Annotated in this window: 94 protein-coding genes and 1 tRNA gene (2 of these 95 only partly in view); 49 read left to right on the top strand and 46 right to left on the bottom strand. The window is 70.3% G+C overall.

Features of this window, described 5'->3' with window-relative positions:
* Positions 1-466, bottom strand: partial view of a PhzF family phenazine biosynthesis protein gene (locus tag ABN273_RS26670; protein WP_349451749.1) — the 5' portion only. It extends 365 nt beyond the left edge of the window; the window shows 466 of its 831 coding nt (coding positions 1-466); its start codon is at positions 464-466; the stop codon falls past the left edge of the window.
* Positions 467-526: 60 nt separating this feature from the next.
* Between ABN273_RS26670 and sthA the strand changes: the two genes are divergently transcribed.
* Positions 527-1,942 carry a Si-specific NAD(P)(+) transhydrogenase gene (sthA, locus tag ABN273_RS26675; RefSeq protein WP_349451750.1) on the top strand — a complete coding sequence of 472 codons (1,416 nt, stop codon included), beginning with the start codon at positions 527-529 and terminating at the stop codon, positions 1,940-1,942.
* A gap of 63 nt (positions 1,943-2,005) precedes the next feature.
* Here the strand turns inward: sthA and ABN273_RS26680 are convergent, their stop codons facing one another.
* Together ABN273_RS26680 and ABN273_RS26685 are read right to left on the bottom strand one after the other, a co-directional pair.
* Positions 2,006-2,665 (bottom strand): DoxX family protein, encoded by a 660-nt coding sequence (locus tag ABN273_RS26680; protein ID WP_349451751.1) that lies wholly within the window; start codon positions 2,663-2,665, stop codon positions 2,006-2,008.
* A 35-nt stretch (positions 2,666-2,700) separates the two neighbouring features.
* Positions 2,701-4,230, bottom strand: a complete 1,530-nt coding sequence (locus ABN273_RS26685; protein ID WP_349451752.1) for an MFS transporter — start codon at positions 4,228-4,230, stop codon at positions 2,701-2,703.
* A gap of 260 nt (positions 4,231-4,490) precedes the next feature.
* Between ABN273_RS26685 and ABN273_RS26690 the strand changes: the two genes are divergently transcribed.
* From ABN273_RS26690 to ABN273_RS26725, 8 genes are all read left to right on the top strand, one after another.
* The gene (locus ABN273_RS26690) at positions 4,491-6,308 is read left to right on the top strand and encodes a tetratricopeptide repeat protein (RefSeq protein WP_349451753.1); all 1,818 of its coding nucleotides are present in this window, start codon (positions 4,491-4,493) and stop codon (positions 6,306-6,308) included.
* Between the two features lie 11 nt (positions 6,309-6,319).
* Complete coding sequence (locus ABN273_RS26695) at positions 6,320-7,216, top strand: haloalkane dehalogenase (RefSeq protein ID WP_349451754.1); 897 nt, start codon at positions 6,320-6,322, stop codon at positions 7,214-7,216.
* A gap of 64 nt (positions 7,217-7,280) precedes the next feature.
* Positions 7,281-9,632, top strand: a complete 2,352-nt coding sequence (locus ABN273_RS26700) for an AAA family ATPase (protein ID WP_349451755.1) — start codon at positions 7,281-7,283, stop codon at positions 9,630-9,632.
* 204 nt (positions 9,633-9,836) lie between these two features.
* Positions 9,837-10,820 (top strand): ABC transporter permease, encoded by a 984-nt coding sequence (locus ABN273_RS26705; protein ID WP_349451756.1) that lies wholly within the window; start codon positions 9,837-9,839, stop codon positions 10,818-10,820.
* Positions 10,820-11,734, top strand: coding sequence for an ABC transporter permease (locus ABN273_RS26710; protein ID WP_349451757.1), 915 nt, complete (start codon positions 10,820-10,822; stop codon positions 11,732-11,734). The genes ABN273_RS26705 and ABN273_RS26710 overlap by 1 nt, the downstream gene beginning before the upstream one ends.
* Positions 11,731-13,743, top strand: a complete 2,013-nt coding sequence (locus ABN273_RS26715) for a dipeptide ABC transporter ATP-binding protein (protein ID WP_349451758.1) — start codon at positions 11,731-11,733, stop codon at positions 13,741-13,743. The genes ABN273_RS26710 and ABN273_RS26715 overlap by 4 nt, the downstream gene beginning before the upstream one ends.
* A 30-nt stretch (positions 13,744-13,773) precedes the next feature.
* On the top strand, positions 13,774-15,468 hold the full coding sequence (locus ABN273_RS26720; protein ID WP_349451759.1) for an ABC transporter family substrate-binding protein: 1,695 nt from the start codon (positions 13,774-13,776) through the stop codon (positions 15,466-15,468).
* 40 nt (positions 15,469-15,508) lie between these two features.
* Positions 15,509-16,750 carry a DNA glycosylase AlkZ-like family protein gene (locus ABN273_RS26725; RefSeq protein ID WP_349451760.1) on the top strand — a complete coding sequence of 414 codons (1,242 nt, stop codon included), beginning with the start codon at positions 15,509-15,511 and terminating at the stop codon, positions 16,748-16,750.
* Positions 16,751-16,804: 54 nt separating this feature from the next.
* Here the strand turns inward: ABN273_RS26725 and ABN273_RS26730 are convergent, their stop codons facing one another.
* Positions 16,805-17,050, bottom strand: a complete 246-nt coding sequence (locus ABN273_RS26730) for a metallothionein (RefSeq protein ID WP_349451761.1) — start codon at positions 17,048-17,050, stop codon at positions 16,805-16,807.
* A gap of 303 nt (positions 17,051-17,353) precedes the next feature.
* Between ABN273_RS26730 and ABN273_RS26735 the strand changes: the two genes are divergently transcribed.
* The 3 genes from ABN273_RS26735 (at position 17,354) to ABN273_RS26745 (ending at position 19,060) form a co-directional block, all read left to right on the top strand.
* On the top strand, positions 17,354-17,803 hold the full coding sequence (locus tag ABN273_RS26735; RefSeq protein ID WP_349451762.1) for a hypothetical protein: 450 nt from the start codon (positions 17,354-17,356) through the stop codon (positions 17,801-17,803).
* A gap of 334 nt (positions 17,804-18,137) precedes the next feature.
* Entirely contained in the window at positions 18,138-18,581 is a 444-nt protein-coding gene (locus tag ABN273_RS26740; RefSeq protein WP_349451763.1) for a carboxymuconolactone decarboxylase family protein, read from the top strand.
* Positions 18,582-18,892: 311 nt separating this feature from the next.
* Positions 18,893-19,060 carry a hypothetical protein gene (locus ABN273_RS26745; protein ID WP_349451764.1) on the top strand — a complete coding sequence of 56 codons (168 nt, stop codon included), beginning with the start codon at positions 18,893-18,895 and terminating at the stop codon, positions 19,058-19,060.
* Positions 19,061-19,105: 45 nt separating this feature from the next.
* On the opposite strand, the gene ABN273_RS26750 is transcribed toward ABN273_RS26745, so the two are convergent.
* From ABN273_RS26750 to ABN273_RS26760, 3 genes are all read right to left on the bottom strand, one after another.
* A complete protein-coding gene (locus ABN273_RS26750) occupies positions 19,106-19,726 on the bottom strand; it encodes a pyridoxamine 5'-phosphate oxidase family protein (protein WP_349451765.1) in 621 nt (206 codons plus the stop codon).
* A gap of 102 nt (positions 19,727-19,828) precedes the next feature.
* On the bottom strand, positions 19,829-20,881 hold the full coding sequence (locus ABN273_RS26755) for a PrsW family intramembrane metalloprotease (RefSeq protein WP_349451766.1): 1,053 nt from the start codon (positions 20,879-20,881) through the stop codon (positions 19,829-19,831).
* Positions 20,882-20,961: 80 nt separating this feature from the next.
* Positions 20,962-22,173, bottom strand: coding sequence for an amidohydrolase (locus ABN273_RS26760; RefSeq protein ID WP_349451767.1), 1,212 nt, complete (start codon positions 22,171-22,173; stop codon positions 20,962-20,964).
* 122 nt (positions 22,174-22,295) lie between these two features.
* Here ABN273_RS26760 and ABN273_RS26765 point away from each other — a divergent pair, with 122 nt between their 5' ends.
* Together ABN273_RS26765 and ABN273_RS26770 are read left to right on the top strand one after the other, a co-directional pair.
* On the top strand, positions 22,296-22,763 hold the full coding sequence (locus tag ABN273_RS26765; RefSeq protein ID WP_349451768.1) for a PPOX class F420-dependent oxidoreductase: 468 nt from the start codon (positions 22,296-22,298) through the stop codon (positions 22,761-22,763).
* A 231-nt stretch (positions 22,764-22,994) separates the two neighbouring features.
* The gene (locus ABN273_RS26770) at positions 22,995-23,195 is read left to right on the top strand and encodes a response regulator transcription factor (RefSeq protein ID WP_349451930.1); all 201 of its coding nucleotides are present in this window, start codon (positions 22,995-22,997) and stop codon (positions 23,193-23,195) included.
* Here the strand turns inward: ABN273_RS26770 and ABN273_RS26775 are convergent.
* From ABN273_RS26775 to ABN273_RS26800, 6 genes are all read right to left on the bottom strand, one after another.
* On the bottom strand, positions 23,181-23,999 hold the full coding sequence (locus tag ABN273_RS26775; RefSeq protein WP_349451769.1) for a glycerophosphodiester phosphodiesterase: 819 nt from the start codon (positions 23,997-23,999) through the stop codon (positions 23,181-23,183). The two genes, ABN273_RS26770 and ABN273_RS26775, sit on opposite strands and share 15 nt — an antisense overlap.
* 171 nt (positions 24,000-24,170) lie before the next feature.
* Positions 24,171-33,752 (bottom strand): non-ribosomal peptide synthetase/type I polyketide synthase, encoded by a 9,582-nt coding sequence (locus ABN273_RS26780; RefSeq protein ID WP_349451770.1) that lies wholly within the window; start codon positions 33,750-33,752, stop codon positions 24,171-24,173.
* A complete protein-coding gene (locus ABN273_RS26785) occupies positions 33,749-38,449 on the bottom strand; it encodes a non-ribosomal peptide synthetase (protein WP_349451931.1) in 4,701 nt (1,566 codons plus the stop codon). Before ABN273_RS26785 ends, ABN273_RS26780 begins: the two co-directional genes overlap by 4 nt.
* Positions 38,450-38,756: 307 nt before the next feature.
* Positions 38,757-41,579, bottom strand: a complete 2,823-nt coding sequence (locus ABN273_RS26790; RefSeq protein WP_349451771.1) for a vitamin B12-dependent ribonucleotide reductase — start codon at positions 41,577-41,579, stop codon at positions 38,757-38,759.
* Positions 41,576-42,031 (bottom strand): transcriptional regulator NrdR, encoded by a 456-nt coding sequence (nrdR, locus tag ABN273_RS26795; protein WP_111183346.1) that lies wholly within the window; start codon positions 42,029-42,031, stop codon positions 41,576-41,578. Before nrdR ends, ABN273_RS26790 begins: the two co-directional genes overlap by 4 nt.
* Before the next feature lie 612 nt (positions 42,032-42,643).
* Complete coding sequence (locus ABN273_RS26800) at positions 42,644-42,955, bottom strand: LysM peptidoglycan-binding domain-containing protein (protein WP_349451772.1); 312 nt, start codon at positions 42,953-42,955, stop codon at positions 42,644-42,646.
* A gap of 939 nt (positions 42,956-43,894) precedes the next feature.
* On the opposite strand from ABN273_RS26800, the gene lexA reads away from it, so the two are divergent.
* Positions 43,895-44,602: a transcriptional repressor LexA gene (lexA, locus tag ABN273_RS26805; RefSeq protein ID WP_349451773.1), complete on the top strand. Its 708-nt coding sequence runs from the start codon at positions 43,895-43,897 to the stop codon at positions 44,600-44,602.
* A gap of 374 nt (positions 44,603-44,976) precedes the next feature.
* Here lexA and ABN273_RS26810 read toward each other — a convergent pair whose 3' ends face one another.
* The 3 genes from ABN273_RS26810 to ABN273_RS26820 form a co-directional block, all read right to left on the bottom strand.
* Positions 44,977-46,416 carry a family 43 glycosylhydrolase gene (locus ABN273_RS26810; RefSeq protein ID WP_349451774.1) on the bottom strand — a complete coding sequence of 480 codons (1,440 nt, stop codon included), beginning with the start codon at positions 46,414-46,416 and terminating at the stop codon, positions 44,977-44,979.
* Positions 46,417-46,440: 24 nt separating this feature from the next.
* Positions 46,441-47,781 (bottom strand): glycoside hydrolase family 43 protein, encoded by a 1,341-nt coding sequence (locus tag ABN273_RS26815; RefSeq protein ID WP_349451775.1) that lies wholly within the window; start codon positions 47,779-47,781, stop codon positions 46,441-46,443.
* A 130-nt stretch (positions 47,782-47,911) separates the two neighbouring features.
* On the bottom strand, positions 47,912-48,754 hold the full coding sequence (locus ABN273_RS26820; RefSeq protein ID WP_349451776.1) for a nucleotidyltransferase domain-containing protein: 843 nt from the start codon (positions 48,752-48,754) through the stop codon (positions 47,912-47,914).
* A gap of 164 nt (positions 48,755-48,918) precedes the next feature.
* Here ABN273_RS26820 and ABN273_RS26825 point away from each other — a divergent pair, with 164 nt between their 5' ends.
* Positions 48,919-49,929 (top strand): MalY/PatB family protein, encoded by a 1,011-nt coding sequence (locus ABN273_RS26825; protein ID WP_349451777.1) that lies wholly within the window; start codon positions 48,919-48,921, stop codon positions 49,927-49,929.
* A gap of 10 nt (positions 49,930-49,939) precedes the next feature.
* On the opposite strand, the gene ABN273_RS26830 is transcribed toward ABN273_RS26825, so the two are convergent.
* A complete protein-coding gene (locus ABN273_RS26830) occupies positions 49,940-53,086 on the bottom strand; it encodes a S41 family peptidase (protein WP_502911139.1) in 3,147 nt (1,048 codons plus the stop codon).
* A gap of 203 nt (positions 53,087-53,289) precedes the next feature.
* On the opposite strand from ABN273_RS26830, the gene ABN273_RS26835 reads away from it, so the two are divergent.
* Positions 53,290-54,258, top strand: coding sequence for a TIGR03557 family F420-dependent LLM class oxidoreductase (locus ABN273_RS26835; protein WP_349451780.1), 969 nt, complete (start codon positions 53,290-53,292; stop codon positions 54,256-54,258).
* A gap of 90 nt (positions 54,259-54,348) precedes the next feature.
* Here the strand turns inward: ABN273_RS26835 and leuS are convergent, their stop codons facing one another.
* Complete coding sequence (leuS, locus tag ABN273_RS26840; protein ID WP_349451781.1) at positions 54,349-56,829, bottom strand: leucine--tRNA ligase; 2,481 nt, start codon at positions 56,827-56,829, stop codon at positions 54,349-54,351.
* A gap of 667 nt (positions 56,830-57,496) precedes the next feature.
* Between leuS and ABN273_RS26845 the strand changes: the two genes are divergently transcribed.
* The gene (locus tag ABN273_RS26845) at positions 57,497-57,745 is read left to right on the top strand and encodes a hypothetical protein (RefSeq protein ID WP_349451782.1); all 249 of its coding nucleotides are present in this window, start codon (positions 57,497-57,499) and stop codon (positions 57,743-57,745) included.
* 151 nt (positions 57,746-57,896) lie between these two features.
* On the top strand, positions 57,897-59,312 hold the full coding sequence (locus ABN273_RS26850; protein WP_349451783.1) for a hypothetical protein: 1,416 nt from the start codon (positions 57,897-57,899) through the stop codon (positions 59,310-59,312).
* Here the strand turns inward: ABN273_RS26850 and ABN273_RS26855 are convergent.
* Positions 59,309-60,550 (bottom strand): cytochrome P450, encoded by a 1,242-nt coding sequence (locus tag ABN273_RS26855; protein WP_349451785.1) that lies wholly within the window; start codon positions 60,548-60,550, stop codon positions 59,309-59,311. The genes ABN273_RS26850 and ABN273_RS26855 overlap by 4 nt on opposite strands.
* Positions 60,551-60,716: 166 nt before the next feature.
* A complete protein-coding gene (locus tag ABN273_RS26860; RefSeq protein ID WP_349451786.1) occupies positions 60,717-61,598 on the bottom strand; it encodes an alpha/beta fold hydrolase in 882 nt (293 codons plus the stop codon).
* 74 nt (positions 61,599-61,672) lie between these two features.
* On the opposite strand from ABN273_RS26860, the gene ABN273_RS26865 reads away from it, so the two are divergent.
* Positions 61,673-62,968 carry an MFS transporter gene (locus ABN273_RS26865; RefSeq protein WP_349451787.1) on the top strand — a complete coding sequence of 432 codons (1,296 nt, stop codon included), beginning with the start codon at positions 61,673-61,675 and terminating at the stop codon, positions 62,966-62,968.
* Here ABN273_RS26865 and ABN273_RS26870 read toward each other — a convergent pair.
* Together ABN273_RS26870 and ABN273_RS26875 are read right to left on the bottom strand one after the other, a co-directional pair.
* Positions 62,956-64,209, bottom strand: coding sequence for a cytochrome P450 (locus ABN273_RS26870; RefSeq protein ID WP_349451788.1), 1,254 nt, complete (start codon positions 64,207-64,209; stop codon positions 62,956-62,958). The two genes, ABN273_RS26865 and ABN273_RS26870, sit on opposite strands and share 13 nt — an antisense overlap.
* Positions 64,210-64,251: 42 nt before the next feature.
* Positions 64,252-65,796 (bottom strand): GMC family oxidoreductase, encoded by a 1,545-nt coding sequence (locus ABN273_RS26875; RefSeq protein ID WP_349451789.1) that lies wholly within the window; start codon positions 65,794-65,796, stop codon positions 64,252-64,254.
* A gap of 142 nt (positions 65,797-65,938) precedes the next feature.
* Here ABN273_RS26875 and ABN273_RS26880 point away from each other — a divergent pair, with 142 nt between their 5' ends.
* The 6 genes from ABN273_RS26880 to ABN273_RS26905 all read left to right on the top strand — a co-directional run bounded on the left by ABN273_RS26880 (position 65,939) and on the right by ABN273_RS26905 (position 71,044).
* A complete protein-coding gene (locus tag ABN273_RS26880) occupies positions 65,939-67,474 on the top strand; it encodes a long-chain-fatty-acid--CoA ligase (protein WP_349451790.1) in 1,536 nt (511 codons plus the stop codon).
* A 49-nt stretch (positions 67,475-67,523) separates the two neighbouring features.
* Positions 67,524-68,189 (top strand): HAD family hydrolase, encoded by a 666-nt coding sequence (locus ABN273_RS26885; protein WP_349451791.1) that lies wholly within the window; start codon positions 67,524-67,526, stop codon positions 68,187-68,189.
* 48 nt (positions 68,190-68,237) lie between these two features.
* The gene (locus ABN273_RS26890; RefSeq protein WP_349451792.1) at positions 68,238-69,194 is read left to right on the top strand and encodes a phosphotransferase; all 957 of its coding nucleotides are present in this window, start codon (positions 68,238-68,240) and stop codon (positions 69,192-69,194) included.
* Positions 69,191-70,066 carry a phosphotransferase gene (locus tag ABN273_RS26895; RefSeq protein WP_349451793.1) on the top strand — a complete coding sequence of 292 codons (876 nt, stop codon included), beginning with the start codon at positions 69,191-69,193 and terminating at the stop codon, positions 70,064-70,066. Before ABN273_RS26890 ends, ABN273_RS26895 begins: the two co-directional genes overlap by 4 nt.
* Before the next feature lie 319 nt (positions 70,067-70,385).
* Positions 70,386-70,655: a FitA-like ribbon-helix-helix domain-containing protein gene (locus ABN273_RS26900; RefSeq protein WP_349451794.1), complete on the top strand. Its 270-nt coding sequence runs from the start codon at positions 70,386-70,388 to the stop codon at positions 70,653-70,655.
* Positions 70,652-71,044: a type II toxin-antitoxin system VapC family toxin gene (locus tag ABN273_RS26905; RefSeq protein ID WP_349451795.1), complete on the top strand. Its 393-nt coding sequence runs from the start codon at positions 70,652-70,654 to the stop codon at positions 71,042-71,044. The genes ABN273_RS26900 and ABN273_RS26905 overlap by 4 nt, the downstream gene beginning before the upstream one ends.
* Before the next feature lie 450 nt (positions 71,045-71,494).
* Here the strand turns inward: ABN273_RS26905 and ABN273_RS26910 are convergent, their stop codons facing one another.
* The 4 genes from ABN273_RS26910 to ABN273_RS26925 all read right to left on the bottom strand — a co-directional run bounded on the left by ABN273_RS26910 (position 71,495) and on the right by ABN273_RS26925 (position 76,756).
* Positions 71,495-72,754: a class I SAM-dependent methyltransferase gene (locus ABN273_RS26910; protein ID WP_349451797.1), complete on the bottom strand. Its 1,260-nt coding sequence runs from the start codon at positions 72,752-72,754 to the stop codon at positions 71,495-71,497.
* Positions 72,755-72,759: 5 nt separating this feature from the next.
* Positions 72,760-74,109, bottom strand: coding sequence for an FAD-binding oxidoreductase (locus ABN273_RS26915; protein ID WP_349451932.1), 1,350 nt, complete (start codon positions 74,107-74,109; stop codon positions 72,760-72,762).
* Between the two features lie 131 nt (positions 74,110-74,240).
* Positions 74,241-75,224, bottom strand: a complete 984-nt coding sequence (locus tag ABN273_RS26920) for an NAD(P)-dependent oxidoreductase (RefSeq protein WP_349451798.1) — start codon at positions 75,222-75,224, stop codon at positions 74,241-74,243.
* Positions 75,221-76,756: a serine/threonine-protein kinase gene (locus ABN273_RS26925; RefSeq protein ID WP_349451799.1), complete on the bottom strand. Its 1,536-nt coding sequence runs from the start codon at positions 76,754-76,756 to the stop codon at positions 75,221-75,223. The genes ABN273_RS26920 and ABN273_RS26925 overlap by 4 nt, the downstream gene beginning before the upstream one ends.
* Positions 76,757-76,875: 119 nt before the next feature.
* Here ABN273_RS26925 and ABN273_RS26930 point away from each other — a divergent pair, with 119 nt between their 5' ends.
* Complete coding sequence (locus ABN273_RS26930; RefSeq protein WP_349451800.1) at positions 76,876-77,997, top strand: CaiB/BaiF CoA transferase family protein; 1,122 nt, start codon at positions 76,876-76,878, stop codon at positions 77,995-77,997.
* Positions 77,998-78,020: 23 nt separating this feature from the next.
* On the opposite strand, the gene ABN273_RS26935 is transcribed toward ABN273_RS26930, so the two are convergent.
* The gene (locus ABN273_RS26935; protein ID WP_349451801.1) at positions 78,021-78,473 is read right to left on the bottom strand and encodes a GyrI-like domain-containing protein; all 453 of its coding nucleotides are present in this window, start codon (positions 78,471-78,473) and stop codon (positions 78,021-78,023) included.
* Positions 78,474-78,567: 94 nt separating this feature from the next.
* Here ABN273_RS26935 and ABN273_RS26940 point away from each other — a divergent pair, with 94 nt between their 5' ends.
* Entirely contained in the window at positions 78,568-80,007 is a 1,440-nt protein-coding gene (locus ABN273_RS26940; RefSeq protein ID WP_349451802.1) for a GuaB1 family IMP dehydrogenase-related protein, read from the top strand.
* On the opposite strand, the gene ABN273_RS26945 is transcribed toward ABN273_RS26940, so the two are convergent.
* Entirely contained in the window at positions 80,008-80,763 is a 756-nt protein-coding gene (locus ABN273_RS26945) for an SDR family NAD(P)-dependent oxidoreductase (RefSeq protein WP_349451803.1), read from the bottom strand.
* A 72-nt stretch (positions 80,764-80,835) separates the two neighbouring features.
* On the opposite strand from ABN273_RS26945, the gene ABN273_RS26950 reads away from it, so the two are divergent.
* The 3 genes from ABN273_RS26950 to ABN273_RS26960 all read left to right on the top strand — a co-directional run bounded on the left by ABN273_RS26950 (position 80,836) and on the right by ABN273_RS26960 (position 84,048).
* Positions 80,836-81,210, top strand: a complete 375-nt coding sequence (locus ABN273_RS26950) for an FKBP-type peptidyl-prolyl cis-trans isomerase (protein WP_349451804.1) — start codon at positions 80,836-80,838, stop codon at positions 81,208-81,210.
* 211 nt (positions 81,211-81,421) lie between these two features.
* On the top strand, positions 81,422-82,945 hold the full coding sequence (locus ABN273_RS26955) for an ATP-dependent DNA ligase (protein ID WP_349451805.1): 1,524 nt from the start codon (positions 81,422-81,424) through the stop codon (positions 82,943-82,945).
* A 401-nt stretch (positions 82,946-83,346) separates the two neighbouring features.
* A complete protein-coding gene (locus ABN273_RS26960; protein ID WP_349451806.1) occupies positions 83,347-84,048 on the top strand; it encodes a septal ring lytic transglycosylase RlpA family protein in 702 nt (233 codons plus the stop codon).
* 378 nt (positions 84,049-84,426) lie between these two features.
* Here the strand turns inward: ABN273_RS26960 and ABN273_RS26965 are convergent, their stop codons facing one another.
* Positions 84,427-85,773 (bottom strand): endonuclease/exonuclease/phosphatase family protein, encoded by a 1,347-nt coding sequence (locus ABN273_RS26965; RefSeq protein ID WP_349451807.1) that lies wholly within the window; start codon positions 85,771-85,773, stop codon positions 84,427-84,429.
* Between the two features lie 897 nt (positions 85,774-86,670).
* Here ABN273_RS26965 and ABN273_RS26970 point away from each other — a divergent pair.
* Entirely contained in the window at positions 86,671-87,216 is a 546-nt protein-coding gene (locus tag ABN273_RS26970) for a hemerythrin domain-containing protein (protein ID WP_349451808.1), read from the top strand.
* A 271-nt stretch (positions 87,217-87,487) separates the two neighbouring features.
* Here ABN273_RS26970 and ABN273_RS26975 read toward each other — a convergent pair whose 3' ends face one another.
* On the bottom strand, positions 87,488-88,081 hold the full coding sequence (locus ABN273_RS26975; protein ID WP_349451810.1) for a DUF1707 and DUF4870 domain-containing protein: 594 nt from the start codon (positions 88,079-88,081) through the stop codon (positions 87,488-87,490).
* A 135-nt stretch (positions 88,082-88,216) separates the two neighbouring features.
* Here ABN273_RS26975 and ABN273_RS26980 point away from each other — a divergent pair, with 135 nt between their 5' ends.
* On the top strand, positions 88,217-88,561 hold the full coding sequence (locus tag ABN273_RS26980; protein ID WP_349451812.1) for a hypothetical protein: 345 nt from the start codon (positions 88,217-88,219) through the stop codon (positions 88,559-88,561).
* 167 nt (positions 88,562-88,728) lie between these two features.
* Here the strand turns inward: ABN273_RS26980 and ABN273_RS26985 are convergent, their stop codons facing one another.
* From ABN273_RS26985 to ABN273_RS27010, 6 genes are all read right to left on the bottom strand, one after another.
* Positions 88,729-89,877 (bottom strand): DUF4192 domain-containing protein, encoded by a 1,149-nt coding sequence (locus ABN273_RS26985; RefSeq protein ID WP_349451813.1) that lies wholly within the window; start codon positions 89,875-89,877, stop codon positions 88,729-88,731.
* A gap of 295 nt (positions 89,878-90,172) precedes the next feature.
* Positions 90,173-90,907, bottom strand: a complete 735-nt coding sequence (locus ABN273_RS26990) for an EI24 domain-containing protein (RefSeq protein WP_349451814.1) — start codon at positions 90,905-90,907, stop codon at positions 90,173-90,175.
* Between the two features lie 10 nt (positions 90,908-90,917).
* The gene (locus ABN273_RS26995) at positions 90,918-91,499 is read right to left on the bottom strand and encodes a Maf family protein (RefSeq protein WP_349451816.1); all 582 of its coding nucleotides are present in this window, start codon (positions 91,497-91,499) and stop codon (positions 90,918-90,920) included.
* 28 nt (positions 91,500-91,527) lie between these two features.
* The gene (locus tag ABN273_RS27000; RefSeq protein ID WP_349451817.1) at positions 91,528-92,148 is read right to left on the bottom strand and encodes a DUF937 domain-containing protein; all 621 of its coding nucleotides are present in this window, start codon (positions 92,146-92,148) and stop codon (positions 91,528-91,530) included.
* An 82-nt stretch (positions 92,149-92,230) separates the two neighbouring features.
* Positions 92,231-94,171 (bottom strand): ATP-dependent zinc metalloprotease FtsH, encoded by a 1,941-nt coding sequence (gene ftsH, locus ABN273_RS27005; protein ID WP_349451818.1) that lies wholly within the window; start codon positions 94,169-94,171, stop codon positions 92,231-92,233.
* Positions 94,172-94,207: 36 nt separating this feature from the next.
* The gene (locus ABN273_RS27010; protein WP_349451819.1) at positions 94,208-94,951 is read right to left on the bottom strand and encodes a hypothetical protein; all 744 of its coding nucleotides are present in this window, start codon (positions 94,949-94,951) and stop codon (positions 94,208-94,210) included.
* A 170-nt stretch (positions 94,952-95,121) separates the two neighbouring features.
* Between ABN273_RS27010 and ABN273_RS27015 the strand changes: the two genes are divergently transcribed.
* Entirely contained in the window at positions 95,122-96,084 is a 963-nt protein-coding gene (locus tag ABN273_RS27015; protein WP_349451820.1) for a DUF3616 domain-containing protein, read from the top strand.
* Here the strand turns inward: ABN273_RS27015 and ABN273_RS27020 are convergent.
* Both ABN273_RS27020 and ABN273_RS27025 read right to left on the bottom strand, forming a co-directional pair.
* On the bottom strand, positions 96,074-96,643 hold the full coding sequence (locus tag ABN273_RS27020; protein WP_349451822.1) for a peptidyl-tRNA hydrolase: 570 nt from the start codon (positions 96,641-96,643) through the stop codon (positions 96,074-96,076). The genes ABN273_RS27015 and ABN273_RS27020 overlap by 11 nt on opposite strands.
* A 96-nt stretch (positions 96,644-96,739) precedes the next feature.
* Positions 96,740-98,002: an MFS transporter gene (locus ABN273_RS27025; protein WP_349451823.1), complete on the bottom strand. Its 1,263-nt coding sequence runs from the start codon at positions 98,000-98,002 to the stop codon at positions 96,740-96,742.
* Between the two features lie 71 nt (positions 98,003-98,073).
* On the opposite strand from ABN273_RS27025, the gene ABN273_RS27030 reads away from it, so the two are divergent.
* From ABN273_RS27030 to ABN273_RS27050, 5 genes are all read left to right on the top strand, one after another.
* Complete coding sequence (locus tag ABN273_RS27030; RefSeq protein ID WP_349451825.1) at positions 98,074-99,021, top strand: GlxA family transcriptional regulator; 948 nt, start codon at positions 98,074-98,076, stop codon at positions 99,019-99,021.
* Positions 99,022-99,093: 72 nt separating this feature from the next.
* Positions 99,094-99,924: an SAM-dependent methyltransferase gene (locus tag ABN273_RS27035; protein ID WP_349451826.1), complete on the top strand. Its 831-nt coding sequence runs from the start codon at positions 99,094-99,096 to the stop codon at positions 99,922-99,924.
* A 95-nt stretch (positions 99,925-100,019) separates the two neighbouring features.
* Positions 100,020-100,583, top strand: coding sequence for a CGNR zinc finger domain-containing protein (locus ABN273_RS27040; RefSeq protein WP_349451827.1), 564 nt, complete (start codon positions 100,020-100,022; stop codon positions 100,581-100,583).
* Positions 100,584-100,661: 78 nt separating this feature from the next.
* Positions 100,662-101,105 carry a VOC family protein gene (locus tag ABN273_RS27045; protein WP_349451828.1) on the top strand — a complete coding sequence of 148 codons (444 nt, stop codon included), beginning with the start codon at positions 100,662-100,664 and terminating at the stop codon, positions 101,103-101,105.
* Positions 101,105-101,962 carry a pyridoxamine 5'-phosphate oxidase family protein gene (locus ABN273_RS27050; RefSeq protein WP_349451829.1) on the top strand — a complete coding sequence of 286 codons (858 nt, stop codon included), beginning with the start codon at positions 101,105-101,107 and terminating at the stop codon, positions 101,960-101,962. The genes ABN273_RS27045 and ABN273_RS27050 overlap by 1 nt, the downstream gene beginning before the upstream one ends.
* Here ABN273_RS27050 and ABN273_RS27055 read toward each other — a convergent pair.
* A complete protein-coding gene (locus ABN273_RS27055; RefSeq protein ID WP_349451830.1) occupies positions 101,959-102,852 on the bottom strand; it encodes a GNAT family N-acetyltransferase in 894 nt (297 codons plus the stop codon). The two genes, ABN273_RS27050 and ABN273_RS27055, sit on opposite strands and share 4 nt — an antisense overlap.
* A 38-nt stretch (positions 102,853-102,890) precedes the next feature.
* Positions 102,891-103,124, bottom strand: coding sequence for a hypothetical protein (locus ABN273_RS27060; protein ID WP_349451831.1), 234 nt, complete (start codon positions 103,122-103,124; stop codon positions 102,891-102,893).
* Between the two features lie 84 nt (positions 103,125-103,208).
* Between ABN273_RS27060 and ABN273_RS27065 the strand changes: the two genes are divergently transcribed.
* The 6 genes from ABN273_RS27065 to ABN273_RS27090 all read left to right on the top strand — a co-directional run bounded on the left by ABN273_RS27065 (position 103,209) and on the right by ABN273_RS27090 (position 108,708).
* On the top strand, positions 103,209-103,805 hold the full coding sequence (locus tag ABN273_RS27065; protein ID WP_349451832.1) for a TetR/AcrR family transcriptional regulator: 597 nt from the start codon (positions 103,209-103,211) through the stop codon (positions 103,803-103,805).
* A complete protein-coding gene (locus tag ABN273_RS27070; protein ID WP_349451833.1) occupies positions 103,802-104,287 on the top strand; it encodes a DUF6653 family protein in 486 nt (161 codons plus the stop codon). Before ABN273_RS27065 ends, ABN273_RS27070 begins: the two co-directional genes overlap by 4 nt.
* Before the next feature lie 143 nt (positions 104,288-104,430).
* A complete protein-coding gene (locus tag ABN273_RS27075) occupies positions 104,431-105,519 on the top strand; it encodes a methyltransferase (protein WP_349451834.1) in 1,089 nt (362 codons plus the stop codon).
* 49 nt (positions 105,520-105,568) lie between these two features.
* The gene (locus ABN273_RS27080; RefSeq protein ID WP_349451835.1) at positions 105,569-106,588 is read left to right on the top strand and encodes a type III polyketide synthase; all 1,020 of its coding nucleotides are present in this window, start codon (positions 105,569-105,571) and stop codon (positions 106,586-106,588) included.
* Positions 106,585-107,115, top strand: coding sequence for an isoprenylcysteine carboxyl methyltransferase family protein (locus ABN273_RS27085; protein ID WP_349451836.1), 531 nt, complete (start codon positions 106,585-106,587; stop codon positions 107,113-107,115). The genes ABN273_RS27080 and ABN273_RS27085 overlap by 4 nt, the downstream gene beginning before the upstream one ends.
* Before the next feature lie 117 nt (positions 107,116-107,232).
* Entirely contained in the window at positions 107,233-108,708 is a 1,476-nt protein-coding gene (locus tag ABN273_RS27090) for a vWA domain-containing protein (protein ID WP_349451837.1), read from the top strand.
* Between the two features lie 6 nt (positions 108,709-108,714).
* Here ABN273_RS27090 and ABN273_RS27095 read toward each other — a convergent pair whose 3' ends face one another.
* Together ABN273_RS27095 and ABN273_RS27100 are read right to left on the bottom strand one after the other, a co-directional pair.
* Positions 108,715-109,242, bottom strand: a complete 528-nt coding sequence (locus ABN273_RS27095; RefSeq protein WP_349451838.1) for an EF-hand domain-containing protein — start codon at positions 109,240-109,242, stop codon at positions 108,715-108,717.
* Between the two features lie 26 nt (positions 109,243-109,268).
* A complete protein-coding gene (locus tag ABN273_RS27100) occupies positions 109,269-109,961 on the bottom strand; it encodes a tRNA-dependent cyclodipeptide synthase (protein WP_349451839.1) in 693 nt (230 codons plus the stop codon).
* 95 nt (positions 109,962-110,056) lie between these two features.
* Between ABN273_RS27100 and ABN273_RS27105 the strand changes: the two genes are divergently transcribed.
* The 3 genes from ABN273_RS27105 (at position 110,057) to ABN273_RS27115 (ending at position 112,071) form a co-directional block, all read left to right on the top strand.
* Positions 110,057-110,129: transfer RNA gene (locus ABN273_RS27105), tRNA-Ala, on the top strand.
* A gap of 281 nt (positions 110,130-110,410) precedes the next feature.
* Positions 110,411-111,499 carry a ribosome small subunit-dependent GTPase A gene (rsgA, locus tag ABN273_RS27110; protein ID WP_349451840.1) on the top strand — a complete coding sequence of 363 codons (1,089 nt, stop codon included), beginning with the start codon at positions 110,411-110,413 and terminating at the stop codon, positions 111,497-111,499.
* 59 nt (positions 111,500-111,558) lie between these two features.
* The gene (locus tag ABN273_RS27115; protein WP_349451841.1) at positions 111,559-112,071 is read left to right on the top strand and encodes a GNAT family N-acetyltransferase; all 513 of its coding nucleotides are present in this window, start codon (positions 111,559-111,561) and stop codon (positions 112,069-112,071) included.
* A 50-nt stretch (positions 112,072-112,121) separates the two neighbouring features.
* Here ABN273_RS27115 and ABN273_RS27120 read toward each other — a convergent pair whose 3' ends face one another.
* The 3 genes from ABN273_RS27120 to ABN273_RS27130 form a co-directional block, all read right to left on the bottom strand.
* On the bottom strand, positions 112,122-112,514 hold the full coding sequence (locus ABN273_RS27120) for a DUF3224 domain-containing protein (protein ID WP_349451842.1): 393 nt from the start codon (positions 112,512-112,514) through the stop codon (positions 112,122-112,124).
* A gap of 36 nt (positions 112,515-112,550) precedes the next feature.
* Positions 112,551-113,327: an LLM class flavin-dependent oxidoreductase gene (locus ABN273_RS27125; RefSeq protein ID WP_349451843.1), complete on the bottom strand. Its 777-nt coding sequence runs from the start codon at positions 113,325-113,327 to the stop codon at positions 112,551-112,553.
* Positions 113,328-113,417: 90 nt separating this feature from the next.
* Positions 113,418-114,632 carry an FAD-binding protein gene (locus ABN273_RS27130; RefSeq protein WP_502911140.1) on the bottom strand — a complete coding sequence of 405 codons (1,215 nt, stop codon included), beginning with the start codon at positions 114,630-114,632 and terminating at the stop codon, positions 113,418-113,420.
* Between the two features lie 73 nt (positions 114,633-114,705).
* Between ABN273_RS27130 and ABN273_RS27135 the strand changes: the two genes are divergently transcribed.
* On the top strand, positions 114,706-115,053 hold the full coding sequence (locus ABN273_RS27135) for a PLD nuclease N-terminal domain-containing protein (protein WP_349451844.1): 348 nt from the start codon (positions 114,706-114,708) through the stop codon (positions 115,051-115,053).
* Here ABN273_RS27135 and araA read toward each other — a convergent pair.
* Positions 115,050-115,343, bottom strand: the final stretch of a protein-coding gene (araA, locus tag ABN273_RS27140) for an L-arabinose isomerase (protein WP_349451845.1). Its footprint extends 1,161 nt past the window's final position; 294 of the gene's 1,455 nt are visible here — the last part of the coding sequence; the start codon falls outside the window, past its right edge; its stop codon occupies positions 115,050-115,052. The genes ABN273_RS27135 and araA overlap by 4 nt on opposite strands.

The following is a 115,343-nucleotide window of genomic DNA, read 5'->3' on the forward strand; positions in this document are numbered from 1 at the left end:
TGTCCGCCCACTCCGCGTCCACGATGTCGGCGCGCCCGATCCCCAGCGCGTCGGCGATCTTCTGCACGAGCGGCTCCTCCACGGGCCCGGACCTCAGCAGAGGCGGCGCCTGGAACGCCAGCCCGTCGCCGGTCCTGCGCACCCGCACCAGCCCGGCCCCGCACTCCTGGACGATCTCACCCTCCGTCCGCGGCACTCCCCCGGCCTCCAGCCAGGCGTGACAGGTGCCCAAGGTCGGGTGCCCCGCGAACGGCAGTTCCTCGGTCGCGGTGAAGATCCGCACGCGGTAGTCCGCCTCGGGCGTGCTCGGGGGCAGCAGGAACGTGGTCTCGGCCAGGTTCGTCCAGGAGGCGAACCGCTGCATCTCCTTGGAGGTCAAGCCCTCGCCGTCGAGCACGACCGCGAGCGCGTTTCCGTGGTACGGGGTGGCGGTGAAGACGTCCACCTCGGTAAATGGGCGCAACATACCTGGAGTCTCGCAGACAGGGTCTTTTCCCGTTGACACAGCACCCCCAGACTGGGGGGTGTGGCGGACTTTGATGTGGTGGTGCTGGGTTCCGGGCCGGGCGGGCAGAAGGCCGCGATCGCGGCGGCGAAGCTCGGCAGGCGTGTCGCGGTGGTCGAGAAACGGCACATGATCGGCGGCGTGTGCATCAACACGGGCACGATCCCGTCGAAGACCCTGCGCGAGGCCGTCCTCTACCTCACAGGGCTCAACCAGCGGGAGCTGTACGGCGCGAGCTACCGCGTCAAGGACGAGATCACGGTCTCCGACCTCGGGATGCGCACGCAGCACGTGATCGGCCGGGAGATCCAGGTCATCCGCAGCCAGCTCGCCCGCAACCACGTCACCGTGTTACAGGGCACCGGCCGCTTCCTGGACCCGCACACGATCGGGATCATCCATGAGGAGGGCAAGACCGAGGAGACGAAGATCTCCGCCGAGAAGATCGTGATCGCCACCGGCACGTCACCCGCCCGTCCCGGCACAGTCGAGTTCGACGACAGGACGATCATCGACTCCGACGCGATCCTCCATCTCGACCGGATCCCCGAGACGCTCGTCGTGGTGGGGGCCGGGGTCATCGGCATCGAGTACGCCTCCATGTTCGCCGCGCTCGGCACCAAGGTCACGGTGGTGGAGCGGCGCGAGCGCATGCTGGAGTTCTGCGACCTGGAGATCGTGGAGGCGCTGAAGTACCACCTGCGCGACCTGGCCGTGACCTTCCGCTTCGGGGAGAACGTGGCCGCGGTCGAGCTCCGCCCGGGCGGGGCGCTGACCCTGCTGGAGAGCGGCAAGAAGATCCCCGCCGACTGCGTCATGTACTCGGCCGGGCGGCAGGGCAAGACCGCCGAGCTGTGCCTGGAGGCCGCCGGACTGGCCGCCGACGACCGCGGGCGGATCGCGGTGGACGCCAATTACGCCACCGAGGTGCCGCACATCTACGCCGTGGGCGACGTGATCGGCTTCCCCGCGCTGGCGGCCACCTCCATGGAGCAGGGCAGGCTGGCCGCGCAGCACGCGTGCGGGGAGCCGGTCGACGACATGCACGAGCTGCCGCCCATCGGGATCTACACCATTCCCGAGATCAGCTTCGTCGGCCGGTCGGAGGACGAGCTGACCCGGGACAAGGTGCCGTTCGAGGTGGGCATCTCGCGCTACCGCGAGCTGGCCAGGGGCCAGATCATCGGCGACTCGTACGGGATGCTCAAGCTGCTCGTCTCCCCCGAGGACCGGCGGTTGCTGGGCGTACACGTGTTCGGTACGGGGGCGACGGAGCTCGTGCACATCGGGCAGACGGTCATGGGGTGCGGCGGGACGGTCGACTACCTGGTCAACGCCGTGTTCAACTATCCGACGCTGGCCGAGTCGTACAAGGTGGCCGCGCTGGACGCGATGAACAAGATGCGGGTGGTCGCCCGGCTCACCGCCGGCATGTGATCACGACAGCGTCCACTGCTGGGCGGCGCTGCCGTTGCCGGGGAAGGCGGCCATGGGACAGGGTCAGTCGGCGGCGGGGCGGCGGGTGCGGGCCGCGGGCTTCTTGCGGCCCGCCACCAGCGTGTCGCCCGGTGCCGGAGCAGGACTCTCCGCCGCCGTGGCGTCCTTGTCCTTGCTCTGGGTGCGCGGCCGCGGGTGTGGGGCCGTGTCCTCCGTGGCCGAGGCCGGGGGGTTCTCCGGGTCGGGGGCCGGCGGTTTGTCGGGCTCCCGGAGTGCGGCGATGACGCGGTCCGCCTCGGTGTCGGCGGCGAACTCGTTGGCGGCCTCCGACTCCCTCCGCCGGATCACCACCATGTGGTCCACCGACACCCGCCCCGCGCCCACCACGGCGAGCAGGAGGGAGGCGGCCCCGAGGAGGATGAGCTCGTTCATGCTGATCGGATTGAGCGGCGGCGCCACCAGGAAGACCGCCAGCGCCTCGGCGAACAGGATCAGCCCGGTGATCGAGACGGCCAGGCCGGCGATCAGGAGCGCGCCGCCGATGAGCTCGGTGAGCATGGTGACCGTGGCCCACGCGCCGGGTGCGGGGGCGCCCTGGTGGAGGAACTTCGCTCCGGTGGCCTTCAGGCCGTCTTCCAGCTTGGTCCAGCCGTTGGCGAAGAAGATGCCGCCCACGCCGACGCGGGCGACTAAAGCAGCAAGATCACGGAGGGCCTGTTTCACGGTAGTTGTCTGCCCTAATCGGGACATGGCACACCTCAATCACGGCTGAGCAGCATGGCCACCGCGACGGCGGTCAGGCTGAGCAGGACGACGCTGACGACCACGGTCGTGTGCAGAGCGTTCACGAAGGCCCACCGCGCGGCGTCCATGAGCGCGCCGCCGGCGCTGCCGCCGACCTGGTGGGCGACGTGCGCGGCCCCCGCGAGCGACTGCCGGGCCTGGTCCATGCCGCTCGCGGACACCCCTGGTACGGAGGGCAGGCCGGGGGCGTACACGATCGTGGTGATGGTGCCGAGCACGGCCACGCCCAGCCCGGCGCCCAGCTCGTACGCGGTCTCCTCGATGGCCGCGGCCCCGCCCGCCTGGGACTCCGACGCCGACGACATGATCGTGTCGGAGGCGGCGAGCAGCGCCACCTGCACCCCGAACCCGATGCCCACGAAGCAGAGCGCCAGCATGCCGGGATGGCCTTCGACCCCCCAGGTCAAGGTGGGGGTCATGGAGAGCGCGACGAGCCCGAGCCCGCCGCTCATCGTGGCCCGCATGCCGATCCTCGGCAGGATGTGGGCGGCGGCGAGCCCGCCGGAGATGGCCGAGATCACCAGCGGCAACATCCTGACCGCCGCGCGCAACGGCGAGTCGCCGAGCACGAGCTGCAGGTATTGGGCGAGCATGAGCTGCAGGCCCACCAGCGAGAACACACCGAGCAGCACACCCGCCACCCCGGTCGCGAACTCGCGCCGCCTGAACAGCCCGACCTCAAGCAGCGGCGCGCGCAAGCGCAGCTGGCGGCGTACGAACATGCCCAGCAGGCCGAGCCCGGCCAGGAACACCAGCACCGAGGCCCACAGCGGCATCAGGCTGCCCGCGCCCGCCTCCTTCAGCCCGAACGCCAGCGCCAGGATGCCGAACACGGACAGCACCGCGCTCGCGCCGTCCCACGAGCGGCCCTTGCGTACGGGCGACTCGGGGAGCAGGCGTACGGCGGCGGGCAGCAGCGCCAGCAGGATCGGCACGTTGATCAGGAAGACGGCGCCCCACCAGAAGCCGACGAGCACGCCGCCGATGAGCGGACCGACCGCCGCCCCGGCCGCCGCGACCGCGCTCCAGACGCCGAGCGCGATGGCGCGCTCACGCCTGTCGGTGAACACCTGGCGGATCAGCGAGAGCGTGGCCGGCATGATCATCGCGCCGCCGACGCCGAGCAGCGCCCTGGCCAGGATCAGCGTCAGCGGCGTCGGGGCGAACGCGGCCCCGGCCGAGGCCAGGCCGAACAGCACATAGCCGAACAGGACCAGCCGCTTGCGCCCGTACCGGTCGCCTAGCGTGCCGAACGTGATCAGTAGTGGCGCGACCACCAGGGAGTAGGTGTCGATGATCCACAGCAGCTCCACCGCGGAGGGCTCGAGCGCGGCGGTCAGCGCGGGCACCGCGATGTGCAGCACCGTGGCGTCGACCGTGATCAGCAACAAGCTCACGCACAGCAGCACGAGAATGGACCAACGGCGGTCCCGGTGGTCCTGATCGGCGGTCCGTATGAAAGGTGCGGCCTGTGTGACGGTCATGGGCCTCCTTGCAGGCCGATCCGTTGACAGGGCCCGCACGTGCTCTTGGTCGGTGGCGCGGGAAGCCCGGCTCGAGACTCGCTCCTCCCGAGCTCCTCGGCCTCGACTCCCACCGCTCCGGCTTGCGTCGCAGCTTAGGGCATGTCAGGCACTAGTCATAGCGGTATCGAATGATCCGCCCATGCCCGTAACCTCTCTAGAGAGATACAGCCATATGTCGGTATCTATCCAATATTGGCCTGCCAGCCGATCATGGACCCGTGGGGACCGACGCAAGTGGCAGAAATGACAACATTTCCGACAGGTCCTCACGTGAATGGTGTGACGAGGCTCTTGCCAGGCTGAACGCCGGCCGCCCCGAGTCCGCGCTCGACGCCGCCCGCCGCGCGGCCGACCTGGATCCGGGCGCGGAATGGGCGTACCGGCTCATCAGCCTGGCCCACGAACGGCTGGGCCGCGACGCCGACGCGGCGCCCGCCGCCGAGCGGGCCGTGGAGCTGGCCCGCGGCTCCTGGCCGGCCCGGCTGCGCCTGGCGGCGGTCCTGCGCCGCGTCCCCGGCCGCTGGCGGGAGGCGGTGGAGCACGCCGTGCTCGCCGGGAAGTTCGCGCCCGAGGAGCCCGGCCCCGAGGTCATGCGGGGCGACCTGGCCTTGCTGCGCGGCGAGCACACCGGCGCCGAGCAGTCGTACCGGACCGCGCTCGCCATCGACCCCGGCCATCCCCAGGCGCGCGTGAACCTCGGCCTGGCCCTGCTGCGCTGGGACCGGCCCCGCCCGCACCACGATCCCGCCTGGCCGATCGACCCGCGCGACACGGGCCGGGCCAGGCGGGCGCTGGAGGTCTGGTCCCGTCAGGCCCGCCTCCTGGTCGCCGCCGCCACGCTCGCGATCGCGGGGGTGGCGCTCCTCCTCGACTGGGGCCCGCAGGCCGTGCTCGGCGGGTTCGCGGTGCTGGTGCTGCTGGCGCCGCTGACGGTCAGGCAGGCGCGGCGGGTGGGCGTCTGGTCGTACGTGCCCGCGATGCTCCGCGGGGACCCCTGGCTCGGCGCGGCGCTCGTGTCGACGGCGGTGTCGGTGGTCGCTTTCGCCGCCTGGCTGCTGCTGGGGGCGATCCCCTCCGTACCGTCCGCGTTCGATCCGGTATGGGCGGGGCTGGCGGGCATCGTGGTGCTGGGCTGGCCGGCGCTGGCGGCCGTACGGGCGCTGGCCGAGGCGTGGCGCGGCCACCCTCTCCTGGCGCTGGCCGAAACCGTCCATGCCCGGACGAACCATGCGCGGGCGCGAGCCGAAATCATCCATCCCCGGACGAACCAGGCGCTGGCACAGGCAGAGCGCACTGCCCGGAGGAACGTCGGCGTGCTGCTCTGGATCGTCCTCGCCCGGACCTGGTCCGTGCTCGTCCCGCTCGTGGGCGGGGCCCTCACGGTGGAGCCGAGGGCGGCTGTCGCAGCGGTGGTGGTGCCGTACCCGATGGTCCGCGGCTACCTGCGCGCCCGCCATCGCGACGACCGGTGGCTGCCGGTCGCCACGGCACTCGTCGTCCTGTCCGCCACGGCCTGCGCGGCGGGCGGGCTGCTGGGAGCGTGGCGGATCGAGCCGGCCGCGGCATGGGCGTGGCGGGCCGGGCTGGGCGCGATGGCGGCGGCCGCGGTCGTGTTCGCCGTGAGGGCCTCGCGCGCCTGGTGGCGGGGCGGGCCGGGCCCGTGGCGGGCGTCCCTGATCATGTGCGACCTGCCGGTGGGCGCGGAGCCCTCCGTCGCGCTCGACCCGGAGGTGCGCCAGACCTTCTCCTACGCCCGCGGCGTCGTCCTGTCCTTCGGCGACTCCCTCGGCCCCAGGGTCGCGGGCGCGGTCGCCTCTGTCACCTCGTCCGGCGAGCTCCGGGTGATCACGGAGACGGAGGCGTGGGACGCCGTCGAGGCCGATCCCCGGGTGGCGGTGTTCGCGGCGGACCCGCTGCAGCGCAGGTTCTGGGTCGAGGTGCGCGGGATCGCCATGGCCGACTCGGACGTGCTGCGCGTCACCCCCAAGCAAGTGCTCGTTGGCGAGTTCCCCGGGCGACACCAGCGACGCCAGTAGAATCTTGTTCTATGCGTACCTTGCGCACACCGGACGAGCGCTTCGCAAACCTGCCCGGCTTCCCGTACGAGCCCCGCCACGCCGAGGTCGCCGACGGCCTGCGCATGGCGTACGTCGAGGCGGGTCCCGCCGACGGCGAGCCCGTCGTGCTCCTGCACGGCGAGCCGACCTGGTCGTTCCTCTACCGGCACGTCATGGGCGAACTGGCCGCGGCCGGGCTGCGCGCGATAGCGGTGGACCTGATCGGGTTCGGCCGCTCGGACAAGCCGGTCGATCAGGCCGAGCACACCTATGCCCGGCACGTCGAGTGGACCCGCGCGCTGCTGCTTGACGCGCTCGGCCTGCACCGCGTCACCGTGGTCGGCCAGGACTGGGGCGGGCTGATCGGGCTGCGGATCGCCGCCGAGCACCCCGCGAGCATCGCCAGGATCGTGGCGGCCAACACGGGCTTGCCCACGGGTGACATTCCCATGCCCGAGGTGTGGCACCGGTTCAAGGAGGCCGTGCTCAAGGCCCCGGTGCTGGACATCGCCAGGCTGGTTCAGGCGGGCTGCAAGACGGAGCTGTCCCGGGAGATCCGCGCGGCGTACGACGCGCCGTTCCCCGACGAGTCGTACAAAGCGGGCCCCCGCGCCATGCCGGGCCTCGTCCCGATCACGCCCGGCGACCCCGCCGCACCCGCCAACCGTGCTGCCTGGCAGGTTCTCACGACGCTCGACCGGCCGTTCCTGGTGGCGTTCTCCGACGGCGACCCGATCACCGGCGGCATGGCGCCCATCCTGCTCAGATCGATCTCCGGCACGTCCGGCCTGCGGCATCCCGTGATCCGCGGCGCCGGGCACTTCCTGCAAGAGGATGCGTGCGCGGAGCTCGGGCGGCAGATCGCCGCTTTCGTGACCGCCACCTAGCGTGTCAGGAGCGCCCAATCGTCGGTCCGGTGCGGTATAACCGGGGGCGGACCGGGGAGGCGTGATGCAGGAGTCCGGCAGGGCCCAGGCCGCGGGGCGGGCCGCGGCGCGGGATCTGTTCGAGAAGGTTCGGCTGCGTTATTACCAGATTCCCCCGGCCGTGCGCCGGGTGCTCTACGTGGTCGTGCTGGTCGCCGCCATGGGCGTGGGCGCGGCACTCGGGTGGAACCTGCTCACGACCTTCCCCGTCGTCCTGCTGCTGCTCGGGTTCATCGCGCTGACCATGCGCTTCCCCCGCGCCGCGGCCACCGTCCTGGTGGTGGCCGGCTGGGTGCCGCTGGCGCTGTACATCTTCTCCGGGCTGTTCCCCGCGGGCTCCAACGCGGTGCACCTGATGGTCATGCTGGCCCTGCCCGTCGCCGCGGCCGCCCACCTCATCCGCTGGGTGGCGCCGTGGGCGACCACGCTGCTGGCGCTCGCGCCCGCCGGCGTGCTCGCCGTGCCCTTCTCCTTCGTCGCCGCCGGCGTGGCGGTCTGGGCGGCGTACGCCGTGGCCGCCGTGGTGCTGGTCTACCGGTTCCTGCTGGCCCGCAAGGTGCGGGCGCAGCGCGCCGCGGCCGAGGAGCAGCAGGTACGCGTCAGGGTGCGCGAGGGCAGGCTCGAGCCGTCGCACGACAAGCCGGGCGGCCCGCCGCAGATCTCCGTCGAGGAGGCGCTCGGCGAGCTGGAGAGCATGGTGGGCCTGGCCCCGGTCAAGGAGCAGGTGCGTTCGATCGCCGCCTCCATCGAGGCGTCCAGGCTCCGCGCCGAGGCGGGCTACGCCACCGAGCGGCCCACCAGGCACTTCGTCTTCGTCGGCCCGCCCGGCACCGGCAAGACCAGCGTGGCCCGCACGCTGGCCAAGATCTTCTACGCGTTCGGCCTGCTGGAGACGCCCTACGTGGTCGAGGCGCAGCGGGCCGACCTGGTGGGCGAGTTCCTGGGCGCGACCGCGATCAAGACCAACGAGCTGGTCGACCGGGCGCTCGGCGGCGTGCTCTTCATCGACGAGGCGTACGGGCTGGTCAACTCCTCCGACGGGCAGCCCGACAGGTTCGGCGCCGAGGCCGTGCAGACGCTGCTCAAGCGGGCCGAGGACGACCGGGAGCGGCTGATCATCATCCTGGCCGGCTACGAGCAGGAGATGAGCTCGTTCCTGTCCAGCAACCCCGGCCTGGCCAGCAGGTTCGCCACCCGGGTGCGGTTCCCCGGCTACTCCCCCGCCGAGCTGGTCCAGGTCACCGAGCTGCTCCAGCGGCGCAGGGGCGACACGATGGACGGCGAGACCGGGCGGGTGCTGCTCGGCCTGTTCGAGGACGTGCACCGGCGCGGCCTGGTCGACGAGCTGGGCAACGCCAGGTTCGCGCGCAGCCTGGTCGAGGCCGCCGCGCAGGCCCGGGACGTACGCGTGGTGGGCGCGGGCGGCACCCCGACCACGCAGGACCTGGTGACCACCACGACGCCCGACGTGACCAAGGCGTTCGAGGAGCTGACCGCGCGGTTCCGCGGCTACGTCGCCACGCCCACGCTGGAGGAGGCGCTGGCCGACCTCGACAGGATGGCCGGCCTGGCGCCGGTCAAGCGGCAGGTGCACGCCATCGCGGCCCAGCTCCAGGTGGCGCGGATGCGGCAGGAGCGCGGGCTGCCCACGCCGCCGCAGATGCGGCACTTCGTGTTCGTCGGCCCGCCCGGCACCGGCAAGACCACGGTCGCCAGGGTCGTGGGCCGCATCTTCGCCGCGCTCGGCCTGCTGGCCAGGCCCGACGTCGTCGAGGCACACCGGGCCGACCTGGTCGGCCAGCACCTCGGCGCCACCGCGATCAAGACCAACGAGCTGGTCGACCGGGCGCTCGGCGGCGTGCTCTTCATCGACGAGGCCTACAGCCTGGTCAACCCCGGCTACCAGGGCGGCGACGCGTTCGGCGCCGAGGCCGTGCAGACGCTGCTCAAGCGGGCCGAGGACGACCGCGACCGCCTCGTGATCGTGCTGGCCGGCTACGAGCGTGAGATGGACTCGTTCCTGGCCACCAACCCGGGCCTGGCCAGCCGGTTCAACCAGCGCGTGGCCTTCCCCAGCTACTCCCCGCGCGAGCTGTCCGAGATCGCGGTGCTCCTGGCGGAGAAGTCCGGCGACACCTTCGACGACGAGGCGCTGCGCGACCTCGACGAGGTGTTCGCCTGGGTGTGCGAGGAGCGGCTGATCGACGGCCTCGGCAACGGCCGCTTCGCCAGGTCGCTGTTCGAGCGCGCCGGCATGCGCCGCGACGTGCGGCTGGCCGCCCACGCCTCGCGCGGCGGATCCGCCAGCTCGGCCGACCTGACGACGATCACCAGCGAGGACGTGCGCACCGCGGTGGACGAACTCTCCGGACGTTGACCGTCTCCGGCACATGCCTGCATGACGGACGTTGACCGTCTTCGGCGCGTGCCTGCATGACGGACGTTTACCGTCTTCGGCAAGTGCCTGCATGGCGGAGTCCCGGTCCACGCCATGTTCCCCCACAGTGACTGGGCGATATCGTAGAGTGAGCGGCGTCGGCGATGACCAAGCCGATGTGCGGTGCGCGGCGGAGGGGGAGCGATGGCGGGGTTCTTGGCCCGCAGGCTGCTCAACTACGTCGTGCTGGTCGTTGTGGCCGCCAGCCTCGCCTACCTTCTGGCGGCCACAGCCCTCGATCCCCGTTCCAACTACGCGGACCGCACACCCAAGCCTCCGCCTGCCGTCGTGGACGCGCAGCTCACGGCGCTCAACCTCAACGACAAGACACCGCTGCTGCAGCGTTATGCCACGTGGGCGAGCGGGGTGCTGCACGGCGACTTCGGCAAGTCCGTCGGCGGCGCTCCGGTCAACGACGATCTCAAGCGGCGCATGGGTGTGACGTTCCGGCTGGTCATGCTGGGGCTGGTGTTCGGAAGCCTGTTCGGGGTGCTGACCGGCGCCTTCGCGGCGGTCAGGCAGTACGGGTGGTTCGACCGGCTCTCGACGGGCCTGTCCTTCATGGTGCTCGCCGTGCCGGTCGTCGTGCTGGCCAACACGCTGATCCTGGTCGGCTCCTGGGCCAACGAGAACGTCTTCGGCCGCTCGGTGTTCCTGGTGAGCGGCGAATACAGCGTCGGGCTGGAGGCAGGGTTCTGGGGGCATCTGCTCGACCGGTTGCAGCACCTGATCCTGCCGACGATCTCGCTGTCGCTGGGCCTCATCGCGGTCTTCAGCCGCTACCAGCGCAACATGATGCTCGACGTGTTCGGCGCCGACTTCGTCCGCACCGCCAGGGCCAAGGGGCTGAGCAGGCGCCAGGCGCTCATCAAGCACGCGCTGCGGACCGCGCTCATCCCGGTGGCGACGTACTTCGCGTTCACGTTCGGGGCGCTGCTGATGGGGGCCACGTTCACCGAGAAGATCTTCGGCTGGCACGGGCTCGGCGAGCAGCTGATCAACTCCATCTTCAGCAACGACGTCAACACCGTCGCGGCCATCTCCTTCCTGGCGGCCGTCGCCGTGCTGTGCGCCTCGCTCGCCTCCGACCTGCTGCAGGCCGCGCTCGACCCGAGGGTGCGGGCGTGATGACGCTTTCCGACGAGGAACTGGCCGAGGAACTGTCCGGCGGCGCGCTCGCCAGGGCGCCGTCCAGGGTGCGGGTGGTCTCCGAGCGCTTCTTCCGCTCCAGGCAGGGGCAGGTCGGGTTCGCGGTGCTGGCGCTGATGTTCCTGCTGGCCTTCGCCGGCCCGCTGTTCAGCCGGTGGACGTACACCGACAAGGACTTCACCGCGTTCATGCAGCCGCCGTCGGCCACCCACTGGTTCGGAACGCTCCAAACCGGGTCGGACGTGTACGCGGTGACGCTGCGCGGCATGCAGAAGTCCCTGGTCGTGGGGCTGCTCGCGGCCCTGATCTCCACCGCGCTGGCGGCCGTGGTCGGGGCGTTCGGCGGCTACTTCCTGGGGTGGACGGACCGGGCGCTGAGCTGGGTGACGGATCTGCTGCTCGTGCTGCCCGGCTTCCTGATCCTGGCGATCATGTCGCCGCTGTTCGGCGCCGGGCAGTGGTGGCTGTTCGTGGTCATGCTGGCGCTGTTCCTGTGGATGGTCACCTCGAAGATCGTCAGGGGGATGACGATCTCGGTGAAGGAACGGGAGTTCATCCAGGCCGCCCGCTACATGGGCGTCTCCCCCGTACGGATCATCTTCCGCCACGTGCTCCCCAACCTGTCGTCGCTGCTGATCGTGGACGCCACGCTCAACGTCAGCAGCGCCATCCTCACCGAGACCTCGCTCTCCTACTTCGGGTTCGGCATCCAGCCGCCCGACGTGTCGTTCGGGACGCTCATCGCCGACGGGTCCAGGACGGCCGTCTACGCGCCGTGGACGTTCTGGTTCGTGGCGGGGCTGCTGGTGGTCACCGTGCTCGCGGTCAACCTCGTCGGCGACGCGCTGCGTGACGCGTTCGACCCCTCGGCTTCGCGGAAGGCGCGGCGGTGAGCCCGGTCCTCGAGGTCAGCGATCTGAACGTGTCGTTCGACGGCGTCCCGGCCGTGCGCGGGGTGAGCCTCGACGTACGGCCCGGCGAGGTCCTCGGCGTCGTCGGCGAGTCCGGCTCGGGCAAGTCGGTCACCTCGGCGGCCATCATGGGGCTGCTGCCACCGGGGGCGCGCGTCACCGGGTCCGTGCGGCTGCACGGCAAGGAGCTGATCGGGGCCTCCGATCGGCAGCTGACGTCCTTCCGCGGCAAGTCCATCTCGATGGTGTTCCAGGACCCGCTGTCCGCGCTGACCCCCGTCTACCGGGTGGGCGACCAGATCGCCGAGGCGGTGCGCGTGCACCAGCGGGTGAGCAAGGAGACGGCCCTGGTCAAGGCCGTCGAGCTGCTCGAACTCGTGGGCATCCCGCATCCGGCCGAGCGGGCGCTGGCCTTCCCGCACGAGTTCTCCGGCGGCATGCGGCAGCGCGTGGTGATCGCGATGGCCATCGCCAACGACCCCGACGTGATCATCTGTGACGAGCCGACCACGGCGCTCGACGTGACCATCCAGGCGCAGGTGCTTGAGGTGCTGAAGAAGGCGCAGCGCAAGACCGGCGCCGCGATCATCATGATCACGCACGATCTCGGGGTGGTGGCGGGGTTCGCCGACCGGGTGCTGGTCATGTACGCCGGGCGGCCCGTCGAGGTGGGCGACGTGGACGACATCTTCTACGGGACGCGGATGCCGTACACGGTGGGGTTGCTCGGCTCGATCCCGCGCGTGGACCGGGGCGGGCGGCAGCCGCTGGCCCCCATCGAGGGCAGCCCGCCCTCTCCGCAGGCGCTGCCGCCGGGGTGCCCGTTCGCGCCGCGCTGCCCGATGAAGATCGACGCGTGTGACGAGCGGGAGCCGCCGCTGTTCGAGGTGGGGGCGGGACACCGGGCGGCCTGCATCCGCTGGTCCGAGGTACGGCCGCGGGTGCCCGCGCCCGTCCACGCCGCGCCGGGGCCGCGGGCGCGCGACCAGCGCGCGGTGCTGGAGGTCCGCGACCTGGTCAAGGAATATCCGCTGCTCAAGGGGGCGGTGTTCAAACGCAGGGTGGGCACCGTGCACGCGGTGGCCGGGGTCAGCTTCGACCTCCGGCAGAGCGAGACGCTGGGGCTGGTGGGCGAGTCGGGCAGCGGCAAGACGACCACGCTGACGCAGATCCTGGAGCTGGCCCCGCCCCAGAGCGGCCGGATCGTCGTGCTCGGACACGACACCGCGCGGCTCGGCGGCTCCGAACGCAGGTCGATCAGGCGCGACATGCAGGTGGTGTTCCAGGATCCGCTGGCCTCGCTCGACCCGCGCATGACGGTGCACGACATCCTGGCCGAGCCGCTGCGTACGCACGGCAAGCGGCGGCCCGGGCGGCGGATCGGCGAGTTGCTCGCCCTGGTCGGGATGGACGCCTCACACGCCGCCCGCTACCCGCAGGACTTCTCCGGCGGCCAGCGGCAGCGCATCGGCATCGCCCGGGCGCTGGCGCTGGAGCCCCGGTTGCTGGTCCTCGACGAGCCGGTCTCGGCGCTGGACGTGTCGATCCAGGCCGGGGTGATCAACCTGCTCGGCTCGCTCAAGGCCCGGCTGGGGCTGTCCTATTTGTTCGTGGCGCACGACCTGGCCGTGGTGCGCTACATCGCTGACCGGGTGGCGGTGATGTACCTGGGCAGGATCGCCGAGATCGGCCAGGTGGACGCCGTCTTCGACGGCCCGGCACACCCGTACACGCAGGCTCTGCTGTCGGCGATCCCGCTGCCCGATCCGGTACGCGAGCGCGCACGGGAGCGGATCCTGCTCGAGGGCGACCTGCCCAGCCCGGCCAACCCTCCGACGGGCTGCAGGTTCCGCACCAGGTGCCCGAAGTTCCGCGCCGAGCTCACCGACGAGGAGCGGCGGCTCTGCGTGGACGTCGAGCCCGAGGTACGCCCGCTGGGCGAGGACCAGGGGGCGGCCTGCCATTACGCCGAAAGGCGCGAAGTCGTATAGACCTCGCTCAGACCAGGAGGAATTCGCTCGATGAAAGCATCACGTCTTGTCGTGGCCGTCGCTGTGGCGGGCTCGCTGTGCCTGGCGGGCTGCGGCAGAGGCCCGGGGGGCGGCCCAGAGGGCCAGGCGAGCGAGGGGGACGAGCGTACGATCAAGGCCTTCGACATCAACCTGCAGCCACGCGACAAGGTCAAGGACGGCGGGACGCTGCGGTGGGGGATCAACGAGTTCCCCTCACAGTGGAACAGGAACCACGTGGACGGCAACCTGGCCGTGGCCGCCGCGGTCAGCAACGCGCTGCTGCCCTCGCCGTTCCTGTCCAACGAGAAGGCGGAGATCTCGGTCAACCACGACTACGTGCTCGAGGCCGAGGTGACCCGGCAGCAGCCCAAGCAGGTGATCACGTACCGGCTGAACCCCAAGGCCAAGTGGTCCGACGGCAAGCCGATCACGTGGGCCGACTACCAGGCGCAGTGGCACGCGCTGAACGGGCGGAACCCCGCCTTCCACATCGCCTCGCCCACCGGCTACCAGGACATCGAGAAGGTGGCGCGGGGCAAGGACGACTTCGAGGTGGTGGTGACGTTCGACAAGCCGTTCGGGGACTGGCAGGCGTTGTTCGGGCCGCTGCTGCCGGCCGCCACCAACCGCACGCCCGACACCTTCGACCACGCCTGGCTGAACAAGATCCCGGTGACGGCGGGGCCGTTCAAGTTCGGGGGTTTCGACCAGACGGCCAAGACGATCACTCTCGTGCGGGACGACTCCTGGTGGGGGAACCGGGCCAAGCTCGACAAGATCATCTATCGGGCGTCGGAGCAGGACTCGCTGATCGGGGCGTTCAGCAACGGGGAGCTCGACATCATCGACGTGGGGCCGTCGGCTCCCGACTACGCGCGGGCCAAGGGCACGCCGGGGGCGCAGGTCCGGCAGGCAGCCGGACCCGATTTCCGGCATTTCACCTTTAACGGGTCCAGCGAGCTGCTCAAGGACCAGAGCGTGCGCCAGGCCATCCAGCTCGGCATCAACCGCCAGGCCATCGCGCAGTCGGACCTCCAGGGCCTGGACTGGCCGATCGCCCTGCTGAACAACCACTTCTTCATGAACACCCAGGAGGGCTACCAGGACAACGCCGGGAAACTCGGCGTATACGACCCCGCTCGCGCGCGGCAGCTCCTGGACGCCGCCGGGTGGAAGCTGAGCGGCGCGGTCAGGCAGAAGAACGGCAAGGTGCTCGATCTGCGGTTCGTGGTGCCGTCCGGGGTTCAGGTGAGCAAGCAGGAAGGGGAGCTGGCACAGAGCATGCTGGCCCAGATCGGCGTGAAGCTGACGATCAAGGCCGTGCCCAGCGACGACTTCTTCACCAAGTACGTCATCCCCGGCAACTTCGACATCACGCCCTTCGCGTACATCGGGACGCCGTTCCCCGTCTCCAGCAGCTATGGGATCTACGCGAACTCCCCCGACGGCAAGACGTGGAACGCCAACTTCGGCCGCACCGGCTCGCCCGCCATCGACCAGGCCATGAGCCGCGCCGCGCAGTCCCTGGACCCGGCGCGGGCCCGTATGTTGACGAATCAGGTGGATGAGCAGATCTGGCAGCTGGTCAACGTGCTGCCGCTCTACCAGCGCCCGCAGAACGTGGCGACCCGCCAGACGCTGGCCAACGTGGGGGCACGCGGCTTCTACGACGTCCGATACGAGGACATCGGCTTCACCCGCTGACCGCACGGGGTTGTCGGTGGCGAGGTGTAGATAAGTACGCGTGACGACGAAGGTGACCTGGCCCCAGATTCTCGCGTGGCGCCTGCGCAGACAGTTCGTGAGCCAGAGCGACGCGGCTGATGCCGTGGCGGTCGCCCGGCGGCTGTGCGGCGTCCAGACCCAGGTCGCCTCGTCGGCCCAGCTCGCGGTGGCGGTCAGGCGGGCCGGGCCCGACCACGACGAGATCGACAGGGCCCTGTGGAGCGACCGCACACTGGTCAAGACGTGGATCATGCGCGGCACCCTCCACCTCGTCCCGTCCGACACGCTGGCCGACTACTGCGCGGCCCTGAGCACGCTGCGCTTCTGGGAGAAGGGCTCGTGGCAGCGGGGCCACGGCGTCACGGCCGACGAGATCGCGGCGATCATCGACGCCGTCCCCCGCGCCCTGAGCCACGGAGCACCCGCCGAAGGGACGCCCGGCGCAGCGGCGTCCGGCAGAGGGATGTCCGGGGAAGCGGTGTCCGCCGAAGGCGCGCCCGGCGAAGCGGTACCCGGCGAGGGGACGTCCGGGGAAGCGGTGGCCAGAGAAGGGATAGCCGGCGAGCGGGCTCTCACCAGAGAAGAGCTTGTCGATGCCGTGGTGGCGGTGACGGGGGACGTTCACCTCAGAGAGGCGCTCACGTCCGGCTGGGGCGCCTTACTGAAGCCGCTGAGCCGCCTGGGCGAGCTCTGCTATGGCCCGCCCCGCGACAGCAGGGTGACCTTCACCGCCCCGCGCGCCTGGCTCCCGGCCTGGCCCGCCGCGCTTCCGCCGTACGAGGAGGCCGGTGTGCGGGTGGCCCGGGCGTTCCTGGGCGCGCACGGGCCGGCGACGCCGGAGATGTTCGACACGTGGCTGTTCGGCGGCGTGGCGAAGAAGGCGGTGCTCAAGGGGTGGTTCCGTGACCTCGCGCCTGAGCTGACCGAGGTCGAGACGGACGACGGCCAGACGCTGCCGGCGTTGACCGAGCACCTCGACGACCTGGCCGGCACCAGCCCCTCGGCCGAGGTTCACCTGCTGCCGGGCTTCGACCAGTACATCCTGGCGGCCCCACGCGCCCTCGCCCCGCTCATCCCTCCGCCACTCAAGCCCAAGGTGAGCCGCCAGGCGGGGTGGATCTCCCCCGTTGTGATCCACGAGGGCCGGGTCGCGGGCGTCTGGGAGGCCAAGAACGGCGACATCACCGTCGACCTCGCGTCCCCGGTCCCCCAGGGGCCTCTCGACGAGGCCATCGCCCGCGCCCGCTCCCTGCTGCCGTAGACGCGCCGACAACCGTAGACATGCGTGACGACCGTAGACGCGCGTGACGACCTGTCAGGTGGTGGCCATTACGCGGTCGACGATGCCCTTGGTGCCCTCCTCACGCGCGCAATGCGCGCAGCAGTACCAGTGCTCGCCCGACTGCACCCCATGTCCGATGACCTTGGTGCCGCAGTGCTCGCAGATGGGCGCCATTCCCTCGATCGCGCACTGGAAGCAGTCGAAGGTGTGCACCGCTCCCTGCGCATGCACCTCGAACGCCATGTCGTAGTCGTTTCCGCAGGTCTCGCAGACAGCCATGGTGATCCCCTTCACAGTCGATCCGCCGGGGGGATACCCGGTTACGTGGTCTTTCTTCCTCAAAGAACCACCAATTTCCCTAAACGGGCCACCGTACTCACCTCAGGGCCAATTCACCACGGAGCGGGCTCATCAGGGGTAGCCCAGGGCCGCGGGCAGGCCGAGCCGGCCGCAGAACCCCCAGAAAACGACACAGGCCGCACAGAACGCAATAGGCGGCATTCATCAGAACTTCCACCGGCTTTTCGGTAATGTCGCAGTAAAGATCAACGACATCCTTATTGCCGTGCCGAAGGGAAAATCGTGTTCATCCGATCGGTCATCGCGGCCGCCCTGGTCGCAGCTGGTGTCGTCGCCGTCCCCTCCGCCTCTTACGCCGCCACCGCCCCCTATACCCCCGAGCGCATCTGCGGCCCTGGCTTCCACCGCGTCAAGGACGGCCACCGAGCGATGGTGACGAAGAAGGGAGCGGTGTTCGGGCACGTGTACCTGATGTACAACAAGCGCAGCGGCAAGAACTGCGTGGCCGCGATCAAGACCAGATACACAGGTGTCCGCACGCTCACCGGCGCCTACCTGGAGGTGAAGAAGGGCGGCAAGTCGATGGATCAGCAGAAGTACAAGTACTACGCCGAGACCGGCCACATCGACGGCGCCTGGAAGTGCGTGAAGTACGGAGGCTGGACCACGAACCCGAGCGGCGACGTGGCGGCATCGGGCGGCCGCACTCTGTGGGGCAACTGCGCCGGCTGAACCACCCACGGAGGGCTGGGGGCTGGCATCCGTTCGCGGCGTGCAGCACGGCGGCACCCGCCGCGCGGCCGTCGCTTCCTCGGCGAACCGGTCGCGACCGCGCGATCGCCGGCCGCGTGCAGCACCTTGACCGCGACCCGGTTGCCGCCGGCGTCGTACACGACGCCCTGGCCGCCCGAACCCAGCCGTCCAGCGAGCCAGTAATCCCCGATGCGCTGGGGATCCCCCGCGCTCAGCGCCTCCACGGCGGGTTAGATGTCGTGCTTTTCGCGGAAGTTGTCACAAGAAGGGGGTCTGTCCCGTCCTCCTCTCGTAAGCACATGAGGAGGCTCAAATGACCCAGCGGATCAACGTCGCCAAGAACGTCCCGGAGGCGTACCACCACTTCATCGCCGTGGAGAAGCTGCTCCACGGCAGCGAGCTGCCGACCACCACCATCGAGCTCGTCAAGCTGCGCGCCAGCCAGATCAACGGCTGCGGCTACTGCGTGGACATGCACAGCCGCGACATGAAGAAGGCCGGTGAGAGCGACGAGCGGCTCTGGTCGGTGGTCACCTGGCGGGAGGCCACTGTGTTCACCCCGGCCGAGCGGGCCGCGCTGGCGCTGACGGAGGAGGCGACCAGGCTGGCCGACCGCGCGGCGGTGCCGGACGAGGTGTGGGAGGAGGCCGCACAGCACTACAGCGAGAAGCAGCTGGGGCTGCTCATCGTGGCCCTCGCGATGATCAACGCCTGGAACCGGATCGGGGTCACGGCCCGGCTCACCCCGGGAACCTGACCATTCGTGGAAATGCGTTGAGTGATCAGGCCGTAGCCGGTTAGGTTGGCGCGCATAGCGGGCGGCAAACGCCCGCCATGCCGCCGCCAAGTGGCGGCGGCGCCAGTTGTGAGCCGGCTTCGGGAGGGGGAGACCATGAGACGCGTCAGGGTCACGAAGACGGCGGCCAAGCGGCGCACGCGGCTGACCATGGAGCTGGACCTGCGGACACCGGCGGGTCGCACCCTTCCCTACTGACTTGTTCCTTACACCGAATTTATCGTGGGTTCTGTAGATAACAGAGGTAACAAAGTCATCACGGGGGGCTCACGATGAAGAGGCTTGTGGCGGTGCCGCCACGCATCGCCAGGCACAAGGTCCGCGACATTCGTTCCGCCGACCGCCGCAGGCTGCCCGCCGACCCCAAGGTGATCGACCTGCGCGCCTACACCGGCCGCAACGTCATCCTCTTTCCCGGCGGCCCCAGCCCCGCCGCCTGACGCTCCCGCCGCCCGGTTCCTTGACCGGGCGGCGGGCTTTCGCGGTCAGCCGTACAAGCGCTTGGTGTAAACCTCGCCGTAGTACGTCTCCAGCTCTTCGACGGTCTCCTCGACCGCTTGCACGTCCTTGACGAGCTTGGCATGCGAGGGCAGGACCTCGGGGGTCCAGGAGTCCGGCTTCCAGAGCGAGGAGCGCAGGAACGCCTTGGCGCAGTGGAAGAAGATCTGCTCGATCTCCACCACGAGCGCGAGGTGCGGGCGGTGGCCCTTGACGATCATCTCGTCGAAGAACGGGGCCTCGCGGACGAGCCTGGCCCGGCCGTTGACGCGCAGGGTCTCGCTGCGGCCGGGGATAAGGAAGATCAACCCCACATGCGGATTTTTGAGGATATTCAGGAATCCGTCCGCTCTGCGGTTGCCCGGGCGGTCCGGGATGGCGATCGTCGTGTCGTCGATGACGTGGACGAACCCGGCGGGGTCGCCCTTGGGCGAGACGTCGCAGTTTCCGGCGTCGTCGGACGTGGCGATCAGGCAGAACGGGGAGGCCGCCAGCCACTGCCGGTCGCGCTCGTGCAGCCGTACGCGCTCCTTGGTCACCGCCCTCGGCATGACCTCGCCGAGCAGCTCACGCAGCTCCGCCTCGGACCCGATCTCCGTCCAGCTCATCTGCTCTCCCTTCGGGGTTTCCCCCATTTTGTCAGGGCCCGTGACTCGGAATCCGTGACATTTCGCACAGCGAGACTCCCCCGCCCACCACGCGAGACGGCGTTACCAGCGGCGGGCGTGGGACATCGCGGCCAGGTACGTGTCGCGTTCCGCCGCGAACCGGGCCGGGTCCATGCCCTGGCGTTCGGCACGCAGGTGCAGCATGGTCAGCTCGGTCGCCGCATGCTGGTAGTCGCTCATGGCCCGGCCGAGTCCCACTCCCCTGGCCCACTTGCGGGCCGCCTTGCGCGCCGGCAGGGTGCTCAGCATGCGGACGTCGGCCGGGGTGACCAGCCCGGTCTGCTCGTAGCCGGGCAGGTAGACGCCCATCTTGGCGACGAGCTGGCGGCGCTCGACGACGGTCACGACGATCAGGAGCACGAGCGCCGCCATGATCACGAGGTACGCGGCGCCCAGCCAGGCCAGCGAGCCCGTGGTGGCGGCGCCGTTCCAGAGGCCGTGCAGGAAGACCGCGCCCAGGTAGCCGAGCAGGATGGCGGCGAGCCTGGCCGGCGTGCGCCGGGTGAGCGCGTACGCGACACCGAGGCCGATCAAGGACGTGTAGATGGGGTGGCCGAGCGGGTCGATGAGCCCTCGCATCACGAACAGCTGGACCGCCCCGCCGGCGCCGTCCGTGTCGTACGCGAGCAGGTAGTAGCCGACGTTCTCCACGGCTGCGAAGCCCAGGCCGGCCATGGACGCGTACACGATGCCGTCGGTGAGCCCGTCGATCTCCTGCCGCCTGCGCAGGAGCAGCAGCAGCGCCGAGGCCTTGAGCGCCTCCTCGATCACGGGGGCCAGCAGCACCTTGCCCACATCGTCGACGACCGCAGCGCCGAGCCCGGCTCTGGTGAACAGCGCCTGCCCCGCCATGGTCAGCGCGACGCCCAGCACGATCGCCACTCCCGCGCCCCACGCGAACGCGAACCCCAGGTGCAGCTTGGGCTCGGGCTCCAGCCGGTCGAGCGAGAGCACGGCCGCCAGCAGCACCGGCAGCGGCGCCACGGCCAGCAGCGCCGACAGGGCGAACCCGGCGGGCCCGCCCGACAGCAGCATGAGGGCCAGCACGATCAGCGCCAGGGCACTGGAGACCACCAGGCCGATCAGAAGTGCCACGCTGGGACGCTGCGCTGTCATCGTGATGCCTCTCTTCTCCGCCGGTGCGACCACTATGCGCGTCGCCGATCTACGGGTGCTTAACGGTCACTTGATTCCCGGAAATACGGATCCGCCACGACGGGCTCGCCGGCGGCGTACGTGTACACCTCCCGGCCGGAGACGAACACGCGCAGCGCCCGGCTCATGACGTCCAGCGGGTCCCCCGACCAGATCACCACGTCGGCGTCGAGCCCAGGCCTCAGCGCGCCCACCCGGTCGTCGATGCCCATGATCCGGGCCGGGTTCAGCGTGATCGAGCGCAGCGCCTCGGCCGGGTCCAGGCCCTCCTTGACCGCCAGCGTGGCCTGGTGGACGAGGAAGTGGATCGGCACGACGGGATGGTCGGTGGTGATGGCCAGCGCCACCCCGGCCCGGGCGAGGATGCCCGGGTTGCGCAGCGAGCGCTGCCGCAGCTCGACCTTGGAACGGGCGGTGAAGAGCGGGCCGATGATGACGGGGACGTTCCTGGCGGCCAGGGTGTCGGCCAGCAGGTGGCCCTCGGTGCCATGGTTGATGATCAGGCGGTACCCGAACTCGTCGGCCAGCCTGAGCGCGGTGGCGATGTCGTCTGCCCGGTGCGTGTGCTGGCACCACGGCAGCTCGCCGTCCAGCACGCGGGCCAGGATCTCCAGCGTGCCGTCGCGGTCGAACGGCTTGCTCTCTGCCGCGGCCGCCGCCCGCCTGGCCTGGTAGTCCTGTGCCTTCATGAACGCGTCCCGGATCACCGCGGCCACGCCCTGCCGGGTGGAGGGCAGCTTCTTCTGGTCGCCGTACACGCGCTTGGGGTTCTCACCGAGCGCGCTCTTGACGCTCGCCGGCTCCTTGATCAACATCTCGTCCACGGTCCTGCCCCAGCACTTGACCGCGACCGTCTGCCCGCCGATCGGGTTGCCGGAGCCGGGCTTGATCACGGCGGTCGTGACGCCGCCCGACAGCGCGTCGGCGAAGGCCAGGTCGGCGGGGTTGATGGCGTCGAGCGCGCGCAGGCGGGCGCCGTTCGGGTCGGTCATCTCGTTGGTGTCCTGGCCGGCCCAGCCCTCGGCCTCCTCGTGCACCCCGAGGTGGCCGTGGGCCTCGACGAAGCCGGGCAGCACCCAGCCGCCCGCCGCGTCCACGACGGGGATCCCCTCGGGCACGGCCACGTCCCGGCCAACCGCGACGATCTTCCCGTTCTTTACGAGCACAGTGCCGCCGTCGACGGGGTCGCCGTCAATCGGCACGACATATCCACTGGTAATGGCAAAATTCATGGCTTGTAACTTATCGGGCGGCGAGTAGCAGCCTCAGGTGGCACAGCCTCGTCGAGGCCCCGCACAGCTGGGGATAGGCTGACATATCCGCATCTGCACGGGTTGCGCAGGGAGTACGGCGAATGTCGCAGGAGTACGGGCCAGGCACGGGCCCGGCCCCCCGGTCGCTCAGCGACGAGGAGCTCTCCGGCCTGCTGTCCGGCCAGCGGTTCGGCTCGCTGGCCACGAACAAGGGCAGCGGGGACCCTCACCTGTCCACCGTCATCTACACGTGGGACCCGAACCAGCGCGTGGCACGCATCTCGACCATCGCCGACCGGCTCAAGGTCCGCCAACTCCACAAGGACCCGCGCTGCGCCCTCTACGTGGCCAGCGACGACTTCTGGTCGTACGCCGTGGCCGAGGGCGAGGCGGAGCTGTCGCCGGTCAGCGCGGAGCCGGGCGACGAGGTGGGTATGGAACTGCTCGCCATGCAGGAGGGCATCGAGGATCCGTACGCCTTCCTGCGCCAGATGGTCGAGGACCGGCGGATGGTGATCAGGATCCGGGCGTCGCGGCTGTACGGGACGGCTCTGTCCGTGCCTTCCTGATGGCGCGGTGCCTGTTGTAGGCCACCGACGCGATCACGACCAGGACGAGCGCCAGGTCGATGCCCGCCGACCAGCTCATGGCGTGGACGTGGTCGCCGCCCTCGGCGGCCGCGCTGCGCAGGGCGGTGGCCGGCGAGCCGCCGTTCAGCCAGGCCGTGCTGGGGCGGCTGGTCCAGCAGGCCGTACGCGCGCGCGGGCCCAGGCCTCAAGGCGACACCGGAGGTCCCCGAGCTGAGCCCGCGCGAGCGGGACGTGCTGGCCATGGTGGGCGCCGGGCTGTCGAACCGGGAGATCGCCGAGCGCCTGTACCTGGGGGTTTCGACGGTCAAGACGTACGTGACGAGCCTGATGCGCAAGACCGGCGCGCCGAACCGGATCCGGCTGGCCGTGCTCGCCGCTCAGTCGTCAGAAGCGTCGTCAGGAGCTCAGTAGGTCGTCCAGGACGTCGGGTCTGTTGGTGATGATCCCGTCCACCTTGTAGGCCAGCATCCGGCGCATGCTGTCCGGATCGTCCACCGTCCAGGCCAGCACCTGCATGCCGAGTGCGTGCACGCGCCGTACGTACGAGGAGGTCAGCGAGGTGTACGGCGGGTTGATCTGGTCGGCGAACTTGGCCAGCCCCGGCAGCTCGGCCGTGGACGGCGTGCCGAGCAGCCCGATCGGCACGTCGGGCAGCAGCCGGTGGAAGGTCCGCATCGACTGCCAGCTGAAGGACTGCACCACCAGCCGCCCGGGCGCGAGCCAGCCTGAATGGCGGCGCAGCTCGGCGGCGACGCGGGCCTCGATGCCCGGGTAGAGCTCCGGCTTCTTGATCTCCAGCAGCACGCCCATGCCCGACCCGCTCATCTCGCGCAGCGTCTCGCCGAGCGTGGGCACCTTCTCGTCCTCGTACTTCCCGGAGAACCACGAGCCCGCGTCGAGCTGGCGGATCTGGTCGAGCGTCAGGTCGCCGACCCGCCACGGAGCCAGGTCGGGGAAGACCCGCTCGGCGTCGGTGGTGCGGGTCAGGGTCGTGTCGTGCATCAGGACCAGCTGGTGGTCCTTGGTCTCCTGGACGTCGAGCTCGAACATGTCGGCCCGCTGCTTGTCCGCCAGCTCGAAGGCGGCGATGGTGTTCTCGGGAGCGTACGCGGACGCGCCGCGGTGGGCGACGTTGGTGGCGGCGGTGGCCGCCTGGGCGGGGGTCGTCAGGACGGTGGTCGAGATCGCGAGGATGACGGCGAGTCGCCTGAACATGGGTCTCCTCGGGTGTGGAGAAATATACGACTCGACGATGACGAGATCTCATGACCGCCAGTTGAGGGCAGAGTAGCCGAGCGGTGCCCGCGCGGTGAGCATTCGACACGCGGGACGCGAAAAGGCCGTGGCGGCGAGCCGGTTGGGCTCGCCGCCACGGCCGGGGCGGGATCAGGCGACGAGCTGCTTGTCAGCCTTCCGCTGGATCAGATCCTTGTCAGTGATGATCACCGCGTCGGGGAGCGCGTCGGGCAGGTCGTCCTCCAGGTAGCGGACCGGCCGGTAGCGGAAGGCCGCCAGGCCGATCAGCACGGTCACCGCGCCCGCGACGATGGTGAGCAGGGCGATCCCCCGGCCCTGCGCGGAGCCGGCGATGGGGTTGAAGACGTGCTCGACCAGCGGTCCGGCCAGCAGGAACCCGACCGGGACCATGGCCCAGCTGAGCATCAGGTTGGTGGCGATGACCCGGCCCTGCAGGTCCAGTCCGACCTTCTGCTGCACGATCGAGAACCAGTGTGCGTTCAGGAGCGCGGTGAGCAGCCCGACGAAGAACAGCCCGATCGCGGGCAGCGCCGGGTGAGGCGCGATCCCGATGACGGCGAAGGCGACGCCCAGTGCCATGAAGCAGCCGAGGATGCCGTGGGTGCGGCGCGCCAGGCCGCCGGTCACCGTCATGATCACGCTGCCCACCAGGAGCCCGACCCCGGTCATCGAGAGCGCCACGCCCAGGCCGCCGGTGTCGGTGAGGCTGAGCAGCAGCGGCGTGGCCAGCACCTCGACCATGGCGAACGGGAAGTTCAGGAACGAGGTGAACAGGATGATCGCCAGGAGCCCGTGCCTGCGGCTGATGTAGCGCCAGCCGCCTGTCACCTCCTGCCAGAAGGGTTCCTCCCGCTTCTTGAAGAGCGTGTCAGGGAAGCGGACCGCCAAGGTCACGGTGACGGCGAAGGCGAAGGTCGACAGGTCGATCACGATGATGCCGTTCAGCCCGACGGCGGCCACGAGCGCGCCGCCGAGCAGCGGCGCCAGCACCGTCCCCGCTGCCTCGCCCAGTTGGGCCAGCCCGTTGGCTCTGCCGTAATAGCGTTTGGGCACCAGCTGGGCGACGGCCGCCATGTAGGCGGGCGTGTGGAAGGCCGTCGACACCGCGCCTATGGCGACGATGACGTAGACGTGCCAGAGCTGGAGCCCGCCCGTCCAGAGCAGGGCGGCCAGTGAGGCAGAGGCGACGCCTGCCGCCGAGTCCGCGGTGATCATGATGAGCCTGCGGTTCCAGCGGTCCGCCACGGCTCCGGCGATCGGCGCCAGCACGACGGCGGGCAGCAGCGCCATGACCGACACGATGGCGAACATCGAGATCGACTGTGTCTGCTGGTAGACCCACAGGCCCAGGCCGAACGTGGTCAGCCCGGTGCCGATCAGCGACACCAGCTGGCCGAAGGCCACCAGGAAGAACGTCTTCAGGCTGGCCTGCTGGTAGCGCGGCGGCTGGGGCGCCGGGGCACGGTCGCCGCCGGTGCCGTCACCGGCATCGTCACTGGCATCGTCGTCACTGGCATCGTCACCGGCGAGGATCTCGGCCAGCTCGGGCGCCTGATGCTTCTGGAAGTAGTGCCCGGCCTTGGGGATGACCTCCAGCGACACCGAGTCGGAGAAGGACTCCCACTCGCGGAAGCGCTCCTCGTGCAGCTCGGTGGCGCGGTCGTTCTCGCCGACCACGCACACCAGCGGTGCCGACAGCTTCTTGATGGGCGCCTGGTAGAGGTCGGTGTAGTAGTCCTCACCCTCCTGCGTGTCGTGCAGGAAGACGCCCATGATGAAGTCGCGCTCGCGGCGGTCCAGGTCCTCGGTGAAGAAGCCCATGGCCCGCAGGAACTCCAGAGCCTGCCGCTTGGAGGTCCACCGCTCCATCGGGAAGACCCTGCGGAACCAGGCGAAGGCCTTGCCCGGCAGGCGGGGCGCCGGGAAGTGCCCGCCGATGACCACCTTGACCAGGTCGACGCCCTCCTCCTCCAGCCTGCGCGCCAGCTCGACCGTGAGCGCGCCGCCCATGCAGTGGCCGTAGAGCGCGAGAGGACCGTCGGCCTTCTCCTTGATCTCCTTGACGCAGCCCTCGACGAGCTCGTGGAAGGGCAGCACGGGCTCGCCGGGGTTGCCGGTGTCGTGGCCCGGCGGCTCCAACGCGAGCATGGTGATGTGCTCGGGCAGGGCCGCGGCCAGCGGCTGGTAGGTGATCGCGCCGCCGCCCGCGAACGGCACGCAGACCAGGGTCAGCGAGGCCGCGGAGCGCGGAGGCGTCAGCTCATGCAGTAGGCCGATATTTCCGGATGATCCGTCGAGTGCGGCGAATGCTCGGATTGTGGGGTTCTTGAAGAGGTCCAGCACGGTCGCCTGGATCCCCGAGTCCCGCACGGCACGCACGGCCTTGAAGGAGTCGCCGCCCAGCGCGAAGAAGTCGTCGTCGATGCCGACCCCCGTCATGCCCAGGATCGCCGACCAGAGCTCGACCAGCTTGGCCTCGGCCGGCGTCCGCGGTGCCGTGCCCTCGGCGCGCACCTCGCTCACCGGCTCGGGCAGCGCCTTGCGGTCCACCTTGCCGTTGGGAGTGAGCGGCAGCGCGTCCAGCAGCACGAACGCCGAGGGGATCATGTAGTCGGGCAGCTTGCGCCGCAGGTACTCGCGCCAGTCCTGATCGGATTCGGCGACGAGGTAGGCCGCGATGCTCTTGTCCTCGTCCGAGCCGCGTACCACCACGGCCGCCTCGCGGATCGCGGGATGCGCCAGCAGGAGCGACTCGATCTCGCCCAGCTCGATCCGGTAGCCGCGGACCTTCACCTGCCCGTCGGCCCGGCCGAGGAACTCGATCGAGCCGTCGCTCCGGCGGCGGGCCAGGTCACCGGTCCGGTACAGCCTGCTGCCGTCCCGCCAGGTGACGAAGCGCTCCGCCGTCAGCTCGGGCTGGTGGAGGTAGTCGCGGGCCAGTCCCTCGCCGCCGATGTAGAGCTCGCCGACCACGCCGGCGGGGACCAGCTGCATCGCGGCGTCGAGCAGGTGGATGCGGGTGTTGGCGATCGGGTGGCCGATCGTGATCGGCCCCTCGGTGACCCGGGTGAGGGTGGACCAGATGGTGGTCTCGGTCGGCCCGTACATGTTCCACAGCTCGGACACCCGGCCGCGCAGGTCGCCGGCCAGGTCGGGAGGTAGCGCCTCGCCGCCGCAGAGCGCCTTCAGCTCCGGCTTGCCCGCCCATCCCGACGACAGCAGCAGCCGCCAGGTCGCCGGGGTGGCCTGCATGACGGTCGCGCCGTGCAGCAGGGCGGCCAGCCGTACCGGATCGTAGGCCGCCTCGCGGCTCGCGATCAGCACGCGGCCGCCGACCGTGAGCGGCAGGAACAGCTCGAGCACCGAGATGTCAAAGGCGAACGTGGTGACGGCCAGGAGCGTGTCCTGGCTGGTCAGGCCTGGCTCGCGGCTCATCGAGGTGAGGAAGTTCACCACCGAGGAGTGCTGGACGCGTACGCCCTTGGGCCGCCCGGTGGAGCCGGAGGTGTACAGGACGTAGCAGGGGTTCTCGCAAGTGACCTGCGCGGCCGTCCGTTCGGGGCTTTCCTCGGAGAAGCCGCTGTCGGCGAGGATGAGCTCGCCTTGGAAGCCGGAGTAGCGGCCGGCCAGCTCGCGCTCGGTGACCAGGACGCCGATCCCGGAGTGGTCCAGGATGTAGTCCTGGCGCTCCTGCGGGTACATCGGGTCGAGCGGCACGTACGCGCCGCCCGCCTTCAGCACGCCGAGCAGGATGACCAGCATCGTGGCCGACCGCTCCATCGCGACGCCCACCAGCGTCTCGGGCGCCACGCCCGCCGCCCGAAGGCGCCGGGCGACCCGGTTGGCCTGCTCGTCCAGCTCCCGGTACGTCAGCGAGTCGCCCTCGAAGGTGACGGCCACGGCGTCGGGGGTCCGGTCGGCCTGGGCTTCCACCAGCTCGTGGATGCACAGGTCAGGCACCTCGACGTCCTGACTGTCCAGCTGCTCGGCCAGCTCCTCACCGGTGAGGAGGGCCAGGTCGGACAGCGCGGTCTTGGGCGCCGCGACGATCGCGGAGAGCAGGGTCTCGTAGTGCCGGAGCAGACGCCGGGCGGTGCCGGCGTCGTAGAGCGCGGTGTTGTACTCCAACCTGCACGACAGCTCGTCGCCCTGCTCGTAGACGTAGAGCACCAGGTCCACCTGGGCGGTGCCGACCTCCACGGCCAGCTCCTGCACGGCCAGCCCGGCCATGCCCAGGTCGCTCTTCGGCAGGTTGAGCAGGTTGAACAGCACCTGGAAGAGCGGGTTGCGCGACAGGTCCCTGGGCGGGTTGAGCTCCTCCACCAGCCGTTCGAACGTCACGTCCTGGTGGGCGTACGCGCCCAGCGCGTACTCGCGCACCTGCGCCAGGAGCTCGGTGTACGGCAGGCCGCCGTCCATCGTGGCCCGCATGACCAGGGTGTTGATGAAGCAGCCCGCTATGCCTTCGAGCTCGGGGCGGGTCCGCCCCGCCACCGGGGAGCCGACGCAGATGTCCTCCTGGCCGCTGTAGCGGTACAGCAGCGTGTGGAGCGCGGCCAGCAGGGTCATGTAGAGCGTGGCGCCGCGCTCCTGGCTCAGCTTCCGCAGCCCCCCGGCCAGCTCCGCGGGGAGCACATGGGTGGCGACCGCCCCTTCGAAGGTCTGCATCGGCGGGCGGGGCCGGTCCGTGGGCAGGTCCAGGCTGTGCGGGATGCCGCGCAGCCGTTCCCTCCAGAAGCCGAGGTCGGCGCTCTGCTCCCGCTGCCAGACCGCGTAGTCGCGGTACCTGACCTGCGGCTCGGGGAGCGTCTCCCCGTTGTAGAGAGCGGCCAGCTCGGTCCTCAACAAGGTGATCGACCAGCCGTCCACGACGATGTGGTGGAAGCCGAGCGACAGCACGTGGTGGTCCGGAGCCAGCCGCAGCAGCCGGGCGCGGAACAGCGGGCCGTGCTCCAGGTCGAAGGGCTCGGCCGCGGCCTCGCTCAGCGCCCGCTCGGCGTCGTCGCAGTCCTCGACCGGCAGCGGCACCTCCCCCGCGGGCAGCACCACCTGCACCGGCTCGCCGTCCTGGGCGCGGAAGACGGTCCGCAGCGACTCGTGCCGCCGCACCAGCTCGCGCAGGGCGCCGTGCAGCCGCTCCACATCCAGCTCGCCCCGCAGGTCCAGCGCCGTGGCCACCACGTACGCGGCCGAGCCGTGCACCTGGTCGATGAACCACATGCGCCGCTGGATGAACGAGACGGGAGCCGGCCCGGGCTCCTCGACAACCGGGATCACCTCGCGGGCACCCGCCGGCATGACGGCCGGGACCACCTCGCGGGCACCCGCCGGCACGACGGCCGGGACCACCCCGTGTGCGCCTGCCGAGGCGACGAGCGCCCGCTGGCCGTCCAGCGTGGGGTGCTCGAAGACCGCCTCGATGGGCAGGCCGAGGCGGGAGGCGAGCTGGGTGGCCACGAGGGAGTCGCCGCCCAGGTCGAAGAAGTCGTCCTGCGGGCCGGTGGGCACGAGGCCGAGCACGTCCCGCCAGGCGGCGGCGACCGTGTCGAGCTCCTGGACCGCCTGCGCCTCCGCCACCGGCGCCGCCGCCGTCAGAGGCGTCGGCGGCGCCGCGATCTCGAAGCGCCGGGTGCGCGGCTCGACCCAGTAGCGCCGCCGCTCGAACGGATACGTGGGCAGCGGCACCCGCCTACCCGGCGGGCCAAACGCCGTCCAGTCGACGGCGGCGCCGCTCACCCACAGCCGCCCGATGCTCTCCAGCAGGGCGGCCTGTCCGCTGTCCGGCTCGGCGAGCGGGGTGACCGTGGTCTGGCCTCCCTGGCGGCGCACCAGAGTGGCCAGCGTGCGGCCCGGCCCGGTCTCCACCACCGCGGCGCCGGCCGCCACCAAGGCGCCGGCGCAGTCGGCGAACCGCACGGTTTCCCGCAGGTGGCGCACCCAGTAGGCGGGGTCCCTGGTCTCGGCGCCGGACACCCAGCCGCCCGTGACGTTGGAGAGGTACGGCAGGCCGGGGGTGCCGAGCTCCACTGAGGCGACCTCGACGGCGAAGGCGTCGAGCACCGGGTCCAGCATGGCGGAGTGGAAGGCGTGGGAGGTGCGCAACGCGCGGCCGGCGACGCCCTGCCGTACCAGCCGCTGCTCCAGCTCGGCGATGGCCTGTTCCGGGCCGGCCAGCACGCACAGCTCGGAGGTGTTGACCGCCGCCAGTGAGACGTCCTCGCCGAGCAGGTCACCCACCTCGGACTCGGGCAGCGGCACGGCCAGCATCGAGCCGGCGGGCAGGCTCTGCACCAGGCGGCCGCGCGCGGCGACCAGGCGCAGGGCATCCTCCAGCGTGAAGACGCCGGCCAGGCAGGCGGCGACGTACTCGCCGATGCTGTGCCCGGCCATCATCGCCGGCCGGACCCCGCGCTCGATCAGCGTGCGGGCGAGCGCGTACTCGGTGACGAAGAGCGCGGGCTGGGTGAGCCAGGTCTGGTCGAGGTCGCCGGCCTCGCCGTAGAGGGCCTGGCGCAGGTCGAGGCCGAGGTGCGGCTGGAGGATGCCGGAGCAGGCGTCGACGACCTCGCGGAAGACGTTCTCCGAGCGGTACAGGCCCGCGCCCATCCCCCTGCGTTGCGCGCCCTGGCCGGGGAAGACGAAGGCGATCTCGCGCGGGTGGGATTCGCCGGTGATGAGCTGGGCGTCCAGTGCCGACCGGTGGTCCTCGGCGACCAGGATGCCGCGGTGCCGCAGCTGGCGGCGGCCGTGCCGGAGGGTGGCGGCGACGTCGCCCAGGTCCGTGTCCGGATGCGCGCGCAGGTGGGCGCCGAGCCGGGTGGCCGCTTCCGCCAGCGCCGAGTCACTGGCGGCCGACAGGACGAGCAGGTGCGGGCCGGTCGCCGGTGCGGCGGGGGGCTGCGCGGGCGCTTCCTCCAGCACGACGTGGGCGTTGGTGCCGCCCATCCCGAAGGCGCTGACGCCCGCCCGGCGCGGTCCCTGCCCTTGCGGCCACTCCGCGCTGGCGGTGCGCACGTAGAACGGGCCGAACTCCATGCGCGGGTTGGGCGTCTCGAAGTTGACCGTGGGCGGCAGCGTGCGGTGCTTGAGTGCCATCACGGTCTTGATCAGCCCGGCCATCCCGGCGGCGGCGTCCGCGTGGCCGATGTTGGACTTGACCGAGCCGAGCGCGATCCGCCGGTCCCCGGTGAAGACCTGGGAGAGCGCCGCGACCTCGATGGGATCGCCGAGCGCGGTGCCCGTGCCGTGCGCCTCGATGTAGCCGATGGTGCCGGGGTCGACGCCGGCCGCGGCCAGCGCCGCGGTGATGACCTCGGCCTGGCCGTCCACGGCAGGCGCGGCGTAGCCGACCTTCCTGGTGCCGTCGTTGTTGACCGCGGAGCCGCGTACGACGGCGTGGATGGGGTCGCCCGCGGCGAGGGCGTCCTCCAGTCGCTTGAGCACGACGACGCCCACGCCGCTGGCCCCGATCGTGCCCTGGGCCTCGGCGTCGAAGGGACGGCAGTGGCCGTCCGGCGAGCCGATGCCGCCGCTCTGGTAGACGTAGCCGCGGCGGGTCCAGGCGTTGACCCGTACCGCCCCGGCCAGCGCGATGTCGCAGTCGCCCGCGATCAGGCTCTGCCTGGCCAGGTGCAGCGCGACCAGCGAGGTGGAGCAGGCGCTGTTGACGCTGACGCTCGGCCCGCGCAGGTCGAGCTTGTACGAGGTCCGGGTGGGCAGCGAGTCCTTGTCGTTGCCGAGCATGACCTGGTACTCGCCCACCGCCTTGAGCACGTCGGGCGCGGCCAGCAGGTTCTCGATGAAATAACTGCTCATCGCCGAGCCGGCGAAGACGCCGATCTGCCCCGGGTGGCGGGCGGGGTCGCAGCCCGCGTCCTCCAGCGCCTCCCAGGCGGTCTCCAGGAACAGCCGCTGCTGCGGGTCGAGGATCTCGGCCTCGCGCGGGGTGAACTCGAACAGCGTGGCGTCGAACAGGTCGATGCCCTCCAGCACCGTCCCCGACCTGACGTACGCGGGATCCGCCAGCCGGTCGGGGTCCTCACCGTCGGCGAGCAGCTCCTCGTCGGTGAAGTCCTGTACGGCTTCCACGCCGTCGCGGATCGCCGCCCAGAACTCCTCGGGCCCCGTGGCGCCGGGGAAGCGGCAGGCCATGCCGACGATGGCGAGCGCGCCGCCGGCGGGCGCGGTGGTCACGACCGCCTCCGGCGCCGGCCCGTCAGGGCTCAGGTACGCCGTCAGCGAGGCGATCGTCGGGTACCTGAACAGGTCGGTGACCGTCAGGCTGAAGCGCTTGCGCAGCCGCTCGTGCACCTGCAGGACCAGCAGCGAGTGGCCGCCCACCTCGAAGAAGTTGCTGTCGGGGCCGAAGGCGTCGCTGCCCAGCGCCTCGCGCCAGGCCTGGGTGATGAGCCGGGAGATCTCGCGGCGCGGCAGTTGCCTGGGCGCCTCGTCGCCGCCCATCGCCGCGGCGAGAACCTGCTGGAGGTCGGCCACCAGGCCGCGGATCGTGCCCGCCCGGAACAGGTCCGTGTTGTACTCCACGAGCCCGTCCAGAGTCTCGCGGACCCCCACGGTCAGGTCGAACTTGGCCGTGCGCTCGGGGATCTCCACGGGGGTGACCGTCAGCCCGGCCAGCTCCAACGTCGCCGTGGCCTCGGGCAGCATGTTGAACATCGTCTGGAACACCGGGCTGCGGTCCAGGTGGCGCTCCGGGTTGAGCTCCTCCACCAGCCGCTCGAAGGGCATTCCCTGGTGGTCGTGGGCGTCGAGCACCGCCTCCTTGACCCGCTCGACCACCTCGGGGAACGACGGCTCGCCCGACAGGTCGGCGCGGATGGCCAGGGTGTTGGTGAAGAACCCGATCAGGCCCTCGTACTCGATCCTGTCCCGGTTGGCGATGGGCGTGCCCACCACCAGGTCCAGCCGGCCGGAGCGCCGGGACAGCACCACCAGGTAGGCCGCGAACAGCACCATGTACGGCGTGGCGCCCAGGCTCCGGCAGTACGCCTTGAACTCCTCGCGCGGCAGGTCGAGGGAGAACGGCAGCTCGGCGCCCGCGTACGTCTGGACGTCCGGCCGGGGCAGGTCCGTAGGCAGCTCGGTGACCGGCGGCGCGTCCGCCAGCGCCCCGCGCCAGTAGTCCAGTTCCCGGCTGTAGTCCTCCTCCCGCTGCCAGATCGCGTAGTCGGGGTACTGCCGGGACAACGCCGGCAGTTCCCGGCCGTCGTAGAGCGCGCCGAGCTCCCGGCGCAGCACGTCCAGCGACCAGGCGTCGGCGACGATGTGGTGGAGCGTGAGATGCAGGACGTGCCGCTCGGCGCCTTCGCGCACCAGGTGCGCGCGGATGAGCGGGCCGGTGGTCAGGTCCATCGGCGTGCCGTCCGGGGCGTCCGCCAGGTCGATCGTGAGCGAGTCGGCCACGATCTGGTAAGGGCCGTCCTCGTCCATGGCGAACGTGGTGCGCAGGCTCTCGTGCCTGGCCACCAGGGCGTTCAGCGCGCGGTGCAGCGCTTCGCGGTCGAGCGCGCCCTCGATGCGGAAGGCGAGCGGAATCAGGTAGTGCGCGGCGCCCGGCGCCATCTTGTCCAGATACCAGGCGCGAACCTGGGTGAAGGACATCGGCAGCCGGTCGGGCCTCGTCCGCCCGGCCCGCTGCTGCTTCTTCTTCCGTAACGCGTCCAGGAGCTGGCGCTGCTGGGCTGACAGGCTCATGAATCACCTTCCATCGACCGCAGCAGAGCCTCGGTCTCTTCCTCTGAATACGCGGCGACCATGAGATAGAGCTCGGCGGCCGCCTCCACGTCCGGTGACGTGAGCTGCGCGCCGAGCTCGGCGACGGTCGGGTTCGCGAAGATCGTGCGCAGCGGCACCTGCACCTCGAGCGCCTCGCGCAGCCGGGAGGCGATCTGGGTCGCGTTGAGCGAGTGACCGCCCAGGTCGAAGAGGTTGTCGTGCCGTCCGACCGCCCCGCCAAGCACCTCCTGCCAGATGGCGGCGATGACCTGCTCCACCGGGGTGGCCGCAGGCGTGACGGTCCGCACGCTCTTGCCGGGGTCGGGCAGGGCGTTCCTGTCCACCTTGCCCGAGGGGTTCACCGGCAAGGAGTCCAGCGTGACGAACGTGCTCGGCACCATGTACTCGGGCAGCCGCTCGGCCAGGTAGGCACGCAGCTCGGGGGTGCCGTCGGCGACGACGTAACCCACCAGCCCGCCCTCCCGGGCCATGACGAACGCCTCGCGCACGGCGGGGTGCCCGGTCAGCACCGCGGCGATCTCTCCGGGCTCGACCCGGTAACCGCGGATCTTGACCTGGTCGTCCGCGCGGCCCAGGAACTCGATCTCCCCCGCCTCGTTGCGGCGGGCCAGATCCCCGGTCCGGTAGAGCCTGCGCCCGTCCCGCCAGGTGACGAAACGTTCCCGCGTCAGCTCGGGCTGGCCGTAGTAGCCCCTGGCCAGGCAGGCGCCGCCGAGGTGCAGCTCGCCGGGTACGCCGTCGGGCGCCTCGTGGCCCAGGCGGTTCAGGATCAGCGCCTGGATGCCCGTGACCGGCATGCCGATGGGCGGCAACCGCGGCCAGTCCGCCGGAGGGCCGGTGAGCGTGTGGGCGATGTCGATGATCGCGCCCTCGGTCGGGCCGTACTGGTTGTGGAGCGTCATCCACGGCCTGATGAACCGCTCGAGCTGCGGGGTCACCTGGAGCTGCTCCCCCGCGGTGATCACCTCGCGCAGCGTGGCGGGCGGCTCGATCCCGGCGCCGGCCAGCGACTGCAGCGCCACGAACGGCAGGAAGATCCGTTCCACCCGGTTCCGGGCGATGTGGTCGCACAGGGCAGCCGGGTCGCGCCGCACCTCGTCGCTGACCATGACCAGCGTCCCGCCGTACGCCCAGGTGCTGAAGATCTCCTGCACCGAGACGTCGAAGCCGAGCGCGGTGAACTGCAGGCTCCGGTACGCGCCGCTGTGCCAGGCCATGAGGTTGGCGACCGGGCGGTGCGGCATCGCCACGCCCTTCGGCTGGCCGGTCGAGCCCGAGGTGAACAGGATGTAGGCCAGGTTGTCGGGCGTGACGCCGCTGTCCGGCCGGTGTTCCGGCTGGCCGTCGAGCTCGCTGTCGACGTGGACGGGCCGCTCGTGCGGCAGGCCGCCGGCCAGCGCCCGGTGCGTCACCAGGACCGGCGTGTCGACCCGGCCGAGCACCTGGGTGAGGCGTCCCTCCGGGTAGGAGGGGTCGAGCGGCACGTACGCGCCGCCCGACTTCAGGATCCCCAGCAGCGCCACGGGCAGGTCGAGCGAGCGCCGTACGTGCAGGGCGACCGGCACCTCGGGGCCCACCCCCCGCCCGCGCAGCAGATGAGCCAGCCTGTTGGCCCGCCGGTCGAGCTCGGCGTAGGTCAGGGTGGCGCCGTCGAACTCGACGGCGACCGCGTCGGGCGTCCTGTCAGCCTGCTGTTCGAAGAGCCGGTGCAGGCACTGGTCGGGACCGTGGCCCGGGGGCTCGTGCTCCCGGGCGAGCAGGGCGGAGATCGGCGCCGCCGGGTCGGCCGCGACCTGCTCCAGGACGCGCACGTAGTGCCCCAGCAGGCGCTCCGCGGTGGCGCGCTCGAACAGGTCGGTGGCGAACTCCAGGCTCATCTCCTGCCCTTCGGCGTAGAGCACCAGGTCGGCCTTGGCGCCGCCGTTCTCCACCTCCTCGAGCATCCGGAAGGTCACCCCGTCGCCCCGCTTGGCGCCCGGCGGCTCCTGCATCGCGAACATCACGTCGAAGGGCGGCCGGCCGTCGGGACAGAGCTCCCGCACGATCTCCTCGAGCGGCACGTCCGTGGGCGTGGCCAGGACCGTCGCCCGCACGTGTGACAGCAGGCGCTCGAAGGAGGGGTCGCCCGCCAGGCCGGTCCTGATCGGCAGCGTCTCCACGAAAAAGCCGATCGCGGAGTCCGCGCCCGGCGCCTCCCTGCCGGAGAACGGCACGCCCGTCACGATGTCGTCCTGGCCGCTGTAGCGGTGCAGCAGTGCCTGGAAGGCCGCGAACAGCACCATGAACGGGCTGGCCTGAGCGCGCCTGCCCAGCGACTCCAGCTCGGCGAGCAGCCCGTCCGGCAGCGTGGCCCGGACCCGGGCGCCGCGCCGCAGCGGCTCCGCCGATCCCGGGCGGTCGGCGGGCAGCCCCAGCCGCTCAGGCGCCGGCTCCAGGGCCTGCCTCCAGTACGGCAGGCCGTCAAGCCCCCGCCTGCGCACGTACGGTCCGTCCGCCGGGGGCAGCTTCTCGCCCGCGTAGAGCCGAGCCAGCTCGTCCAGGAAGACCCCGGCCGACCAGCCGTCGAAGGCGATGTGGTGGACGTTCACCAGCAGCCGGTGCCTGTCGTCGGCGAGCCGGAGCAGCAGCGCCCGCAGCACGGGACCGTTCCGCAGGTCGAAGGGGTCACGGGCGGCGTGCTTGGCCAGCGCCTCCGCGCCACGCGGGGTGGCGTCCATGACCTTCAGCTGTACGGGCTGCGCGGGCATGACCACGGGCACCGGCTCGCCGTCGTGCTCTTCGTAGCGGGTACGCAGGGGCGGATGCCTGCGTACGATCTCGTTGATCGCGTTCTCCAGACGCCCGGCGTCGAGGGGGCCGTCCAGGGCGAACAGGATGGGCACGTTGTACTGCGCGCCCGGCGCCATCTGCTCGATGAACCAGAGCCGGCGCTGTGCGGGCGTGAGGAGGCTCTCGACCGAGGTCTCCGCCGCCGCCACCGCGGGTAGGGCGTCGATCGCGCGGGCGAGCGCGGCAAGCGTGGAATGCTCGAAGAGCATCCGGGGCTCAACCGGCTTGTCCAGACTTTCCCAAGCACGGCTGGCGATGCGCATCGCCAGCAGCGACTGCCCGCCCAGTGCCAGGAAGTCGTCGTCGGCGCCGATCGGCCCGGCGTCGAGGACGTCCTGCCAGATCTCGGCGAGCAGTTTCTCGGTCGGGGTGCCGGGCGGCGTGATCGAGCGGGGCGCGCGGACCGAGTCGGGCAGCGCGGAACGGTCCAGCTTGCCGTTGCCGGTCAGCGGGAGCTCGTCCAGGAAAGCCCAGGCGGTGGGGATCATGTAGTCGGGCAGGAACCGGCGAAGGTGGGCGCGTACCTCCTGCTCGGTCGCCGTGCCCACGAGGTAGGCGACCAGCTCGTGGCCGCGCACGGCGGTGGTGGCGGCCCGGACCCGCGGGTGACGGCCGAGCACGGTCTCGATCTCGCCGAGCTCCACCCGGTTGCCGCGGATCTTGACCTGGTCGTCCTCGCGGCCGAGAAACTCGATCTGGCCGGCCTGATCACGACGGGCCAGGTCCCCGGTGCGGTAGAGCAGCCGCCCGTCCTGGTCGCGGACGAAGCGCTCGGCCGTGAGGTCGGGCCGGTCGAGGTAGCCGAGGCCGACGCACACGCCGCCGAGGTAGATCTCGCCCTCCTCGACCGGCTGCATCGCCTCGTCCAGGAGGTGGACGGTGACGCCGGGCAGTGGCGAGCCGAGCGCGGGCGGGCGGCTCTGGCCGTCGTACACCGGCACCGCGCCGGCGATCGCGTTGACGGCGCATTCCGCCGGGCCGTAGAGGTTGATCAGCCGGAAGGGCAGTTCGGGTCGCGGGTAGGTGGTGAGCCGGTCGCCACCGGTGCTCAGCGTCGCCAGCTTGGTCCCCTCCGGCCAGGACAGGCCAAGCAGGCCCTCAGCGATGGGAGTGGGCGCGTAGCAGGTGGTCAGCTCCTGATCCACGATCCAGTCGCGTAACGCGGGCAGCGAGAGCCTGGTCTGCTCGCTGGGGATGACCATCGTGGTGCCCGCGGTCAGGTACATCCAGATCTGCCAGACCGACGGGTCGAAGTTGGGGCTGGTGAGCAGCGGGGCACGGCCGCCCAGCCCGAAGGTCTCGTGCGACCACCTGATCAGGTTGGTGAGCGCGCGGTGCGGGACGAGCACGCCCTTGGGGGTCCCCGTCGAGCCGGAGGTGTGGATGACATACGCGAGGTCGCCGGGCTCGACGTCGGGTGCGGGTGACGCGTCCGCCTCGGCGGGCGTGTCGATCACCGGGACGCCGTCGGGGACCAGGGATCTCCACTCCGGCGCCGTGACCACGGCCGCGGCTCCCGCCAGCATGGCGTGAATTCGCTCCGCGGGCGTGGCCGGGTCGATCGGCGCGAAGGCAACGCCTGCCTTCATGGCGCCGAGCTGGCCCGCGACCAACCGGATCGATCGGCCCGCGAGCACAGCCACCCAGCTCTGCCCGGTCATCGGGAAGTGACGCAGCTGAGCGGCGATGCCATTCGCCAGGCGATCTAGATCACGATACGTGAGGTGTTCTTGATCATCCGAAACCGCGATCCTTTCAGGGGTCGCAGACAGCTGATCGTGGTAAAGCCGCAGAACAGATGCCGAGTTTGCCGCATCTGACGTCATTGTCACGCCTGCCGATTGTTGAGTTTTATGGGCCCTTTTGGGCGCCGCGGAAAAGGATGACCTTGTCCCCAGATCCGTGTCAACTCTGAATAATCCCGCAGAAGGGCCATAACAGGCCGCCCTATAATCTCGCTACAAGGCTGCTACAGAGACGAACCCCAGCCGGTGCGGGAGGCGCCGCACCAACGGTTGCTCACCGTCGTCGGTGCGGAAAAGCGCGACGCCGACATGACGGAACGGGGAGCCGAGTTCGCCTCGACTCCCCGTTCCGAAGGGTTGTTTCACGCCTTCAAGGCGCCCAGAACCGCTAGCTGCAACCGCTGGTCGACCCGCAGCCCTCGCAGACGTAGCAGCTTCCGGCCGGGCGCATCTTGGTGCCGCAGGTCATGCAGAGCGGCGCGTCGGCCGTGAAGCGCTGGTGGCTCTCCAGGGTCAGCTCCTTGACCGCCGGCTGCTGTGCCGCCTCCGCCTTCGGCTTCTCCTCGATGGGCGCCGACTGGGCCAGCGCCTCGCGGTCGACCGCCTCCTGCAGCGCCGCCGGGTCCTCACCGCGCTGCTGCGCGGCGCGCTCGGCCGCCGAGAAGATGCCCAGGGCCGCCCTCTCCTCGTAGGGGAGGTGGTCGAGGGCCAGGCGGCGGAAGATGTAGTCCATCACCGACGTCGCCATCCGGATGTCCGGGTCGTCCGTCATCCCGGCGGGCTCGAAGCGCATGTTGACGAACTTGCTCATGTACGTCTCCAGCGGCACGCCGTACTGGAGGCCGATGGAGATCGCGACGGAGAACGCGTCCATGACGCCCGCCAGCGTCGAGCCCTGCTTGGACATCTTGAGGAAGACCTCGCCGAGCCCGTCGTCCGGGTAGGACGAAGCGGTCATGTAGCCCTTGGCGCCGCCCACCGTGAAGCGGGTCGTCGTGCTCGGCCGCTGGTTGGGCATGCGCCGCCTGGTCGGCCGGTTGACCTCGATGACCTTGACCTCGGGCTCCTTGACCTCCTTGGCCTCTTCCTTCTTGGCGCCGTTGCCCGCCGACAGCGGCTGGCCCACCTTGCAGTTGTCGCGGTAGACGGCCAGGGCCTTGAGCCCCAGCCTCCAGCCCTCCTGGTAGACCTGCTCGATGTCGTCGATCGTGGCCGACTCGGGCAGGTTGACCGTCTTGGAGATGGCCCCGGACAGGAACGGCTGGGTGGCCGCCATCATGCGCACGTGGCCCATGGGCGCGATCGCCCGCTCACCCATCGCGCAGTCGAACACCTCGTAGTGCTCCTGCCGCAGGCCCGGCGCCTCGACGACGTGGCCGTGCTCGGCGATGTACTCGACGATGGCCTCGATCTGCTCCTGCTGGTAGCCGAGCTGCTTGAGCGCCCTCGGGATCGTCTGGTTGACGATCTGCATGGAGCCGCCGCCGACGAGCTTCTTGAACTTGACCAGCGCCAGGTCCGGCTCGATGCCGGTGGTGTCGCAGTCCATCATCAGCCCGATGGTCCCCGTGGGGGCCAGCAGGCTGGCCTGGGCGTTGCGGTAGCCGTTCTTCTCACCGAGCTTGAGACAATCCGACCACTGGCGCGACGCCTCGGAGTGGATCTTCGCGTCCATGGAGCCGATCGTGCGCAGGTTGTCGTTGGCCGCCGCGTGCTTGCGCATGACGCGCTTGTGCGGCTCGGCGTTCCTGGCGTAACCGTCGTACGGCCCGACCACCCCGGCCAGCTCGGCGCTGCGGCGGTAGGACACGCCGGTCATCAGCGACGTGATCGCCGCCGCCACCGCGCGGCCGCCGTCGGAGTCGTACGCGTGGCCCGTCGCCATGAGCAGGGCGCCGAGGTTGGCGTAGCCGATGCCGAGCTGCCGGTACGCCCGCGAGGTCTCGCCGATCTTCTCGGTCGGGAAGTCCGCGAACGTGATCGAGATGTCCATCGCGGTGATGATCAGCTCGGTCAGCTTGACGAAGTCGGCGACATTGAAGGAGTTGTCGTCCTTGAGGAACTTCAGCAGGTTGATGCTGGCCAGGTTGCAGGAGGAGTTGTCCAGGTGGACGTACTCGGAGCACGGGTTGCTGGCCGTGATCCGCCCCGTCTCGGGGGTGGTGTGCCAGTCGTTGATCGTGTCGTCGTACTGCAGGCCCGGGTCGGCGCACTCCCAGGCGGCCTTGGCCATCTTGCGGAAGAGCTCCCTGGCGTCCACCGTCTCGATGACCTCGCCGGTCAGGCGGGCGCGCAGGCCGAACTCGCCGCCCTTCTCCACCGCGCGCATGAACTCGTCGGAGACGCGCACGGAGTTGTTGGCGTTCTGGTACTGGACGGAGACGATGTCCTTGCCGCCCAGGTCCATGTCGAAACCGGCGTCACGCAGCGCGCGGATCTTGTCTTCCTCGCGCGCCTTGGTCTCGATGAACTCCTCGATGTCGGGGTGGTCGACGTCGAGCACGACCATCTTGGCCGCCCTGCGGGTGGCGCCGCCGGACTTGATCGTCCCCGCCGACGCGTCCGCGCCGCGCATGAAGCTCACCGGGCCGCTGGCCGTGCCGCCGCTCGACAGCAACTCCTTCGACGAGCGGATGCGGGACAGGTTCACACCCGAGCCCGAGCCGCCCTTGAAGATCACACCCTCTTCCTTGTACCACTCGAGGATGGACTCCATCTGGTCGTCCACGGAAAGAATGAAACAAGCGCTCACTTGCTGGGGCGACTTGGTGCCCACGTTGAACCAGACCGGCGAGTTGAACGCGAACACCTGGTGCGCCAGCGCGTGCTTGAGCTCGTGGTCGAAGATCTCGGCGTCCTCGTCGCTGGCGAAGTAGCCGTGCTCGATCCCGGTACTGGTGTAGACGCCGACGACCCGGTCGATCAGCTGCTTCAGGCTCCACTCGCGCTGCGGGGTGCCCACCGCCCCGCGGAAGTATTTGGTCGTCACGATGTTGGCCGCGTTCACCGACCAGAACTCGGGGAACTCGACGCCCCGCTGCTCAAAATTGATCGAGCCGTCGCGCCAGTTCGTCATGACGACGTCGCGGCGCTCCCACTGGATCTCGTCATACGGGTGCACGCCGGGCTTGGTGAAGATCCGCTTCATCTTCAGCCCCTTGCGCGGACGCTTGCCACCCCGCGCGACTGAACCGCTGGCCGTCTCCGTCATGACTCCCCCTTCTCCGCCTTCAACTGTGAGATCTCGGCCTCGAAGTCCGCCAGGCTCTCGAAACCGCGATACACCGATGCGAACCGCAGGTAGGCCACCTCATCGAGGTCCCGCAGCGGGCCCAGGATGGCCAGGCCCACCTCGTTGGAGGGGATCTCGGCCGCGCCCTTGGCCCTGATGGCCTCTTCCACCCGCTGCCCGAGCTGCGCCAGTGAATCCTCACTTACCGGCCTGCCCTGACACGCCCGTCGCACGCCCGCGACGACCTTGTCTCTCGAGAACGGCTCCGTCACCCCGCTGCGCTTGCTCACCATGAGCAGTACGGTCTCCTGCGTGGTGAACCTGCGCCCGCACTCGGGACAGGTGCGGCGACGCCTGATGGCCGCACCGTCGTCCGTGGAGCGACTGTCGATGACCCTGGTGTCAGGGTGGCGACAGAACGGACAGTGCACGCTTTCGCCCTCCTAGACCTGCGGCCACCACACGCGCGAAACCGTCCTGACGGGACGCTCGCGCACGCCCCACAGTGCTGGCCATGGTGCGGTCACGAAAACACAAGGTGTGGTGAACTACATCGGTGTAACTACTAGATGTTGTGGTCCAACCGTAGAAGCGCGCGACCATGAACGCAAGTTGAGCGGCGCCATCGAAGTGAAGTCGCTGATCAGCCCGCCGTCACCACCAGGACCCGGGCGTGTCGACCTCAGGAGTGATCTTTGTGCAGCTGGAGGCGTCACATGAGTTGCGCGCAGCCTCGCCGGTGAACGAACCTCACAAAGTTATCCGACGCCTCTACTTCCACGAACGTCACCCACCCACCGGACCCCGGCGCCCAGGCGATCAGCCCAAGGCGGCGGCGTCGTCCGGGACGCAGAGCGGCGCGACCAACCGCGGAGGCCGGCGACGCCACCGCACACACGGAGGCGCCACCCGGCCCAAGGACGCACTGCCACCCTGCACGCAGAGGCGGGCAGTCAACCCAAGGACACACTGCCACCGGCAGACACGGAGGTGGGCGATCAACCTTGGGGACCGATGCCACCCCGGGGCGCAGGAGTGGGCGATCAGCGTAAAGCGGCGGTGTCGTCCGGAACGTAGAGTCGGGTGCCGGGCCGGATGAGTGAGCCGGGCAGCCCGTTGAGGCGCTTGATCTCCTCCACGACAGGACCCGGATCGTCCCCCTGGGTGAGCGCCTCGGCGATGCGCCACAACGTGTCGCCCTCGCGCACTTCAACCCACGGCAGGCCGGCGTGGCTGGTCACGACGACCTGGACCGCCGCATGCCCGACCGCGCGCGTGCCGAGCCAGAACCCGCCCAGTGACAGCAACGCCATCGCGACCACCAGCACGACGCGCCCGCGCCGGGTCAGCCGCAACGGCGGAGCGGACCGCCGGCGCACTCGCGCCGATGCCCGCCGCGCACGCCACCTCGCGGCTCGGCGACCCCACCGCCGACTGCTCCGCCTCCCGACGCCGGCACCACGCCGCGAACGCCCGCCCCGCACGCCGCCTTCCCCTGCGCCACGAGCGCCTCCCCGCGTTCCGGCGACACCTGCGCGACCGCCCCGAAGATCCTCCGAAGCGCCCTCGCCACCACCCCGAGGACCAGCGACCCCGCGTCTACCCGCCGTCTTCCTTGCCCCGGAAACTCCCAGACCGCCCCCTTTCGCGGCTGCCCGCGGCCGCGCGTCGGCGGCCGGCGCCCGCACCACCCCTCGATCGTTCATCCCCATCCCCCGATCCGCGTCGGCACCACCCCTGGGGCGCCGTTGCCGCCGGCCCTCGCCGGAGCTGCGGGCGGCGGCCGTTTCGTCGCCTGCGTCCGCACGGGCTCCTCCCCTGCCCGGCGGTACGGTCGCGGCCGCGTCGGCGCCGGCACGCGGAGGCGGGACCAATCGCAAATGGGGCCTTCCCCCGCGACTCGAACGGGGCCCCAACCTCTTCCCGGAATTGCCGCGGAAACCGGCCCCCGTCCGCGTATTGTCTCGTCGATCGTTACTCTGCGTGGCATCGGCGATGAGTGTGAGTCGTTTGGCGTCTTGGCTGGTCGTGTCCGCTTTTGTGGGCGTTCGCATGGTTGACCTCCTGCCGTGCGGCCTGAGGGAAAGGCCAAATAAAGATCAGCAAATCGAACACGATGTCGATCGAACTCCCGTACGATGTTGTACACCACGCAGGCGACAATTTCGAGGAAGACTCGAACAATTGTTTGAAGATGATCTTCAACAGCGATACGGTCGCTGTGTGCGACATCAGGACCACGGACCGGGAGGTTCGCCGGTGAGGCGGGCCGCCAGGCGAGGAGGAGGAAGAGCATGAGTGAGCGGGATGGCGCGAACGGGGTCAGCGACCTCGCGGTGCGCCGGCGCGATGCCCTGGGCCTGACGCCCAGGCAGCGCAAGATCCTCGAAGTCATCCGCGACTCGGTGCAACAGCGCGGCTATCCGCCCTCCATGCGCGAGATCGGCGAGGCGGTTCAGCTGACCAGCACGTCGAGCGTGTCGCACCAGTTGACGGCGCTGCAGCGCAAGGGCTACCTGCGACGCGACCCGCACCGGCCGCGCGCGCTCGAGGTGCGCCTCCCGGGCGAGCCCGTGCTGTGGGTCGACCCCGACGCGACCGACGAAGAGCCGACGATCAACCGTCCCACGGCGGCTTACGTCCCGCTCGTCGGCCGCATCGCCGCCGGTGGTCCGATCCTGGCCGAGGAGAGCGTCGAAGACGTCTTCGCGCTGCCCAAGCAGCTCGTCGGCGAGGGCACGCTGTTCCTGTTGCAGGTCAGCGGTGACTCGATGATCGAGGCCGCCATCGCCGACGGCGACTGGGTGGTCGTGCGGCAGCAGCCGGTGGCGGAGAGCGGCGACATCGTGGCCGCCATGATCGAGGGCGAGGCCACCGTCAAGACCTTCAAGCGCAAGGACGGCCACGTCTGGCTCGTCCCGCACAACTCCAACTACGAGCCCATCCCCGGCGACGAGGCCAGCGTCCTGGGCAAGGTCGTAGCAGTCCTGCGCCGGTTGTAGCCGGCCACGGCTCGTAGGGCCTCGGCGCGCGTCATATGGCACGCGCCGCGCTCCGGCGCGCGCCAAACACACCACCCGCGGGGTACGACGACCTCGCGGGCACTACCGTGTCGCCACCAACGGCACGCCTTGGCACCGGCTCCGGCGTCTCACGATGTCGTCCGGCTGCACCGTGGTCCGAGTGGGCGGCGCGTTCGCCGGTGCCCGTGCTCGGCTGCGCCGTCTCACGATGTCGCCAACTGGGCGATGCGTCGCCTCCGACGTCCGTTTCGCGCTCGGCCTCGTCTGAGGCTGTGGCATAGGCGGCGTTTGCGGGTGTGCCCCATCGTGCCGCGATCGCGTGCGACGATCACCCGCAGACGGCGGCCAGTCGCTCACTCCAGTACGAAGCTCGCGTTCCCCTTGAAGGCGCTGGTGCCGTCGTTCTGCTCCCCCCACACCAGCCCCGCCCGATGCCGCAGAAAATACCCGGGAAAGTTCACGGACTCCAGCGACACCGTGCTCGAGCCCGCCAGCCCCGCGCGGCGCGCGAAACTGGCGTCCGCGTCGAAAAGGCCGGTCCCGTCCCGCCGTTCCACCCACGCCTCGAAATTCCGGTGCCGCAGGTAGTACCCCGGGAAGTTGGTCGACTCCAGCGAGACCGTCCCCGCGCCCGACAGCCCCGTGACGAGCCGGAACTGGGAGTCGGCCAGCGGTGAGATGTTGCCCTCCAGCCGCACCCGGTAGTCCCAGTGCCGCAGCGCCTGTCCTGGCGTGTCGTACGACATCAGCCGCACCGGCGTCGCCCCGTCGGGCACCGGGATGCCGAAGTCAGGCGTCCCGTCCGCCCGCCAGTACACCTTCTGCACCCGTGTACGCCGGTTCGGGTCGTTCAGCGGGTCGCCCGAGATGTCGCGGTAGTTCCGGTCGTGGTAGACGAGGATGTCGCTCTGCCCGTCCTCCGAGGTCGTGAAGGAGTTGTGGCCAGGCCCGTACTGGCTGGTCGCGGCGCTGCTGGCGAAGACCGGGTTCGGGCTCTTCGTCCAGGAGGACGCCTGCAGCGGGTCAGCCGAGGCGGAGGCGGTCAGCAGGCCGAGGCAGTAGTTGGCGTCCGTGGCACTCGCGGAGTACGTCAGGAAGAGCCGGCCGTTGCGCTGCAGCACCGAAGGGCCCTCGGCCACCTTGTAGCCGCGCGTCTCCCACGCCAGCGTCGGCACGGTCAGGCGGGTCGTGGCGCCGGTGATCGTCCACGGGCTGGCGCCCATGCGGGCGATGTACAGGTTGGAGTTGGTGGCGATGCCCGGCTCCTGCTGGGCCCAGAGCAGGTAGCGCACGCCGTTCGCGACGAACGTGGTGGCGTCCAGCGAGAACGTGTCCCAGGGCGTGGCGATGCGGCCACGCTCGGTCCAGGAACCGGTCAGCGGGTTGGCGGCGGTGCTCTCCAGCACGTACATCCGGATCCGCCAGACGTCGTCGGCCCGCCCGGCCGCGAAGTACACGTACCACCTGCCGTTGATGAAGTGGATCTCCGGCGCCCAGATGTGCGCGCCCATCTCGCCGGTGGCGTGCTTGCGCCAGATGACCGTCTCGGGGGCGCTCGCCAGGCCCTGGATGGTGGTGGCGCGGCGCAGCACGATGCGGTCGTACTCGGGCGCGGTGGCGGTGAAGTAGTAGTAGCCGTCGGTGTGGCGGTAGATGTGCGGGTCGGCGCGCTGGGCGGCCAGCGGGTTGGTGTACTGCACGGCGGGCGAGGCGTGCGCGGCGCCCGGCGACAGCAGGTTGGCGAACACGATGAGCAGCGTAGCCACGGCGACGAAGGCCGGTCTCACGGGCATGGGCTCGTCCCTCCCGGTCCAGGTTCAGGCCAGCGGCGAGGCGACCGTGAACGAGGCGTCGGAGGCGAACACCGACGTCGGCTCGCGCAGGTCCAGCCGCATCTCGTAGTTGTAGTGGCGCAGGTAGCGCCCGGGCAGGTTGTACGACTCGAACGAGGTGCTCCCGCCACCCGCCAGCCCTGCCCGCCCGCAGAACGTGGCGTCGCTCTTGAAGATCGCCGAGCCGTCGTCGCGCTGCAGGGCCAGCCGCAGGTTGTAGTGCCGCAGGTAGTAACCGGGCTGGTTCACCGACTGGAACGAGTAGCAGCCGGAATGGGCGAGCCCGGCGGTGACGGTGAACGTGCCGGACTGGCGGTCGGCCGGCGGGCTGGAGGCGGAGAGCGGGTCGAGGTAGGCGAGCTGGTCGCGGTGGCGTACGTACCGGTCGGGGAAGTTGGCCGAGCGCAGCGACCGGTTGCCGGTGGGCACCGCCGTCGCGTCGCCGGAGTCCTCGCGCAGCACGGTGAAGTGCCTGGCCGTCCCGGACAGGCCGGGCAGCTCCACCCTGGCCCCGAAGGACGACAGGTTCGAGCTGTCGGCGTAGTAGTAGCGCCCGGCCGTGTAGTTGTCGAAGTAGATCCGCCACCTGCCGTCGGGCAGCCGCGTCAGCGCCGGGCCCTCCAGGCCCGATCCCCAGCCCGCCCAGTTCCCCGTGCCGGTGAACGTCCACGGTCCGCTGAGTGAGCCGGCGGTGGCGTGCTCGATGTACTTGGTCGTCTCGTTTTTCAGGAAATTGTGGTACGTGGAGCCGACCTTGACGACGAAGCTGTCGATGTAGTTCGCCGGGATGCCCAGCGCGACCGGGGCCGTCCAGGACGACAACGCGCTGTTGGTGGCAGTGATCCGGTACGGCCGGAACTGCCCCGCCGTGCCCGTCGTGGACGCCGAGAAGATCACGTGCACGCTGCCGTCGGAGTCCTTGAACCACTCCGGCGCCCAGGTGCTGCCGGTGGCGCCGTTCAGCCCCACGGTGACGTTACGCAGGAACGTCCAGGTCACGGCGTCGGCGCTGCGGGCGAACCCGATGGTGTCGCCGGTCCAGTTCGTCGTGTGGACGAGGTAGTAGTAGCCGTCGGTGTGCCGCATGACGCTCGGGTCGCGGATCAGCCCGGACGGCGGCGTGTAGGCGTTTGCCCTGATGAGGTGGTAGGTGGTGGCGTTCGCCGAGTCGTAGACGTACATGTTCGACTGACTCGCGTTGGTGAACGCGGTCATCAGGTAGTGGGGCGCGGGCCCGACGGCGTGGGCGGGCGGCGCGAAGGCGACGGCCGCGACGGCGACCAGCAGCGCCACGAACGCCCGGCGAACGCTTCGAGGTGTACGCATCCAGCGGCCCTCCGCAGTGTTAGCGTTAACATCCACGCATGCGCCGACAATGGCGCGGTGCGGGCATTCGTATCCCGGGCGTCGGCGATCGTCAATGCCCGCATGCCGGACTTGCAGCCCGTGTGCAGCCTTACCGCGCGGCGTACAGCTCGTGCGCGGCCGTGATCGCCTGATCGGCGAAGGCGAGCACGTCGCGCCTGCGCTCGAACGGCGAGCCGTACATGGAGGCCCTGGGCGTGCCGAAGTGCTCGCCCAGCCCGCTGAGCCCGCTCGAGATCGTCGGCAGCGCGGTGTCCTCCTCGCGCAGGCGCAGCGCCTCGTTCACCACGCGGTGCCAGCGCTCGGGGAACGCCTCCAGCGCGTGCCTCCCGGCACCCGTCTTGGAGGTGATCTCGCCGGTCGCCAGTGTGTAGTGCAGCCGGGAGACGCCCGTGACGATCCACACGGTGCCGTAGTTCCCCAGGCAGGCCAGCCCCCGGGGCGCGGCCAGGCGGGAGGCCCGGGTCACCAGGCGTCGCCAGTAGCGGTCGAGGTTGTCGTCCGTCCAGGCGGCCAGGGCGGCTGGATCGTGCCAGATGTCCAGCTCGTCCGGCTTGGGGCCGCGACAGGTCAGGCCGTGCCTGGCCAGCGTGTGCCAGGTGACCGGGTTGAGGTAGCCCCGGGGGTGGAGCTTCCCGGCGTACGCCCGAGGGCGCGGGCCCAGTTCGGAGGGGTCCCGGCGGAGGTCGTCCCAGGTGAGGTAGCAGCCCTCGAACGGGTACGCGCCCAGCCGGGTGTGAATGCGCTGGAGCACCTCGAACGGCGGCTCGGCGGCCGTCACCGCGACGAAGTCCACGTCGCTCGTGCCGGGCCGGTAGTCGCCCAGCGCCGCGGAGCCCTCCAGGTAGAGACCCTCCACCAGCCCGGGAGCCTCCGCGTCGGCCACCGACAGGTAGGTCTCGACAATGGCATCGATCTTGGGGTAGGGCGTCATGGCCGCCCAGCCTGCCACAAGGGGGGTCGCCGCCTCATCACATTCCACAATCCTAGAATTGCCGGGTGAATGAGGCATACACCCCCGAAGACCTTAAGGCAACACACGATGGGATTAAGTGGTCAGATGTCCCGCCGGGCGTCATCCCCGCCTGGGTGGCCGACATGGACCTGCCCACCGCCCCCGAGGTGATCGAGGCCCTCCAGCGCCGGGCCTCCGGCGACCTCGGCTATCCCGCCTGGCTGGACAAGCCCACCGCAGGACCGCTGGCGGAGGCGTTCGCCGAACGCATGACGAACCGGTACGGCTGGCCGGCCGACCCCTCGCACGTGCGCTCGTTCAACGACATCAACCAGGCGCTCCAGGTTCTCCTCCAAGTCTGGACCCGGCCTGGTGACGGCGTCGCCCTGCACACCCCGGCCTACCACCCGTTCCTGACGACGCTGAACGTCATGGAACGCCCCCTGCACCCCATCCAGGTCGAGCCCGACGGCGACTCGTGGCGCTTCGAGGTGCCGGATCTCGCGGGCTGCCGCGTGCTCCTCCTCGTCAACCCGCACAACCCGACCGGGCGCGCCTTCACCCGCGAGGAGCTGACCGCGCTGGCCGAGCAGGCCGAACGCCACGACCTGCTGGTCCTCGCCGACGAGATCCACGCGGACCTCACCTTCGAGCCGAACCGGCACATCCCGTTCGCCACGATCCTCCCCGAACGCACCGTCACGCTGACGTCCGCCACGAAGGCGTTCAACCTGGGCGGCATCCGCTGCTCGGTCGCCCACATGGGGCACGCAGGGGTCCGCAAGGCCCTGGAGGCGCAGCCGCCCTTCGTGTACGGCTCGGCGAACCTGTTCGGCGTGGAGGCCACGGTGGCGGCGTGGCGGCACGGGGACGCCTGGCTGGAGTCCACCCGCGCCCTGCTGGACCGCAACCGCCACACGATCGCCTCCCGCCTGCCCTCGGCCGTCGGCTACCGGATCCCGGAGGCGACGTACCTGGCGTGGCTGCACATGGGCCGGCCGGGCGTGGCCGAGGTGTACGAGCGGGAGGCCAGGGTGCGCCTGGTCGACGGCTCGGTCTTCGGGCCGGGCGGCGAGGATTACGTCCGCCTGAACTTCGCCACGACGGAGTCGATCCTCGCCGAGATCCTCGACCGTATGGCCCGCGTGACCTGAGCCGGCCCGGTCAGGGAAGGGGCGGGAGGTCGGGCGGGGTGGCGGCGGGCTGCTGCGCCAAGGCGGCCAGCGCCAGCTCGACCGCCTTGTCCAGCTGCGGATCCCGCCCCGCCGCCCGGTCCTGCGGCGTGATCACCACCTCGACGTCCGGCTCCACCCCGTGATTCTCCATCCCCCAGCCCTGGCCCTCGATCCAGAACGAGTAGCGGGGCTGGGTGACCCGGGTCCCGTCCACCAGCGAGTACCGCGAGTCGATCCCGATCACGCCGCCCCACGTCCGCGTCCCCACCAGCGGCCCGATCTCGCGGGCCTTGATGCCGGCGCTGACGATGTCCCCGTCGGAGGCCGCGAACTCGTCGGTGACCGTCACGACCGGCCCCCTGGGCGAGTCCTCCGGGTACCGCATCGGCTCATACCCGCGGGCCAGCTGCCATCCCGTGACCTTGCGCGACAACTTCTCCAGCACGAGCTCCGACAGGTGCCCGCCGCCGTTCCCCCGCACGTCCACGACGAGCCCGTCGTAGGCCATCTCGGTACGCAGGTCGCGGTGGAACTGCGCCCACCCCGACGCCACCATGTCGGGCACGTGCAGGTAGCCGAGCTTGCCGCCGGAAGCCTCACGGACGCGGGCCCGGCGGCTCTCCACCCAGTCGTGGTAACGCAACTGGGCCTCGTCCGCGATCGGGGTGACCACGACGCGGCGCGGGTCCCCGCCGGAGGCGGGCCGCACGGTCACCTCGATGGGCTGGTTCGCCGTGCCCGCCAGAAGGGCGAGCGGGCCGCGTACCGGATCCACCGGGCGCCCGCCCACCGCGACGATCGCGTCGCCGGGACGGATGGCCACCCCGGGCGCGAGCAGCGGCGAGCGGGCGGCGTGGTCGGAGGACTCGCCCGGCAGGATGCGCGTGACCCGCCACACCCCGTCGTCGTCCCTGGACAGGTCCGCGCCGAGCAGGCCCTGGCGGCGGCGGAAGTCGTAGCCGCCGCCGTTGAAGGAGGCGTAGGCGTGGGAGGTGGCCAGCTCACCCTGCGTCTCCCAGAGCAGGTCGATCAGCTCCGAGTGGGCGCCGATGCGCTCCACCAGGGGCTCGTAGCGCTCGAGCACGGCCTGCCAGTCGACGCCGTTCATGTCCTCGCGCCAGAAGTGGTCGCGCATGAGACGGCCCGCCTCGCGGAAGCCCTGCCGCCATTCGGCTACCGGGTCGATCTGGACGGTGACCCGGTCGAGGTCGATGTTGGTCACCTCGTCGCCCTCGGTGGCGGCGCGGGTCTGCAGGCCGTTCTTGCCGTTGGTGACGAGCCTGCTGCCGTCCCCGCTGACCTCGAACGCCCGCATCTCCCTGCCCAGCTCGGCCCTGGCACGCTTCTTGAGGTCGTAGCGCTCCAGCACGATCTCGCCGGTGGACTCGGTGCCGTCGCCGAGCTGCCCGGCGAGCGGGTAGCGCAGCCAGAGCAGGGCGTCCTTGGCGGTACGCAGGTTGCCGTAGCGGCCGGCGGGCACCGGCACCGGCACCACGCGTGAGGAGAGCCCGTCGGGATCGACCTCGGTCCGCGGCGCCTCGTCGTCCTTCTTGTCGTCCTTGGCGGCCTTGTCGTCCTCGCCGTTGAACCCGCGCCCCTGCAGCGAGGGGTCGAACGGCGACGGCGTGGTGGCCTGCAGGGGCACGATGTACGGCTTGCACCCGGCGGGGAACGACAGGTCGAAGACGTGCGCGTCGTAAACCGGATCGAACGTCCGGACCGACAGGAACGCCAGATGCTTCCCGTCCTTGGTGAAAACCGGGCTGTAGTCGGCGAACCGCTCCGGCGTCACGTCGATCACCGACGTCCCGTCGACCCGCCCGATCTTGATCTGCGACAGCGGATCATGATGCGGATGCACCCAGGCCAGCCAGCCCGAGTCCGGCGAGAACGTCAACCCGCTGACGTCCCCCTGAGTGGTCCGGTCGAGCTCACGGACGTTCCCCGATTCGAGGTCCACCACCAGCAGCCGCCCGTCGTGCGTGGCGACCGCCACGTGCTTGCCGTCGGGCGCGGCCTCGAACTCGAGCACCCGCCCGAGCTGACCGGCGGCCAGCATCCTGATCTCGCCGCCCGGCGTGCCGATCTCCAGCCCGTCCTCCCCGCCGGCGTCCGACACCCACACGGCACGCCCGTCGGCGCCGAGCGCGCGCGGCAGGCGTACCCGCACGCCCGGCTGAACCCGCAGCGCGCCCGCGGGCCCGTCGCGGTGGGTCACCCAGTGCGCGGTCCCGCGGATCTCCACGGCGCTGGCCCGCCCGGTCGCGTCCGGCGAGAACGAGCCGACCCGCGTGGGCGCGGGGCGTCTGGCCCGCCCCGGTCGCGGCCCACCCAGCTGCACATCCAGCCGGTACGGCTCCGCGTCCAGGCTCTCCAGCAACCACAGGTCACCGGCGTGGCTGTAGATGACGCGCTCCCCGTCGCTCGCGGCGTGACGGGCGTAGAACTCCTCATGAGAGCTGTGCCGGCGCAGGTCGGACCCGTCGGGCAGGGCGGAGTAGAGGTTGCCGACGCCGTCGATGTCGGCCAGGAAGACGATCCTGTCCCCCACCCAGCCGACCGACCAGTACTGCGCCGTACTGTCGGCGAACAACCGGGTGAACTCGCCGTTCCCCTCGGCGTCGACCCAGATCTTGCCGGCCGTGCCGCCCCGGTACCGCTTCCACTGCGACGGCTCGCGCCACAGCGATGACACGGTCGCCACCTGAGCGCCGTTCAGTGCCACCTCGCTGACCCACCCGTACGGCAGGCGCGTGGCCGGTCCCCCGTCCAGCGGCACCGCGTACGCCCAGTTCCTGGTGCGCTCGCTCTCCCCGGCCGAGCTGATCGCGAGCACGTCGCCCTCGGCCGTCCACCCGCGCACCCCGGTCGTGCCGCTGCCCCAGTAGGTCAGCCGCTCGCCCTCGGGACCGTCGATCTCCGCGGCGAACACCTCGGGCGCGCCCTCCTTGCCGCTCGTCCAGGCGATGCGCGTGCCGTCGGGCGAGAGCCTCGGGTGCGACACCGGCACCCGGTCGGCGGTGAACCGCCAGGCCCTGCCCCCGGACAGCGGGGCCAGCCAGATATCGTCATCGGCGACGAAGGTCACCACGTCACCGTGCAAATGCGGGTATCTCAGGTATGCGCCATTTGTCACATGTGCACACTAATGCCAGACGCGAAAAGCCAGCCCAAGAAATTGTCCCCCAGAGGGCCCCGCCACGTCCCGCGATAGGCCAAGTGCGGGAGGTGCCAGAAATGCACGGCAAGGGCGTGCCGTCGCCGGCGGCGGGGGCCGCGCTGACGGAGATCTCCGGCCTGCCTCCACTAAGGCGGACAAACCCGGGTAGCTCGGGACGCATGGTACAAATCGGCTACACCTTGATGTCCGAACAGACTCCGGCACGGGAACTGGTCGACTACGCCGCGGCGGCCGAGCGGATCGGTTTCGACTACGCGGTCATCTCCGACCACTACTTCCCGTGGGTCGAGGAGATGGGGCACTCGCCGTACTGCTGGTCGGTGCTCGGCGCCGCGGCCCAGGTCACCGAGCGGATGCCACTCATGACGTACGTGACCTGCCCGATCATGCGTTACCACCCGGCCGTCGTGGCGCAGAAGGCGGCCACGATGGGCGTGCTGAGCAAGGGCCGGTTCACGCTGGGCCTCGGCGCGGGCGAGAACCTGAACGAGCACGTCATCGGCGAGGGATGGCCGCCGGTGGACACCAGGCACCGGATGTTCGCCGAGGCCATCCAGATCATCAAGGAGCTGTTCAGCGGCGACTACGTCACCTACCAGGGCGAGTTCTACGACGTGGACTCGGCCAAGCTCTACGACCTGCCGGACCGCCCGGTGCCCCTCGCCATCGCCGCCTCGGGCGGCGAGTCCGCGGAGATCGCGGCCGAGTACGGCGACGTGCTGGTGGTCAGCGATCCGATGCCGGACGTGGTCAACCTGTTCAACGCCGCGGGCGGGCAGGGCAAGCCCATCTACGGGCAGCTGGCCCTCGCGTACGACACCGACGCCGAGGCGGCCAGGCAGCGGGCGCACAAGCTCTGGCGGTGGGCGGCGTGCGGCGGCTGGAAGGTCATGGCGGAGCTGCCCGGGCCGGCGAACTTCGCCGCTGCCACCAGCACGGTGCGCCCCGAGGACGTGGCCCAGAGCGTGCCGTGCGGCAACGACGTGAACGCGGTGGTGGAGGGCGTCAGGAAGTACGCCGACGCCGGGTACACGCACGTGGCGCTCGTCCAGATCGGGCACGACCAGCAGCAGCCGTTCTTCGACTGGGCGGAGAAGGAGCTCCTCCCGGCCCTCCGCGACCTCTGACCATCCCGCCACCGCCCGCGCGCGGGGCGCTCCCCAGCCGGTCAGGCCGCCTGCGTGCAGGACGCTCGACCGGACCGGTGGGGGCGGTGGTCACGGGACGATGTTGACCAGCTTGGGCGCCCGGACGATCACCTTGCGGGGCGTGTTCGTCAGGTAAGGCGCCACCTTCTCCGAGGCCAGGGCCAGCTCCCGCAGCACGTCCTCGCTGACGTCCGGCGAGACCTCCAGCCGGTCGCGCACCTTGCCGGCCACCTGCACGACGCAGGTGACCGACTCCTGCACCAGCAGCGCGGGCACGGCCACCGGCCATCCGGCGAAGGCGACGGGACCGGTGCGGCCCAGCCGCTCCCAGCCCTCATCGGCGGTGTACGGGGCCACCAGCGACAGCATGATCGCCAGCGTCTCCGCGGCCTCGCGCACCGCCGGGTCCCCTGCGCCGGAACCGGAGTCGATGGCCTTGCGCGTGGCCGAGGTCAGCTCCATCATGCGCGCCACCGCGACGTTGAAGCGCTGCGACTCGATCAGCTTGGTGACCTCGTCGATCGTGCGGTGGGTGACCTTGCGCAGCGCCACGTCGCCGCTCTCGAACGGCACGCCGGGCGCGCTGTCCACCTCCGACATGACGCGCAGCGCGCGGGCCAGGAACTTCTGCGACGCGGCCGGCGAGACGTCGGCCCAGTCGATGTCGTCCTCCGGCGGCCCGGCGAAGATCATGGTCAGGCGCACGGCGTCGACGCCGAAGTCGTCGATCTGCTGACCCAGGTCCACGCCGTTGCCCAGCGACTTCGACATGGCCTTGCCGCCGTTGATCACCTGGCCCTGGTTCAGCATGCGCCTGAACGGCTCGGTGAAGTCGACCATGCCCATGTCGTGCAGGACCTTGGTGAAGAACCGCGAGTACAGCAGGTGCAGCACGGCGTGCTCGATGCCGCCGACGTACTGGTCGATCGGGCCCCACTTGCGCACCTGCTCGACGTCGAACGGGCCGTCGGTGTAGCCGGGCGAGCAGTAGCGCAGGTAGTACCACGACGAGTCGACGAACGTGTCCATCGTGTCGGTGTCGCGCTTGGCCGCGCCGCCGCACTTGGGGCACTCGACGTTGACCCACTCGGTGGCGCTGGCCAGCGGGGAGACGCCCTTGGGCGCCAGCGCCTCGCCGCGCATGTCGGGCAGCGTGACCGGCAGCTGGTCGTCGGGGACGGGCACCTCGCCGCAGTCGGGGCAGTGGATGATCGGGATCGGCGTGCCCCAGAACCGCTGGCGGGACAGCAGCCAGTCGCGCAGCCGGAAGTTGACCGCGCCCGTGCCCCTGCCCTCACGCTCCAGGATCTCGATGATCTTGGCGATGGCCTCGGCCTTGGACAGCCCGTCCAGCGGTCCCGAGTTGACCAGCGTGCCCTCGCCCCCTGTGGCCTGGCCGGTCTCACCCGGGTCGGCCAGGCCGGTGTGCACGACCACCTTCACCGACAGCCCGAACTTCAGCGCGAAGTCCAGGTCGCGCTGGTCGTGGGCGGGCACGGCCATGATGGCGCCGTGGCCGTAGTCGGACAGCACGTAGTCGGCCGCCCAGACCGGGATGCGCTCGCCGTTGACCGGGTTGATCGCGTGGCGACCCAGGAAGACGCCGGTCTTCTCCTTGTCGGTGGACAGCCGCTCGATGTCGCTCAGCTTGGCGACCTCGGCGCGGTAGGCCTCGAAGTCGGCGCGGTGCTCGTCGGTGACGATCTCGTCGGCCAGCTTGGCGTCCACGGCGACCACGAAGAACGTGGCGCCGAACAGCGTGTCGGGCCGCGTGGTGTAGACGTGGACCGGCTCGTCCCGGCCCTCGATCTGGAACAGCACGTCGGCGCCCTCGGAACGGCCGATCCAGTTGCGCTGCATGGTCAGCAGCCGCTCCGGCCAGGCGTCCAGCTGGTCCATGTCGTCCAGCAGGCGCTGCGCGTAGTCAGTGATCTTGAAGTACCACTGCGTCAGCTCGCGGCGGACGACGTCGGCGCCGCAGCGCTCGCACTTGCCCGCCACGACCTGCTCGTTGGCCAGCACGGTCTGGTCGTTGGGGCACCAGTTGACCAGGCCGCCCTTCCGGTAGGCCAGACCGCGCTCGTAGAACCGGTTGAACAGCCACTGGTTCCACCGGTAGTAGTCGGGGTCGCTGGTGTGCAGGCGGCGCGACCAGTCGAAGGAGATGCCATAGCGCCTGAACGAGTGGGCCTGCGTCTCGATGTTGGCGTAGGTCCACTCGGCCGGGTGGGCGTTGCGCTTGATCGCGGCGTTCTCCGCCGGCAGGCCGAAGGAGTCCCAGCCGATCGGGTGCAGGACGTTGTAACCCTTCTGCATCCAGTAGCGCGCGACGACGTCGCCGATGGCGAACACCTCGCCGTGGCCCATGTGCAGGTCGCCGGACGGGTAGGGGAACATGTCGAGCATGTAGCGACGCTCGCGCGGGTCCGCCGGGTCCTCGTTCGCCCGGTAGGGTTCCTGCTCCTCCCATCGCTGCTGCCACTTGGCCTGCAGCGCCTGCGGATCGTACTCACTCACGGCTACTGTCCTTCTGGCTTGATTCGGACCCATAAGAAAACCCCCCGTGCACACAACGAGGGGTAGCCGCGACGGCGAGAGACTTCAGGGCCGTCGCGGCCCGCTAAGCAGCAGGGTCGCGGAACGCACGTGTCAAGCCTAGCGCACGTCTTCGGCTGAATGCAGATACTCGCCTGGGGTCTCCAGGCACAATGGGTCCTTCAGGTCCAGCGAGACCTGATGGTGATGTACCCGTTGCGCCTCATTCGTCCCTGAAGAATACCCTTGTCACCGTGGTGTACCCAGCTGAGCCCGATCGACCGGAGGTAGGCCTGCCGATGCAGGACCCGCCTACGGATCCTCATGGCTTCGCTAGTTTCGCTGCGGAACCACCTGCATCTCCTGGAAAATCCCATGAGATCATGCCTGGCACGTCAAATCCGGATATAACGGGTTATCCGGACACAACCTCGGGAGGGGCGGCAGCAATGGCAGTGGAGAATTCCGGACCCCACCTGCCACCGTCCTGGCCAGACGCGCCTCGCCGCGACGTATCCGGCTCCCCGGCTGACGAGGTCCCCATGTCATGGCCCGAGGCCCCGCGGCCCGCCCACCAGGATCCGTCGTGGCCCGAGCCGCCGCGCAACGATGACTCCTGGCCCGAGCCGCCGCGCCACTCCCGCTCCGAGCCCGCCCGCCACGAGGCCACGGGGCCTTCGTCGTGGCCCGACCTGCCTCCTGGCCCATCCTCCTGGCCGGAGCCGTCTTCGCCGAGCACCTCTGGCCCGTCCTCCTGGCCGGAGCCTTCGTCGCCGAGCACTTCCGGCCCGTCCTCCTGGGCGGACACGCCGCCACAGGGCGGCACCGAGCCGTCCTTGCTGCCGGGAACGCCGCCACAGGGCAGCACCGGGCCGTCCTCCTGGCCGGACCTGCCGCCGCAGGGCGGATCCGGGGCGCCGGCCTGGCCTGACGCGCCGCGCCGGGACTCCGACCTGCCGGAGGCGCCACACCGGGAGCCCGGCCTGCATGAGGCACCCCGCTGGGAGCCAGGCCTGCATGAGGCACCCCGCCGGGACTCCGGCCTGCATGAAGCGCCGCGCCGGGACTCCGACCTGGCGGACGTGCCGATGTCATGGCCGGAGGCGGCCCCGCAGGACGTCCCCATCTCCTGGCCGGAGGCGTCCTCGCAGAGCGCGCCGAGCCCCACGTCCTGGCCCGAGGCCTCCCCGCAGGGCCCGTCGCAGAACGGCGCCGGGCCGTCCTCGTGGCCCGAAGCGCCGCCGCAGAGCGCCGCCGAGCCCGCTTCCCGAGTCGACGACCACCCTCCGGTCCCGGATCCGGTCCCGGCGTGGGCGCAACCGCCGACCCCGTCCTCCGACTCCTGGTCGAACCTCTCCTCCCCCGCCCCCTGGCCGCCCGCCGAGCGGAACGCGACCGACTCGCAGGAGGAGCGCACGGCGATGTACCAGATCGACGACCTCCCTCAGGGGGCGCACGCGCCGCCCCGGACCCACCGCGCCGAAGAGCGGACGGTCACACAAGCCCAGCACTCAGAGAACCTGCTCAACGACCGCGCCGCCCACGCATCCCCCACCATGGACTCATCGAACGCCAGCACCACACCCCCCGCCGAGGACCAGAGCGCCCCGCGCCCCGGCTCCAACCTGAGCCGCGACCCCTCGGACCCCGACCGCCCGTTCGTGACCGCCGGCCAGATCAGCGGCTCCCGCACCCCGCCGCCTGAGCGCCAGCAGGAGCTCTGGAACACCGTCTTCGGCGACAACTACCAGGCCATGGGCGAGCAGGACTCCCTGGACGAGGGGCAGGGCAAGCCCATCTGGATCTACGCGCTCGGCGGTTCCGTAGCGATCGCGCTGATCGCCGCGTTGCTGTGGGCGTTCCTCGCGGGCCCGCTGGCCAGCGAGGACCCCGGGTCCGACGCCGTGGCGGAGAACCCCACGACCTCGCCGAAGCCGTCCACCACCAGGTCCTCGACCACGATCGGCGCGCTGCCGAGGTACGCGGGCAAGGCCGCCCCCGTCATCGGCCGGGTGCCCGACCCCGGGGCCGGCATCTCGCTGCCGCGCCTGGGCGGCACCTGGCGGCTGGACCAGCGCGTCACCGTCAAGGGCACGTACGGCTACGACACCCGCCAGTACGTCCAGGTCGCGCCGGAGAAGTACGCCCAGGTCCTGTCCGGCCCGCTGTCGCCGAAGCTGGCCTCGTACTACGAGAAGGACAACCTGGAGCCGGCCATCAAGCAGGTGGTGCTGGATGCCCGCAGGCGCTTCTTCCCCAACGGCAACAAGGTCAAGAAGATCGCCCAGCAGCCCATCAAGGTGGGCAACTCGACGGGACGCCTGATCGCGTACTCGCTGACGTCGGCGACCGAGCAGGCGACGATCGTGACGATGGCCGTCAACACCGGCGGCAGCGTCCCGGCCATCGTCTACATGTCGATCCCGTCGGAGAGCAAGCAGCTCATGCCCGACATCCACACGGTGAAGAACCAGCTAAGGCTGGGCGCCCAGGGCTAGAAGCGGCACTCCATGTGCTTGATCCCGTTGATGAACATGGAGTGCAACCGGTCCGGCCTGCCGCCCTCGATGTGCGGCACCCGGCGCAGCAGCTCGCGGAACATCACCGTGATCTCCCGCCTGGCCAGGTGAGCGCCGAGGCAGAAGTGCGGCCCGGGGCCGCCGAAGCCGACGTGCGGGTTGGGGTCACGGGTGACGTCGAAGCGGTACGGGTCGGCGAAGACGGCCTCGTCCCTGTTGGCCGCCCAGTAGAACAGGACCGCCTTCTCCCCCTTGCGGTAGAGGTGCCCGTTCATCTCGTGGTCCCTGGTGAGCTTGCGGCGCATGAAGTTCACCGGGGAGGCGAGCCGGACGATCTCCTCCACGGCCCCGGGCGTGCGCCCGTCGAGGTCCTCCAGCCAGAGCGCGCGCTGGTCCGGGTTGTTGGTGAGCAGGCGCAGGCCGTACGAGATGGCGTTCCTGGTGGTCTCGTTGCCGGCCACCACCAGCAGGATGAAGAACGACCCCAGCTCCTGCATCGTCAGCCGCTCGCCGTCGATGTTGGCGTTGACCAGGGCGGAGGTCAGGTCGTTCGTGGGGTGGTCGGCGCGATGGGCGGCGAGGTCCTGGACGAGCTGCTGCAGCTCCATGCCGGCGCTGAGCAGGCGCTCGGCGAGCTGGTCGAGGTCGGCGCCGCCGTATTCGGGGTCGAAGCCGCCGAGGATGACGTTCGAGCGCTCGAAGACGAACTGGTAGTCCCGCTCGGGGATGCCCATCATGTCGCAGATGATCTTCAGCGGGAGGCGGGCCGCGACCTCGGTCACGAAGTCGCAGCCGGGTCCCTTGGCCAGCAGGTCGTCCACGATGGCGGTGGCCGCCGCCGCCACGTCCGACTCGAACTGCTTGATCATCTTGGGGGTGAACGCCCGCGAGACGATCCTGCGCAGCCTGGCGTGGCGCGGGTCGTCCATGTTGATCATCGAGCCGAAGTACTCGGTGAACTCGGCGGGCATGTCGGGCACGTTCGTCGCGCCGCCGTCGCCCGAGCAGAAGACCTCGGGGGTGCGGCTGGCCTCGAGGATGTCGGCGTGCTTGACCAGCGCGTGGTAGCCGGGGCCCTTGGGCGCGAAGTCGAGCTCCATCTCCTCGAAGAAGGCCGGGGCCTCCAGGGAGCGTAGCCGCTCGAACGCCTCCTCCCGCTCTCTCATGGGCCTGGCCCAGAAGTCGCGGTCCGACAGGTCGAAGTCAAGGACGCTCATGAGGCCATCATTCGAAAAAGCGAGCACTTACGTCAATGGGTGGGACGTACACCGTACGTGCGAATCCGAAAAACCTGTGACCCACGGTGGCGCGCGGCTGCCGGCGCCGGACCTCGGCCCGCTGTGGCGGGAGGGGCCGGCGGGTGCCAGCCGACGACGGGACGCCTCAGGAGGTGAACCCACGCGGTCGGACCTGGGTCATCTCGGCCGCGGACGAGGTGCCGAGCCAGTCCAGGATGAGGCGGTTGACCTCGGCCGGGCGCTCCAGGTGGAGGAAGTGCCCGGCGCCCGCCACCTGCTCGGCCCGCGATCCGGCGGGCAGGTGACTCAGCGCGCTCTTGGCCAGCTCCGCGCTCAGGCAGCCGTCCTGGGCGCCGTGCAGGTAGAGGACCGGGCCGGTGATCCCGCCTTCCAGGGCCGGGTAACGGCCGGAGGGCGGCGTGGTGCCGAGCATGGCCCGGTAGTAGCCGAGGGCCGCCCTCAGGTTGGCGGGCTCGCCGATGCTGCGCCGTACGAACTCCAGGTCCTGGCGCGGGTCGTGCCCCGGCGACCAGTCGCGCCAGAGGTTCTCGAGGAAGCCGGGGCTCGCGACGGCCGCCTCACCCAGGTACGTCTGGAAGAGGAAGACGTAGAAGGACCGCTTGAGCTGCTCGTACTCGAGGAAGCCGGCACCGAGGGCGGCGGGCGGCGGCACGGCCAGCGTGACGGCGCGGCGGAAGCGGCCGGCCAGGTGGTACACGGGGAAGGCGCCCCAGTCGTGCCCGATGACGACCGCGTCCTGGTCGCCGCCGAGTTCCTCGTGCAGCGCGCGGATGTCGGCGACCAGCGCGGCGTCCTCGTACGCGTTGTCGGCCGGCACCTCGGTGGGCGCGTAGCCGCGCATGAACGGCGCGACCGCGCGGTAGCCGCGCGCGGCCAGCGCGGGCATCAGGTGCCGCCAGGTGTGTGCGGTGTCGGGGAAGCCGTGCAGGCACAGCGCCAGCGGCCCCTCGCCCACTGTCAGATACGCGAACTCCACACCGTTGGCGTGGATAGTCCTGATCTCCATGACTGCGAAACCTAGCATTCGGCCCGCCCCAGGAGTACCACTACGGAAGGGGCCCCTCTTGCTGAGGAGATCGCATGCGACGGGGATGGGTGCTCGCGCTGGCGTCACTGACCATCGTGCTCGTCGTGGTCGACCTGACCGCCGTCACGATCGCGTTACCCGACATCCGCTCCGACCTGCGGGCGAGCCTGCCCGAAGTGCAGTGGGTGGTGGACGCGTACGCGCTCACCCTGGCCGCCGTGCTGCTGCCCGCGGGGGTGCTGGCCGACCGGTACGGCCGGCGCAGGCTCCTGGCCGTCGGCGTGTCGGTCTTCACGCTGGCGTCGCTGGCCTGCGCGCTCGCCCCCACGGCGCCCCTGCTCGACCTGGCCAGAGGCGTGCAGGGCCTGGGCGCGTCCGCGCTGTACGGGACCACGACGCCGCTGATCGCCTCCGTCTATCCGGAGGGGCCGGAGCGGGGCAAGGCGCTCGGGATCTTCAGCGCGGTCTCCGGACTGGCCATGACGCTGGGCCCGGTCGTGGGCGGCGCGCTGACGGGCACGTTCGGCTGGCGCGCGATCTTCCTGATCAACCTGCCGATAGGCGCGTTCGTGCTGGTGGCGCTGCGGCAGCGGGTCGCGGAGTCACGCGGCAGGGGCCACCTGGACCCACCGGGGACCGTGCTGGTCGCGGCGGCGCTGTTCGCGATTATCCCGGCGCTCATCCATGACCTTCCGTGGCTGCTGGTGGTGGGCCTGGTGCTGCTGGTGGCGTTCGTGGCCGTGGAGCGGCGGGCCGCCGAGCCGATGATCGACTTCGGCCTCTTCCGGAACGGGGTGTTCGCGGTCGGCTCGGGCACGACGCTGCTCATGCTGGCCGCGCTGCTGGGCGCGTTCACGTATCTCACCTTGTACGTGCAGGGCCCCCTCCACACCAGCCCCGTGGAGGCGGGCACGCGCTTCCTGGCCTTCAGCGTGGCGGCCGTCATCGGGCCGGTCGCGATCGGGCGAGTGCTGCACCGGTGGCCGATGGGCGTGCTCATCGCCGCCGGCCCCGCGCTGATCGCGCTCGCGCTGCTGGTCATGAGCGTCCCGGCGGCCGACCCCTGGACACCGATCATGTTCGGGCTGTTCCTGGGCGGGCTCGGCCTGGGCGCGGGGAACGTCGTGGCCAACCAGGTCGGCCTGACCGCGCCGATGGACCGCGTGGGGATGGCGACCGGCGTCGTGAACACGGTCAAGCAGGTCGGCACGGCCGTGGGCGTGGCCCTGCTGGCGGCGCCCTACCGGGCGGGGGTCACCTCGATGCTGCTGGTGGCGGCCGGGCTGGCGCTGGCAGGCGCGCTGCTGCCGGTGGCGCTGGTCCGGCGCGCCGCCGGTCAGAAGGTGTAGTTCATGTGCTTGATGCCGTTGATGAAGTTGGACAGCAGGTAGTCGGGCTCCCCCACCGACCTGATGTGGGGCATCCGGGTGAACAGCTCCCGGAACATCACGGTCATCTCCCTGCGCGCCAGGTGCGCCCCCAGGCAGTAGTGCGGCCCCGGGCCGCCGAACCCGACGTGCGGGTTGGGGTCGCGGGTGATGTCGAACATGTCCGGGTCCGGGAAGACGGCCTCGTCGCGGTTGGCGGAGTTGTAGAAGAGCAGCACCTTGTCGCCCTTCTTGTACCGGGTGCCGTTCATCTCGTGGTCCTGCTTCACCGTGCGGCGGAACTGGATCACCGGCGTCGAGTACCGGATGATCTCGTCGCAGGCGGTCACGATGTGGCCGTCGAAGTTGTTCAGCAGGATCGCGCGCTGCTCGGGGTTGTCGGTGAAGAGCTTGAGGCCGTGCGCGATGGCGTTGCGGGTGGTCTCGCTGCCCGCCACCACAAGCAGGATGAAGAACGACCCCAGTTGCTGCGAGGTGAGCCGTTCCTCACCGTTGACCAGCAGGCTCACCAGGTCGCCCGTGGGCCGCTTGCGCCGCTCGTCGCCCAGGCGGGCGGCCAGCCGGTTGAGCGAGAATCCGGCACGCAGCAGCTTGACCAGGCCCCTGGCGACGTTGCCGCGGGTGAGTTCGGGCCCGACGCCGGTGTACTCGGCGTCGGTGTTGCCGAGGATGATGTTGGTCTGGCGCAGCACCATGTCATGGAATTTCGCCGGAACGCCCATCATGTCGCAGATGACACGTACGGGGAGCATGGCGGCCACCTGTGCGACGAAGTCGCCCGGCCCCTCCTCGATCGCCTGGTCCACGATCTCGGCGGCGGCCCGCGCGAGGTCCTCCTCCATCTTCTGCAGGATGCGCGGCGTGAACGCCCTGGACACGATCCGGCGTAGCTTGGCGTGCCGCGGGTCGTCCATGTTGATCATCGAGCCGAAGTACACGCTCAGCCAGCGCGGCATGTCGGGGATGCTGTTGGAGCACGGCTCGCTGCTGAACACGGCCGCGTTCCTGCTGGCTTCGGTCACGTCGGCGTGGCGAACGAGCGCGTAGAAGCCCTTGCCGCCGCCGACGAACGGTATGGCCTGTTCCCGCATGAAGACCGGGTGGTCCATCTGCCTCAGCCTGCGAAAGGCCTCCGTGCGCTCGGCCTGCGGCAACCCCCAGAACGGGATCTGCGACAGGTCCAGGTCAGCGGTGAGCGTCATACCACCCAAGCCTTCTGCAAGTGAGCACTTACGTCAAGAGACTTAAGGCGCCTTCCTTATCAAATCAGCGCCTTTCTCGCCGATCATAATGGCCGGTGCGTGGGTGTGTCCGCGATTCAGCGTAGGCATGATTGACACGTCAACCACCCTCAGCCCCTCGACGCCGCGTACCCGAAGAGAGGGGTCCACCACTGAGGCGTCGTCCGCCCCCATGCGGCAGGTGCCGACCGGATGGTAGAGCGTCTCGCCGCGCTCGCGTACCCACCGCGCCAGCTCCTCGTCGCTCTCCGGCGCCCAGTACGGCGCCATCGGCCCGCCCGCGTACGGCTTCATCGCCGCGGTGGCGAACACCTGCTTGGCCGTCTTCAGCCCCGCGACCAGGCGCTTGACGTCGGCCTCCGCGGTCAGGTAGGCGGGGTCGATGACGACGTCCCTGCCGTTGAGCCCGACCCTGCCGCGGCTGTCCGGCTGCAGCAGCACGACGCCGACGGTGAGCCCGTGGCCGGTCGGCGGGGCGAGGCCGTGGTCGACGAACGGCACGGGCGCGAAGATCAGCTCGACGTCGGGCGCCGGCTCCTCCTCCGAGGTCCTGATGAACGCGACCGCCTCCCCCACGTTCGTGGTGAGCATGCCGGAGCGCAGGACGATGTAGCGCAGCAGGTTGCCGATCGACTCGGCCTTGGTCAGCGTCACCGGCTGCTTGCACTCGACGAACACGCCGGACGAGAGGTGGTCCTGCAGGTTCTTGCCGACCTCGGGCAGCTCGTGCACGATCGCGATCCCGGCGTCACGCAGCTCCGCGGGCGCACCCACGCCGGAACGCATCAGCAGGAACGGCGAGCCGATCGCGCCCGCGGACAGGACGACCTCCCTCTTGGCCCTGATCTGGGCGCCACCGCTGTGCTCGATGCCGGTCGCGCGCCTGCCGTCGAACACCACCCGGTCCACCGTCGCCCCGGTGACCACGTGGAGGTTCGGCCGCGACGTGGCCGGGCGCAGGTAGGCGTCGGCCGAGCTCCATCTGCGGCCGCGGTACTGCGTGACGGGTGTGGGGCAGTAGCCCTCGTTGGAGCGCCCGTTCAGCTCGCCGAGCCGGGTGAGGCCGAGCTCCTCGCAGGCCTGGAGGAACGCGGCGGTGGTGACGTTGGGGCTGCGCAGCTCGGAGACGTAGAGGGGGCCCGAGGTGCCGTAGACACCGCCCTCGTTGCTGCCGACGCGGTGCTCGGCCTTGGTGAAGTACGGCAGGACGTCGTCGTACGACCAGCCGGGCACGCCCCACTGGTCGTAGTCGTGCTGGCAGCCGCGCACCCACATCTGGGCGTTGAGCGAGGACGAGCCGCCGATCACGCGGCCTCTCGGCCAGTAGAGCTCGCGACCGGACATCTCGCTCTGTTTGGCCGTGGTGTAGTTCCAGTCGTAGTCGGTCTTGAAGAGCTTGGCGAAGCCCGCGGGCATGCGGATCTCCAGCTTGTCATCCCGCCCACCCGCCTCGACCAGCGCGACCGACACGCCGGGATCTTCCGAGAGCCGATTGGCCAGCACACATCCCGCGGACCCCGCTCCTACGATCACGTAGTCGTACTCCATGGCTCCTCCAGGTAACTTGGTACTTGCTTACTCCAGGTGAGCGGACGCGTCCATATCCAGTTGTGACCTCGGCTACCTACCGGCCGGTATGCGGTGCTGCTTAGAGTGGCGCTCGAAGCCCGGCTTTGAGGAGGAAGGCGTCATGCTCAACCTGTCGATCGTGCTGGAGGACAGCGCGAGGAACACCCCCGACGGCACGGCCATCGTCTTCGGGGACATGCGGCTCCCGTATTCCATGATCGACACCGTCGCCAACCAGGTCGCGAACCTGCTGGTGTCACGCGGTGTCGGCAAGGGGGACAAGGTGGCGCTGGCGTGCCCCAACCTGCCGTACTTCCCGTTCGTCTACTTCGGCATCCTGAAGGCCGGGGCCACGGTGGTGCCGCTCAACGTGCTGCTGCAGTCGCGGGAGATCGCCTACCACCTCGACGACAGCGACGCCAAGGCGCTGTTCTGCTTCGAGGGCACGCCCGAGCTGCCGCTCGGGGAGCGCGGCAAGGCGGGTTTCGAGGCGGCGCCCGGCTGCGAGCACTTCTTCGTCCTGCCCGCCACCCCGCTGGCGACCGAGTCCCCGTACGGCGAGTCGATCTGGGCGGCGCTGGGCGGCATGGCGAGCGAGTTCGAGACCGTGCAGACGGCCCCCGACGACACCGCGGTGATCCTCTACACCTCGGGCACCACGGGCCAGCCCAAGGGCGCCGAGCTCAGCCACCAGAACATGCTGCTCAACGCCATGGTCAACGACAAGATGTTCCCCCGCACCGAGGGCGGGGACACCTACCTGGCGGTGCTGCCGCTGTTCCACTCCTTCGGCCAGACCGTGGTCATGAACACCGGCTTCCTGCGCGGCGCCACCATCGTGCTGATGCCGCGCTTCGACCCGGGCGACGCGCTCGCGCTCATAGCCAAGGAGGGCGTCACGTTCTTCGCCGGGGTGCCGACGATGTACTGGGGCCTGCTCACCAAGATCCACGCAGACGGCGTGGCGGCGCCGCGCACCCTGCGCGTCGCCGTCGCGGGCGGCGCGTCCTCGCCGGTGGAGGTGCTGAAGGACTTCGAGCGTACCTTCGGCATCGGCATCCTGGAGGGGTACGGCCTGTCCGAGACGTCCCCGGTGGCCAGCTTCAACCAGGTCCACCGCCCCACCAAGCCCGGCACGGTCGGCTTCCCGATCTGGGGCGTGGAGATGAAGCTGATCGACGGCGACTGGAAGACCGTCGAGGGCGAGGGGCCCGGCGAGATCGCCATCCGCGGCCACAACATCATGAAGGGCTACTACGGCCGCCCGGAGGCGACGGCCGAGGTGATGAAGGACGGCTGGTTCCGCACGGGCGACATCGCGACGCGCGACGCGGACGGCTACTACGCCATCGTCGACCGGGCCAAGGACATGATCATCCGCGGCGGCTTCAACGTCTATCCGCGTGAGCTCGAAGAGGTCCTGCTGTCCCACGAGGCCGTGTCGCTGGCCGCCGTGGTGGGGGTCCCGCACGATTCCCACGGCGAGGAGATCAAGGCGTACGTCATCCGCACGCCCGGCTCGACGATCACCGAGGACGAGCTGATCACCTGGGCCAAGGAGAACATGGCCGCCTACAAGTACCCCCGGATCATCGAGTTCCGCGAGTCGCTGCCGATGACGGCCACGGGCAAGATCCTCAAGCGCGAGCTCCGGTAACCGGTCGCCGCGCCGCAGCGGGCAGTGGTAGACGGTGCCCATGCAACGCATGACGCGGCCCCTCGCGCTCTTCGACCTGGACAACACGCTGATCGACCGGCTGGCCGCGTTCGAGCTGTGGGCCGCCGAGTTCGCCGCCTCGCGGAGGCTGGGCGAGGAGGCGGTGCCGTGGATGGTGAAGCTGGACGCGGACGGGTCCTTGCCCATGGACGCCTTCTTCGGGCTGGTGCGCGAGCGGTTCGGGCTGGCCGAGCCGGTCGAGGTGTTGTGGGCGGCGTACCGGGCACGGCTGCCGCACCTGGTCTCGTGCCCCGCCGAAGTGCTTGACGGGCTCGATCGGTTGCGGGCCGCCGGGTGGGCCGTGGGGATCGCGACGAACGGGATGGCCGACAATCAGACGGGCAAGATTCGGCGGACCGGGCTCGCGGCGCGGGTGGACGGGTGGGCGATCTCGGAGGCGGAGGGCGTACGGAAGCCCGACGTGCGGCTGTTCGAGATCGCCGCGCATCGGTGCGGCGCGTCGCTGGACTCCGGCGGATGGGTCGTCGGAGACGACCCCGAGAAGGACATCGCGGGCGGACGGAACGCGGGGCTGCGGACCATCTGGATCGACCGGGGCGTCACAGGCGAAGGGACCGTGGCGGATCATGTCGTGACCGATGTGATGTCCGCCATCGAGCTCGTCCTCCGCACGGCGCGGGTCCCGACCAGCTGACCCGTTAACTCGGGTGAAGCGAGCCGCCGAGGTCGATAGCGTGGCTGGATGCGAGATCGGCCGGATTCGTTCGACGAGGGGTTGCTGCGGCCCGCGCTCGGCGCGTGGGGCATCGAGGCACGCACGCTGGACTACGCGCCAGTGGGCTTCGGGGACTACCACTGGGTCGCGGACGGGCGGTGGTTCATCACGGTCGCGGACGTACGGCGCCGGAGCTTCGACGGGCTCCGGCTGGCCATGGACACGGCGGCGGCGCTGCACGAGGAGGCAGGGCTCGACTTCGTGGTGGCGCCGCTGCGCGCGACCGACGGCGCGACGCTGCTTCGGCTCGACCGCCACCGGTGGGCGATGAGCATCTACCCCTTCTCGGACGGGACCTCCGGCGAGTTCGGGCAGGAGCAGACGGCCGAGGACCGGGCCGCGATCATCGACCTGCTCGCCGCCCTCCATGCCACCCCGCCGCCCCTCACCACTCCCCTGCGCCCGCTGGAGCTCTCGGACCGGGCCGGGCTGGAGCAGGCGCTCCAAGATTCGCGCCTGCCCTGGCTGGGCGGCCCCTACTCGGAGCCCGCCAGGGAGCTGATCGCCGAGCACGCCGGGGCGCTGCGCCGCAGCCTTTCGGAGTTCGACGACATGGCGGCGAACGCCGGCGAGCCGGTCGTGACGCACGGCGAGCCGCACCCGGGCAACCTGCTGCGTTCCGGCGAGCGGCGGCTGCTGGTCGACTGGGACACGGTCGGGCTGGCCCCGCCCGAGCGCGACCTGTGGCTGGTGGCCAGGGACGCCGACGACCTCGCCCGGTACGCCGCCGCCACCGGCCACACGCCCAGCCCCGCGACCCTGGAGCTCTACCGGCTGCGGTGGGCGCTCGACGACGTGGCCGAGTTCGTGGCGTGGTTCCGCGCGCCGCACGGGCGCACGCCGGACGCCGAGCAGAGCTGGGCGAGCCTCAAGGGCACCCTCCAAGCGCTGGCCGCCGCCTCTCCCGAGGGCCAGGCCCTGTGACGGCCGACCCGCCGTCGGACTGGGGCCAGTCCTGCACGCATGACATCGAGATCAGCGGCGAGACCGTGATCAAGCGCTACCGCTCATGGGACCGCCGCGAACCCCATCGCGAATGGACCGCGCTCAACGTGCTCGCCGAGCACGCCCCCGGCCTCGCACCCGCTCCCATCAGCGCCGACCTCGACGGCACCCCGCCCACCTTGACGATGAGCCGCCTGCCCGGCACCCCGCCCACCGTGGTGATGAGCCGCCTGCCCGGCACCCCGCTCCGCGGCCGACCCGCCGGTCCGGAGCAGATCCGCGCACTCGCCGCCGCCCTCGCCCGCCTCCACCGGATCGTCCCCGCCGATGAGCCGCTCCAGCCGGCCGCGTGGCACCCGGCCGCGGCCATCGCGCACGTCCGCGCCTGGGCCGACAAGAAGCCGGACCTGGGTGGCTCCCCTCTCGCACAGCACGCGTTCACACTCGGAACGGCCTGGCTGTCCAGCCCCTCCCTGGACCGGCTCCCGTCCGATCCGTTCCCGCCCGTGCTCGGCCTGGCCGACGGCAACCTCGCCAACTACCTCTGGGACTCGGGCACCGGCCGCGTCCACATCGTCGACTGGGAGGACTCCGGCCGCGCCGACCGCGCCTTCGAACTCGCCGAGCTGACTGAGCACATCTCCCACGTCGACGGCCACCTGGACAGTGACCTGCTGCTGGCCCATCTCGACCTGACGCCGGCGGAGGCGGCCCGCGTGCGGGGCTTCCGCCGGCTGCTCGCCCTGGGCTGGCTCCTCCTCCTCGGCCCCGGCGGCCCGGCCACCTCGCGCAACCCGCCCGGCACCCTCGACCGCCAGGCAGAACGCGTCCTCAGGCTCCTGGACGGGTGAGGCCGCCGCTTGCCTCAATGCATACTGTAGCCATAAAGTTACTCTTGGCAATTGCGCCCGGCAGTTCGGCAACTTTGGCAGTTCGGCAAAGGAGAGCACGTGGGCAGGCACGCCAAGCCCCATAATCCCAAGGACGAGCTACCGGAGCCCCAAGAGGACTCCGGTAAGGACGAAGTCCACACCAGCCGCGGTAAACACGCCAAGGACAAGCAACCATCACAGTAGCGGCGCATCTCCCTTATCGGGCCGGCGCGCCACCGTACCGGAAGGGCAACGCCACATCCGGCCCCGGGTGCGACGTTGCATGTAAAATACATGCATGATGAGTGTTGCTCTCCAGATTCGTGACGTGCCCGAATCGGTGCGGGACGCGCTGGCCGCGCGGGCACGAGCCCAGGGTAAGAGCCTTCAGTCTTACCTCCTCTCGTTGGTCGAGACGGACGCCCGGCGCTCCAGAAATGTGGACCTGATCAGCCGATTCGAGAATCGCGCCGACGGCTACAGCGGCGACGAGAACACCGCGGACATGGTTCGCGCGATGCGAGCCGAGCGCGAAAGCCGCCTGTCGGATCGGGACGGCGGCCAGTGATTGTCCTTGATGCCTCGATCGTGATCGACATGCTTACGCGTGACGACGAGAAGGGGCGCGCCGCACGCAAGGTTGCGATGAGCGATCCTCATTGGATCGGCCCGCATCACCTGATCACTGAGGTCGTCTCCGGAATCCGCGGACTGCTCCTCGGCGGAAAGATCAGTCAGGACCGCGCGGAAGAGGCGCTGTCCGCACTGGCTGACGCGGAGATCGAGCTGGTTGATGTGCGCCCGCACCTCGCCCGTGTGTGGCAGTTGCGCGCCAACATGACGGCATACGATGCGGCGTTCGTTGCTGTGGCCGAGGCCGAAGAATGTGTGCTCGTAACCGGTGACAGCCGGTTGGCCACCGCCCCGGGAGTCCGTTGTACGGTGAACGTCATCTGACGCGCGGCAAGCAAAGGCCGCCTCAGTTCACCATCTTGCCGTCTCCCGCGAGCCCGGTAAGCTCGGGAGGCGCGAAGACGATGTGCGGCTTGTGCTCTGAACCTGCCAAAACGCAAGAGGACCCCCACTGTCCCGCCCGACCATGGGAGCGTCCTCTCATACCCGTAAATCGTCAACAGAACGGGTGTCCTGGCGAGCGAAGCGAGCGGGACTCGGGTGGGCTCCAGCAGGCCAAGCCGGTAACCAGGCAACGGGTGGGGGTTGGCGAGCGGAGCGAGCGGGGTTTTCGGGGGATCGAAAGGGGGGCGGAGCCCCCCTTGGGAGGCGCTGCCTGGAACTCCCCGCGCGAAGCGCCCTGCGTGGAAGCCCTTGCTTTGGGGCGAGGGGCCCCGGGAGGCGCTGGCTGAGCGCTTGTATGGCGCGGAGCGCCTCCCAGGGCGAAGACCTCGGTTACGGCCAGTCGATGGCCGGGCGGAGGGGGACGCCGGAGCGGCCGGTCTTGTCGAGCTTCACGCCCAGGACCTGGTGGAGCTGGATCTTGTTGCGTTCGAAGCCGACGATGCAGCCCGCCATGTACAGGGCCCACACGCGGGCCGTGCCCATGCCCACCTCCTCGACCGCGTCGTCCCAGTTGGCGTCGAGGTTGTCGCACCAGTGGCGCAGCGTCTTGGCGTAGTGCTCCCTGAGGTTCTCCTCGTGGCGGATCTCGAAGCCCAGGTCCTCCATCTGCCTGATCAGCCAGCCGACCGACTCCAGCTCGCCGTCGGGGAAGACGTACCGGTTGATGAAGCCGCCCTTGTTGAACGTCTTCTCCTTTCCGGTCGGCCGGGTGATGCAGTGGTTGAGGAGCCGCCCGCCCGGCTTGAGCTTGCCGTACAGGAAGGAGAAGTAAGAGGGGAGGTTCGCCTTGCCGATGTGCTCCGTCAGGCCGATCGAGCTGACCGCGTCGAAGCCCGTCTCCTTGACGTCCCGGTAGTCCATGAAGCGGACTTCCGCGAGCTCCTGCAGGCCCGCCTCGGCGATCGCCTTCTGGGCCCACTCGGCCTGCTGCCTGCTCAGCGTCACTCCGATGGCCTTGACGCCGTAGTGCTTGGCGGCGTGCATGACCATGCCGCCCCAGCCGCAGCCGACGTCCAGCAGGCGCATGCCCGGCTTGAGGTCGAGCTTGCGGGCGACCAGGTCGAACTTGGCGAACTGGGCCTCCTCCAGCGTCGCCTCCTCCGAGGGGAACACCGCGCACGTGTACGCCATGGACGGCCCCAGGACCCACTCGTAGAAGCGGTTGGAGACGTCGTAGTGGTGGTGGATGGCCTCCGCGTCGCGCTGCTTGGCGTGGCGGGAGCCCAGCCTCGCCAGGGCACTCTGGCGCATCTCCTGCGGGGGCGGCGGCACGCGCATGAGGAGCGGCTTGACACCCAGGGCGCGGACGGCGGCGATCTTCTCCTGGGTGGTCAGGTCGTTGGTGGTGATGTTCCACATGCGGTCGAGCAACGTGTACAGGTCGCCGTGCACGTCGAGGTGGCCGGAGATGTACGCCCTGGCCAGGCCGAGCTCGCCCGGCGCGTGCGCCAGGTAGGAGACCGCGATCGGGGACTTGACCTCGAGGGCAAGGTCGGCCCCGTCCGGCCCTGCCTTGCTGCCGTCATAGGCCTGGAACGCGACGTTCGCTTCCGCGCCGACGATCTTCTCAAAGATGCTTGCCAGAGCCAATCTGCTCACCTTCCCCGTACACATTTTTCGTACAGGTCCAGCAGGCGACCATTCGGGTCGTATTCCCGCTTGACCGACCAGTAGGCATCGCCGTTGTACAGCTGCCAGAACTGCTCGCGAGCGTAGAAAGAGGTCGAATAGAGCGACTTGTGGCCGTCGAGCTCGTGCACTTCACGCTCGATCAGCCGGTTGTAGTAACCGTCGAACTGCCCTCGCGGCAGCGGCACCATGCCCCAGAATCCGAAGTTGACGTACAGTTTGCCCGGCTCGAGGGGATAGAGCGGCCAGCGGGAGCCGGCCCGCAGCGGGCACATCCACACCGGAGTCATGCCCACCTGGTCGTGGAAGAACTCCAGGAACTCCGCCCCTCGCTCGACCGGCGTCTCGACGTCCTGGATGACGGACTCCTGCACGGGCTGGTCACGCCACCTGTCGATGCGGGCGGTCAGTCCGTACTTCCGGTCGAGCGCCACCAGGCGGCGGTAGACGTCGGAGCGCATCCAGCGGCGCGGCATGAGCGAGCGGACGACGGGCTGCTGCACCCCGAACGCGCGCGAGCACCAGAACCAGTCGGTGTCCCAGCGCCACAGGTAGTCGCGGATGGTCAGCCAGTCGCGGTTGCGCTGCCTGATCGACTGGTAGTAGATGCGCATCCCGGTGTAGTCGGAGACGTAGGGGGCGCGCTCGGCGAAGCGGCCGAGCGTGATGTACATCTCCCCCGGGCTGAAGAAGACGCCGTCCACGAAGTCGACGCTCTCGCCGTCGTGGACCATGCTCTCGCAGATCTCCTGCATGGCCAGCATGCACTTGGCCGCGTCGGTGAACTTGACGTGCGTGAGGTGCACGTACGGCTGGACCTTACGCAGTTTGATCCTGATGCGCAGTGCGTAGCCGAGCGTGCCGTAGGAGTTGGGGAACGACCGGAAGAGCTCGCGGTGCTCGTTGTCGTCACGCGCCACGATGACGCGACCGTCGCCGGTGAGGATCTCCAGCTCCTCCACCGACTCGTGCGGCAGGCCGTCCCTGAAGCTGCTCGACTCGATGCCGAGCCCCGTCACGGCGCCGCCGAGCGTGATCGTCTTGAGCTGCGGCACCACGTACGGCATGAGCCCGTACGGCAGTGTCGCGTCCACCAGGTCCTCGTACGTCGTCATGCCCTGGACCTCGGCCGTCATGGTCTCAGGGTCGACGCTGATGACCTCGTCGAGATCCCTGGCCGAGAGCTTGGCCGTCCTGCCGGAGTCGCGGAACCTGAAGAGGTTGGACGTGGACTTGGCCAGGCGCGGGGCGGCACCGCCCGGAATCTCGGCGTACGACTGCCGGATCTGCTCTACTGCCCGCTGGTGTGTCGACATCGTCGTCGCCACGGAAGCACCCCCTTGAGCTGGTAGAGATCGTCGCGTAAGACGGTATCTCTCACGAGCTACTCGGAACAGACCGGGGTCGTTAAAGACACGAAAACTGTTTATAGTGCCAGGTGAAATGCCTACGTGGTAGGTGATTGAGTAAACTTCCTGGAGATCGTCGGAGATACGCCGTTGAGCACGTTGTCAACCTCGCGGCCCTCGACGGCGGCGGTGAGGTTGTCCAGGGTGGCCGTGAGCAGGCGGCCGGTGGCCTCCGACGTGACGCCCGCGACGTGCGGCGACAGCAGGACGTTCGGGAGGTCCCGCAGCGGGTCGTCCGCGGGCAGGGGCTCCTCGTCGAAGACGTCCAGCGCGGCGCCGCCCAGATGGCCGTCGCGCAGGGCCGCGACCAGCGCCTGCTGGTCGACGACGCCGCCCCGCGCGGCGTTCACGAGCAGCGCGCCCCGCTTCATCTCACGGGGATCGACCAGGCCCCGGGTCTCGTCCGAGAGCGCGATCACCACGACCACGACGTCACTCGAGGAGATGAGCGCAGGCAGGTCCGCGAAGGCGGGGTCCTGGCGGGGCGTGCGGGTCCAGTACGAGACCTCGCAGCCGAGCGCGCGGAACATCTCCGCGCTGGTGGCGCCGATCGGTCCGTAGCCGACGATGCCGACCCGCAGGCCGCGCAGCTCGCGGGGCTGCAGGCCCTGCTGCGGCCACTCCCCCGCGCGTACGGCGGCGTCGGCGGCGGCCAGCTTGCGCGACAGGGAAAGGGTGGCGGCCAGGCACCATTCAGAGACCGCCACCGCGCTGACTCCCGGCGTGTTGGCCAGCGGCACCCCGGCCGCCGCCAGAGCGTCCACGTCGTGGCCGTCCACGCCCACGGACGGCTGCTGCACGAACGCCAGCAGCGGCGCGGCCTTGACCGCCTCGGCGTCCAGCGCGAGCGTGCCCGTCCAGTCGCCGAGCACGATCTCCGCCTCGGGCAGCGCGGCCAGGAGTGCGTCCTTGTCGCGGGCCGCGGGCACGCGTACGGTCACCTGGTCGCCGAGCGGGGCGAGCAGGTGACGCAGGAGCTCCTCGGGGAGCGGGGGCAGGGCGAGCAGGTTCCAGGGGGTCATGCCCCCACAGTAAAGCTGCTGATCACCTGCCGCATAAGCCCCTTGTTACGTATCCACTGGGCCTCGGTGGCCGTCCAGGACAGGATGTATGCGGCGTCGCCGACAGCCACGACCCGCCGTACCTCGTGGTACCTGGTGCCCGGCGTGGCCCAGCGGGCGTCGCCCCCGGTGCCCGCGGTCCAGGAGAACTCCCACTCCGCCGCCTTGGTGCCCTGGTGCACGACCATCCTGCGGCCGCGGTTGACGATGTCCTGGGCGCTCTGCTTGAACGTCTCCTCCGAGTCGCGCAGGACCTGGTTCGGGTCGTTGCTGGAGTAGACGGCCTGGACGCCGAAGTGCGCGCTCCTGTCCCTGCGGGTCCACTCGGTGTACGCCTCGCCGAGCGCGCCCTGCCAGCCGGTCGGCCGCATGATCGACCAGCCGTCACGCGACTTCCACGCCCGTACGAGCGGGACGACCCTCGTCACGCTCGGCGTCGGGGTGGGCGTCGCGCTCGGCTGCGTGGTCTGCGCGGCCGGCGTGAGCGGACTGGTCGCTGCGGCGGGCTGGGCGGTGGCGCGCGGGGTGCCCTCCGCCGGGGAAGCGAGCTTGAAGTACGCCACCGCGCCGCCCGCGACCACCACCACCGCGGCCGCGGCCGCCGCGAGCACGGCCCGGCCCAGGCCGCCGCCCGGCTTCTTGTCCGGCACGTCCCGATCGTTGTACGCGGGCCTGGTCGCGAGAATGTCCGCGAGCAGCTGGTCGGCCTCTTCGGCGTTGACCCGCTGCTCCGGCTCCTTCTGCAGCAGGCCTTTCAGGATCGGATGCATGATCGGCGGGATCCTGCGATAGTCGGGCTCCTCGCTGAGCAGCGCGTTGAGCGTCGACATGGGATCGCCCCGCTCGAACGGCGAGCGCCCCACCATGCACGCGTACAGCGTGGCGCCCAGCGACCACAGGTCGGAGGGCGGCCCCGCGTTCTCGGCGCGGACCCGCTCCGGGGCGAGGAAGCTCGGCGAGCCGGTCACCATGCCGGTCTTGGTGAGCGAGGGGTCGCCCTCGACCTGGGCGATGCCGAAGTCCATGAGCACGGCCCGGCCGTCGTCGGCCAGCAGGATGTTGGACGGCTTGACGTCCCGGTGCAGAATGCCCGCCTCGTGGGCGGTCTTCAGCGCGGACAGCACCTGCCGGCCCAGTTCCGCCGCCTCCCGCACCGGAAGCGCGCCCGAGGTGAGCACGACCTCCTCGACCGTGGGATGGCGCAGCAGCTCCATCACGATCCACGGGCGGCCGCCCTCCTCGACGACGTCGTAGATCGCGACGACGGACGAGTGGCTCAGCTTGGCCGCGGTACGGGCCTCACGGGCGGTCCTCAAGAGCTGGCGCTCCTGCTCCCCCGGCGACAGCCCGTCGGGCAGCAGCACCTCTTTGATGGCGACCTGCCGGTTGAGCAGGGTGTCCTGCCCTTCCCAGACCACGCCCATGCCACCGCGGCCCAGCTCACGCACTAACTGGTAGCGGCCTGCGATGAGCCGGTTGCTATCCGAAACCATGTCCTACCCCTGTAGACCACCCGAACATAGTGGGCAAGTTTCCCATACCTCCCACGCCTTCGCCGGAAGGTCGGGAAGGCCGCTTGCGAGAGATCACCGAAGGTTGTTCTACTGGGGGAATGCCTGAAGTTCGTAGAGGCCCGTTGGCCGGGGTGCGCGTGCTGGAGCTGGCCGGGCTCGCCCCAGGGCCGTTCGCCGGGATGATGCTGGCCGACCATGGCGCCGAGGTGCTGCGGATAGACCGGGTCAAGGCGGTCTCCGACCGGCCGCGCAGCGACGTCATGGACCGCGGCAAGCGCACGGTCGGGCTGGACCTGAAGGCGCCCGAGGGCGTGGCGGCGTTCAAGGAGCTGGCGCGGCACGCCGACGTGGTGATCGAGGTGTTCCGGCCGGGCGTGGCCGAGCGGCTCGGGATCGGCCCTGAGGACCTGCGTGCCGTCAACGAGCGGCTGATCTACGGCCGGATGACCGGCTGGGGGCAGGACGGGCCGCTGGCGCCCACGGCCGGGCACGACATCGACTACATCGCAGTCTCCGGCGTCCTGTCGATGCTGGGCCGCGAGGGCGACAAGCCGACCCCGCCGATCAACATCCTCGGCGACTTCGCCGGGGGCGGGCTCATGCTCGCGTACGGGGTGCTGCTGGCCCTGTTCGAGCGCGAGCGCACCGGCAAGGGGCGGGTGATCGACGCGGCCATGGTGGACGGGGCGTCGATCCTGTTCTCGATGTTCTACCAGGCCGCACAGAGCGGCCACTGGGGGCCGCGCGGCACGAACCTGCTCGACACCGGCGCCCCGCAGTACGACACGTACGAGACGGCCGACGGCCTGTTCGTGGCGGTGGGGTCGCTGGAGCCGCAGTTCTGGGACGCGATGGTCACCGTGATGGGGCTGAGCGGCCTGCCCGACAGGAACGACAGGGCGCAGTGGCCCGCGCTGAAGGCCCGCCTGGCGGAGGAGTTCAAGAAGCGGACGCGGGCGGAGTGGGAGGCGTTGTTCGAGGGCTCCGACGCGTGCGTCTCGCCCGTGCTGTCCATGGCCGAGGCCGCCGCCCACCCGCACAACACCGCCCGGGGCTCCTTCGTCGAGATCGGCGGCGTCACCCAGCCGGTGCCCGCGCCCCGCCTGATCGGCGTCCCCGCGCAGGACCTCTCCCCCGCCACGCGCCTCACCGACCTTTCCCAGTGGGGACTGTCCCAAGAGGAGGCGGAGAAACTGCGCGGGCAGGGCGTGCTCGCGTAGTCCTTCAGACCGCTATATGGCCTCTAGACCGCTATATACAGGTCCACACCCTCCGGGTGGTGCACCTCCAGGTCCGTGGTGAACGCGCGGGACGGCGTACCCCCCGACTCGGTGTGCTTCCACACCTGCTGCCACGCGTCGACCAGGGCCTGCGGCATCGGGCCGCGGGCCGCCAGCTTGAGCGACCGCGCGGCCGGCACGCGCACGGCCACCATGCCCTCCGGCAGCCGCGGCACGGTTCGCACCCCGGTGCCGACGATCTGCGTGTAGGCCCCGTTGTGGTCGCTCTCGTAGTCGGTCAGCACGGCGTAGAGGTTCTCGTCAACGCGCCCCGGCACATGCGCGAAAGCCCCCGGAGCGCCCGCCCGCTGCCACAGCGCGGGCAGCTTGGCCCGCGCCGGATCCATCTCATCGGCATTCGTGGTACGTACGGCGAAGCCGACCACGATCAGCTCGGCCCGTTCTATGACGTCCACAGGCCCTCCTCCCCCAAAAGTGTCCCGGCCGATCATAAGCCCCCGCGAAACGCGGAACCGCTTGTTGCGCCGTCACCGCATAAGATGGACGAACGTGAAGTTTCTCAACGGCCTCGAGCCTCACCACGATCTGACCTACAGCGACGTGTTCATGGTGCCGTCGCGCTCCTCGGTCGGTTCCCGGCTCGAAGTCGACCTCTCCGCGCACGACGGCACGGGCACCACCATCCCCGTCGTCGTCGCCAACATGACCGCGGTCGCCGGCCGCCGCATGGCCGAGACCGTGGCACGGCGGGGCGGCATGGCCGTGATCCCGCAGGACATCCCGCTGGACGTCGTGACGAACGTCATCGACTGGGTCAAGAAGCGCGACCTCGTGCACGACACTCCGCTCACCCTCACCCCCCACGACACGGTCGGCGAGGCGCTGCAACTGCTGCCCAAGCGGGCGCACGGCGCGATCATCGTGGTCGACTGGGAAAACCGGCCGGTCGGCGTCGTGACCGATGCCGACTGCCAGGGCGTCGACATGTACACCCAGCTCTCGCAGGTCATGTCGAGCGAGCTGCTGACACTGCCCGCCGGGCTCGACCCGCGGGCCGCCTTCGACCGGCTGCACGAAGGGCGGCACCGGCTGGCGCCCATCGTGGACGGGAACGGGCGGCTGGTGGGCATACTCACCCGGCTGGGCGCGCTGCGCGCCACCCTCTACCAGCCCGCCGTCGACGCCCAAGGGCGGCTGCGCATCGCGGCCGCGGTCGGCGTGAACGGCGACGTGGTGGCCAAGGCCAAGGAACTGCTGGCGGCCGGGATCGACTGCCTGGTCGTCGACACCGCGCACGGCCACCAGGAGAAGATGCTCTCGGCTCTGCGCGCCGTCAGGGCGCTCGATCCCGGCGTGCCCGTCGCGGCGGGCAACGTGGTGACGGCGGAGGGCGTGCGCGACCTGGTGGACGCGGGGGCCGACATCCTCAAGGTCGGGGTCGGGCCCGGCGCGATGTGCACGACGCGGATGATGACCGGGGTCGGCCGGCCGCAGTTCTCGGCCGTGCTGGAGTGCTCGGCCGAGGCCCGGCGGCTGGGGCGGCACGTGTGGGCGGACGGCGGAGTGCGCCATCCGCGCGACGTGGCGCTGGCGCTGGCCGCGGGGGCGTCCAACGTGATGATCGGCTCGTGGTTCGCGGGGACGTACGAGTCGCCCGGCGACACCCATACCGATGCGAACGGGCGCAAGTACAAGGAGAACTTCGGCATGGCCTCCGCACGGGCCGTGCGGCTGCGGACGGCCGAGGACTCGGCGTTCGAACGGGCCAGGAAGGCGCTGTTCGAGGAGGGCATCTCGACCTCCCGCATGTACCTGGATCCGAAGCGGCCGAGCGTGGAGGACCAGATCGACGGCATCGTGGCGGGGCTGCGGTCGGCGTGCACGTACGCGGGTGCGTCGAACCTGGAGGAGTTCCACGCGCAGGCCGTCATCGGGATCCAGAGCTCGTCCGGGTACGCCGAGGGGATGCCGCTGCACCAGAGCTGGTAGTCAGGTCCTCCGCCAGCCGCCGGCCGCGTGGATGCCGCCGTCCACGTGCAGCGTCGTCCCCGTGACGAACCTGGCCAGGTCGCCGGCCAGGAACACGGCCGCGCCCGCGGCGTCACCCGGGCCGCCGAGGTGGCCGAGCGGCGGAACGCGTACCGGGTCATAGGGCAGCGGGCGGGCCAGCATGCGTTCGCGCACGCCTGCCTCGCCCTCGGTCTGGACGGCGTCGGGCGCGATCGCGTTCACCCTGATGCCCCTGGGGGCCAGCTCCAGCGCGAGCGTCTTCGTCAGGCTCTCCAGGCCCGCCTTCATCGCCGCGTACACGGCGAAGCCCGGCGCGGCCTGGTGGGCCTCGCTCGACGTCACGTTGATGATCGAGGCGCCCGGCGACATCAGCGGCAGCAGCTGCCGGGTCATGCCGGTGACCTGTGTGAAGTTCTCCTCGATGAGGATCTGCTCGCCGCGGGGCGAGGTGTCGGCGAACGAGGCGTGGAAGGTGCCACCCGCGTTGTTGACCAGGACGTCCACGCGGCCCCAGCGCTCGCGTACGGCCTGGGCGAAGATCTCCACCGCCACGTGGTCGCGTACGTCGAGGGTCATCGCCAGCTCGGCGCACGGCCTGTCGCGGTCGCAGACGGCGACGTGGGCGCCGAACGCGGCGAACGCCTCGGCGATCGCCAGCCCGATGCCCCTGGCCGCCCCGGTGACGACGGCCACGCGGTCGGTGAGCAGAATCGCATCGGGAGAAAGGGCGACCATGAACGATGACGATATCCCGACCGCATAGAGTCGTCGGGTCTCATTGTTAACAACAGTCAACTGGAGCACTTCGTGGCACTCGAAAAGCCCGAGATCGACTTCCCCGAGGGCAACCCGCCCGCCGACCTGGAGATCGTCGACCTGACCGTGGGTGACGGCCCGGAGGCCAAGCCCGGCCATCACGTACGCGTCCACTATGTGGGCGTGGCCTTCTCGACCGGGGAGGAGTTCGACGCGTCGTGGAACCGCGGCGAGGCGTTCGAGTTCCCGCTCGGCGCTGGGCGCGTCATCGCTGGCTGGGACCAGGGGGTCGCGGGCATGAAGGTCGGCGGGCGGCGCAAGCTGGTCATCCCGCCGCAGCTCGGCTACGGCAGCCGGGGGGCCGGCGCCCGCATCAAGCCGAACGAGACGCTCATCTTCGTCGTCGACCTGCTCGGCGTGAGCTAGCGGCTCTCACGGGGGCGGGCCACCCACCACGGCCTCTCGCGGCCTTTGCGGCGGCCCGCCCCCTCACACGTCTTACGGCCATTTGCGGTAGCCCGTTTTCATGGAGTACAGCGGGATCCCTTGACGATGATCTGGGCCGTGCCGGGAACAAGGCAGACACTTGGTCGATATCGGGTGGGGAAATGTCGGCGGCGTGAGGCACCATAGGCGTGTGCTTCTGATCGACGTGGTCCGGGTTTCCGAGGCGGTGACGCACACGTCCGCCCGGCTCGGCAAAGTGGGCCATCTGGCGGAGCTGCTCGGCCGGGTCGGCCCGGAGGAGGCGGAGATCGCGATCTCGTACCTCTCGGGTGAGCTGCCCCAGCGGCAGGTGGGCGTGGGCTGGCGCACGCTGGAGGACATCCCCCAGCCCAAGCTGGCCGCCACCGCCACGCTGAGCGCCGTCGACGAGCTGCTGAGCAGGATCAAGGCGGTTTCCGGGGCGGGCTCGCAGGCCGCGCGCAAGGCTCTGGTGACCGAGCTGTTCGCGGGGCTGACGAGCCAGGAGCAGCAGTTCATGCGCCGGTTGTTCTTCGGCGAGCTGCGGCAGGGCGCGCTCGACGGCGTCATGATCGAGGCGGTGGCCAAGGCGTCCGGCGCGCCGTCGGCCGACGTGCGGCGCGCGCTCACGCTGCGCGGCTGGCTCCCCGCCGTGGGTGCGGCCGCGCTGAGCGGCGGGGTCGAGGCGCTGCGCGCGTTCCGACTCGAGGTGGGGCGGGCGGTCTCGCCCATGCTGGCGGGCAGCGCGCCCAATGTGGCCGCCGCGCTGGAGAAGGCCGGAGCCCCCGCGGCGCTGGAGTGGAAGCTCGACGGCATCCGCGTGCAGACCCACCGCTCGGGCTCGGCGGTGAAAGTCTTCACGCGTACGCTCGACGACATCACGTCGCAGGTCCCCGAGCTGGTCGAGGCCGTGCTCGAGACGCCGTACGACGATCTCGTGCTGGACGGCGAGGTGATCGCGCTGCGTCCCGACGGGCGGCCGCACCCGTTCCAGGTGACGGCGAGCAGGGTCACCAGCAAGACCAACGTGGCGCAGCTGCGCGAGCAGACGCCGCTGAGCGTGTTCTTCTTCGACGCCCTGCGGGTGGACGGCGCCGACCTGCTCGACCTGCCCTATTCGCAGCGCCAGGAGGTCCTGGTGCGCGCGGTCCCCCAGGGCCTGCTGACGCCGCGGCTCATGACGGGGGATGTGGCGGAGGCGGAGAAGTTCTTCACCGACGTGGTGAAGGCGGGCCACGAGGGCCTGGTGGTCAAGTCCCTGGCCTCCCCTTACGCGGCGGGCCGCCGGGGCGCCGGATGGATCAAGGTCAAGCCGCGTCACACGCTCGACCTGGTGGTGCTGGCCGCCGAGTGGGGCCATGGGCGGCGCGAGGGCAAGCTCTCCAACCTCCACCTCGGGGCGCGTGACCCCGCCGGTGGGTTCGTGATGCTCGGCAAGACGTTCAAGGGGCTGACGGACGAGCTGCTGGCCTGGCAGACCGAGCGCTTCCTCGAGCTGGCCGAAGGGCCGACCGATCGGTGGACGGTGACGTTGCGGCCCGAGCTCGTGGTGGAGATCGCCTTCGACGGGGTCCAGCGCTCGCCGCGCTATCCCGGCGGCATAGCCCTCCGTTTCGCACGCGTCCTCCGTTACCGCCCGGACAAACGGGTCGAAGACGCCGACACTGTCGACACGGTGCGCTCGCTGATGTTCTAGGCGCTGCCGACGTCGCCGCGTCGGCGTCGGCCGACCGCCTTCGGAGATCACCACTACCGAGGATCGGCATTCAACAATCCTCGAAGATCTCTATCACCGAAGATCAGCATCTTGATCGGCCGGCAGCGGTATTTCATCCCAGCGATCAAGCCACCTTCCCTGTTTTCCCGGAATTTCCGAAGATCCATGGCTTGAGCTGGACATATATGCGATCTTGTTATCAAAGTGAGATATATCACTGGACGTCGCATTAAGTTGCCTTTACCTGGCCTTTGTCGCATATCTTCTTCCCCATCGTGCGGGACCCCCCATCCCGCCTGAGGATCGGCCGCTGGATGCCCTCCACCCCAAGGGCTGCGGCCTTTCCCTGTCTTATCCCCTACCTAGGACTGTGGTTTACCTTGGGTCAGCATTCCCTCAAGCCATCCCCTCAGGATCGCAAGCTCACCGCAGGCAAGCGCTGGATCACCGCCGCAGCCGGCGCCGCCGTCGTGGCCGCCGCCTCCACCACCGCCTGGGCCGCCATCGGCAACACCGACTCCCCCGAACACGGCGCGACCGCTCCCACTCCGTCCCAGGCCAAGCCCCTGAACGAAGCCGCCCGCCAGCCGACTCCCCAATCGCCCTCCCCGACCCCCAAGCCCGCGGCGGCCCGCCCGAAGACGACCAAGTCCCCGGCGACAGCGCGGCCGAACCCCACCAAGTCCACGGTGACGAGCCACTCGAAGTCGGCCACCGATTCCGCGGCGACCCCGAAGACCACCAGATCCCCCTCGACCACCAAGTCCCCGTCGCCCAAGCCGAAGACCCGCGTACTCGCGTCCGGAACCTGCGGCGCCTCCTACTATGACGAGGGCCAGATGACGGCCAGCGGCGAACGCTTCAACCCCTCCGCCATGACCGCCGCCCACAAGACCCTCCCGCTGGGGAGCAAGGTCCGCGTCACCAACCCGAACAACGGCGAATCCGTCACGGTCCGCATCAACGACCGTGGCCCGTACGTGGGCGGCCGCTGCCTCGACCTCTCACGAGCCGCCTTCGCCGCCATCGGCAACACCGGCGCCGGGGTGATGCGCGTCAAGTATGAGGTCCTGTCCCGCTGACAACCCGCCGCCCCTGCTGCTCGGCCCCCTGAAACTGTGGAGGGGCGGGGGGTGTCGCCCGTAGAAGCCCTGCGGGCGGGCGGACCCCGCCACATAACCGCACGTACATACCGCGGCGGCGCCCACCGCCCCAAGAACGCGACGACGGACACGACCGCCTCGACCGGAGCGCAGCAGTGCGCCCGGACCAGGCCGCCGGCAAGGCCGCAGCTCTCCTCGGCGACGCCTCCGCACACCTCCTCGACAACGCGTATGTGCAGCCTTGTCGCGCCGTGGCGGACTGCAACGGCAGGAAGGAGCCCCCGCCGCAAGCTCCCAGCAAGGGGCACCTCCGTTGAGATGACGGTTGTGCTGAACCGTCTGGCGTCAGCCCTGAGGCTACGTCGACGTCTTTCCGGGTAGCTTCAGCTTCGCCACGACTCCTGCGTGGTCGGACGGCCACAACCCCGACGGTGTACGGTCGCTCTCCTCCTCTCCGACGAGGTGGATATCCTTCACGTCGAAGTCACCCCGGAGCAGCACCAGATCAATTCGCAATCTCAAGGTGGAGACCGGATTGCGTAGGTCGGGCGCCTGACAGCAGGTGGCGCCCGGTTCGCTGGGGTGCTCTTTGCTCCAGGCATCGGCAAAACCCGAATTGAGCAGGAATTGGTACGTCGGGAACGTCGGGTTCTGTGGGTCATCAGCAGTGGTATTGAAATCGCCCGCGAACACCACCGGAAGCTTGGTGTTCGCGGCACTCGCGACAAGCTCTTGCGCCTGTGCCCGCTGGATGGTGAATGGCGGTGTCGGCTCCAAGTGCGTCGTGACGAATCGGAAGGTGCGACTACAGACGGTGGCGTCGACCGACGCCCAACCAGCCCGAGAGGCGATCGAGCCGACTGGCGATTGGAGCACTTGCTGGATCGCGTACGTCTGCACCTGCAGGTTCGACAGCTTGACGCGCCTGAGCGCATCGACCCGAGCCAGGATCACGCTTCGCTCGCTGATGCGTACGTCGAAGCCAAGCGTGCTCGGGGCCTCGGCATCGAGTTCGGGCACGATCGCTACTGCCTCGTAATGTTGGCCCAGCCGGTTGAGCGCGGCGAGGAGGGCATTGAGCTGGTCTGATTTCACGTTTGTCGCGGGCGGCGACCCGGTGCGCAGGATGTCGGCCTCCTGCAGGCCCACGAGATCGGGCTTGTCCCGGGCGACTTCGCGGGCCACCGCGGCGGCCCGCTCATTCGGATCCGAGGCCAGAATGTTCTGATATGTCAGTGTCACTGCCGCGACGAATTCCGCTGGTGTCTTCGCGCTGAAAATAGCCTGGAAATCACTTCCCACGTACATGTTCTGCGTCATGACGCGCACGTCCGGATCAGTGCACCCGTTCGCGGCTGCAGCCGACTCGCCTTTACGGTAATCAACCCTTTGCCGGCCGTGGACATCCTCCGAGCTCTGCCGGCTCGATCGGTTCTGCGTGCCCGAAACGGACTCGTTGAGGTTGACGACGCGCAGCACCTTCTGGCTCTGGCCCTTGTGCTGCCGCTGCCTGTTCCTGCTCGTGTTCTTGTTGCGGCTGACGGCCGGGTCGGGGGAAGCGGGGCGGATGGCCTCGCGGCTAGGAACGCCTCCCATGTCGGCATGGGCGGAAGCGGCGGTGGCAGTGCCGCCCACGGCGGCACTGCTGCCGGTCAGCAGAACGCCGGTCGCGAGAAGCGCGACGAGAGTGTTTGACTTGGGCAATTAAGTTCACCTTTGCACGGATTTCCGACATCTCCCACAATTGGGGGAGGATGCTCTATTAATGACCTGTCCCATGGATCATCCCATGCCGCCTTAGCTCTCCTTGGCGCGCCAGACGCAAACGATCTCCCTCTTTCTCTTTCCCTCTTTATGGGCATTGGTTACTATTCGCCGCCCGACGTCACCTGCTTTCTTCGGATATTCCATTCGATGCGCCACAATCGCGCTGCTTGCGCCATAATGAGAGGGTGATACAGCCTTTCCGTGGCAGCGCCGCTCCCGTTCCCCATCCAGGCAGCGTCGTACTCCTCCGCCAGGCGTAGTTGTAGGCGGCCGTAAAGGTCCGCCGGTTTGTCGGCCGGCATGCGGCCCACCGCCACGCTGGAGGTCAGGGCTGGGCATGGTCAGTGTGGTCGGTATCGGTTCTCGCCCTACTCAGGTCAGTGCTGTCGGGCCTGCCTGACATCGACGTAACCAGGTGGCGCGACGAGGACCTGGTGGACCTGCTCGACGACCACGCGGGCGAGATCGGGAGTTATCACCGACGGGCCCGCCGACAGCGGCCGACATCCGGTATGCGGCGCTGGAGGCGCGTCTTGGCGCGGTCGAGCGGGAGGCCGTGACCCCCACGCAGCTCGCTGAGATGTGGGCACCGAGACCTCCACAACCGGCCCGCACCATAACCAACCAGCCGCGCGGGCATGACGTGGCGCCACCCCACCCGCACACAACTCGGGCCGCCGCAGGGCTGTCAAGCGCCGCCGACGCGGCTCTCCCCCGGTGCCCACGGCCGACTTGACGGATGATCGTGAGAGTGATGGGATCCGTCGTCAGCGTCGCGGTGTATCCGGCAAGCAGACCGCCGAGGGCATGGAGGCGCCGGAACATGGGACACCCATGGAAACACCCACCACCCCCGACGAACGTCTCAAAGCGTTCGGCAACCAGTTGATCAACGTGCATGCCTGGCTCCGCGAAGAGCTGGCCAACCTACGCGACGACGTCGACGCCCACCTGGCGGGCGGCTCCGCACGCCCCCGCGAACTGCCGGCCCATTGCCTGGCGTTCTGCTCGGCTCTGGAGCGTCACCACACCGGCGAGGACGCCGCGGCCTTCCCAGCGCTGGCCGAGCAGTTCCCCGCGCTGCGGCCGGTGCTTCAGGAGCTGACCCGCGACCACCAGATCGTCAGCGACATCCTGCGCAGACTGCAGAACCTCCTGGACGGCCTCGGCAACAACGACGCCGCCCAGCCCCGGCACGTGCAAGCCGAACTGGACGGCCTGGCAGCCCTCCTGGAATCACACTTCACCTACGAAGAGCGGAAGATCGTCGCAGCCCTCAACGCGCTGGCCGCCCCCGACTGGGACGACGCACCACCCGCCTTCCTGCTCACCGCCCCCGTCGAGCAGGACAACGTGAGCGACAACGCCCGTCACCCCTGACCAGGCTGGCGTCAGCGTGGCCGCGCCCCCGGGGCACGCCAAACGGACCAAGCGCAGGTGCAGTAATTGCACGGGGCGGCGTGTCCCTCAGGGATGTTGCCATGAGCGCTCCCAGCGCGAGGCGCACACTCCCGCGCCGGAGCCGGTACCCCGCACCGGGCGGCGCAATCCCCGCACTGAGCGGCGCGATCCCCGCACTGAGCGATGCAATACCCGTGCTGAGCGGCGCGATCCGCCTGCTGGGGCAGGTGGCGTCACCTCGCCACTGACGTCACTTCACCAGGCGCAGCGTCAAGGGGTAGCGGAAGTTGCCTTCCGCCAAGGATGAAATGCCGCCGACGATGGCGAGGACGACGGCCGCGACCCAGATGATCGGCAGCAGCACGACGCCGATGACCGTGAACGGCAGAATGACCGTCGCCCCCACCACTGTGATCTGGAAGTTGAGCGCCTCCAGCGCCTGCCTCCGGATGTAGGGCGAGGTCTTGCCTCCAGTGAGCAACAGGATGAGCGGACCAATGATCGGGATGCCGACGACCATCAGCAGGTGGCCGACGGCGGCGCCGAGGCGTTCGTTGCTCTCCGGCGCGCGCTCAGGGCGGCCCGGGGGCGGGAGCGGCGCCAGCCGGGGCACGGCCTGCGTGCCGTACAGCTCGGCCATGATGGGCATCAGATCACCGTGCGTGCGCGCCGTCATCGCGCGCTCCAGCCGGTCGTCGAACTCGAGCTTGTCGAAGCGCCCCTCCGCGTAGGCCACCTTGACGTGCTCGACCACGTGCTCTCGGTCCTGGTTGGTGACGCGCAGATGAGCTGGCGGCACCTGTCCCGGCCCGGGGGTTTTCGGTACCCCAGCCATAATCGCCATGCCTCTCCCTAGCGAATCGAGTAGTCACCTCCATAGTGCGTTCTTCGGAACCCTCGGTGCCATCGGGAGAATCCCGGATGTGTCCCCTAGATCATCCCCGACGCGCGTCGGCTTCAGACGGTATAAAAAGGATTCATGAGATGGCGAGACCGCTACGGCATTCGTCGGCTTCGCGGCCGGAAGATCGCGAAGTTCGACCGCGAGGCGACAGACGCCGACATCGAAGCGCTCATCGCCTTCGCCCGTTCGCGGCGCGGCGTCGAGTTCTACGTCGAACCGGAGACTTTCGCCACTGACACGACCGCTGTGGCGGTCGCCGACGACGGCGAATGGACGAGGCGGAGGGTCGGCTCTCCCGCCGTGATTCACAAGGTTGCTCGCGATCTTGCCCTCCCGGTGTACGACGTTCAGCTCACTGGATATCCGCCGCGCATGCGTGCTTACAACGAGCGTCGCCGCCGAGAGGAAGACAGCCTGTAACCGACCCAAACCCCGACCCCGGCTCCAGCCCCAACCCCGACGACCCACGACCTCGGCCCCAACGCGCTGGCGGCTGGCGGCTGGCGGCTGGCGGCCTGAGGTTACGCCCGGTGGGAGTAGTACGGGGCGATGGTGTGTCGAGGTGAGTGTGCCTCGCGGTTGCAGGGTCAGCCGGGTGGGGTTTGCGGGTCGTCGTCGTCCAGCAGGTTGACCAAGGGGAGGAGCCAGGACGGGTGGGGTGGCCCCATGGCGGCGTCGAGCTCGGCCGGGGTAGGGAGGCGGCCCCGGAGGATGGTGGGCGAGAGCAGGTTCTGAAGGGCGTGCATAAGAAGGTTGGCCATCGAGTAGCCGGGGTCGATGGTCAGGGCGCGCTCCAGGGCGATCGTGGCCTGGACGCTGTTTCCGGCGCGCCAGGCGGCCATGGCCAGGAGGGATGCCGCCGGCGGGGTGAAGCGCGGCTCCAACCTGCGGGTCAGGTCCTTCCAGAGGAGTGCGTGGGAATCTTGCATGAGGGTCCAGGCCTCGTCGCGGACTCTGGTGATTGCCAGAGCGAGGCCCAGCTTCGCGGCCTCCGCGTCGTCCAGGCGGCCACCCTCCTCATGGGTTTGCAGCGCTGATCGCACCCTGTCCAGGCTCTCTGTCACGTAGTGGGTGGCGAAGGTGTCGAGATTTGGGGTGGTTGTCAGGCCGGCTCGGAATTCTGTGATCGCGTCGGCTGTGGCGCGGCGCATCGCCATGCGTACCGGGCCGGCGAGGGGGGCGATGGTGCGTTCCAGAGATTCGCGGTCCGGGAGGGCGACCAGGCCGCGTACCGTCGCCTCGGCGGCGATCTGGCTGGTGGACAGGTCGTACGGCGTGCCTTCGGCCGGGCAGCACGTCGGCAGGTCGCAGATGTAGGACCAGTAGCGGCCTTCGTGGGCGCGCAGTGCTTCGCCCACGTGGACCTCGGTCTTCACCGCGAGGAGTCTCGCCTCGTCGACTGCCGGCGTGACCAGCTCTCCCGCGCCGTAGCCGACGACCACGATCTCCGTCACGCCCTCCCGGCCGAAGACGGGCTCCAATGCGGAGAGAGTGCCCGGCGGGAACGGGAGGCTCCACCTGGCCACCACCTTGGCCTGGCGGCGGTCGAGGCCGATCACGATGAGGCTGGACTTCGGGTGGAAGCCGACGAGGTACGGCACAGCGGCCAGGATGTCGGTGGGGCTGGTCAGGGTGAGGCAAGGCTCCAGACTGAAGTCGGAGGCGGAGGCGGAGGCGGAGGCGGAGGCGGAGGTGCTGGCGAGGGAGGGGGTCGGTGCCGGGTGATCGGTCGTCATGGGGCCCTAGGGTGCCGGGGACGGCCGGTCGGGCGTCGGGCCGAAAGCGGTTCTGGGGATAAGGGCGGACGCACAGCACGGGGTTGTGGATAACGGCTCCTGGCCGCCTGTGTGATGCGGCCCCAAGATCGTGGTCTCGATGGATGTGCCAACCCCGGCATGGTGGCCCGCACGCCATGCCACCCCGACACAGTGGCCCACACGCAACACGACCCCCGACGGTGTCCAGGAGGGGGTCGTGCGTGGGAGTGGCCGAGGGTGACAGCGGCCCGTCAGGGATGCGGGCGCGCGGAAGCTAAGGAGTGGGGGCCAGGCGGGTGCGGACGAGGAGGGCGGCGCCCGCGACGGCGGCGGGCATCGCGATGACCGCCACGAACGGCACCAGGAACAGCAGGAACACCGCCACCCCGAACCCCAGCGCGCTGGCCTTGTTCGCGCGCAGCAGCGCGAAGCGTGCCTTGCGGGCCATCCCCCGGCGCTCCAGCGCCAGCGTGGTGAGCTCCACTGTCAGGAAAAATCCGGAAACGAGGGCGCCGAGCACCGGCACCACCGTCTGCCCCACCACGGGCACGAAGCCGAGGAGGAACAGCGGCACAGTGAAAAGGAGCACGTAGCACAGGGTGATCAGACTGTCCCTGATGGAGCGCGGCAACGTACGCCACCACGGCTGCTCGTCCGCCGACTCGAGCACGTCCACCGCCGCCGACAACCGCTCGTAGAACGGCTCCCCGATCGCCAGGGTGAGCGCGGCGAACGTCAGCACCGCCAGCGCCAGCCCGCCGAGGAACAGCGCGATCCCCACCAGCGTCCGGAACAGCTCCCGCCAGCTCCACGAATCCGCGAACGGCGTCAGGAACGTGGCCAGGTCAGTGGCGTTGTTGCCGAGAAAGATCAGCGCCGCCACGTACACGGCGAACGCGATCAGCGCCGGGATCAGCCCGAACAGCCACCACCGGCCGTTCCTGGCGACCCAGCCCAACCCCTGGAAGAAGAAGCCGACGCCGGACGTGAAATCGCGCAGTGATCGCATGCCCGGCAGGCTAGCGCCAGAACGACGTCACCGCGTAGCCGAGCTCCTCGAACAGGTCGCGCACCAGCGGCAGCGAGATGCCGAGCACGTTGCCGTGGTCGCCCTCGATGCCCTCGACGAACCACCCGCCGCGCCCGTCGATGCTGAACGCCCCCGCCAAGCTGAGCGGCTCCCCCGTGGCGATGTACGCGGCGATCTCCTCGTCGGACGGCCGGCCGAAACGCACCACGGTGGTGGCCACCTCGGCCGCCTGCTTGCCCGCGGCGACGTCGATCACACAGTGGCCCGTCACCAGGCGGCCCGTGCGCCCCCGCATGAGCCGCCACCGCTCGGCGGCCTCCTCCTTCGTGGCGGGCTTGCCGTACGGGCGGCCGTCCAGCTCCAGGATCGAGTCGCAGCCGATGACCAGCCCCTCGTCCAGCCCGCTCGCGACCGCCTCCGCCTTCGCCTTGGCCAGCACCAGGCTGAGGGCCGCCGGGCTGTAGGCGGAGAACGACTCCTCGTCGACGCCGCTGACGATCACCTTAGGGTCGAGGCCGGCGTTGCGGAGGAGGGTCAGGCGTGCGGGGGAGGCTGAGGCCAGAACGATCACCCGACCAGCCTACCGTTGACCAGCTATGTCACCAATCCGGGTTGGAGGTCCCCGGCGCCAGCTCGTGTCCGTCCGGGGCCCCGTGCCCGCCCGCGCGCAGACCGGGCTCGTACGGCCCGCCCTGCGGCGGCACGGCGCCGCCGAAGATGGCGCCGAGCAGCCCCTCGAGCAGGTCCTCCAGATCGCCGGGCAGGGCGGCCTGCTCCCTGTTCAGGTCGTCGGCCAGGGCGCCCGCGTCCATGTCGCGGCTCGTGGCCCGGTCGGCGAGCAGGGACATGATCATGGGGGCGATCAGGGGCAGCAGCTTCATGATGCTCTCGAAGTCGATCCCGGCGAACTGCGACACCCCGGCCGCCGCCTGCTCCGTCCCCTGGCCGCCCAGCACGTGGCCGAGGATGCTGTGCCCGTCGCGGATCAGCGAGGCCACGTCGCCGCTGAACGGGTCGGTGTCGACGTGGTCGTCGAGCGCCCCGCGCAGGGCCTCGGCCCCGTCCGGGTAGTGGGCGTTGCGGGCCATGCCCCCGATGATGGTGCCCGACACGGCCTGGACCACGTCTCGGGCCGTGGCCGTGTCCGTGCCGAGCATCCCGGCGATCTGCTCCAGTCCTGAGTCTCCGAGCTCGGCGAGGAGCTCGTCATTCAGCGTCACGGCACTCCCCCGATCATGCGGCCCCTCGATCGTTGTTCCGGGAGGGTTCCCCGATCAGGATCGAGCCAACGCCCGATTTGCGCTAATTCTCGGAAAAGCCCGCAGGCTGGACCTCCGGCGCGGCCGCGGAGCTGATCAGGCCCGCCGCCGCGTACGCGCTGGCCTCGTCGAGCGTCTCGTGCTCGAGCAGGGCCTCCACGATGGCGTCGAGCTTGTCGCGGTTGTCGCTGAGGATCTGGATCGCGCGCTCGTAGCACTCGTCCACGATCCGCCGCGCCTCCTCGTCCACCGTGGCGAGCGTCGCGGGCGAGGCCTGCGGCTGCTGGCCGTCGTTGGGCAGGATGGTCAGCGGGCCGACCTTCTCCGACATGCCCCAGCGCCCGACCATGCCCCGGGCGATCATGGTCACCTGCTCCAGGTCATTCTCGGCGCCCGTGGTGATGACGCCGTACACGACCTGCTCGGCCGCCATGCCGCCGAGCGCGCCGGTGATGCGCCCGCGCAGGTACTGCTCGTCGTACGCGTACCGGTCGGTGTCGGGGGTGGACAGCGTGACGCCGAGGGCCCGGCCGCGCGGGATGATCGAGATCTTCCTGACCGGGTCGGCGCCCGGCTGGAGCATGCCGAGCAGCGCGTGACCGGCCTCGTGGAAGGCGGTCCTGGTGCGCTCCTCCTCCGGCATCACGATGCTGCGGGCCGCGCCGAGCTGCAGCTTCTCCAGCGCGTCGGCGAAGTCGGACATCGCGACCTTCTCCCTGCCGCGCTTGGCGGCGAGCAGGGCGGCCTCGTTCACGAGGTTCGCGAGGTCGGCGCCGGTCATGCCGGGGGTGGTCTTGGCGAGCTGGTCGAGGCTGACCTCGCCGTCCAGCGGCACGCTCCGCGTGTGCACCGCCAGGATCGCGGTACGGCCGGCGGCGTCCGGCAGGCCCACCTGGACCGTGCGGTCGAAGCGCCCTGGACGCAGCAGCGCCGGGTCGAGGACCTCGGGACGGTTCGTGGCCCCGATGACGATCACGCCCTCGGCGCCCGAGAAGCCGTCCATCTCGGTGAGGATCTGGTTGAGCGTCTGCTCGCGCTCGTCGTGGCCGCCGATGCCGCCGGCCCCGCCACGGGCGCGGCCGATGGCGTCGATCTCGTCGATGAACACGATCGACGGCGCGACCTTCCGCGCCTCCTCGAAGAGGTCGCGCACCCGCGAGGCGCCCACGCCGACGATCATCTCGATGAACTCGGAGGCGCTGGCCGAGAAGAACGGCACCTTGGCCTCGCCCGCGACCGCCCTGGCCAGCAGCGTCTTGCCGGTGCCGGGCGGGCCAGCGAGCAGCACGCCCTTGGGCAGCTTCGCGCCGAGCCTGCGGTATTTCCCGGGGTCCTTGAGGTAGTCGACGATCTCGACGAGCTCGTTCTCCACCTCGTCGATGCCCGCGACGTCGTCGAACGTGACCCGCACCTGTCCGGCCTCGACCGGCTTGGCCGCCTTGGACTTGCCGAGCCCGCCGAGCCCGCCGCCCATCAGGCTGGCGCCGCGGCGCATGACCCAGATCCACAGCGCGGCCAGCAGCAGCACGGGCAGCAGCGACAGCAGCAGGTTGGAGAAGAAGCCGCGCGTGATCGGCTTGGAGGTGATCTCGACCTGGCCGGTGTTGAGCTGCTGGTCGAGCTGGTCGGTGTTGGCGAACGCCGGGATCTCCGTCGCGAACTTGGTGTAGGAGGAGCCGCTCTCGGGGTTCTTCGCCGACGACCTCAGGTCGCCTTCGACCGAAAGGCCCTGGGCATAGATGTCCTTGACGTTCTTGGCGTTCACCTGCTTGGTGAACTCGGTGTACGAGATCGTCTCGACGGATCCGCTGTCGACGAACGAGGACACCACGAAAAAGCCCGCGTACACCACGAGCAAGGTGACGACGAATCGCCACCAGTTGATCTTGGGCCGGCCTCCGGGCGTGCCGGGCAGGCCCTCCGAACGCCAGGGCGGTTTACCCTTGCCGTTCTTCGGGGCCTGCGGCGTTCCAGAGCGTTCCACGGCGTCACTCCCCACATCGCCGCATACATGATCTTTCTAGCCTAGAACACGCACCCCTGATACCACGCGGCCGATATCACGCCACTGTTTGCGCTGCGAGTCAGGCACTGTGACGAACGCCAGGCCCGGCTTGCTCATTCCCCCGTCCATCACGACGACGGCCGCCCGCGACTGGTGTTTTCCGTATTTGACCCGATAAATCAGCGCCCAGCCGTGTTTGACCGGTTGCGAGGCGAGCCAGGTGATCTTGGAGCCCTGGGGGTGGTGATTGAGCGTCCAGCGGGCGGCCAGCAGTGCCGTGTTGCGCGGGGACTTCTGCCGCATGGTCGGGAGCGGGCAGGTGACGAGCATCCCGCGCAGGCTCGTGCCGCGCTGTCTGGGCAGCACCTGCTTGGTGGTGAACGGCGCCGCGCCGAACGTCTTCCACGGCTTGGCCAGGTTCGGCACGGCCAGCCCGGTACGCACGTCCTTGACGGCCCGGCGAGGGGGCTTGGGCAGGGTCATCCGCTTGACCTTGCGGGTCAGCCTGGGCACGCGCCGGTCGGCGTACAGGGCCTCCATGGCCGTGTAACCCGGCGCGAGCGACACAGCGGGGGAAGGGGTCGGCGTCGCTGTGGCGGCGGGGGAGGGTGCGGGGCCGGACGAGGACGGTGCGGCCGGCGGCGCGGTTACCGGCCCCGCCGCCACCTCGTCCGGCCCTGACGGGAGCACCACGACCAGCGCCGCGGCCACGGCCACGACCGCGCCGACCACGGCGAACCCCCGGTACACCACCCGCATCCGGATATCTCCGATGCGGGAGCGTTTGGGCGGAGAAGCAGGGATTCCAGGTCTCACCTTGGTTCTCAGTCGTGAACCCTTGATCTCTTCTTCCCCATCGAGCACGAGCGGAGCGTACGACATATCCCGCCATCGCGTCCTAGAAGCAACCGAAGTGCAATCATGGCTTCGTGCAACAGGTTGAGCTGCGATTCGACCACGCCTCGCGAGCGTCCCAGACCCACACGAACCTCTCGGCGATCCGGCAGAGCTCAACGGGCCTCTGGGTGGCCGGCGACGAGACCGCCACCTTCGAGCATCTGACGTGGACGGGCGACCACTACGGCGCCCAGCGCACGTTCCGCCTGGCCGACTACGTCAGTCTTCCCGCGGGCCCCGCGGAGGAGGCCGACATCGAGGGCCTGGCCAGGGCGGACGGCCACCTCTGGCTGGTCGGCTCGCACAGCCTCAAGCGCAAGAAGGTCAAGTCGAAGGATCCAGACAAGGCCGCCGAGCGGCTGGCCACGGTGGTCAGGGAGGAGAACCGGTTCATCCTGGTCCGCCTGCCGCTCCACGAGGATACGCCGGGACCTGGAACGGTCCTGTCGGGCAAGGACGGCCTGACCACGCACCTGCGTGACGACCGGCACCTGGCGCCGTTCCTGGAGCTGCCCGGCAAGGACAACGGGTTCGACGTCGAGGGCATCGCCGTCGTGTCCGAGCAGGTCTACATCGGGCTGCGCGGTCCCGTGCTGCGGGGCTGGGCGGTGGTGCTGGAGCTGCGGCTCGACGACGACGGCGAGGAACGGCTACGGCTGCGGGAGCCGTACCACAAGCACTTCCTGGACCTCGGCGGGCTGGGCGTGCGGGACCTGTGCCCGGACGGCGACTCGTTGCTGGTGCTCGCCGGGCCGACCATGGACCTCGACGGTCCCGTACGTGTCGTGCGCTGGCGGCCCGGCCCCAAACGCCAGGAAGTCGTCCCCGAAGACGAACTCGAGACGGTGGTCGAGCTGCCCTACGGCGTGGGGTGCGACCATCCCGAGGGGCTGGTACGGCTGGACGACGGCAGGCTCATGGTCGTGTACGACAGCCCGTCGCCCGCACGGATCACCCCGGCGGGCGGCGTGCTGGCGGACGTCTTCACGATCTAGCCACGCGCCCCTTGAGCCAGGGGGCCTCCGCCACGAACGTGCACGAGCCCGGCTCGATCTCCGTGAACCCGGCATCACGTACCACGGGCAGCCCTGCGGCGACCATGGCGTCGAAGTCGTCCTGGGAGGCCGCCGTGCGCGCGGAGACCGCGAGGCCGCGAGCGCGCCAGGCGTCCCGCTCGGCCGCGTCGCTGGCCCACCAGGCGAGCTGGGCGGCGTGCCCGGCCTGCGCCATGGCCTTGCCCGCGGACATGGCCAGCTTGGGGTTGGCCCACAGGATCGGCGGCTCGGCGGGCGGCGGGCCGGCGGTGTCGTTCAGCTCGGTGCCGCCCACCTGCAGCCGCGCGAGGTCCCGCGGCCAGCCGTCGAGCGGCACGGGCGGGTGCACGCGTACCTCGGCCGTGCGGTGCTCGATGGTGCGCCCGGGCCGCGCGACCGCCCTGCGCCACTCGGCGCCCCTGGCCCGGCGCACCACCTTGCGGATCTTGCCGGTCGACTGCCAGGAGTGGAGTTCGGCGGCCCACTCCCCCGGGTCGTCCAGCAGGCTCAGCACGGCCATGGCGGCCGCCTCCAGGGCATCGGTGCGCTCGGGGGGGTGCGGCCCTCTCGATCCTGATGACCAGCGGCAGGACATAAAGCTCGAAATTCTCGGAGTTCATCGCGTTCTAGCATGCCCGATGGCCACCGACATGCCGGCGGCCAGGAGGCACAGAGCGCCGGCTCCGTACCAGGCGAGGTCGTAGGCGCCCAGGTGGTCGCGGGTGAGCCCGGCGCCCACGGCGGCGAACGCGGCGCCGACCTGGTGCGAGCCGAACACCCACCCGAACACCACGGCCCCGTCGGCCCCGTAGATCCGCCGGCACAGCGCCACCGTGGGCGGCACGGTGGCCACCCAGTCCAGCCCGTAGAACACGATGAAGATCAGCATGCTGGGCTCGGTCGTGGCCCCGAACAGGCTCGGCAGCACCATCAGGGAGAGCCCGCGCAGCGCGTAGTAGACGCCGAGCAGCACCTTGGGGTCGACCCTGTCGCTGAGCCAGCCGGACGCGACGGTGCCCGCGATGTCGAAGATCCCGATGATCGCCAGCAGGCCGGCCGCGACGGGCTCGGCCATGCCGTGGTCGTGCGCGGCCGGGATGAAGTGGGTGCCGACCAGGCCGTTCGTGCTGGCCCCGCAGATCGCGAAGCCGCCCGCGAGCAGCCAGAACGGCCGCGTCCGCGCCGCGGAGGCGAGCACGGTGACCGCCCTCACGGCCGCGTTGACCTTGCTCGGCTGGGTGCGGACGGCGTCAGGCTCCGCGCCCAGCGCCGTCGTGCCCACGTCCTCGGGACGGTCGCGCAGCAGCCACCACACGAACGGCACCACCGCCAGCGCCGCCCCGGCCACGGTCAGCGAGGCGAAGCGCCACCCCGGCCCCTGGGCGAGCTGTGCGAGGACCGGCAGGAAGATCAGCTGACCGGTGGCTCCGGCCGCGGTGAGCACGCCGGTGACCAGCCCGCGGTGCCGCACGAACCAGCGGTCCACCACGGTCGCGGCGAACACCAGCGCCATCGAGCCCGTCCCGAGCCCGACCAGCACGCCCCAGAACAGCAGGAGCTGCCAGCTCGCGGTCATCAGGACGGTGAGGCCGCTGCCCGTGGCGATCAGCAGCAGCGCGACGGCGACCACCCGGCGCATGCCGAATCGGTCCATCAGGGCGGCGGCGAAGGGGGCGGTCAGGCCGTAGAGCACCAGGTTGATCGAGACGGCCAGCGAGATGGTGCCGGCCGACCAGCCGAACTCCTCCCGCAGGGGGGTGATCAGCACGCCGGGGGTGGCGCGGAACCCGGCCGCGCCCAGGATCGCCACGAAGGCGACGGCCGCGACGAACCAGGCCCGGTGCACGCGACGCGTGGGGGTGGTGGTGCTCAACGTCATGCGCCAATCCTGCTGTATCCCCTTACATGGTCACGAGTGGCCGGATAGCCAATATCTGAAAGAATCAGGCCATGACACATCGGATCGTGGTCGTCGCGCTCAACCACTTCGCCCCGATCGACCTCGGTGTGCCCGGGCAGGTGTTCGGGGTGGCCGAGACAGCGGACGGCGAGAAGTTGTACGAGGTGGTGACCTGTTCGGAGGGGCGCATGCCGGTCCGCTGTTCGGCGGGCTTCAGCGTGCTGCCCGACCACGACCTCGACGTGCTCGACACTGCCGACACGGTCGTGGTGCCCGGCATCCACGCGGGCCGGTCGATGCGGTATGGCACGATCTCCCCCGCGCTGGCCGAGGCGCTGCAAGGGCGGCCTCGTACGATGTCGATCTGCACGGGGGCGTTCGTGCTGGCGGCGGCCGGGCTGCTCGACGGCCGTCCGGCCACCACGCACTGGCGCGAGGCCGAGCTCTTCTCCCGGTTGTTCCCGCAGGTGAAGCTGGATCCCGACGTGCTGTTCGTGGACGACGGCGACGTGCTGACCTCGGCCGGCGTGGCGGCCGGGATGGACCTGTGCCTGCACGTGATCAGGCGCGACCACGGCAGCGAGGTGGCCAACAAGGCGGCCCGCCGCTGCGTCATGCCGCCGTGGCGGGAGGGCGGCCAGGCCCAGTACATCGACCGGCACCTGCCGTACGCGGGCGGCGGCACGGCGGCCACGCGCGACTGGATGCTGGCCCACCTGGACCGCCCGCTGGACCTGACCGCGCTGGCCGAGCACGCGCGGATGAGCGTGCGCACGTTCACCAGGCGCTTCCGCGAGGAGACCGGCATGAGCCCGGCCAGGTGGCTGAACGGACAGCGCGTCCAGCACGCCAGGCACCTGCTGGAGACGACGGACCTGGGCGTGGAGGACGTGGCCAGGAAGGCGGGGTTCGGGACGGCGGTCTCGCTCCGCCAGCATCTGCATGCCGCCGTCGGGGTCTCGCCGCTGGCGTACAGGCACACGTTCCGCCGGACCTGAGGTTTCTTGCGGCAAAATCCACATTTCCCCCTACAATCGCCGCAAGAAGATCGACAACGAAGGGGTCGTCACATGGCCGACGCGGACCACTTACCCGCCGGGATCAACCCGAACGTGCCCAGCGTCGCCCGCATGTACGACTACTACCTCGGCGGCCGGGACAACTTCGCCGCCGACCGCGAGGCGGCCGAGAAGATGATCGAGATCGGCCGGAGGATGGGCAACGACGCCCGCGAGATCGCCCTGGCCAACCGCGGCTTCATCGGCCGCGCCGTACGCACGCTCGCCGAGGCCGGGGTGCGCCAGTTCATCGACATCGGCGCGGGCCTGCCCACTCAGGACAACGTGCACCAGGTGGCCCAGCGGCACGCCCCCGGCTCCCGCGTCGTCTATGTCGACAACGACCCCATCGTGCTGATCCATGCCCGCGCGCTGCTGGCCAGGGACCCGGACGTCCTGGCGATGGAGGGCGACCTCAAGGACCCCGACGCCATCCTGGACGACCCGCGCGTCGCGGAGCACCTCGACCTCTCCCAGCCGTACGCCGTCCTGCTGGTCGCGGTGCTGCACTTCATCCCCGACAACGCCGAGGCCACCCGGATCACCGCGCGCATCCGCGAGCGCCTGAGGCCCGGTGGCCATCTGGTGCTGTCGCACCTCCTGTACGCGGGCAACGACATGGAGGAGGTCGCCACGGCCGGCCAGCAGGTCTACTCCGGCACGACCTCGGGCGGCCTGGCGCGACGCGGCTACGCCGAGATCGTCTCCTTCTTCGACGGCCTGGACCTGCTCGGCCCGGGCGTCGTACCGGTGGCCGACTGGACGCCCGACGCCTCCCCCGGCGGCTCGTACGACCTCGCCAAGGGCGGCATCCTGGCCGGGGTGGGCCGCCGCCCGGACTAGGCCGCCGCCTCGAGCCCCCTCGCTGAACCAGGTCCTCTCCAGCCCGCGTTCGCAGGCCAGCCGGAGGGCGGCCGTCGTCTGGCTAAATTGGGAGCGTGTCCCTGACCCTCGAATTCGTCAGCACGATCAGGGCCGAGCGCTCCGGACTGATCGACAAGCTGTCCGACGTGGACGGCATGACGGCCTGGGCGCGTACGCACGCGGCCGACCTGGGCGACTTCACCGTCACGGAGGCGCTGCGGCAGGAGACGGTGCGCCTGCGCCAGTCCGTACGCGCACTGTTCGCCAGAGCCGTGGCGCCGGACCCGCCCAGCCGGGCCGACGCGTCGAGCCTGCCCGGATTCGAGGAGTCGCTGGCCCTGGTCAACGCCACCGCCCTGGCCGCGCCCACGGCACCCCAGCTGCGCTGGGCGGGCGAGCCCTCCCTCGCCACCGTGCCCGCCATGGAGACCGACCCCGGCGTGAGGCTGCTCGGCCGGCTCGCCACAGGGGCCGTCGAGTTCCTCGCGGGGCCGGAGCGCGCCCTGCTCCGCACCTGCCAGGCGCCGCGCTGCGTGCTCTATTTCATCAAGGAGCATCCCCGCCAGGAGTGGTGCTCGACGGCCTGCGGCAACCGCGCCCGAGCGGCCAGGCACTACAAGGAGCACCGAAAAATCTAACGTTTACAAGACGCTCTTCCCGTTATATGCTCCTCTTCTAACGGGAAACTACTCATGCATGCGTTAGAGGAGAGCGGGATGTCCTTTCAGACCGGGCACGTCGGGCTCAACGTCACGGATCTCGACAAGTCCAAGGAGTTCTACACGCGGATCTTCGGCTTCACGGTGGCAGGCGAGTCGCATGAGGACGGCCGCCGGTACGCATTCCTGACGCAGGACGGCACTCTGGTGCTGACGCTCTGGCAGCAGAGCGAGGGCCGCTTCGCCACCGCACTGCCGGGGCTGCACCACCTGTCGTTCCAGGTGGCGGACCTCGACGCGGTACGGCGCGCGGAGGCCGTGATCAGGGAGATCGGCGCCACCCTGCACCACGACGGCGTCGTGCCGCACCGCGAGGGCGCCTCGTCGGGCGGCGTGTTCTTCGAGGATCCCGACGGCATCCGGCTGGAGATCTTCTCCCAGGACGGCGCCGGCGACCGGCCCGCGCCCACCTCTGACGCTCCGACCTGCGGGTTCTTCTAATGAGGCACCCGGGAGAGGTCGCCGTGCAGCGGCGAGCGGGAGTGCGGGCGGCGGATCACGGGAGCTCGCGGACGCGTCCGGAGATCCCCGAGGTGGCGGCCGAGTTCCTGCGGAACCAGCACATGATCGTTGTGGGCGCGGCCGACGACGGCGGCCGTGTCTGGGCCGGCGTGCTGACGGGGCCCGCGGGTTTCGCGTCACCGTTCGACGACCGGACGATCGTGCTGCACGCCGTGCCGGGCGCCGACGATCCCCTTCACGGGCTGTTCGCGCGGGAGCGGGACATCGGCCTGCTCGCCATCGAGCCGCACACGCGGCGCAGGATGCGCGTGAACGGCACCGCCGTACAGGCCGGCGAGGCTCTGGTGGTGTGGACGGAGCAGGTCTACTCGAACTGCCCCAAGTACCTCCAGACCCGCTCCCCCACCTCCGCTCCGGGCACCCCCGTGGGGCTGGGACGCGGGACCGCCCTGCCGGACCGGCACCGGAGGTGGATCGCGGAGGCGGACACGTTCTTCATCGCCACGCGAGCCGACGGCCTCGGGGCGGACGCGTCACACCGAGGCGGCAACCCCGGGTTCGTGCAGGTCACGGGGTCACGCTCGCTGGCCTTCCCCGACTACCAGGGCAACTCCATGTACATGACGCTCGGGAACCTGGAGCTGGACCCGGCGGCCGGGCTGCTGTTCGTGGACTGGGAGCGCGGGGAGACGCTGCAGCTCACGGGCCGGGCCTGGGTGGAGTGGGGGGAGCAGCGGATGGTGCGCTTCGAGCTGGACGAGTACGTGCACGTGGCCAACACGGTGTCGGCCGGCTGGACCGCGCCCGGATACCACCGCTTCAACCCACCGGTCTAGGAGCCGGCAGGGAGGCGCTTCTCGAACCAGTGATGCGCGTAGGGTTCGTCGCTGAACGCCGCCACCTCCTGGTATCCGCTCGCGCGGTAGAGAGCCACGGCTTCCGTGAGTGCCCGGTTGGTCTCCAGCCGCACCGTGCGGATGCCGTTCGCCGCCGCCTTCGCCTCTGCCTCCGCGAGCAACCGGCGCCCGAGCCCCAGCCCGCGAACGGCCGGGTCCACCCACATCCGCTTGATCTTGGCGGACGCGGTGTCGCGGTGCAGGATCAGGGCCACGCACCCGACCGGCTCGGCGTGCAGCACGGCGACCAGCAGCATCCCGGCCGGGGGCCGCAGCCCCGCGTCGGCGGCGGGGCTGCCTGCCGGGTCGAAGCCGCCCTCGAACCGGTGGGCCAGCTCGTCGGCGTACCTCCGCATGCAGTGGCGCGCGCTGGGATGGCGCGGGTCGAGGACGTCGACTCCGACCATGGAGGCGACGAGCAGGCACTCGACCTCGGACATGGCCGCCACCAGGCGGTCGCGCTGCGCGTCGGAGAGCGGCTCCAGGATGGTCGCGGCCGCCTCGTCGGACCTGCGATCCAGCTCCGCGCGCTCGGCGAGCCCCGCCTGGGTGAGCCGGGCCGTGCGGACCCTGCCGTCGGCGCCGGCGTCGTCGACGACGACCAGCCCGTCGGCCTCCAGCGACCGCAGCAGCCGGCTCAGGTAGCCGGAGTCGAGGTCGAGCCGGGCCCGCAGCGCGCGAACCTCGCTGCCCTCCGCACCGATCTCCCAGAGCACCCGCGACTGCCCGAGCGGCCGATCCCTGGCCAGGTATCTGTCGCTGAGCGCGCCGATCCGCTGCGTCACCGTCCGCTGGAACCGCCGGACCTGCCCGATCGTCATGCTGTCCATTCCTCTGACTTTAGTCAGAGAATCACTGCTTCGCACGGTCAAATCCACGACGCCGCGACCGGCACCGCGCTGTAGTCCTCCCCCGCGACCGGGTGAATCTCCTCCCAGTGCACCCACCGGGCACCCTCGCTCGCCCGCGGCGGCCAGAGCAGATAGCCCCACCGCACCCCTTCGGCGTCATCACCCCAGGCCAGCAGATAGCGCGTCGCCGCGGCGTGCTCCACGATGGGCGGACGCCAGAGCTCGGGCAGGTCCCGCGTATTGAGATCCATGCTCACCATTATACGAACAAAGATTCGATCCGCCAGGAAGTGCTAAGCTATGACTCAATATCCGATTCAGTCATAGGGACACACATGGCTGTGGCATTCACGGCGGACGACCGGGCACGCATCACCGAGTCCCTGCTCGACACCGCCGAAGAGCTCTTCGCCACCCAGGGCCTGAAGAAGACCTCGCTCGACGAGCTGGTCGCGGCCTCAGGCATCGCCAAGGGCAGCTTCTACGCCTTCTTCGACTCCAAGGAGGAGCTGTACAAGGAGGTGATGATCCGCAGGGCGCCGATGCTCGGCAAGCGGCTCGCCACCGCCCTGGACCGGCCGCCGAGCGCCGAGGCGCTCGGCGGCCTCATGCGCGAGCTGATCGACGTGCTCACCACCGACCCGTTCTACCGGCGGCTGCTCACCCGTCCCGACGAGCTGGAGGCGGTGGCGCGCAGGGTCGGGGCCGAGGAGGTCGCCCGCGTCACCCCTCACCTGCTGACGCCGCTGCTCGACTATCTCGCCCAGGGGCAGGCCGACGGCGTCATCGTCGCCGACGCCCCGCCGGAGGTGCTGGTCGGCGTGCTGCGCACGGCCGGCCTGCTGGTGCTCAACCGGGACAGGTTCGGGCCGGAGCACCAGCAGGTGGTCGAGGTCACCATCAACGCGCTGGCGAGGGGACTCCTCGCATGAGTGTTCTGAAGAGGTACGCCCAGGCGACCGGCATGACGGACGAGGCGTGGAAGCGGCACGCCAATCCGTGGAGCGTCTGGACCAGGTTCGCGGCCATCCCGCTGATGATCGCGGCGATCTGGAGCCGGGAATGGATCGGCTGGTGGGCGCTGGTCCCGGTGGGCCTGGTCGTGGTCTGGCTGGCGCTCAACCCGCACGTCTTCCCGGCGGTCGAGCACCCCGGCAGCTGGACGGCCAGGGGCATCTACGGCGAGAAGCTGTGGCTGCGGGACCGGTCGCTGGTCACCGGCGACCACCGGCACGTGCAGCGGCTGCTCATAGCACTCGGCTCGGCGGGCTTCGCGCTGCTCATCTGGGGGCTGATCGTGCTGGAGCTCTGGCCGACCGTCTTCGGCGCCACCCTCATCACGGTGGGCCAGCTCTGGCGCATCGACCGCCTCGGCCAGCTCTACCTGGCACACCAGAACGCCTCCCGCGAATGACCCGGCGCGGGCGCCGCCCCTTCACGCTCATGCTCGACGCGCTCCGCACGGGATGACACGCCGCCGAGACGTAGGGTGTTGGTGACGCCAACTCCGGAAAATCGGTGGCCGCACGGGTGCGGAACGTGAAACGGTCGGTTCTGATGATCCATTGGACCGAGGCGGGGCAGGAACGGTCGGCGGTCTGGCGTTCCGCGCTGGGCGCGCCACCGCCCAAGCGCGTGATCACGGCCGACGACCGGATGCCGGCCGACACCGCGTACAAGCTGGCCTGCGAGGGCACCGCGCTGCTGTGGCAGGGCGACTTCCACAACGCCCGCCAGCTGCTGGCGGCCATGGGGCGCAGGTGCAAGCCCGCCGCGCCCGGCGCCGGGTTCCACCTCTACCGCCAGGCCCAGTCCCAGCGCGCCCGCACGCTGGGCATGCTGCTCATCCCGTTCGCGGAAGACCACGTGGTGGCGCTGCGCAGGGCGCCGGACGTGCGCGAGGCATGCGCCGAGGTGTACGGCCCCGCGGCCCCTCCCGCGGTGGGCCAGCTACGCGAGCTGCTCGGCCTGATCGGGGCCCATGAATGGCGGCGCAAAGGCGTGTACGTCCCGGCGCTCGAGGCCCGCATCCACCCGCACCACGGCGTGTTCTCCCCGATCAGGGGCGAATACGTCGATCTGGTCGCGCAGGCGCCGCTGCCGGACGACCGGCTGGCGTTCGACATCGGCACGGGCACGGGAGTGCTCGCCGCCGTGCTGGCCAAGCGGGGCGTACGGCACGTCGTGGCAACCGACCTCGACCAGCGGGCCGTGGACTGCGCCGGCGAGAACATCGCCCGCCTGGGCCTGGACGACCGAGTGGAGATCGTCCGCGGCGACCTGTTCCCGCCCGGCAAGGCGCCGCTGATCGTGTGCAATCCGCCGTGGCTTCCCGCCAAGCCGGTCTCGCCCCTCGACCAGGCGGTTTACGATCCCGGCGGGCGGATGCTGCGCGGCTTCCTCGACGGCCTCGCCGTGCATCTGGAGCCGGGCGGCGAGGGCTGGCTCATCCTGTCGGACCTGGCCGAGCGCCTCGGCCTGCGCACCCGGGATGACCTGCTGACCGCGTTCGAGCGGGCGGGGCTGCGCGTGGCGGGGCGCCGGGACGTGCCCCCACGGCACAACCGGCCGAAGGACGAGCAGGATCCGCTGCACGCCGCTCGCGCCGCCGAGCTGACCTCCCTCTGGAGGCTCACGCACCGCTAGACCGACCGGGTGCATGTTAGCCGCGGTCTCTCAGCGGCAGGAGAGAGGCATGCACATATCGGGAGTACAGAGTGTTTTGCCTGATCACCGTTACACGCAGGCGGAGATCACCGAGGCGTTCTCCCGGCTGACCGATTGTGATGAGGACCTGCTGCGACGTTTCCACGCGGCGACCGGGGTGGCGGGCCGCAATCTCGCGCTCCCGCTGGCCGACTACACCAAGCTCGACTCCTTCGCGCGCGCCAACGACACCTACCTTGAAGTCGCTCTGGAGCTCGGCGAGCAGGCCCTGAGAGGCGCGCTGCGCAAGGCCGGCATCCGCCCCGAGAAAGTCGATCACCTGCTGTTCTGCTCGACCACCGGCGTCGCGACGCCCTCCCTGGACGCCAGGCTGGCCCAGCGGGTGGGGCTGCGGCCCGACGTCAAGCGGGTGCCCGTGTTCGGCCTGGGCTGCGCGGCCGGCGCGTCGGGGCTGTCACGCCTGCACGACTACCTGCGCGGCTGGCCCGACCACGTCGCGGTGCTGGTGTGCGTGGAGCTGTGCTCGCTGACGATCCAGCGGGACGACACCTCGATCGCCAATCTGGTGGCCAGCGGCCTGTTCGGCGACGGCGCGGCGGCCGTCGTCGCGACCGGGCGCGGCGAGGGACCCGAGGTCGTCGCCACCCGCAGCAGGCTCTATCCCGGCACCGAGCACCTCATGGGCTGGGAGGTCGGGGAGCACGGCTTCCGCATCGTGCTCGACCCGGACCTGACCGGGTTCGTGGAGCAGGTGCTGGCCGGTGACATCAAGGTGTTCCTGGCGGACTACGGACTGACCCCCGAGCAGGTCGCCACCTGGGTCTGCCATCCCGGCGGCCCCAAGGTCATCGAGAAGATCGCGCAGACCCTCGGCCTGCCGCCCAAGGCGCTCGAGGTGACCTGGCGGTCGCTGCGCGAGCACGGCAACCTGTCCTCGGTCTCGGTGCTCCACGTGCTCCAGGAGACCCGGGGCCGGCCGGGCGCTCCCGCCGTGCTCCTCGCCCTGGGGCCGGGCTTCTCCGCCGAGCTGCTGCTCCTGCACTGGTGAGCGCGTACCTCGTCCTCATCGGCCTGGTCGTGCTGGAACGGCTGGCCGAGCTGGTGGTGGCCCGCCGCAACCTGGCCTGGGCCAGGTCCAGGGGCGGCGTCGAGCACGGCAGGCGGCACTACGCCTGGATCGTCCTCGCCCACATCGTGCTCCTGGCGGCGGCGCCCGCCGAGGTCTGGCTGCTGGGCCGCCCGTTTATCCCGCTGCTGGGCTGGCCCATGCTGGCGGCGGTCCTGCTCGCCCAGGGACTGCGCTGGTGGTGCATCGGCACGCTGGGCAGGCAGTGGAACACCCGGGTCGTCGTGGTGCCGGGTCTGCCGCTCGTGCGCGGCGGGCCCTACCGGTGGTTGCGCCACCCCAACTACGTGGCCGTCGTCGCCGAGGGCCTCGCGCTGCCGCTCGTGCACACCGCCTGGCTCACCGCGCTGGCCTTCACCGCCGCCAACGCGGTGCTGCTCACCGTACGCATACGCGTCGAGAACGCGGCACTCGGGCTCATCCGGCCGGATCCGGCCGGGAAACCGTGATCTCACCTACATCACCCGTCACAAGCGATCACGTCTCGGTCGCGGTTTGCGCTCGCTTACGTCACCGGCCCGGCCATCGGAGATCGAGCTCCGTCGTACGGCATGGAGGTGGTTGCAATGAAAATTCGCCCCTTAGCGGCGGGTGCCGGGCTTGTTGCGCTGCTGGCACTGGCCGCGTGCGGCGGCTCCGGCGGCTCGACGAGCGATGAGCGGGCGCCCAAGCCGGCCAGCGCCAACCAACAACCCGCACACCCTTCCCAGGCCCCCACCCAGCAGGAGAACGCCGAGCAGGACACGACCACGGCCCAGATCTCCACGTTCGCCCTGGACGTGGACACCGCCTCGTACGGCTACGCCCGCCGTGCCCTCCAGGAGGGCCGCTGGCCCGCGCCCGGCGAGATCCGCCCCGAGGAGTGGGTCAACGCCTTCCGGCAGGACTACGCGCAGCCGCAGGACGACGGGTTCGCCGTGCACGTGGACGGCGCGAAGCTGCCGCCGCGCGACGAGGCGGTCCTGCGCGTCGGCCTGCAGACGCGCAGGTCGGAGTCGGCCGAGCGGCGGCCCGCCAACCTCACGTTCGTCGTGGACGTCTCCGGCTCGATGGCCGAGCCCGGCCGCCTGGACCTCGTCAAGTCGGCCCTGCTCAAGCTGCTCGACCAGCTCGCGCCCGGCGACCAGGTGTCGATCGTGTCGTTCAGCGACGAGGCAGAGGTGCTGGCGTCGATGACCCCGCTGACCGCCAGGGAAGAACTGCGCGACGCGGTGGACGAGCTGACCGTCAATGGCGGCACGAACCTTGAGGCGGGGCTGGTCACCGGCTTCCAGGAGGCGTCCAAGGCGTTCCGCCCCGCCGCCACGAACCGGGTCATCCTGCTCTCCGACGGCCTGGCCAACCAGGGCAGCACCGAGTGGCAGACCATCCTCGACCGGGTCAAGGAGTACGCCGCCAAGCAGGTCACGCTGCTCACCGTCGGCGTCGGCCGCGACTATGGCGACGAGCTGATGGAGCAGCTCGCCGACAACGGCGACGGCATGGCCGTGTACGTCAGCACCCAGGAAGAGGCCGACAAGATCTTCGCCACGCAGCTCCCCGCGACCATCGAGCTGCGGGCGCGCGACGCCAAGGCGCAGGTCGTCTTCAACCCGTCGGTGGTGGAGAGCTACCAGCTCATCGGCTACGAGAACCGCGCGCTGTCCACGGAGGAGTTCCGCGACGACAGCCGCGACGGCGGCGAGATCGGCCCCGGCCACTCGGTCACGGCTCTCTACTCGCTACGCCTCAAGCCGGGCGCCGAGGGGCAGCTCGCCCAGGCCACCGTACGCTGGCAGGATCCCGACACCCGGACCGCCTCGGAGGCGAGCAAGTCGCTGCGGGCCGACGAGCTGGCCACGTCGGTGTGGGACAAGGCGCCGATGCGGCTCCAGGTTGACGTGGTGGTCGCCGCGTTCGCGGTCTACCTGCGGGATCGCAAGGCGTTCGGCATGGATCTGCCCGCGCTCGGGAAGCAGGCCACGCGGCTGGCGGCGGCGTCGGAGGACCCGATGGTGTCGGAGCTGGTCACGCTCATCGGCAAGGCCGGCTCGGTGGGGTGAGCGTTTCTAGTCGTCGCCGAGTATGGGGGCGGCAGAGGCGGAGCGGTAGTAGTAGTCGTACATCGCCTGGGCGAACCCGGTCTTCGACACGTGCGCGACCCTGTTGCCGCGCAACCGCTCGAACGACTCCCGCGACGCCTCCGCCGCCACGTCGTACGCCGCCCACAGGCGCAGGTATTCGGCCCGGTCGAGCCTCTCGTCGCCGTCGCCGTCGACCGCGTCCCAGAGGGCGTCGGTGATCGGCCAGACCACGTTGGCCACGAACTCCGTCCGGTCGCGCTCGGGGGCGAGCGCGTAGGCGATGTAGGACTCCCTGCTGATGCGGCCGTCGGCGTCGGTGCCGATGTGGTGCACGGCATACTGCCAGACCTGCTCGTAGGCGTCCTTGACCAGCCGGCTGCCCCGTTCGGAGAGCCCCAGCCGCTCGCAGAGGGCGGTGGCGACCACGATCATGTCTCGATGATCGAGGTAGCCGTCGTGATCCATGTCGCTTGTGTCGAACGCATGTCCAGCATTTCGGGCACGTGCATCCATGGGGGGCACCTTTGGTGATTTCGTTTTCACAGAGCGTTACATAGATACTGCGCAGGCCGGGCAGCCGGTGTCAATGCGGTGGACACGAATCCCTGCGTGGGGCCGGGATGAACCGGGAGCATGCCCGCGTAGAGCAGGTCGACCATCGGCATCGGCCGGGGATAGCAGAACACCGACGAGCCCGTGCCGAGGATCGACGGGGTGTCGATGACGAGGGGCAGCTCGGCCAGGAGGAAGGGCAGGGCCTGCTCGGCCTGCGCGCGCGAGAGCTCCGGCACACCGACGACGGGCCGTACCGCGTCCATGCAGTGCTGCCTGAAGGCCGGATGCGTGGCGAACAGGCGCTCCAGCTCCGTTCGCGCCTCGCCGTAAGCACGATTGGGGGCCAGTTCGTTCCAGTCGAACACGGCGGCGTTCGGGGCGTCGATGGCGTCGAGCGCCCGGATCACCCGGTTGCGGGTGTTGTTGGCGGCCGCCCTCGCCTTGGCCCCCGCCTTGGCGGCCGGGTATCCCCTCGCGACCAGCGTCCCGGCCAGCTCGACACCGGGCACGAGGACGTCGACCCGCGCGAACGTCCGGGTCGCCCAGTCGAGCAGATGCCTGATGGCCAAAGGAGTGAAGTAGCCGTTGAGGGCGCTGACGCCGATGAGGGCGTGCTCGCGCTCGTCGAGGATCTGGGCGCAATGCGAGGTCAGAGGTACAGGATGGAAGCTGATCACGACACGGAGAGTAGCAAGATTTTACTCTCCGTATGCAAGGTTTTTAAGGTGTGCTTCGGGGGTCACGAAGTCGGCTACACTCGTACAGGCAGCAAGGGGCTATAGCGCAGTTGGTAGCGCGCCTCCATGGCATGGAGGAGGTCTGGGGTTCGAATCCCCATAGCTCCACACGAGTCGCACTCAACGGCGGTGTCCATCAGGGCGCCGCCGTTTTTGCGCCGGGCATTCTGGTGCTATGGTGTCGATCATCGATGTCGGATACGGGATGAGAGAGGGAGGTGAGGTTTGATGACCGCGGTGAAGACCGCTGCCCTGCGCAGCGCCCGGACAATCCTCACGTCCCGGGCCCCGGTCTGACCCACTTCTGCCCTCCTGCCATGAGCCGCCCGGCTCACGGGACGGGTGACGCCTGAGTCCTGCCGGGGTCCCTTCCCGCAAGGTGTCTCACGTTGAAACCTTCCTTCACGGATTCCTCCGTTCCCGCCGGCCTGTCCCGGTACGGCTGGACGCCGGCACTCGACGACGTCTTCGCCGGCCACCGCACGGCCGGCCTGGTGCCCGCCCGGATCGTGCGCGTGCATCGTGGCTCGTGTGACGCGATCATCGAGCACGGCCCCGTCCGGGCCGCCATACCGGCGCCGCATGACGCCGACCCCCTGGCCGCGCCGTGCACCGGCGACTGGGCGGCGCTGCGCCCCGGCCGGGACCCCGAACTGGTGGCTCTGCTCCCGCGGCGCGGCGCGATCGTGCGCTCTTCTGCGTCACGTACCTCCCACGGGCAGGTGCTGGCCGCCAACGTCGACACCGTCGTCGTCGCGCTCTCCCTGGCCGCCCCGCTGAACGCCGCACGGCTGGAGCGCTTCCTCGCCCTGGCCTGGAGCAGCGGCGCGCAGCCGCTGATCGCCCTGACCAAGGCCGATCTGGCGGCCGACGCCATGGCCGCGCACGCCGAGGTCGGCGCGCTCGCACCCGGCGTCGGCATCGTGGTCACCAGCGCGACCGGCGGTCACAACCTCGACGTGCTGACCGCGCTGCTGCGGGACGGCACCACGGTCCTGCTCGGGCCCTCCGGGGCGGGCAAGTCCACGCTCGGCAACGCCCTGCTGGGCGAGGAACTGCTGGCCACCGGCACGGTACGGGAACAGGACGGCAAGGGCCGGCACACCACCGTCCGCCGCGAACTGGTCCCGCTGCCCGGCGGCGGTGTGCTCATCGACACCCCGGGCCTGCGCGCGATCAGCCTCCATGACGCCGCCGACGGCCTGGAGCAGGTCTTCGCCGAGATCGAACGGCTCGCGGAGAGCTGCCGCTTCGGCGACTGCGCCCACGAGAGCGAGCCCGGCTGCGCGGTCCAAGCCGCCATCCAGGCAGGTGACCTGGCCGAACGCCGCCTGGCCAGCTACCGCAAGCTCCAGCGCGAGACCGCCTGGCAGGCCGCACGCACCGACGCCCGGCTGCGCGACGAGCGCGTCAACCGGCAGAAATCCATCAGCAGCCATCTCCGCGCCACCTACAAGTTCCGGGACCGGCAGCTGTGAACGCGCCCAGCCGCCCGAGCCCCGACGCCTCCCCGATGACCGTGGAAAAGGACTCCATCATGACCACCGCTTGGCTCACCCGTCCCGAGACCGACGCCGACCGTGACCAGATCCGGGAGGTCAACCTCGCCGCCTTCCCGACCGCGCACGAGGCCGACCTGGTCGAGGCGCTGCGCACCGACCCGGCGGCCTGGCTGCCCGGCCTGTCGTGGATCGCGCAGCGGCCCGACGGCGTCATCGACGGGTTCGCGCTGCTCACGCGCTGCCACGTCGACGGCTCCCCCGCCCTCGCCCTGGGCCCGTGCGCCGTACGACCCGAGCAGCAGCGTCGCGGCGCCGGTTCGGCGGCCATCCGCGCCGCCCTTGACGCCGCCCGGCAGCAGGGCGAGAACCTGGTCCTCGTGCTCGGTCACGCGGAGTACTACCCGCGCTTCGGCTTCGCCCCGGCCTCGCGCCTGGCCATCCGGCCGCCCTTCGACGTCGAGGACAGGTACATGATGGCGCTCGTCTTCGACCCCGCCCGGCCCGTGCCGTCCGGGACCATCCGCTACGCGGACGCGTTCGGAGTCTGATCACGTACGGCGGTGCCCTCCGGGGCACCGCCGTCCCCGCCCCCGCATGCTCAGAGGGTGAAGTCGAAGGTGTAGGAGTGGCCGCCGTCGGGGCCGATGACGATGTTCATCTCGCCCCTGAGCTCCCGCAGTTCCCCGGTGCCCGAGTCGGGGACGACCGTGACGGTCAGCGACTGCTTCCCGCGGTCGCTGACCGCGTTGTGCTGCACGACGAAGGCACCCGAGCGGCCGTCCAGGGTGCCCTCGATGCGCTCCATGGCCACGTACGCGCGCGAGTCCTCGACCTCCGTCGAGGCGACCAGCAGATACACGACGCTGGTGCCGGTCAGGTCTCCGCGGAAGGTCTTGGACATGGTCACGAGCCCGAACGAGACGCCGTCGCGCTCCTCGAAGGGCGGCTTGGCGTCCCAGCCGGCGGTGTCGAAGGTTCCCTTGGCAAACATGTGCTCCATCGTGCCGGGCATACCTGTCAGTTCCGGTCAGGTACCGGTGAGCCGCTCCACCACCGGGGCGAACTCGTCGAGGTACTGGGCGTTCACCGACACGTACGAGACGCCCAGCCTGTCCCTGCGCCTGCGGAGCGTGTCCGCCATCTCGTCCACCGTGCCCGTCAGGACCCCGGTGCCGTCCGCCGGGACGGACAGCCAGGAGGGCGGCTCCGCGCCGGCGGCCGCGAGGTTCATGCTGAGCTCCAGGTCGTGGAAGCGGTCGCCGGCCAGCTCGTACAGCTCGTCCAGCTTCGCCGCCACCTGGTCCTCCGTGTAGTGCGGCGGCACGCCCAGCGCCACCGTGCCGGCCTTCTGGGCGGCCAGCCTGAGCAGCCTGGTCCCGGACGCGGCGACCAGCACGCGCACGTCCTTGACGGCGTCGATGGTCTGGGAGAGCCGTTCGATGCGCTGGCTGGGCGTGCCGAACGCGACGCCGAGCGCCGCGGCGTCCCGCTCCGCGTCCGGGCGCCCGGCGCCGAGGCCCAGCTCGAAGCGGCCGCCGCTCAGCGTGTGCAGGGTGGCGGTCTCCCACGCCACGGTCTCGGGCGTGCGGTTGGGGGCGCTCAGCACGAACGTGCCGACGCGCAGGGTCGTGGTGGCCGCCGCGGCGACGGCGGCGGCGACGAAGGGCGACAGCGTGCCGAGCGTGTCGGGCACCAGCAGCGTCGAGTAGCCGAGGCTCTCCGCCCGGCGGGCCAGGCCGGTCCACGCGTCGGCGTCAGTGGCGTGTCCGGCGACCGCGCCGAACCTGAACGGGTGATCGGTCATGCCACCAACGATCGCCGAAGCGCAGGCCAGGCACATCGTCCGCCGGGCCGGTGACGCGCTACATCCGGGGGCGCAAGCCCGCGCGGGAGGCTACTCCCCCAGCAGTATCCGCGTGAAGTCGTTGGCGAACTTGCCGTCGGGGTCGAGCCGCCGTGCCAGGGAGCGGAAGCGGTCGGGGCACGCGGGCCAGCGGGTGAACAGCTTGCCCCAGTGCGGCCTGGGCCCGAACGGCGCCAGCGTCTCCTCCACCAGCTCCAGCACCGGCAGCACCCCGGCGACGTCCTTCACCCAGGTGAAGTGGATGCCCACGCTGTCGCGGCCGTGGAACGGGCTGAGCCACAGGTCGTCGGCCGCGATCGAGCGCACTTCCGAGATGTGCAGGACGGGCCGGATCCGGTCGCCGATCGCGTACAGCTCGCGCAGCGCCTTGACCGCGTGCTCCCTGGGCAGGATGAGCTCCGACTGCAGCTCGTTGCCCGCGCCGCTCGGCTCGGCGTCGTGCCGGAAGTGCGGCAGCCGCTCGTACCACGGACCGGGCACGCCGAGCTGGACCGTGCAGCTCTCGGCCGGCATGCCGGGCAGGGGGTGGCGGGGGCCGTCGGCGGCGGTGGTGCCGTACCAGTCGGGGCTGGTCAGCTCCTCCGTGCGCTTGAGCCAGACGCGGGTGTCGCGCCAGTCGGTGAAGAGGCTGACGCTGTAGCCGCCGGCCATGATCTCGTCGAAGTCGGCGAGCGCGTCCACGGTCAGGCCCTCGCGTACGTACTGGCGCACCTCGAAGGCGGGCACCAGGTCGAGGGTCACCGACGTGACGATGCCGAGCGCGCCGAGCGCCACCACCGCGCCGGCGAAGTCGGCGTCGCCGCGGGAGAGCGTCAGCAGCGTGCCGTCGGCGGTGACGAGGTCGAGCGACGACACGGCGGCGGCCAGGCTGGGCACGGCGTCGCCGGAGCCGTGCGTACCGGTCGCGACCGAGCCCGCCACGGAGATGTGCGGCAGCGAGGCCATGTTCGCCAGCGCGAACCCGGCCTGGTGCACCAGCGGCGCGAGCCGCGCGTACGTCATGCGCGCGGGCACCCGGACCTTGGCCGCGGCGCTGTCGATCTCCACCGCGTCCGGCATCCGGTCGAGCACCACTAGGTCGCCGGTGGTGTCCGCGACGTCGTTGAACGAGTGGCCGCTCCCCAGCGCCCGCACGCGGGAACTGGCCGCGACGAGCCGCTGGAGCTCGTCGAGCGAGGCCGGATGGTGCACATCTTGCGTCCGAAATGCGGTGTTTCCCGCCCAGTTGGTCAACATCACGGCCATACCTTCCCACAGCCCACCTTGTCAGCCCCGGCCGGGTGCCGTTAGTTTCGAGTGCCGCTGACGGAGGTGTGCCGTGCTCTACCTGTCCGAGGCCATCGGCCTTGTCACGCTTGTGCTCTGGCTCTACTGCCTCTTCGACGCCATCACCACGCCCGACGTGCTCTGCAGAAACCTGCCGAAGATCGCCTGGGTGCTCATCGTGCTGCTCTTCCCGCTGATCGGCTCCATCGCCTGGCTGGTGGCGGGGCGTCCGGAGCGGTCGCAGGCGGTCACGCAGCCGAACGCGTTCCCCGAGTACGACCGTCCCGGCCGCTTCGCCGCCACCAACCCCGATGACGACGAGGAGTTCCTGCGCCGCTGCCGCGAGCGTGCCGAGGAGCAGCGCAGGAACGCCCCGAAGAAACCCTCCGACGACGACTAGAAGCCCTGGGCCAGGCGGTAGTACGCCTGGTTCCAGCGCAGCTCCTTGGCGAAGCGCTCGGTCGTCGTGTCGGCGTCGATGATCACCAGCTCCACGCCGAGCATGTCGGCCAGGTCGGTCAGCTCCGCGCGGCCGACGGCCGTGGACAGCACCGTGTGGTGCGGCGCGCCCGCCGTGAGCCACGACTCCGTGGACGTGCGGAAGTTGGGGCGGGGGGTCCAGACCGCGCGGGCGACCGGCAGCTTGGGCAGCGGCTGGGGCGGCGCCACGAGGTCGATCTCGTTGGCCAC

It is taken from the genome of Nonomuraea sp. B19D2 (genome assembly GCF_040137845.1).
Lineage (GTDB): Bacteria > Actinomycetota > Actinomycetes > Streptosporangiales > Streptosporangiaceae > Nonomuraea.

Coding starts and splice junctions, on each gene's coding strand:
- ABN273_RS27025 (WP_349451823.1), bottom strand. CDS start 98,002: ATGACGTTGAGCACCACCACCCCCACGCGTCGCGTGCACCGGGCCTGG.
- ABN273_RS26820 (WP_349451776.1), bottom strand. CDS start 48,754: ATGACGCCCTACCCCAAGATCGATGCCATTGTCGAGACCTACCTGTCG.
- ABN273_RS26930 (WP_349451800.1), top strand. CDS start 76,876: ATGCCTGAAGTTCGTAGAGGCCCGTTGGCCGGGGTGCGCGTGCTGGAG.
- ABN273_RS26885 (WP_349451791.1), top strand. CDS start 67,524: ATGACGCGGCCCCTCGCGCTCTTCGACCTGGACAACACGCTGATCGAC.
- ABN273_RS27075 (WP_349451834.1), top strand. CDS start 104,431: ATGATCCATTGGACCGAGGCGGGGCAGGAACGGTCGGCGGTCTGGCGT.
- ABN273_RS26740 (WP_349451763.1), top strand. CDS start 18,138: ATGACCCAGCGGATCAACGTCGCCAAGAACGTCCCGGAGGCGTACCAC.
- ABN273_RS26925 (WP_349451799.1), bottom strand. CDS start 76,756: ATGGTTTCGGATAGCAACCGGCTCATCGCAGGCCGCTACCAGTTAGTG.
- ABN273_RS26825 (WP_349451777.1), top strand. CDS start 48,919: ATGGACCTGCCCACCGCCCCCGAGGTGATCGAGGCCCTCCAGCGCCGG.
- leuS (WP_349451781.1), bottom strand. CDS start 56,829: ATGGGTCCGAATCAAGCCAGAAGGACAGTAGCCGTGAGTGAGTACGAT.
- ABN273_RS26880 (WP_349451790.1), top strand. CDS start 65,939: ATGCTCAACCTGTCGATCGTGCTGGAGGACAGCGCGAGGAACACCCCC.
- ABN273_RS27030 (WP_349451825.1), top strand. CDS start 98,074: ATGACACATCGGATCGTGGTCGTCGCGCTCAACCACTTCGCCCCGATC.
- ABN273_RS26810 (WP_349451774.1), bottom strand. CDS start 46,416: ATGCCCGTGAGACCGGCCTTCGTCGCCGTGGCTACGCTGCTCATCGTG.
- ABN273_RS26860 (WP_349451786.1), bottom strand. CDS start 61,598: ATGGAGATCAGGACTATCCACGCCAACGGTGTGGAGTTCGCGTATCTG.
- ABN273_RS26790 (WP_349451771.1), bottom strand. CDS start 41,579: ATGACGGAGACGGCCAGCGGTTCAGTCGCGCGGGGTGGCAAGCGTCCG.
- ABN273_RS26890 (WP_349451792.1), top strand. CDS start 68,238: ATGCGAGATCGGCCGGATTCGTTCGACGAGGGGTTGCTGCGGCCCGCG.
- ABN273_RS26970 (WP_349451808.1), top strand. CDS start 86,671: ATGGAAACACCCACCACCCCCGACGAACGTCTCAAAGCGTTCGGCAAC.
- ABN273_RS27065 (WP_349451832.1), top strand. CDS start 103,209: ATGGCTGTGGCATTCACGGCGGACGACCGGGCACGCATCACCGAGTCC.
- ABN273_RS26745 (WP_349451764.1), top strand. CDS start 18,893: ATGAAGAGGCTTGTGGCGGTGCCGCCACGCATCGCCAGGCACAAGGTC.
- ABN273_RS27055 (WP_349451830.1), bottom strand. CDS start 102,852: ATGGACAGCATGACGATCGGGCAGGTCCGGCGGTTCCAGCGGACGGTG.
- lexA (WP_349451773.1), top strand. CDS start 43,895: ATGAGTGAGCGGGATGGCGCGAACGGGGTCAGCGACCTCGCGGTGCGC.
- ABN273_RS26710 (WP_349451757.1), top strand. CDS start 10,820: ATGACGCTTTCCGACGAGGAACTGGCCGAGGAACTGTCCGGCGGCGCG.
- ABN273_RS27090 (WP_349451837.1), top strand. CDS start 107,233: ATGAAAATTCGCCCCTTAGCGGCGGGTGCCGGGCTTGTTGCGCTGCTG.
- ABN273_RS26705 (WP_349451756.1), top strand. CDS start 9,837: ATGGCGGGGTTCTTGGCCCGCAGGCTGCTCAACTACGTCGTGCTGGTC.
- ABN273_RS27095 (WP_349451838.1), bottom strand. CDS start 109,242: ATGGATGCACGTGCCCGAAATGCTGGACATGCGTTCGACACAAGCGAC.
- ABN273_RS26700 (WP_349451755.1), top strand. CDS start 7,281: ATGCAGGAGTCCGGCAGGGCCCAGGCCGCGGGGCGGGCCGCGGCGCGG.
- ABN273_RS26990 (WP_349451814.1), bottom strand. CDS start 90,907: ATGCGATCACTGCGCGATTTCACGTCCGGCGTCGGCTTCTTCTTCCAG.
- ABN273_RS26780 (WP_349451770.1), bottom strand. CDS start 33,752: ATGAGCCTGTCAGCCCAGCAGCGCCAGCTCCTGGACGCGTTACGGAAG.
- ABN273_RS26975 (WP_349451810.1), bottom strand. CDS start 88,081: ATGGCGATTATGGCTGGGGTACCGAAAACCCCCGGGCCGGGACAGGTG.
- ABN273_RS26870 (WP_349451788.1), bottom strand. CDS start 64,209: ATGACGCTCACCGCTGACCTGGACCTGTCGCAGATCCCGTTCTGGGGG.
- ABN273_RS26760 (WP_349451767.1), bottom strand. CDS start 22,173: ATGAATTTTGCCATTACCAGTGGATATGTCGTGCCGATTGACGGCGAC.
- ABN273_RS26875 (WP_349451789.1), bottom strand. CDS start 65,796: ATGGAGTACGACTACGTGATCGTAGGAGCGGGGTCCGCGGGATGTGTG.
- ABN273_RS27130 (WP_502911140.1), bottom strand. CDS start 114,632: ATGGCCGTGATGTTGACCAACTGGGCGGGAAACACCGCATTTCGGACG.
- ABN273_RS26920 (WP_349451798.1), bottom strand. CDS start 75,224: ATGACCCCCTGGAACCTGCTCGCCCTGCCCCCGCTCCCCGAGGAGCTC.
- ABN273_RS26815 (WP_349451775.1), bottom strand. CDS start 47,781: ATGCGTACACCTCGAAGCGTTCGCCGGGCGTTCGTGGCGCTGCTGGTC.
- ABN273_RS27045 (WP_349451828.1), top strand. CDS start 100,662: ATGTCCTTTCAGACCGGGCACGTCGGGCTCAACGTCACGGATCTCGAC.
- ABN273_RS26685 (WP_349451752.1), bottom strand. CDS start 4,230: ATGACCGTCACACAGGCCGCACCTTTCATACGGACCGCCGATCAGGAC.
- ABN273_RS26900 (WP_349451794.1), top strand. CDS start 70,386: ATGATGAGTGTTGCTCTCCAGATTCGTGACGTGCCCGAATCGGTGCGG.
- ABN273_RS27080 (WP_349451835.1), top strand. CDS start 105,569: ATGCACATATCGGGAGTACAGAGTGTTTTGCCTGATCACCGTTACACG.
- ABN273_RS26765 (WP_349451768.1), top strand. CDS start 22,296: ATGTCGCAGGAGTACGGGCCAGGCACGGGCCCGGCCCCCCGGTCGCTC.
- ABN273_RS26835 (WP_349451780.1), top strand. CDS start 53,290: ATGGTACAAATCGGCTACACCTTGATGTCCGAACAGACTCCGGCACGG.
- ABN273_RS27050 (WP_349451829.1), top strand. CDS start 101,105: ATGAGGCACCCGGGAGAGGTCGCCGTGCAGCGGCGAGCGGGAGTGCGG.
- ABN273_RS27020 (WP_349451822.1), bottom strand. CDS start 96,643: ATGGCCGTGCTGAGCCTGCTGGACGACCCGGGGGAGTGGGCCGCCGAA.
- ABN273_RS27070 (WP_349451833.1), top strand. CDS start 103,802: ATGAGTGTTCTGAAGAGGTACGCCCAGGCGACCGGCATGACGGACGAG.
- ABN273_RS27060 (WP_349451831.1), bottom strand. CDS start 103,124: ATGGATCTCAATACGCGGGACCTGCCCGAGCTCTGGCGTCCGCCCATC.
- ABN273_RS26855 (WP_349451785.1), bottom strand. CDS start 60,550: ATGAGCGTCCTTGACTTCGACCTGTCGGACCGCGACTTCTGGGCCAGG.
- ABN273_RS26775 (WP_349451769.1), bottom strand. CDS start 23,999: ATGTTCAGGCGACTCGCCGTCATCCTCGCGATCTCGACCACCGTCCTG.
- ABN273_RS27125 (WP_349451843.1), bottom strand. CDS start 113,327: ATGACCGATCACCCGTTCAGGTTCGGCGCGGTCGCCGGACACGCCACT.
- ABN273_RS26985 (WP_349451813.1), bottom strand. CDS start 89,877: ATGACGACCGATCACCCGGCACCGACCCCCTCCCTCGCCAGCACCTCC.
- ABN273_RS27115 (WP_349451841.1), top strand. CDS start 111,559: ATGACCACCGCTTGGCTCACCCGTCCCGAGACCGACGCCGACCGTGAC.
- ABN273_RS26915 (WP_349451932.1), bottom strand. CDS start 74,109: ATGTCGACACACCAGCGGGCAGTAGAGCAGATCCGGCAGTCGTACGCC.
- ABN273_RS27035 (WP_349451826.1), top strand. CDS start 99,094: ATGGCCGACGCGGACCACTTACCCGCCGGGATCAACCCGAACGTGCCC.
- ABN273_RS26785 (WP_349451931.1), bottom strand. CDS start 38,449: ATGACGTCAGATGCGGCAAACTCGGCATCTGTTCTGCGGCTTTACCAC.
- ABN273_RS26865 (WP_349451787.1), top strand. CDS start 61,673: ATGCGACGGGGATGGGTGCTCGCGCTGGCGTCACTGACCATCGTGCTC.
- ABN273_RS26695 (WP_349451754.1), top strand. CDS start 6,320: ATGCGTACCTTGCGCACACCGGACGAGCGCTTCGCAAACCTGCCCGGC.
- ABN273_RS26945 (WP_349451803.1), bottom strand. CDS start 80,763: ATGGTCGCCCTTTCTCCCGATGCGATTCTGCTCACCGACCGCGTGGCC.
- ABN273_RS26750 (WP_349451765.1), bottom strand. CDS start 19,726: ATGAGCTGGACGGAGATCGGGTCCGAGGCGGAGCTGCGTGAGCTGCTC.
- ABN273_RS26980 (WP_349451812.1), top strand. CDS start 88,217: ATGAGATGGCGAGACCGCTACGGCATTCGTCGGCTTCGCGGCCGGAAG.
- ABN273_RS27010 (WP_349451819.1), bottom strand. CDS start 94,951: ATGCGGGTGGTGTACCGGGGGTTCGCCGTGGTCGGCGCGGTCGTGGCC.
- ABN273_RS26730 (WP_349451761.1), bottom strand. CDS start 17,050: ATGGCTGTCTGCGAGACCTGCGGAAACGACTACGACATGGCGTTCGAG.
- ABN273_RS26720 (WP_349451759.1), top strand. CDS start 13,774: ATGAAAGCATCACGTCTTGTCGTGGCCGTCGCTGTGGCGGGCTCGCTG.
- ABN273_RS27120 (WP_349451842.1), bottom strand. CDS start 112,514: ATGTTTGCCAAGGGAACCTTCGACACCGCCGGCTGGGACGCCAAGCCG.